This is a genomic window from Paraburkholderia sp. BL9I2N2 (genome assembly GCF_004339745.1).
In the GTDB taxonomy this organism is placed as follows: domain Bacteria; phylum Pseudomonadota; class Gammaproteobacteria; order Burkholderiales; family Burkholderiaceae; genus Paraburkholderia.
In genome coordinates, this window is record NZ_SMGP01000002.1 from 1,726,710 (window position 1) to 1,839,034 (window position 112,325).

116 protein-coding genes and 2 pseudogenes (1 of these 118 only partly in view) are annotated in these 112,325 nt (G+C 61.0%); 60 read left to right on the top strand and 58 right to left on the bottom strand.

Annotated elements, in window-relative coordinates; all coding sequences use genetic code 11:
* Positions 1-378 precede the first annotated feature (378 nt).
* Complete coding sequence (locus B0G74_RS29680) at positions 379-747, top strand: hypothetical protein (protein WP_132378912.1); 369 nt, start codon at positions 379-381, stop codon at positions 745-747.
* Positions 748-824: 77 nt separating this feature from the next.
* Here B0G74_RS29680 and B0G74_RS29685 read toward each other — a convergent pair whose 3' ends face one another.
* Entirely contained in the window at positions 825-1,187 is a 363-nt protein-coding gene (locus B0G74_RS29685) for a LysE family translocator (protein WP_279388628.1), read from the bottom strand.
* A gap of 365 nt (positions 1,188-1,552) precedes the next feature.
* Here B0G74_RS29685 and B0G74_RS29690 point away from each other — a divergent pair, with 365 nt between their 5' ends.
* The gene (locus B0G74_RS29690; RefSeq protein ID WP_132378914.1) at positions 1,553-2,026 is read left to right on the top strand and encodes an Lrp/AsnC family transcriptional regulator; all 474 of its coding nucleotides are present in this window, start codon (positions 1,553-1,555) and stop codon (positions 2,024-2,026) included.
* A 40-nt stretch (positions 2,027-2,066) separates the two neighbouring features.
* Here the strand turns inward: B0G74_RS29690 and B0G74_RS29695 are convergent, their stop codons facing one another.
* Positions 2,067-3,296 (bottom strand): YbfB/YjiJ family MFS transporter, encoded by a 1,230-nt coding sequence (locus tag B0G74_RS29695; protein ID WP_132378916.1) that lies wholly within the window; start codon positions 3,294-3,296, stop codon positions 2,067-2,069.
* Between the two features lie 274 nt (positions 3,297-3,570).
* Between B0G74_RS29695 and B0G74_RS29700 the strand changes: the two genes are divergently transcribed.
* The 3 genes from B0G74_RS29700 to B0G74_RS29710 all read left to right on the top strand — a co-directional run bounded on the left by B0G74_RS29700 (position 3,571) and on the right by B0G74_RS29710 (position 5,733).
* Positions 3,571-4,236 (top strand): nitroreductase, encoded by a 666-nt coding sequence (locus tag B0G74_RS29700; RefSeq protein WP_132378918.1) that lies wholly within the window; start codon positions 3,571-3,573, stop codon positions 4,234-4,236.
* Positions 4,237-4,389: 153 nt separating this feature from the next.
* Positions 4,390-4,869, top strand: a complete 480-nt coding sequence (locus B0G74_RS29705; protein ID WP_132378920.1) for a hypothetical protein — start codon at positions 4,390-4,392, stop codon at positions 4,867-4,869.
* Between the two features lie 12 nt (positions 4,870-4,881).
* Entirely contained in the window at positions 4,882-5,733 is an 852-nt protein-coding gene (locus tag B0G74_RS29710) for a hypothetical protein (protein WP_132378922.1), read from the top strand.
* A gap of 20 nt (positions 5,734-5,753) precedes the next feature.
* On the opposite strand, the gene B0G74_RS29715 is transcribed toward B0G74_RS29710, so the two are convergent.
* The 5 genes from B0G74_RS29715 to B0G74_RS29735 all read right to left on the bottom strand — a co-directional run bounded on the left by B0G74_RS29715 (position 5,754) and on the right by B0G74_RS29735 (position 10,390).
* The gene (locus B0G74_RS29715; protein ID WP_132378924.1) at positions 5,754-6,449 is read right to left on the bottom strand and encodes a 4'-phosphopantetheinyl transferase superfamily protein; all 696 of its coding nucleotides are present in this window, start codon (positions 6,447-6,449) and stop codon (positions 5,754-5,756) included.
* 91 nt (positions 6,450-6,540) lie between these two features.
* Positions 6,541-6,843 carry a hypothetical protein gene (locus tag B0G74_RS29720; protein WP_132378926.1) on the bottom strand — a complete coding sequence of 101 codons (303 nt, stop codon included), beginning with the start codon at positions 6,841-6,843 and terminating at the stop codon, positions 6,541-6,543.
* A gap of 494 nt (positions 6,844-7,337) precedes the next feature.
* Positions 7,338-7,574, bottom strand: a complete 237-nt coding sequence (locus B0G74_RS29725; protein WP_132378928.1) for a DUF2783 domain-containing protein — start codon at positions 7,572-7,574, stop codon at positions 7,338-7,340.
* A 92-nt stretch (positions 7,575-7,666) separates the two neighbouring features.
* Positions 7,667-9,376 (bottom strand): FAD-dependent oxidoreductase, encoded by a 1,710-nt coding sequence (locus tag B0G74_RS29730; RefSeq protein ID WP_132378930.1) that lies wholly within the window; start codon positions 9,374-9,376, stop codon positions 7,667-7,669.
* 54 nt (positions 9,377-9,430) lie between these two features.
* Entirely contained in the window at positions 9,431-10,390 is a 960-nt protein-coding gene (locus tag B0G74_RS29735) for an MBL fold metallo-hydrolase (RefSeq protein WP_007178302.1), read from the bottom strand.
* Between the two features lie 238 nt (positions 10,391-10,628).
* On the opposite strand from B0G74_RS29735, the gene B0G74_RS29740 reads away from it, so the two are divergent.
* Together B0G74_RS29740 and B0G74_RS29745 are read left to right on the top strand one after the other, a co-directional pair.
* Positions 10,629-11,516 carry an IclR family transcriptional regulator gene (locus B0G74_RS29740; RefSeq protein WP_132378932.1) on the top strand — a complete coding sequence of 296 codons (888 nt, stop codon included), beginning with the start codon at positions 10,629-10,631 and terminating at the stop codon, positions 11,514-11,516.
* Complete coding sequence (locus B0G74_RS29745) at positions 11,513-12,391, top strand: helix-turn-helix domain-containing protein (protein WP_132378934.1); 879 nt, start codon at positions 11,513-11,515, stop codon at positions 12,389-12,391. Before B0G74_RS29740 ends, B0G74_RS29745 begins: the two co-directional genes overlap by 4 nt.
* Positions 12,392-12,431: 40 nt before the next feature.
* On the opposite strand, the gene B0G74_RS29750 is transcribed toward B0G74_RS29745, so the two are convergent.
* The 3 genes from B0G74_RS29750 to B0G74_RS29760 all read right to left on the bottom strand — a co-directional run bounded on the left by B0G74_RS29750 (position 12,432) and on the right by B0G74_RS29760 (position 15,387).
* Positions 12,432-13,295 (bottom strand): SIS domain-containing protein, encoded by an 864-nt coding sequence (locus B0G74_RS29750; RefSeq protein ID WP_132378936.1) that lies wholly within the window; start codon positions 13,293-13,295, stop codon positions 12,432-12,434.
* A gap of 170 nt (positions 13,296-13,465) precedes the next feature.
* Positions 13,466-14,548 (bottom strand): sn-glycerol-3-phosphate ABC transporter ATP-binding protein UgpC, encoded by a 1,083-nt coding sequence (gene ugpC / locus B0G74_RS29755; RefSeq protein WP_132378938.1) that lies wholly within the window; start codon positions 14,546-14,548, stop codon positions 13,466-13,468.
* A 65-nt stretch (positions 14,549-14,613) separates the two neighbouring features.
* Positions 14,614-15,387, bottom strand: coding sequence for an SDR family oxidoreductase (locus B0G74_RS29760; protein WP_132378940.1), 774 nt, complete (start codon positions 15,385-15,387; stop codon positions 14,614-14,616).
* Between the two features lie 279 nt (positions 15,388-15,666).
* Here B0G74_RS29760 and B0G74_RS29765 point away from each other — a divergent pair, with 279 nt between their 5' ends.
* The 3 genes from B0G74_RS29765 to B0G74_RS29775 all read left to right on the top strand — a co-directional run bounded on the left by B0G74_RS29765 (position 15,667) and on the right by B0G74_RS29775 (position 18,795).
* On the top strand, positions 15,667-16,899 hold the full coding sequence (locus B0G74_RS29765; RefSeq protein WP_132378942.1) for a sugar ABC transporter substrate-binding protein: 1,233 nt from the start codon (positions 15,667-15,669) through the stop codon (positions 16,897-16,899).
* Positions 16,900-17,056: 157 nt separating this feature from the next.
* Entirely contained in the window at positions 17,057-17,947 is an 891-nt protein-coding gene (locus B0G74_RS29770) for a sugar ABC transporter permease (RefSeq protein ID WP_132378944.1), read from the top strand.
* Positions 17,944-18,795, top strand: coding sequence for a carbohydrate ABC transporter permease (locus B0G74_RS29775; RefSeq protein ID WP_132378946.1), 852 nt, complete (start codon positions 17,944-17,946; stop codon positions 18,793-18,795). The genes B0G74_RS29770 and B0G74_RS29775 overlap by 4 nt, the downstream gene beginning before the upstream one ends.
* A 112-nt stretch (positions 18,796-18,907) precedes the next feature.
* On the opposite strand, the gene B0G74_RS29780 is transcribed toward B0G74_RS29775, so the two are convergent.
* Positions 18,908-19,201: a DUF1330 domain-containing protein gene (locus B0G74_RS29780; protein WP_132378948.1), complete on the bottom strand. Its 294-nt coding sequence runs from the start codon at positions 19,199-19,201 to the stop codon at positions 18,908-18,910.
* Between the two features lie 256 nt (positions 19,202-19,457).
* Here B0G74_RS29780 and B0G74_RS29785 point away from each other — a divergent pair, with 256 nt between their 5' ends.
* Positions 19,458-20,129 carry a DsbA family oxidoreductase gene (locus B0G74_RS29785; protein WP_132378950.1) on the top strand — a complete coding sequence of 224 codons (672 nt, stop codon included), beginning with the start codon at positions 19,458-19,460 and terminating at the stop codon, positions 20,127-20,129.
* A 149-nt stretch (positions 20,130-20,278) separates the two neighbouring features.
* On the opposite strand, the gene B0G74_RS29790 is transcribed toward B0G74_RS29785, so the two are convergent.
* On the bottom strand, positions 20,279-20,599 hold the full coding sequence (locus B0G74_RS29790) for a hypothetical protein (RefSeq protein WP_132378952.1): 321 nt from the start codon (positions 20,597-20,599) through the stop codon (positions 20,279-20,281).
* A gap of 283 nt (positions 20,600-20,882) precedes the next feature.
* On the opposite strand from B0G74_RS29790, the gene B0G74_RS29795 reads away from it, so the two are divergent.
* Entirely contained in the window at positions 20,883-21,290 is a 408-nt protein-coding gene (locus tag B0G74_RS29795) for an MOSC domain-containing protein (protein ID WP_243658344.1), read from the top strand.
* Between the two features lie 86 nt (positions 21,291-21,376).
* Here the strand turns inward: B0G74_RS29795 and B0G74_RS29800 are convergent, their stop codons facing one another.
* Entirely contained in the window at positions 21,377-22,537 is a 1,161-nt protein-coding gene (locus B0G74_RS29800) for a porin (protein WP_132378954.1), read from the bottom strand.
* A gap of 623 nt (positions 22,538-23,160) precedes the next feature.
* Between B0G74_RS29800 and B0G74_RS29805 the strand changes: the two genes are divergently transcribed.
* On the top strand, positions 23,161-23,604 hold the full coding sequence (locus B0G74_RS29805) for a Fur family transcriptional regulator (RefSeq protein WP_132378956.1): 444 nt from the start codon (positions 23,161-23,163) through the stop codon (positions 23,602-23,604).
* Between the two features lie 24 nt (positions 23,605-23,628).
* Here the strand turns inward: B0G74_RS29805 and B0G74_RS29810 are convergent, their stop codons facing one another.
* The gene (locus B0G74_RS29810; RefSeq protein WP_132378958.1) at positions 23,629-24,108 is read right to left on the bottom strand and encodes a hypothetical protein; all 480 of its coding nucleotides are present in this window, start codon (positions 24,106-24,108) and stop codon (positions 23,629-23,631) included.
* Positions 24,109-24,459: 351 nt separating this feature from the next.
* Between B0G74_RS29810 and B0G74_RS29815 the strand changes: the two genes are divergently transcribed.
* The 3 genes from B0G74_RS29815 (at position 24,460) to B0G74_RS29825 (ending at position 26,187) form a co-directional block, all read left to right on the top strand.
* Positions 24,460-25,146: a tetratricopeptide repeat protein gene (locus B0G74_RS29815; protein WP_132378960.1), complete on the top strand. Its 687-nt coding sequence runs from the start codon at positions 24,460-24,462 to the stop codon at positions 25,144-25,146.
* A complete protein-coding gene (locus tag B0G74_RS29820; protein WP_132378962.1) occupies positions 25,032-25,646 on the top strand; it encodes a tetratricopeptide repeat protein in 615 nt (204 codons plus the stop codon). The genes B0G74_RS29815 and B0G74_RS29820 overlap by 115 nt, the downstream gene beginning before the upstream one ends.
* Before the next feature lie 73 nt (positions 25,647-25,719).
* Positions 25,720-26,187 carry a hypothetical protein gene (locus B0G74_RS29825; RefSeq protein WP_165923942.1) on the top strand — a complete coding sequence of 156 codons (468 nt, stop codon included), beginning with the start codon at positions 25,720-25,722 and terminating at the stop codon, positions 26,185-26,187.
* Positions 26,188-26,213: 26 nt separating this feature from the next.
* On the opposite strand, the gene B0G74_RS29830 is transcribed toward B0G74_RS29825, so the two are convergent.
* The 3 genes from B0G74_RS29830 to B0G74_RS29840 all read right to left on the bottom strand — a co-directional run bounded on the left by B0G74_RS29830 (position 26,214) and on the right by B0G74_RS29840 (position 29,396).
* Positions 26,214-26,798, bottom strand: a complete 585-nt coding sequence (locus B0G74_RS29830) for a nucleoside 2-deoxyribosyltransferase (protein WP_132378966.1) — start codon at positions 26,796-26,798, stop codon at positions 26,214-26,216.
* A gap of 197 nt (positions 26,799-26,995) precedes the next feature.
* The gene (locus B0G74_RS29835) at positions 26,996-27,436 is read right to left on the bottom strand and encodes a hypothetical protein (protein WP_132378968.1); all 441 of its coding nucleotides are present in this window, start codon (positions 27,434-27,436) and stop codon (positions 26,996-26,998) included.
* Between the two features lie 268 nt (positions 27,437-27,704).
* Positions 27,705-29,396, bottom strand: coding sequence for a metallophosphoesterase family protein (locus B0G74_RS29840; protein ID WP_132378970.1), 1,692 nt, complete (start codon positions 29,394-29,396; stop codon positions 27,705-27,707).
* 523 nt (positions 29,397-29,919) lie between these two features.
* Here B0G74_RS29840 and B0G74_RS29845 point away from each other — a divergent pair.
* On the top strand, positions 29,920-30,447 hold the full coding sequence (locus B0G74_RS29845; RefSeq protein ID WP_132378972.1) for a hypothetical protein: 528 nt from the start codon (positions 29,920-29,922) through the stop codon (positions 30,445-30,447).
* Positions 30,448-30,534: 87 nt separating this feature from the next.
* Here the strand turns inward: B0G74_RS29845 and B0G74_RS29850 are convergent, their stop codons facing one another.
* The 4 genes and pseudogenes from B0G74_RS29850 to B0G74_RS29865 form a co-directional block, all read right to left on the bottom strand.
* Complete coding sequence (locus tag B0G74_RS29850; RefSeq protein WP_132378974.1) at positions 30,535-30,759, bottom strand: hypothetical protein; 225 nt, start codon at positions 30,757-30,759, stop codon at positions 30,535-30,537.
* A gap of 136 nt (positions 30,760-30,895) precedes the next feature.
* Entirely contained in the window at positions 30,896-31,315 is a 420-nt protein-coding gene (locus B0G74_RS29855; protein WP_132379494.1) for a hypothetical protein, read from the bottom strand.
* A 30-nt stretch (positions 31,316-31,345) separates the two neighbouring features.
* On the bottom strand, positions 31,346-33,280 hold the full coding sequence (locus B0G74_RS29860; protein WP_132378976.1) for an EAL domain-containing protein: 1,935 nt from the start codon (positions 33,278-33,280) through the stop codon (positions 31,346-31,348).
* 232 nt (positions 33,281-33,512) lie between these two features.
* Positions 33,513-34,451, bottom strand: a pseudogene (locus B0G74_RS29865) (LysR family transcriptional regulator).
* Between the two features lie 99 nt (positions 34,452-34,550).
* Here B0G74_RS29865 and B0G74_RS29870 point away from each other — a divergent pair.
* From B0G74_RS29870 to B0G74_RS29885, 4 genes are all read left to right on the top strand, one after another.
* Positions 34,551-35,972, top strand: a complete 1,422-nt coding sequence (locus B0G74_RS29870) for an aldehyde dehydrogenase family protein (protein WP_132378978.1) — start codon at positions 34,551-34,553, stop codon at positions 35,970-35,972.
* A 122-nt stretch (positions 35,973-36,094) separates the two neighbouring features.
* Positions 36,095-36,433 carry a hypothetical protein gene (locus tag B0G74_RS29875; RefSeq protein ID WP_132378980.1) on the top strand — a complete coding sequence of 113 codons (339 nt, stop codon included), beginning with the start codon at positions 36,095-36,097 and terminating at the stop codon, positions 36,431-36,433.
* Positions 36,434-36,730: 297 nt separating this feature from the next.
* Positions 36,731-37,759, top strand: a complete 1,029-nt coding sequence (gene trpS, locus B0G74_RS29880; protein WP_132378982.1) for a tryptophan--tRNA ligase — start codon at positions 36,731-36,733, stop codon at positions 37,757-37,759.
* A gap of 178 nt (positions 37,760-37,937) precedes the next feature.
* Positions 37,938-38,318, top strand: a complete 381-nt coding sequence (locus tag B0G74_RS29885; protein WP_132378984.1) for a nuclear transport factor 2 family protein — start codon at positions 37,938-37,940, stop codon at positions 38,316-38,318.
* A gap of 101 nt (positions 38,319-38,419) precedes the next feature.
* Here B0G74_RS29885 and B0G74_RS29890 read toward each other — a convergent pair whose 3' ends face one another.
* The 3 genes from B0G74_RS29890 to B0G74_RS29900 form a co-directional block, all read right to left on the bottom strand.
* A complete protein-coding gene (locus B0G74_RS29890) occupies positions 38,420-38,731 on the bottom strand; it encodes a hypothetical protein (protein WP_132378986.1) in 312 nt (103 codons plus the stop codon).
* A 211-nt stretch (positions 38,732-38,942) separates the two neighbouring features.
* Positions 38,943-39,365, bottom strand: coding sequence for a DUF1801 domain-containing protein (locus B0G74_RS29895; protein ID WP_132379496.1), 423 nt, complete (start codon positions 39,363-39,365; stop codon positions 38,943-38,945).
* A 221-nt stretch (positions 39,366-39,586) separates the two neighbouring features.
* Positions 39,587-40,048, bottom strand: a complete 462-nt coding sequence (locus tag B0G74_RS29900; protein ID WP_132378988.1) for a cupin domain-containing protein — start codon at positions 40,046-40,048, stop codon at positions 39,587-39,589.
* Between the two features lie 177 nt (positions 40,049-40,225).
* Here B0G74_RS29900 and B0G74_RS29905 point away from each other — a divergent pair, with 177 nt between their 5' ends.
* Positions 40,226-40,477: a hypothetical protein gene (locus tag B0G74_RS29905; RefSeq protein ID WP_132378990.1), complete on the top strand. Its 252-nt coding sequence runs from the start codon at positions 40,226-40,228 to the stop codon at positions 40,475-40,477.
* A 12-nt stretch (positions 40,478-40,489) separates the two neighbouring features.
* On the opposite strand, the gene B0G74_RS29910 is transcribed toward B0G74_RS29905, so the two are convergent.
* From B0G74_RS29910 to B0G74_RS29930, 5 genes are all read right to left on the bottom strand, one after another.
* On the bottom strand, positions 40,490-41,179 hold the full coding sequence (locus B0G74_RS29910; RefSeq protein ID WP_132378992.1) for a substrate-binding domain-containing protein: 690 nt from the start codon (positions 41,177-41,179) through the stop codon (positions 40,490-40,492).
* A gap of 14 nt (positions 41,180-41,193) precedes the next feature.
* On the bottom strand, positions 41,194-41,877 hold the full coding sequence (ligK, locus tag B0G74_RS29915) for a 4-carboxy-4-hydroxy-2-oxoadipate aldolase/oxaloacetate decarboxylase (RefSeq protein WP_132378994.1): 684 nt from the start codon (positions 41,875-41,877) through the stop codon (positions 41,194-41,196).
* A gap of 2 nt (positions 41,878-41,879) precedes the next feature.
* On the bottom strand, positions 41,880-42,905 hold the full coding sequence (locus B0G74_RS29920; RefSeq protein ID WP_132378996.1) for an amidohydrolase family protein: 1,026 nt from the start codon (positions 42,903-42,905) through the stop codon (positions 41,880-41,882).
* 64 nt (positions 42,906-42,969) lie between these two features.
* A complete protein-coding gene (locus tag B0G74_RS29925) occupies positions 42,970-44,319 on the bottom strand; it encodes an aromatic acid/H+ symport family MFS transporter (RefSeq protein ID WP_132378998.1) in 1,350 nt (449 codons plus the stop codon).
* Positions 44,320-44,447: 128 nt separating this feature from the next.
* Positions 44,448-45,749: a gallate dioxygenase gene (locus B0G74_RS29930; RefSeq protein WP_132379000.1), complete on the bottom strand. Its 1,302-nt coding sequence runs from the start codon at positions 45,747-45,749 to the stop codon at positions 44,448-44,450.
* Between the two features lie 615 nt (positions 45,750-46,364).
* Here B0G74_RS29930 and B0G74_RS29935 point away from each other — a divergent pair.
* Positions 46,365-46,811, top strand: a complete 447-nt coding sequence (locus tag B0G74_RS29935) for an SRPBCC family protein (RefSeq protein WP_132379002.1) — start codon at positions 46,365-46,367, stop codon at positions 46,809-46,811.
* A gap of 16 nt (positions 46,812-46,827) precedes the next feature.
* Here B0G74_RS29935 and B0G74_RS29940 read toward each other — a convergent pair whose 3' ends face one another.
* The 4 genes from B0G74_RS29940 to B0G74_RS29955 form a co-directional block, all read right to left on the bottom strand.
* Complete coding sequence (locus tag B0G74_RS29940) at positions 46,828-47,196, bottom strand: nitrile hydratase accessory protein (protein ID WP_132379004.1); 369 nt, start codon at positions 47,194-47,196, stop codon at positions 46,828-46,830.
* Positions 47,193-47,858, bottom strand: coding sequence for a nitrile hydratase subunit beta (nthB, locus tag B0G74_RS29945; protein ID WP_132379006.1), 666 nt, complete (start codon positions 47,856-47,858; stop codon positions 47,193-47,195). Before nthB ends, B0G74_RS29940 begins: the two co-directional genes overlap by 4 nt.
* Positions 47,855-48,529, bottom strand: coding sequence for a nitrile hydratase subunit alpha (gene nthA, locus B0G74_RS29950; RefSeq protein WP_207915717.1), 675 nt, complete (start codon positions 48,527-48,529; stop codon positions 47,855-47,857). The genes nthB and nthA overlap by 4 nt, the downstream gene beginning before the upstream one ends.
* Before the next feature lie 158 nt (positions 48,530-48,687).
* Positions 48,688-49,326, bottom strand: coding sequence for an ABATE domain-containing protein (locus tag B0G74_RS29955; RefSeq protein WP_132379008.1), 639 nt, complete (start codon positions 49,324-49,326; stop codon positions 48,688-48,690).
* Between the two features lie 76 nt (positions 49,327-49,402).
* Between B0G74_RS29955 and B0G74_RS29960 the strand changes: the two genes are divergently transcribed.
* Entirely contained in the window at positions 49,403-50,323 is a 921-nt protein-coding gene (locus B0G74_RS29960; protein WP_132379010.1) for an EamA family transporter, read from the top strand.
* Here B0G74_RS29960 and B0G74_RS29965 read toward each other — a convergent pair.
* The 3 genes from B0G74_RS29965 to B0G74_RS29975 all read right to left on the bottom strand — a co-directional run bounded on the left by B0G74_RS29965 (position 50,317) and on the right by B0G74_RS29975 (position 52,371).
* The gene (locus B0G74_RS29965; protein WP_132379012.1) at positions 50,317-50,772 is read right to left on the bottom strand and encodes a hypothetical protein; all 456 of its coding nucleotides are present in this window, start codon (positions 50,770-50,772) and stop codon (positions 50,317-50,319) included. The genes B0G74_RS29960 and B0G74_RS29965 overlap by 7 nt on opposite strands.
* Before the next feature lie 213 nt (positions 50,773-50,985).
* The gene (locus B0G74_RS29970) at positions 50,986-51,684 is read right to left on the bottom strand and encodes a haloacid dehalogenase type II (RefSeq protein WP_132379014.1); all 699 of its coding nucleotides are present in this window, start codon (positions 51,682-51,684) and stop codon (positions 50,986-50,988) included.
* A gap of 54 nt (positions 51,685-51,738) precedes the next feature.
* Positions 51,739-52,371: an ABATE domain-containing protein gene (locus B0G74_RS29975; RefSeq protein WP_132379500.1), complete on the bottom strand. Its 633-nt coding sequence runs from the start codon at positions 52,369-52,371 to the stop codon at positions 51,739-51,741.
* Positions 52,372-52,543: 172 nt separating this feature from the next.
* On the opposite strand from B0G74_RS29975, the gene B0G74_RS29980 reads away from it, so the two are divergent.
* From B0G74_RS29980 to B0G74_RS29990, 3 genes are all read left to right on the top strand, one after another.
* Positions 52,544-53,239 (top strand): alpha/beta hydrolase, encoded by a 696-nt coding sequence (locus tag B0G74_RS29980; protein WP_132379016.1) that lies wholly within the window; start codon positions 52,544-52,546, stop codon positions 53,237-53,239.
* Positions 53,240-53,332: 93 nt separating this feature from the next.
* Positions 53,333-54,187: an alpha/beta hydrolase gene (locus B0G74_RS29985; protein ID WP_132379018.1), complete on the top strand. Its 855-nt coding sequence runs from the start codon at positions 53,333-53,335 to the stop codon at positions 54,185-54,187.
* A gap of 51 nt (positions 54,188-54,238) precedes the next feature.
* Complete coding sequence (locus B0G74_RS29990; protein ID WP_132379020.1) at positions 54,239-55,009, top strand: SDR family oxidoreductase; 771 nt, start codon at positions 54,239-54,241, stop codon at positions 55,007-55,009.
* Between the two features lie 110 nt (positions 55,010-55,119).
* Here B0G74_RS29990 and B0G74_RS29995 read toward each other — a convergent pair whose 3' ends face one another.
* From B0G74_RS29995 to B0G74_RS30005, 3 genes are all read right to left on the bottom strand, one after another.
* Positions 55,120-56,556: an MFS transporter gene (locus B0G74_RS29995; protein ID WP_132379022.1), complete on the bottom strand. Its 1,437-nt coding sequence runs from the start codon at positions 56,554-56,556 to the stop codon at positions 55,120-55,122.
* A 51-nt stretch (positions 56,557-56,607) separates the two neighbouring features.
* The gene (locus tag B0G74_RS30000) at positions 56,608-56,997 is read right to left on the bottom strand and encodes a nucleotide pyrophosphohydrolase (RefSeq protein ID WP_132379024.1); all 390 of its coding nucleotides are present in this window, start codon (positions 56,995-56,997) and stop codon (positions 56,608-56,610) included.
* A 133-nt stretch (positions 56,998-57,130) separates the two neighbouring features.
* Positions 57,131-57,862, bottom strand: a complete 732-nt coding sequence (locus B0G74_RS30005; protein WP_132379026.1) for a glycosyltransferase — start codon at positions 57,860-57,862, stop codon at positions 57,131-57,133.
* Between the two features lie 404 nt (positions 57,863-58,266).
* On the opposite strand from B0G74_RS30005, the gene B0G74_RS30010 reads away from it, so the two are divergent.
* On the top strand, positions 58,267-58,986 hold the full coding sequence (locus tag B0G74_RS30010) for a hypothetical protein (RefSeq protein ID WP_132379028.1): 720 nt from the start codon (positions 58,267-58,269) through the stop codon (positions 58,984-58,986).
* Between the two features lie 221 nt (positions 58,987-59,207).
* Positions 59,208-59,699, top strand: coding sequence for a phasin family protein (locus tag B0G74_RS30015; RefSeq protein WP_243658346.1), 492 nt, complete (start codon positions 59,208-59,210; stop codon positions 59,697-59,699).
* Between the two features lie 293 nt (positions 59,700-59,992).
* On the opposite strand, the gene B0G74_RS30020 is transcribed toward B0G74_RS30015, so the two are convergent.
* From B0G74_RS30020 to B0G74_RS30025, 3 genes are all read right to left on the bottom strand, one after another.
* Positions 59,993-61,240 carry a M6 family metalloprotease domain-containing protein gene (locus B0G74_RS30020; RefSeq protein ID WP_207915718.1) on the bottom strand — a complete coding sequence of 416 codons (1,248 nt, stop codon included), beginning with the start codon at positions 61,238-61,240 and terminating at the stop codon, positions 59,993-59,995.
* Positions 61,241-61,282: 42 nt separating this feature from the next.
* Positions 61,283-61,435 (bottom strand): hypothetical protein, encoded by a 153-nt coding sequence (locus tag B0G74_RS46250; protein ID WP_207915719.1) that lies wholly within the window; start codon positions 61,433-61,435, stop codon positions 61,283-61,285.
* Between the two features lie 184 nt (positions 61,436-61,619).
* Positions 61,620-61,853 (bottom strand): hypothetical protein, encoded by a 234-nt coding sequence (locus B0G74_RS30025; protein WP_132379032.1) that lies wholly within the window; start codon positions 61,851-61,853, stop codon positions 61,620-61,622.
* A gap of 4 nt (positions 61,854-61,857) precedes the next feature.
* On the opposite strand from B0G74_RS30025, the gene B0G74_RS30030 reads away from it, so the two are divergent.
* From B0G74_RS30030 to B0G74_RS30045, 4 genes are all read left to right on the top strand, one after another.
* A complete protein-coding gene (locus B0G74_RS30030) occupies positions 61,858-63,405 on the top strand; it encodes a hypothetical protein (protein WP_132379034.1) in 1,548 nt (515 codons plus the stop codon).
* Between the two features lie 24 nt (positions 63,406-63,429).
* Positions 63,430-64,227 carry a hypothetical protein gene (locus B0G74_RS30035; RefSeq protein ID WP_132379036.1) on the top strand — a complete coding sequence of 266 codons (798 nt, stop codon included), beginning with the start codon at positions 63,430-63,432 and terminating at the stop codon, positions 64,225-64,227.
* A 271-nt stretch (positions 64,228-64,498) separates the two neighbouring features.
* The gene (locus B0G74_RS30040) at positions 64,499-65,056 is read left to right on the top strand and encodes a glycine zipper family protein (RefSeq protein WP_132379038.1); all 558 of its coding nucleotides are present in this window, start codon (positions 64,499-64,501) and stop codon (positions 65,054-65,056) included.
* Positions 65,057-65,168: 112 nt separating this feature from the next.
* On the top strand, positions 65,169-65,705 hold the full coding sequence (locus B0G74_RS30045) for a universal stress protein (RefSeq protein ID WP_165923943.1): 537 nt from the start codon (positions 65,169-65,171) through the stop codon (positions 65,703-65,705).
* A gap of 197 nt (positions 65,706-65,902) precedes the next feature.
* On the opposite strand, the gene B0G74_RS30050 is transcribed toward B0G74_RS30045, so the two are convergent.
* Positions 65,903-66,607 (bottom strand): GntR family transcriptional regulator, encoded by a 705-nt coding sequence (locus tag B0G74_RS30050; protein ID WP_132379042.1) that lies wholly within the window; start codon positions 66,605-66,607, stop codon positions 65,903-65,905.
* Between the two features lie 208 nt (positions 66,608-66,815).
* Here B0G74_RS30050 and B0G74_RS30055 point away from each other — a divergent pair, with 208 nt between their 5' ends.
* From B0G74_RS30055 to B0G74_RS30065, 3 genes and pseudogenes are all read left to right on the top strand, one after another.
* Positions 66,816-68,090: a glucarate dehydratase family protein gene (locus B0G74_RS30055; protein ID WP_132379044.1), complete on the top strand. Its 1,275-nt coding sequence runs from the start codon at positions 66,816-66,818 to the stop codon at positions 68,088-68,090.
* Positions 68,091-68,197: 107 nt separating this feature from the next.
* Complete coding sequence (locus B0G74_RS30060) at positions 68,198-69,526, top strand: MFS transporter (protein ID WP_132379046.1); 1,329 nt, start codon at positions 68,198-68,200, stop codon at positions 69,524-69,526.
* A 47-nt stretch (positions 69,527-69,573) separates the two neighbouring features.
* A pseudogene (locus B0G74_RS30065) lies at positions 69,574-70,863 on the top strand (MFS transporter).
* A gap of 156 nt (positions 70,864-71,019) precedes the next feature.
* Here B0G74_RS30065 and B0G74_RS30070 read toward each other — a convergent pair.
* From B0G74_RS30070 to B0G74_RS30080, 3 genes are all read right to left on the bottom strand, one after another.
* Positions 71,020-71,829, bottom strand: a complete 810-nt coding sequence (locus B0G74_RS30070; RefSeq protein ID WP_132379048.1) for an alpha/beta hydrolase — start codon at positions 71,827-71,829, stop codon at positions 71,020-71,022.
* 153 nt (positions 71,830-71,982) lie between these two features.
* Positions 71,983-72,129, bottom strand: a complete 147-nt coding sequence (locus B0G74_RS46835) for a DUF3563 family protein (protein ID WP_243658347.1) — start codon at positions 72,127-72,129, stop codon at positions 71,983-71,985.
* A gap of 391 nt (positions 72,130-72,520) precedes the next feature.
* Positions 72,521-73,675, bottom strand: coding sequence for a porin (locus B0G74_RS30080; protein ID WP_347814524.1), 1,155 nt, complete (start codon positions 73,673-73,675; stop codon positions 72,521-72,523).
* Between the two features lie 270 nt (positions 73,676-73,945).
* Between B0G74_RS30080 and B0G74_RS30085 the strand changes: the two genes are divergently transcribed.
* The 7 genes from B0G74_RS30085 (at position 73,946) to B0G74_RS30115 (ending at position 80,745) form a co-directional block, all read left to right on the top strand.
* Entirely contained in the window at positions 73,946-74,464 is a 519-nt protein-coding gene (locus tag B0G74_RS30085; protein ID WP_132379054.1) for a hemerythrin domain-containing protein, read from the top strand.
* 53 nt (positions 74,465-74,517) lie between these two features.
* Complete coding sequence (locus B0G74_RS30090) at positions 74,518-75,489, top strand: PDR/VanB family oxidoreductase (protein ID WP_207915720.1); 972 nt, start codon at positions 74,518-74,520, stop codon at positions 75,487-75,489.
* 45 nt (positions 75,490-75,534) lie between these two features.
* Entirely contained in the window at positions 75,535-76,833 is a 1,299-nt protein-coding gene (locus B0G74_RS30095; protein ID WP_132379058.1) for a Rieske 2Fe-2S domain-containing protein, read from the top strand.
* 27 nt (positions 76,834-76,860) lie between these two features.
* Positions 76,861-78,129: a Rieske 2Fe-2S domain-containing protein gene (locus B0G74_RS30100; protein ID WP_132379060.1), complete on the top strand. Its 1,269-nt coding sequence runs from the start codon at positions 76,861-76,863 to the stop codon at positions 78,127-78,129.
* 13 nt (positions 78,130-78,142) lie between these two features.
* Positions 78,143-78,967 (top strand): SDR family oxidoreductase, encoded by an 825-nt coding sequence (locus tag B0G74_RS30105; protein WP_132379062.1) that lies wholly within the window; start codon positions 78,143-78,145, stop codon positions 78,965-78,967.
* Positions 78,968-78,975: 8 nt separating this feature from the next.
* Positions 78,976-79,920 (top strand): alpha/beta hydrolase, encoded by a 945-nt coding sequence (locus B0G74_RS30110; protein WP_243658348.1) that lies wholly within the window; start codon positions 78,976-78,978, stop codon positions 79,918-79,920.
* A gap of 150 nt (positions 79,921-80,070) precedes the next feature.
* The gene (locus B0G74_RS30115) at positions 80,071-80,745 is read left to right on the top strand and encodes a MarR family transcriptional regulator (protein ID WP_132379064.1); all 675 of its coding nucleotides are present in this window, start codon (positions 80,071-80,073) and stop codon (positions 80,743-80,745) included.
* A 14-nt stretch (positions 80,746-80,759) separates the two neighbouring features.
* Here the strand turns inward: B0G74_RS30115 and B0G74_RS30120 are convergent, their stop codons facing one another.
* Complete coding sequence (locus tag B0G74_RS30120) at positions 80,760-81,404, bottom strand: NAD(P)H-dependent oxidoreductase (RefSeq protein WP_243658349.1); 645 nt, start codon at positions 81,402-81,404, stop codon at positions 80,760-80,762.
* A 305-nt stretch (positions 81,405-81,709) separates the two neighbouring features.
* On the opposite strand from B0G74_RS30120, the gene B0G74_RS46840 reads away from it, so the two are divergent.
* From B0G74_RS46840 to B0G74_RS30145, 5 genes are all read left to right on the top strand, one after another.
* Positions 81,710-81,883: a LysR family transcriptional regulator gene (locus B0G74_RS46840; RefSeq protein ID WP_243658377.1), complete on the top strand. Its 174-nt coding sequence runs from the start codon at positions 81,710-81,712 to the stop codon at positions 81,881-81,883.
* Between the two features lie 314 nt (positions 81,884-82,197).
* Entirely contained in the window at positions 82,198-82,524 is a 327-nt protein-coding gene (locus B0G74_RS30130) for a DUF4148 domain-containing protein (RefSeq protein WP_132379066.1), read from the top strand.
* A gap of 138 nt (positions 82,525-82,662) precedes the next feature.
* On the top strand, positions 82,663-84,141 hold the full coding sequence (locus B0G74_RS30135; RefSeq protein ID WP_132379068.1) for an aldehyde dehydrogenase: 1,479 nt from the start codon (positions 82,663-82,665) through the stop codon (positions 84,139-84,141).
* 121 nt (positions 84,142-84,262) lie between these two features.
* The gene (locus tag B0G74_RS30140) at positions 84,263-86,338 is read left to right on the top strand and encodes an FUSC family protein (protein WP_132379070.1); all 2,076 of its coding nucleotides are present in this window, start codon (positions 84,263-84,265) and stop codon (positions 86,336-86,338) included.
* On the top strand, positions 86,329-86,784 hold the full coding sequence (locus tag B0G74_RS30145; RefSeq protein ID WP_132379072.1) for an MEKHLA domain-containing protein: 456 nt from the start codon (positions 86,329-86,331) through the stop codon (positions 86,782-86,784). Before B0G74_RS30140 ends, B0G74_RS30145 begins: the two co-directional genes overlap by 10 nt.
* An 85-nt stretch (positions 86,785-86,869) precedes the next feature.
* Here the strand turns inward: B0G74_RS30145 and B0G74_RS30150 are convergent, their stop codons facing one another.
* A complete protein-coding gene (locus B0G74_RS30150) occupies positions 86,870-87,673 on the bottom strand; it encodes an enoyl-CoA hydratase/isomerase family protein (protein WP_132379074.1) in 804 nt (267 codons plus the stop codon).
* Between the two features lie 11 nt (positions 87,674-87,684).
* Complete coding sequence (locus tag B0G74_RS30155; protein ID WP_132379506.1) at positions 87,685-88,452, bottom strand: SDR family NAD(P)-dependent oxidoreductase; 768 nt, start codon at positions 88,450-88,452, stop codon at positions 87,685-87,687.
* Positions 88,453-88,799: 347 nt separating this feature from the next.
* Between B0G74_RS30155 and B0G74_RS30160 the strand changes: the two genes are divergently transcribed.
* The 3 genes from B0G74_RS30160 (at position 88,800) to gcvA (ending at position 92,558) form a co-directional block, all read left to right on the top strand.
* Complete coding sequence (locus tag B0G74_RS30160; protein ID WP_132379076.1) at positions 88,800-90,875, top strand: CoA transferase; 2,076 nt, start codon at positions 88,800-88,802, stop codon at positions 90,873-90,875.
* 1 nt (position 90,876) lies between these two features.
* Positions 90,877-91,302 (top strand): ester cyclase, encoded by a 426-nt coding sequence (locus B0G74_RS30165; protein WP_132379078.1) that lies wholly within the window; start codon positions 90,877-90,879, stop codon positions 91,300-91,302.
* A gap of 356 nt (positions 91,303-91,658) precedes the next feature.
* The gene (gcvA, locus tag B0G74_RS30170; RefSeq protein ID WP_132379080.1) at positions 91,659-92,558 is read left to right on the top strand and encodes a transcriptional regulator GcvA; all 900 of its coding nucleotides are present in this window, start codon (positions 91,659-91,661) and stop codon (positions 92,556-92,558) included.
* A 73-nt stretch (positions 92,559-92,631) separates the two neighbouring features.
* Here gcvA and B0G74_RS30175 read toward each other — a convergent pair whose 3' ends face one another.
* The 4 genes from B0G74_RS30175 to B0G74_RS30185 form a co-directional block, all read right to left on the bottom strand.
* Positions 92,632-93,804, bottom strand: coding sequence for a thiolase family protein (locus B0G74_RS30175; RefSeq protein ID WP_132379508.1), 1,173 nt, complete (start codon positions 93,802-93,804; stop codon positions 92,632-92,634).
* A gap of 67 nt (positions 93,805-93,871) precedes the next feature.
* Positions 93,872-94,285 carry an MFS transporter gene (locus B0G74_RS47685; RefSeq protein WP_347814522.1) on the bottom strand — a complete coding sequence of 138 codons (414 nt, stop codon included), beginning with the start codon at positions 94,283-94,285 and terminating at the stop codon, positions 93,872-93,874.
* Positions 94,167-95,177, bottom strand: coding sequence for an MFS transporter (locus B0G74_RS30180; protein ID WP_243658351.1), 1,011 nt, complete (start codon positions 95,175-95,177; stop codon positions 94,167-94,169). The genes B0G74_RS47685 and B0G74_RS30180 overlap by 119 nt, the downstream gene beginning before the upstream one ends.
* Before the next feature lie 309 nt (positions 95,178-95,486).
* Positions 95,487-96,434 carry a LysR family transcriptional regulator gene (locus tag B0G74_RS30185; protein ID WP_132379082.1) on the bottom strand — a complete coding sequence of 316 codons (948 nt, stop codon included), beginning with the start codon at positions 96,432-96,434 and terminating at the stop codon, positions 95,487-95,489.
* A 119-nt stretch (positions 96,435-96,553) separates the two neighbouring features.
* Between B0G74_RS30185 and B0G74_RS30190 the strand changes: the two genes are divergently transcribed.
* Entirely contained in the window at positions 96,554-97,279 is a 726-nt protein-coding gene (locus B0G74_RS30190) for an SDR family oxidoreductase (protein WP_132379084.1), read from the top strand.
* Between the two features lie 55 nt (positions 97,280-97,334).
* On the opposite strand, the gene B0G74_RS30195 is transcribed toward B0G74_RS30190, so the two are convergent.
* The 5 genes from B0G74_RS30195 to B0G74_RS30215 form a co-directional block, all read right to left on the bottom strand.
* Positions 97,335-98,762 carry a cytosine permease gene (locus tag B0G74_RS30195; RefSeq protein WP_132379086.1) on the bottom strand — a complete coding sequence of 476 codons (1,428 nt, stop codon included), beginning with the start codon at positions 98,760-98,762 and terminating at the stop codon, positions 97,335-97,337.
* Positions 98,763-98,933: 171 nt separating this feature from the next.
* A complete protein-coding gene (gene argE, locus B0G74_RS30200; RefSeq protein WP_132379088.1) occupies positions 98,934-100,097 on the bottom strand; it encodes an acetylornithine deacetylase in 1,164 nt (387 codons plus the stop codon).
* Positions 100,090-100,767: a DUF1028 domain-containing protein gene (locus tag B0G74_RS30205; protein WP_132379090.1), complete on the bottom strand. Its 678-nt coding sequence runs from the start codon at positions 100,765-100,767 to the stop codon at positions 100,090-100,092. Before B0G74_RS30205 ends, argE begins: the two co-directional genes overlap by 8 nt.
* A 10-nt stretch (positions 100,768-100,777) precedes the next feature.
* Positions 100,778-101,215: a RidA family protein gene (locus B0G74_RS30210; protein WP_132379092.1), complete on the bottom strand. Its 438-nt coding sequence runs from the start codon at positions 101,213-101,215 to the stop codon at positions 100,778-100,780.
* 54 nt (positions 101,216-101,269) lie between these two features.
* On the bottom strand, positions 101,270-102,628 hold the full coding sequence (locus B0G74_RS30215; protein WP_132379094.1) for an NAD(P)/FAD-dependent oxidoreductase: 1,359 nt from the start codon (positions 102,626-102,628) through the stop codon (positions 101,270-101,272).
* A gap of 262 nt (positions 102,629-102,890) precedes the next feature.
* Here B0G74_RS30215 and B0G74_RS30220 point away from each other — a divergent pair, with 262 nt between their 5' ends.
* The 8 genes from B0G74_RS30220 to B0G74_RS30255 all read left to right on the top strand — a co-directional run.
* A complete protein-coding gene (locus B0G74_RS30220; protein WP_132379096.1) occupies positions 102,891-103,817 on the top strand; it encodes a LysR family transcriptional regulator in 927 nt (308 codons plus the stop codon).
* Positions 103,818-103,998: 181 nt separating this feature from the next.
* Positions 103,999-105,162, top strand: a complete 1,164-nt coding sequence (locus B0G74_RS30225; RefSeq protein WP_132379098.1) for an SRPBCC family protein — start codon at positions 103,999-104,001, stop codon at positions 105,160-105,162.
* A gap of 32 nt (positions 105,163-105,194) precedes the next feature.
* Positions 105,195-106,376 (top strand): ABC transporter ATP-binding protein, encoded by a 1,182-nt coding sequence (locus B0G74_RS30230; RefSeq protein ID WP_132379100.1) that lies wholly within the window; start codon positions 105,195-105,197, stop codon positions 106,374-106,376.
* Position 106,377: 1 nt separating this feature from the next.
* On the top strand, positions 106,378-107,424 hold the full coding sequence (locus tag B0G74_RS30235) for an ABC transporter substrate-binding protein (protein ID WP_132379102.1): 1,047 nt from the start codon (positions 106,378-106,380) through the stop codon (positions 107,422-107,424).
* A gap of 37 nt (positions 107,425-107,461) precedes the next feature.
* Complete coding sequence (locus tag B0G74_RS30240; protein WP_132379510.1) at positions 107,462-108,715, top strand: ABC transporter permease; 1,254 nt, start codon at positions 107,462-107,464, stop codon at positions 108,713-108,715.
* A 38-nt stretch (positions 108,716-108,753) separates the two neighbouring features.
* A complete protein-coding gene (locus tag B0G74_RS30245; protein WP_132379104.1) occupies positions 108,754-109,581 on the top strand; it encodes an ABC transporter permease in 828 nt (275 codons plus the stop codon).
* A 287-nt stretch (positions 109,582-109,868) separates the two neighbouring features.
* Complete coding sequence (locus tag B0G74_RS30250) at positions 109,869-112,241, top strand: bifunctional salicylyl-CoA 5-hydroxylase/oxidoreductase (RefSeq protein WP_132379106.1); 2,373 nt, start codon at positions 109,869-109,871, stop codon at positions 112,239-112,241.
* On the top strand, positions 112,238-112,325 hold the 5' end (the start) of the coding sequence (locus B0G74_RS30255; protein ID WP_132379108.1) for an SDR family NAD(P)-dependent oxidoreductase. Its footprint extends 686 nt past the window's final position; the window shows 88 of its 774 coding nt (coding positions 1-88); it begins with the start codon at positions 112,238-112,240; the stop codon falls past the right edge of the window. Before B0G74_RS30250 ends, B0G74_RS30255 begins: the two co-directional genes overlap by 4 nt.

Below are 112,325 nucleotides of genomic sequence, written 5' to 3' on the forward strand. Positions count from 1 at the left end.
TCGTATTCAAACCTCGATACGAAAGGAGATCACATCATGCCTTACCTTCTCGGCTGGTTGCTTGGCGTCCCGTTGATCGTACTGGTCATCCTGTACCTCATCTTCCACTAATCCATAGAACCTGCTCGTTTGCGCAGTTGATCCGAGGTTCGTTCCACTGCGCCGCAGCCCCACCCGGCTGCGGCGCGAAAGGCGGCGCCAGCGTCCGGGCGTCGCCTTTCGCGCGTCCGCGCGATGCATGCGCGCCGAGGCATCGAGGCACCTATCTTTCCGCTTGCGCTGCGCGGAATGGCGCGTAAAACTAACCTTCCCTAGTCCGCGCAAAATGCCATATCTGCACACGTGCGCTCAGAATGCGTGCGAGGCAAGGAGGGACCGATGGCCAGCAACGAGTACACGCTGTCACACCAGGACGTGGTGAAAGCCGTCATTATTCATCAGGATATTCACGAGGGTTTCTGGACGCTGAACATCAATTTCGACGTCGCCGCCAGCCACGGCCCACAACTGCCCGACCCGTGCCTTGCCGTGACGATCAAAGGCATCGGCATCATGCGCGCGTCGCCTGCCGATCCGTTCGCGATCGACGCCGCACTCGTCAATCCGCCGGCTCAGCATGTCGAGGGAACGGTACGCATCGCGGCGGCTGTCAACGGCGCGCATCAAAGCGGCATGCAATTCTGCCGCGACGTCTATCGCAATGTCGCGGTACAGAGCGCGGTCAAAGCGCCTACCAAACCAAGTTGATCGAGCAGCCACGCGTCGCTTTTAGTTCAAGGCGACGCGAGTGGTGCAGTGTCCGCCGCACGATCCAGTCGACGCGCTCAGCGCACCGCCGCCATCAGCGCGCCCATGCCGACCAGCACACTACCCATCAAACGATTCACGGCGCGCAGCCGCGTCGGCCGTTGTAAAACGGTGCGCAAGCGGTGCGAGAAAATTGCCGCCGACGCCACGCTCAACGCAAACACGCATGCAACTGTCGCGGCCAGCAAAAGATATTGCTGATTCGCGGACCAGTGCGCCTCATTCGAAGGAGCGCTAATGAACTGCGGAAAGAACGACGGAAAAAACAGCAGCGTCTTCGGGTTGAATCCCGAGGTGGCGACGCCGCGCCAGAACAGGCTTCGTTGCTGAGCGTCGGCAGCCAGCTCGACATCGGAAGGCGTGTGGTTGCGGCATGCCAGTACGTCCCGCCGCTATCCGCGCGGGTCGAGAAACCCGGTCGTGCGGACGATCATGCTGGCAGGCATTCGGTTAGGAACATGCGTCCATGCCCGGCGAGCGCGTCTTACGGCGCTGGTAACGCCGCAATTCGCCCGCGTGCTGCCTCCTGTGAAAGACAGCGAGACACCGGATGGCAGCTTGTGGCCGCGCAAGGCCGCAGGCGCGAGGCCCGCAGCCCGGACGGTTGTCCCGGGCATGAATGCACCATGAAAATATACCGGGACGCTGGCTGGATAGGCTTCTTAAAGCAATGATCTTCCCGCGCGATGTCGGGACAATCTTCCTTTAGAATGCGATTTTCCAGAACAAGCTTCCAGTACCGCCTATGACCACCCGAAATCGCTCGCTCGACAACCAGGATCGCAAGATCATGCGCGAGTTGCAAAAGAACGCGCGCCTCAGCAATGCCGAGCTGGCGGAACTGGTCGGCATGTCGACCACGGCGTGCTGGAATCGCACGCGTCAGTTGGAAACGGAGGGGTATATCCGCGGCTACGTCGCGCTGCTCGATCAGCAGAAGCTCGGCTTCGCGGACATCGTCCTGCTCGAAGTGACGCTGGACCGTCACGACGACGACGCCCTCGCCCGCTTCGGCGCCGAATTGGCGACGCTGACCGAAGTGCTGGAGGCGTATCTCGTGTCGGGCGACTACGACTATCTGGTGAAGGTGGCGGTCGATGGCACGGCGGGCTACGAGCGGTTTCTGCGCGAGAAGCTCTACAAGATCGCCGGCATCCGGCATAGCCGCTCGATGTTCGCCTTGCGTTGCATGAAGAGCATCCCGTCCGTGCAGGTGTGAAAAACGTGAAGCGCACTTGCCTGAATGCGCGGACTCACGTTCAGCGCAACGCTTTCTGACACGCCGCCAGCACCGCGCCCGCCGCGAGCAGCAGTGCGGAATACACGAGCCCGCGCGCGAGACCCGCGCCGTCCGAGACCCAGCCGATCACCATCGGTCCGACGATCTGCCCGAACGCGAACACGATCGTGAACGCGCTGATGCCTTTGGCCCAATGACTCGCGGGCAGATTGTGGCGCACGAAAGCCGTGGTCGACGCCACAGCGGAGAGAAACGTCGCGCCAAACAGCACGCCGGACACGAACGCCACCCACGGTTGCGTGAACAGCGCGGGCAGCAGCGTCGCGACCGCGAGCAAAGCGTTGAGCACCGCGAGCGCCTGGCCACCGCGCATGCGATCGAGCAACCCCGACCACACGCGCGCCGAGACCACCGTCGCCACGCCTAGCAGCAGATAAAAACCCGTAACGACAGCCGCGCTCATGCCCGCATTGCGCAGGAGTGCGACGATAAACGTCATGTAGCCGATATAGCCGACGCCGAACAAGCCGTAGCCCGCCAGCGCGAGACTGAATCGCAGCCAACGGGGTGCATCGGCGGCGGCGTGTGATTGCGTGGCCGACGACGCCGTCGCGTGCACGCTCTCGATTTTTCGCGCGGCGGCGATGGCCACTGCGGCGAGTACCGCACACGCGAGCGCGAGTGCGAACCACGCAAACTGCCAGCCGTGCGCGACGTTGAAGATAGTCAGCGGCACCAGCACCGACGACGCCACGATGCCCCATCCCGTGCCGCCGTAATACAAGCCGAGGACGAGCCCGGCGTCGTGCGGCCTCGCCGATGCGAGCCGCGCAGCCAACACGCCGCCGCTGATAAAAACCGCCGCGCTGCTCACGCCGGTGATCACGCGCAACACGAGCAGCGAGTCCGTGTCGGCAAGCAGACCGCTGATTGCCATCAGTAGCGCAGTCGCGACGCAACCGCCGCCGAACAATGCGCCGGCCGACCATCTGCGCGCAAGGCGCGGAAAAGCCAGCGCACCGAGCAGATAACCCAGCGCGTTGGCCGTATTCATCGCGCCGGCTTGCGCGAAGCTCCAGCCGAGGTCGAGTTTCATTGACGGCAACAGCAGTGCGTACGCGAAGCGTGCGAGGCCGAGCGCGATCGCGCTACCCAGCGACAACGCCGCGGCGAGCATCAGCGTGGGGACGCGTTGCGCCGCTTCGGTGGCCTCGGAAGTCGATGCGGTCTCGAATGTTTTTGTCGGCATGGGCAAGCGAAAGTGGGCAAGGAGGCTGCAGGCCGCTTTTGCCAAAAAGGCTGAATTCGGCACTTCGCCATCATATCCGGGGGCGCCGGGCGCGGTTGACCGTTAGTTGCGTTAGCAATTTACCGCTCGGCGGCTCGGGCTGCCCTGCGTTTCGCGCCGTGCGCCGAACGGGCTCGAAACCAATTCACCAACATTTCTTCTAAATGCGAATGATTTGCATTTACTAGCAAATTAGCTCATTATTCAGCCCATACCATTCGCCGAACCCGAGATCATGACGACGCTAGACATCAGCCGCCCCGAAACCGACAACCAGCGCCCGGCGGCAGCAAAGCCTGCCGCCGGCGCCGGACCGAAAGCTTCGGCGGCGCTCGAAGTCCTGCTGTCGCGTCAATCGCAATGGCCGCTGACCGAGCCCGGTCCGGCGGACGCCGAACTCGACCTGATCTTCGACGCCGCCTTGCGCGCACCGGATCACGGCAATCTGCGTCCCTGGCGCTTTGTGACGATTCGCGGCGACGCACGCGGACCGCTCGGCGACGTGCTGGTCGACCTCGCCTGCGCCCGCTCGCCGGACGAACCGCGTTCGGCGCATGCGCATCGCCGGCAGAAGGCATTTGCCGCGCCGCTGCTGATCGCGCTCGGCGCGGCAATCTCGACGCATCCCAAGGTGCCCGAGATCGAGCAATTGCTGGCCGCCGGCGCGGCGGCGATGAACATGCTCAACGCGATCCATGCGCTCGGCTTTGGCGGCTTCTGGTCCACCGGTCCGGACAGTTATGAACCGCGCTTGCATGACGCATTGGGCTTCGCGCCGAACGAGCGACTGCTCGGCTTCCTGTTTGTCGGCACGCCGAAAACGCCGGGGCAAGCACCGGCACGTCCGGCGCGCAGCGCACACGTGCGCGAGTGGCAGCCGACGCAGCCCGCTCAAACCTGAAGCAAGCGCCGGTAACGGCATCAAACGTGAGCATCTGACGCAGGCTCTGCGTCATCGCCCTTCCGTCGCACGCGACAAGCGCTGGCCTGCGACGCCGCACCCGTCCCATCCGGCCGGCGCGATTCATTGGACCGTGTCCATTCAGGAGCATCGATGAACTTTCGCTCTCAACATAGCAGCCGCCCGGAACTGATCGACGATCATCCGACCGATACCGCCGACGCGCCCGACCGCACCGTCCTGAGCGCCGTTCGCACATGGCTGCGGCCCGCCTGCGAAACGGCGCGCGGCGGCGTGCACTGGCGCGACATTCTCAGCGGCATAGGTCTGCGACCGGACGGCATCGAACACTTCGATCTACTGATGCGTTCGCTGATGCACGTGTCGTATCGGCCACTCGATATGCGCTGCCGCTGTGCCAGCGATCTCGGCAAGGACGAAGCGGTGATCCTGCAGACCATCGCGCTGCTGCAAAAAACGCATAGCGGTGCAGCGTTGCGCATGTTGAACGAATGGCTGCCCGCGCCCGCGGTGAGTGGCGTCCTGAAGCTGATTCGCTGGTTCGCCATCGATCTGCTCGACGCCGGTGTGGAACTCGACGTGCAAGCCCGGCGCGTCACGTACATGCATTGAGGAAGCAGGCCTATGCCATTGGAACTGGATCTGGCTTGCCCGGCGGCTTCGCGCCCGCGCGATAGCGGCGAGTCACGCGAAGTCGCCGCTGAACGCAGTGCTGGCGAACAAGCCGTGCAGCCCGCCCGCCTCGCACCCACTATTGCCGCCGCGGCCACACCCGTATTCCTGTCCCATCCGCTGACTCGCAGCTATCCGTACAACGTCGCCGCGCCGCGCGCAGGCGAGTTGCATCTTTGGCGGTTCCGCTGCGAATGGCTGCCGGTGCCTGTGCAAGAAGGCGATAGCTGGCTGTCGAAGAGCGAACGCGAGCGTGCGCGGTTGCATCCGAACGCCGCGTTGCGCAAACGCTTTATCAGCGCGCGAGTGGTGGTGCGCTGGATCGTCGGAAATCTGTTCGACTGCGAACCGCAAGCCGTCGATTTACAGGATGACGGCAACGAGAAACTGCGTGCGCGTCATCCTCGCGACGGCCGTGGCATCACAATCGATATCGCGTACGGCGGCATCTGGATCGTGATCGGCGTTGCGTCGGCGACGCTAGGATTGAGCGTCGTCGTGCCCTCGCCAGGCGCGGCGCCCGAGGAAACGCCGGAAGCCTCGCAACGCCGCGCTCGCTACGGCAGTCTTTGCAATGCGCTGCGCTATGCGCCCGTCGATATCGATGTCGAACTGCTGTTCAGCCACTCCGCAAACGGTGCGTTCGATCTCGCGGAACACGGCCGCTGGCATGTGCTGGATGTGCCGATGGCCGGCAAGATTCGCGCTGCGGTCGCGCTTGCGCAGCCGGCCATGCAGCGACTCACACAGGTCCACGCGTTCGGCTGGCCGAAGGCTTTGGCGTTCGGACAGGTCAACGCTTAGCGCGCCGTGTTTGTTTGCGATTACCGAAGCGCGGTCACTGACCACGCGACGCACGCAGCGTAGCTGTCCGGTGCCACAAGCCAGTGCGCGGCGACATCGCACATATCGTCTGGAATCTGCTTGCGCAGCGTCACGCGCTTGCTCTCACGCGGTAGCACGGTCAGATGTTGCAATCCGCGCGTGATGCCCACGCCCGTTGTTTTGACGAGCGCTTCCTTGGCGACCCACGCATCGTAAAACGCAGCGCTCTGCTGACCTACGTCGAGGCGTTCGATCCACGCGACTTCTTCCGGATCGAGCGTCAAGGCCGCAATCGAATGCCAATCGAATTTGTCGCTGTGCTGCTCGATATCGACGCCCACGCGCCGAACCGGCGACATCGCGATCAGTCCATGCGCACCCGCATGCGATACATTGAAATCGAAGCGATTCGAATCCGCGAGATGGGGTCGGTGATTGACGTCGGGCGCAAAACGCACGGCGTGTGCCGCCATGTCGAGCCGCCGCGCGAGCTCTTCACGCAGCGCGGCGCGCACGGTCGCGAAGCGCAGCGCGTCATCATGGCGGCGAAAGGTGCGGGCTCGCGTGCGTTCGTCCTCGCTGAGGGATGCAAAGGCCGGCGCGTCGAGCGACGCAGTGAAGTCGATGTCGATCCGCCACAACGCAATGTCGGACGGGCCATCGTGCGGCAGCGGAACGGGGTCGATCGAATACATGCAAAGGTTCGGACGTAATGGGCGCAATCGCGGACGCATAACCGCGACTCTACCCGATATGACGTACGAAGCCATCGATCTCGAGCGACGCTCAAACCTTCGGCGTGTCACCGATGTGGCACATCAACTGACAGAGGGCGGGGTGGCATCCGAGAGACGGCGGCACGTTCTTCGCACAGGCAGCGAACTGCCGCGACCAGATCGCATCGTCAGGTGCTCCTGCCTGAGCGCCACGGGAAATTTTTTCACGGCACGCTGTCAGCGTCGCAGCCAACGCTTTCGCGCTCAAAGGATGCGCGTAATTCACCGTTGGATAGTCGCTAAACAACTGCCCCAACGGCAAATCTTCGACCGACGCCAATTCTCCGACGGCGAGTTGCGTGGCGATTTGCAACACTTCGCACTCGACTTCGAAAAAAAAACGATTCAGACGCTGCACGGCCAGGCGCGTAATGGTTAATCCAGAGCGACGCCGATTCGGCAAACTGCGCAGGAGAAAGCCACTTTCCGTCGACTTTCATCGACGCCAACTCTTGAACGACAAGGTCGCTTATCAAAAACAATTTCATCTCGTGTCTCTTTCTGGCCGAACGTGGGGAAATTCCCACCGGCAACGCACGAGGACATGGTGCGCCGGCACGAAGCAATCTGGCCTACCGGAACGACACATCCTATGCGATCTGATCATCCTTCCCTCAACAAGCCGACTAGTATGAGGCAGCGCTTGTGCCGCTTTGCTAAGAAGAATCTGATAGTCAGAAAGAAAAAATTGAGATGAATCGCGGATTGTCTTCCGCGAATTTGAGAGGAAGCGCGCAACAAATCACTACTATTGACGTCTTCCGAAATCTGCGTTGCACAAAGTCAATCTTTGCTCGCGCTATGCGGTTATGCAGCCAGCGGACGCGCTTTACCATTTCGCGCCGACACGTCGGCCACGCCGTCGCGAGCATGCCGCATCGCTTCGAGCAGCGTGGCGTGATCGCCGATATGGTTGGCGAGCAGCAGGATCAGTTGCGCATTGGCCGACTGGCTCTGCGCATCGTCCAGATCGCGATGCATGTCGATCAACGCCTCGTAGAAATCGTCGGGTCGGGCGAGATTCGGTTGCGTGTTCAGTGTCATGTCTGTCTCCTGTCGACCAGAGTTGGCGCTTTAACGCTTACTCCGATCCCATGCAAATTGCTTGCGGCTATTGTTTTCCTGATGCCGCACGTTCAAGCCGTGCCTTCGACGCACAGTGCGCGTTTCAATGCATGCGCGACATCACCCGCATCGAGTTGCCGCCAGCGCGCGCAAACATGCTGGTCCGGACGAATCAGATAGAACGTGCCGGGTTTTGCGTCGTAGCGTGCGTGGGCCAGCCCTTCGATATCGTGCGCGACTTGCGCGTTCGCAGACACAAAGGCCTGCGGATCGCCACGCGTCACAACGACGAGCTTCAACGGAATCGGCCCAGCGCGCAACGTGTCCAACGCGGCCCGAGTCGCCTGATCGACACCTTGATCGCCGCACAACAGCACGCCGGTGAATTGCTGGCCGAGTTGCTGCAGCAGCCATGCCGGTTGTCCCGCCACCTGCACCGGTGCATCGACACACGATGCGCCCGGCACCATCGCCCCTTCAAACGGGTCACGGTCCGCTGTATTCAGCGGAGAATCACGCAACACCGCCGGCACTGACAGCCGGCCGCTATTGGCCAATTGCCGTGCAAACGGATGATGACGCGAGAGCTTCAGCACGGCATCGCGGAACACGCGGCTCACGGGACTCTTCGGCGTGATGAAATCGGTGGAGCGCGTGGAGTTGCGGATGTTTTCGTCGGCGGCGAATTCGCGTTCGCTTGCATAGGTATCGAGCAAAGCATCGGAGGCCTTGCCTTCGAGCACCATCGCCAGTTTCCACGCGAGGTTTTCCGCGTCCTGCACACCGCTATTCGCACCGCGCGCGCCGAACGGCGACACGCCATGCGCGGAGTCGCCGGCGAACAACACGTTGCCGTGCCGGAAACGGTCCATGCGCAAACACGAGAACGTATAGACGCTGACCCATTCCAACTCGAACTTCGCGTCCGGCCCGAGCAGCGCACGCACGCGCGGAATGACGCGCTCCGGCGTCTTTTCCAGCACCGGGTCGGCGTCCCACCCTAGCTGGAAATCGATCCGCCACACATTGTCCGGCTGACGATGCAGCAGCACCGATTGATTCGGATGAAACGGCGGGTCGAACCAGAACCAGCGCTCAGTGGGAAACTCCGCTTCCATCTTGACGTCGGCGATCAGGAAACGATCCTTGAATGTCACGCCTTTACTGTCGAGTCCCATCAGATTGCGGATCGGACTGCGCGAGCCGTCGGCGGCGACCACATAGCGAGCGCGCAACGCGTACTGACCATTCGGCGTGTCGACGGTCAGCGTTACGCTGGCGTCGTGAGTGCCGGGCGTACCGCTTTGCTGCACGCCGACCACTTTGCTTTTCCAGCGGATCTCGAGATTCGGCAACTCCTGCGCGCGTTCGAGTAGAAAGCCTTCGACGTAGTACTGCTGGAGGTTGATGAACGCGGGCCGGTTGTGGCCCGCTTCAGGTTGCAGATTGAACGTGTACACCAACTCGTCTTTCAGAAACACCTTGCCGACATTCCAGCTAATGCCCTTGTCCACCATTCGCTGGCCGCATCCCAAACGGTCGAAAATATCGAGCGAGCGTTTCGAAAAGCAGATCGCGCGCGATCCCGTGGACAATGAACAATCATCGTCGACCAGCACGACCGGCACGCCCTGCTGCGCGAGATCAATCGCGGTGGCGAGGCCCACCGGGCCCGCGCCGACCACGATCACGGGATAGGCCGCCTGGTCCGCACCGCTCTGCGCGCTCTGTTCACGACACGCCTGATATTCGAACGACAGCGTCTGGTAGTTGATGCTCATCTTGTGTCTCCGTCCTTCTCCGCTCTGCGGCGTCTTGCTGTGCGTCTGTTCTTATCAGGCTTGCAGCGCGTCCCACATTTCCTTGTCGCGCTGCGCGGTCCAGATACGCGGATGCGTGATGCCGCTGGCTTCGTCGAAAGCGCGCGAGACGTCGAACGGCAGACAGTGCTCGTAGATGAAGACGTGGCCGAACTTCGGGTCCATGGCCTTGCGCGTGTGCGCCATCGCGGCCTTCAGGTCGAGTTTCTGTTCGACGGCTTCACGGCCCTGTTGCAGCAACGTGGTGACGAAGTCTTTCGTGTAATCCAGACCCTTGTTGACGTCTTCGGGCGTGGTCAGCGCGGGGCCGCGACCCGGCACGAGCTTGTCGGCCTTCAGCGCGCGCAATGCCTCGAGCGTGGCCGGCCATTGTTCGAGCTGCGCGTCGCCGCAATAACAGGCCGCGTCGTACTCGACCAAGTCGCCGGAGAACAGCACCTTCTGCGATGGCAGCCACACCACCGTATCGCCCTTAGTGTGACCCGCGCCGAGATGCGCGATGCGCACTTCGAGCTTGCCGAGGAACAGCGTCATTTCCTTTTCGAATACGAGCGTTGGCCACGTCAGGCCCGGCACCGTTTCGACGCCGGCGAACAGGCGCGGGAAGCGTTCAATTTCCGACTTCATGTCCGCTTCGCCGCGCTCGACGATCATCTCGTACGTGCCGCGGCTCGCGATCACTTCCTGCGCGCCTTCTTCGAAATACGCCGATGCACCGAGCACGCGCACCGCGTGATAGTGCGACAGCACGACGTATTTGATCGGCTTGTCCGTGACGCTGCGAATCTTCGCGATGAGGTCTTGCGCCATGGCCGGCGTGGCGGTGGTGTCGACGATCAGCACGCCGTCGTCGCCGATGATCACGCCCGAGTTCGGATCGCCCTCGGCGGTGTACGCGTAGGCGTTCTCGGATAGCTTGGTCCACGTGACTTTCTTGACTTCCAGATCGGCCTGGGATGCGAATGCCTTTGCCATGCTTGTCTCCCTCAAAAGTTGGACGTGAGGCGAGACGGCAGGCTGCGCGAATGCCGCGCGGGCTGACAGTATTGGAGGATTGTCTCGCCCCGTTTTTGACTCTGTGACTGCGCCGGTGTGTCGGGGTGAATGCATCTTAGGACGGCGCCGGTTTATTTGTCAATAGCGAAATGTATCGCTATACACAAATCGCGAGAGGCCTAAGATGAGAACAGAAAGGCACAGGCCATCGGTTAACATGGACCCTTTTTTACGGACGAGCGCGGGTGTGAGCAAAGCAGCGAAATCGCCCACGGGCAAAGGCACAGGCGGCAGCGAGACGACGGACGGCGGCAAGACGCAGCGCGGCATTCAGAGCGTCGAAGTGGGCGGTCGCGTGTTGCTGGCGCTCGCGCAGGCGCGCACGCCGCTCGCCTTGTCCGACCTCGCCAGCGCCGCGCAGATCGCGCCCGGGCAGGCGCACGCCTATCTGGTGAGCTTGAGCCGGCTGGGTCTGATCAAGCGCGACGAGCTTTCTGGCCGCTACGAACCCGGCCCGCTGTCGTTGCGGCTCGGTTTGCTGCATCTGGAAAACCAGCCGGCGTTTCGCGCCGCCGTGCCGCGCGTGGCCGCGCTGGCCGAAGCGATCGGTTTCAGCGTCGCGATCTGTATTGCCGGGCCGCAAGGGCCGACCATCGTTCGCTATGAGCACGCGGGCTTTCCGTTGCACGTCAATTTGCACGTGGGCACGGTGATGTCGCTGCCGGCCACATCGACGGGACGCGTGTTTTGCGCGTTTCTGCCGCGCGCGGCGCTGGATGCCATGTGGGCGAATCAGTCCGGCGCGGCGAGTCGCGCCATGACACCGCCTGACCAAAGCACCGCCTTCGAAGCCACGCTGGACGCGATCCGCGCGCGCGGCCTGGAGTGCAGCGTGGATGCGCCGAGTCCGGGCATCAGCAGTCTGAGCGCGCCCGTGCTGGATGCCGACGGCCGCTTGTCGCTCGCGCTGACGGTGATCGGCTCGACCGGCGCGATCGACGCCGCCGCCGACGGTCCGATCGCGCGCGCACTGCTTGCCGCGGCGCGCGACATCGGCGCCGAACTGGCAACCGCACCTTCCCTGCTGGCTTCTTCCGCATCGTGACCGATTCTCTCGACACATCTCCCCGCACTTCCGGCGATGCCAAACCTCAACGCGGCATCCAGTCGCTCGATAGCACGGGCGAGTTGTTGGCGGCGCTGGTCGCGGCGGCGCGGCCGCTGAATCTGCGCGATCTCGCGGCGGCCGCCGGCATGCCGCCGGCGAAAGCGTTTCCGCACCTGGTGAGCCTGCTCAAAATCGGCTTGCTCAATCGCGATGCGGCGGGCTGTTTCGAAGCCGGGCCGCTCGCGCTGGAACTGGGTTTGATCGGTTTGCAGCGCTTGTCGCCGACGCGTGAAGCGGAGCCCGAGGTGGTCGAACTGGCGGCGTCGACGGGCATGAGCGTCGCGATGGCGGTGCTCGGGCCGCTTGGGCCGACCGTCGTGCGCCTGGAGGAATCGGCGCGACCGCTGCACGTGAGCCTGCGGGTCGGCACGGTGATGTCGCTGGCGAATACGGCGATCGGCCGCGTGTTCGCCGCCTATGTGGCGGACGATGTGCGCGCGGGTTTGCTGGCGCAGGATCATCTGCGGTTGGCGGGTGCGGATGCGGCCGATGTTTTTGCGGGGAAGGCGAAGTCGGCAGCCGCCACGGACGCAGCGTCTGCTTTGCCGCCGCTGACGAAAGCCTATGCGCAGCGTCTTGCGCAAATCCGCGCGGACGGCATCGATACGGCACTCAGCCGGCCTGTGCCGGGCATCAATACGTTAGCCGCGCCGGTGCTGGATCATACGGGCAGTATCTGCCTGGTCCTGGCGTTGATGGGGCCGAGCGGCAGCTTCGACAGTGAATTGACGGGCGGCCCGGCGCAGACTTTGCGCGCCGCGACGTCACGCTTGTCGCGACGTTTTGGGTGGATGGCGGCGGCTGCCGAGTAATCAAAACTGCGCGGAAATCGACAAGCGACTTCCGCGCCGCTCAATCCCCCGCCGCCTCCGGCTCATGCGACGCCAACCTCGCCTTCGCATGCCGCATCTTCTCGAGCGTCTTCGGTCCGGCTTTGAGCGCGACGCCAATCGCCAGCGCGTCCATGATGCACAGATGCACGAGCCGCGACACGCCCGGCGTATTCGGATCGATCGGGCTCGGCACGCGCAGCAGCAGCGCAATATCCACCAGCCACGCCAGCCGCGAGCCGACATTCGTCAGCGCAATCGTGGTCGCGCCACACTCCTTGGCAATCTGAATGCTCTCGTTGACTTCGACACTGCGGCCCGAATGTGAAATCGCAAAGGCGACATCGCCCGGTTCCATGAGGCCCGCGTAAAGACGCTGAAGATGCCCATCCGTAAACGCAGTGGATGCAATATCGAGCCGCAGAAACCGCAGCGCCGCATCTTGCGCGACCAATCCCGAACCCGAACCGACGCCAAAGAAAAACACCCGCCGCGCGCTCGACAACGCAGCAATCGCACTCTCGACTACCGCCGGATCCAGCGCGCCACGCGCATGCGTGATGCCGTCGACCGCTGCCTCGCCCACCTTGTCCATGAGCGTCTGCACGTCGTCGTCGCGCGCCACCGCCGTGGATGCATACGGCAGCCCGCCCGCCACGCTCTGCGCCAATTGCATCTTGAAGTCGCGCAGACCATGCGCACCGATCGCGCGGCAAAAGCGCGTGACGGAAGGCTCGGACACGTCCGCGCGCTGCGCGAGTTCGGTGATGCTCGCGCGCATCGCGAAGTCGACGTCGCTCAACACCATGTCGGCGACCTTACGCTCTGCGGGCCGCAAACTGGCGAGTGCACTGCGGATGTGGGGAATCAAGTTCGGTGCGGACACCCGGTGTTCCTTAAAAGCGCCCCCAGACCTGTCGCTTCGCGCGAGGCCCCCCGAGGGGATGAGAAAACTTGGGGCGGCCCGGCGTCTTCTCACGGGTTAAATGAATCCGCGTCGCAGCTTCAGCGAGCCCGAGGCAAGCTCGTATCGACCTCAAAACAGCAACACGCGGTTCAGACCAGCCTGCGTCCACTCTCCGTATCGAACAGATGAATATGTTCGGCCGGCAACCGCAGCGTCACGCGCTGGCCGGGCTCGATTTTCGAGCGCTGACGAGTCGTCACGCACCACGTGCTGCCGCCTATTTTCCCGTACAAGTGAGTCTCCGCACCAGTCGGCTCGACCACTTCGACTTCCATCGTCGCGTCGGGTGTCGGCGTCATGGTTTCGATGTGTTCCGGCCGCACGCCGAGCGTGACCTTCGCGCCGACCACGGCCGACGCGGGCGCGCCTTCCAGCACGATCTCGCCACCGTCCGTCAGATTCAGCGAGAGGCCCTGACCTTGCGCGCGGCTCGCGATCACACCTTCGGCGAAGTTCATCGACGGCGAGCCGAGAAAGCTCGCCACGAACAAATTCGCCGGATGATCGTACAGTTCCAGCGGACGGCCGATCTGCTCGATCCGTCCCGCGTTCATGACGACGATGCGGTCCGCCATTGTCATGGCTTCGATCTGATCATGCGTGACGTAGATCACCGTATTCTTCAGCCGCTGATGCAGCGCCTTGATTTCGGTGCGCATCTGCACGCGCAGTTTGGCGTCGAGATTGGACAGCGGCTCATCGAACAGGAACAGCGACGGCTCGCGCACCACCGCGCGGCCCATTGCCACGCGTTGCCGCTGGCCGCCCGACAGCGCGCGCGGCAAACGGTCCAGATAGCCGCCGAGGTTCAGCATCTTCGCGGCGGCTTCGATCCGCGGCTTGAAACTCGCCGACGACTCCTTGCGAATCCGCGGCCCGAACGCGATGTTTTCGTAGACGGACAGATGCGGATACAGCGCGTAGCTCTGGAACACCATCGAGATATTGCGCTGCTGCGGCGCGAGACTGTTCGCGCGCGTGCCGCCGATCATCAGATCCCCGCCGCTGATTTCCTCGAGCCCCGCCACCATGCGCATCAACGTGCTCTTGCCGCAGCCCGACGGCCCGACCAGCACGACGAACTCGCCGTCGTCGATGTCGAGATCGATGCCGTGCACCACTTGCGTGTCGCCATAGCGTTTGAAGATGCCGCTCAGTTGCACTGCTGCCATGCTGTCCTCATCGTCTTGCTTCGTTGACTCGATCTCGTGCTACTTGCAATGTTGCCGCGCGCGGTTCAGAGCGATTCGAGCGTCAGTTCTTCCGCCATCAGACGGTTGCCGGCCATCAGGCCGCCGTCGACCGGTAATGCAACGCCGGTAATTACGCGCGCCATCGGTGAGGCGAGAAACAGCACGGCGTCGGCGATGTCGTCAGGTGTCGCGAAGTCGCGCAACGGGTACCACTTTTTCAGATCCTCGAAGACCCGCGGATTCTTGTCGACGCGCGCCTGCCACGCCTGCGTCTTCACCGTGCCGGGACACACGATGTTCGCGCGAATCCCGTAGCGTCCGAGTTCGAGCGCGAGCGCCTTCGTATAACTGATGAGCCCGGCCTTCGCCGCGCTGTACGCCGGATGACCGAGCGCTGCCATGCCGTTCACCGAACCGATCAGCACCAGCGCGCCCCGTTGCCGCTCGATCATCGACGCGCGCACGGCCTCGACCGTGTGAAACGTGCCGTTCAGATTCAGATGAATGTCGCGCTGCCAGCTCGCGACATCCGTCGTGGCAAGCGTCAGACCTTGTGCCGCGCCCGCGTTGGCGACCAGCACATCCACCGGAGCGCGCACCTTGACCGCGGCGGCCACGGCTTGCTGCACTGCGGCGGCGTCGCCGATATCGACCGCGATCGGTGTGACGTGCGCCTCGCCGAGTTGCGCGGTCAAAGCCTTCAGCGCGGCGGCGTCGATGTCGAGCGCCAGCACCGTATCGCCCTGTTCCACGAAGCGCCTGCACAACACGCTGCCGATGCCGCCGCAAGCGCCCGTTACCAACACCACACGATTCATGTCCGCCTCGCTCTTCAACCGCGCCGCCAGCACCGGATTAGCGTGTAAATTTCTTACAAACCAAGGCTGGCGCAGTTGTCTAGTCATCCCGAAGATTGGGTATCCGTGACATCACGCTATGCAGAATACCCCTGCTTTACAGCATCTTATGCACAAAACTGGCCGGGAAGAAATATGGCAGACCCTACGTGACAAGCTATTTTGCGTCATGTAGGATTTTTTCAAACAATTCAACCCGAAGCGGCCGGCGACGGCAGCAAACCACCCCAGGAGAGAGAAATGTCGTTGCATGCCCGTGCTTCCCTCGCGCTAGGCAAAATTGCCGTGGCGCTCGCGTTTGCAGGTATCGCCGTCGCGGCTCACGCCGACACGGTCCGCGTGACCGTCGCCCACTACAGCGACGCGACCGCACCGTACTTCGAAAAGATGGCCCGTAACTTCGAGAAGGCCAATCCCGGCACGACCATCAAGATCGAAGATGTGAACTGGGACACGCTGCAACAGAAACTGCAAACAGACATTTCAGGCAACGCCAACGCCGACCTCGCGATTGTCGGCACACGGTGGCTGCTCGACTTCGTGAAGGACGACGTCGCCGAGCCGCTCGACGGCTATATGGACGCCAGCTTCAAGAGCCGCTTCATCGGCCCGTTCCTCGCGCCGGGTGAAATCAACGGCAAGGTGTACGGCCTGCCGATCGCCGCTTCCGCACGCGCGCTGTACTACAACAAAGACCTGCTCGCGAAAGTCGGCTATCCCGACGGCCCGAAGACCTGGAACGACGTGATCGAAGCGTCGAAGAAACTGAAGGCGCAGGGCATTGCCGGCTTCGGTCTGCAAGGCAAGGAAATCGAAACGGACGTCTACTATTACTACGCCCTGTGGACCAATGGTGGCGACGTGGTCGGCAAGGACGGCAAAGCGGCGTTCAATTCGCCGGCCGGCATCAAGGCCGCCACGCTCTACAAGACGATGATCGACCAGGGCCTGACGCAACCGGGCGTGACTGGCTATAGCCGCGAAGACGTGCAGAATCTGTTCAAGCAAGGCCGCGTCGCGATGATGATCTCCGCGCCGTTCCTCGCCAAGCAGATCAAGAAAGAAGCGCCGAACCTGAAGTACGGCATCGATCCGATTCCGATGGGCACGGCACACGCCACCTACGCTGTCACGGACTCGATCGTGATGTTCAAGAACTCGAAGGTGAAGAAGTCGGCGTGGAAGTTCCTCGACTATCTGTTCACGAAGGAACCGCGCGTGGAGTTCACCACGACCGAAGGCTTCCTGCCGACCACCAAGGCTGAGGCAACCGACCCGGCATTCAATGATCCGGACACCAAGGCCTTCGTCGCGCTGCTGCCGACCGCCCACTTCGCACCGACCGTGACCGGCTGGGAAGACACCGCCAAGGCCGTGACCGATGCAATGCAGTCGATCTACCTGGGCAAGGCGAAGCCGGCTGACGCATTGAACGCGGCGGCCACGCAAGCGAACAAGTCGCTCGGTAAGTGATCACGCAGCACAGTCGTACTGATCTCGTAGTGATCTGCTGAACCCGGAACGCGCGCCGCCACTACGAAGGCGGTGCGCGTTTCGCTCGTAATGCACTATCCGGCCCATCCCGACGCGCCTGCTCATCAATGCGGACGCGCCTTACGATCGAGCACGCATGAGCCGTTCCGCTTCTTCGCGCCTGCAAGCGCCCTGGTTGCTAATCGCGCCGAGTCTGGTACTGGCGCTCTTCATCATCAGCTATCCGATTTTCAACATCGTGTGGCAATCGCTGCACGAGGTCTCGCGCTTCGGCGCGATTCGCGATTTCACCGGTCTGCGGAATTTCTACACGATCTTCAGCGACCCCGCGTTTCTTGCCGCCGCCAAGCGGACCATTGTCTGGACCGTGTGTGTGGTGGGCGGCACGGTGCTGATCTCGGTGCCCGTCGCGCTGGTGCTGAATCAGGATTTCTATGGACGCGGCGTGGCGCGCACGATCGTGATGCTGCCGTGGTCCGTCTCGCTGACCATGACCGCCGTGGTCTGGCGCTGGGCCTTCAACGACGACTACGGCATGGTCAACGTCACGTTGCAGCGCCTCGGCTTGATCAGCGGTCCGATTCATTGGCTGGCCACGCCGGAGCTCGCGTTTCCGGTCGAAATCGCAGTCGGCATTCTGGTGTCGATTCCGTTTACGGTGACGATTCTGCTGGGCGGTTTGTCCTCGGTGCCCGGCGACATTTACGAAGCCGCTCGCATGGACGGCGCGAGCGCCTGGCAGCAGTTTCGCAAACTCACCATGCCGCTGTTGCGGCCGTTCATCAACATGACGATTCTGTTGAACGTGATCTACGTGTTCAACTCGTTTCCGATCATCTGGGTGATGACGCAGGGCGGCCCCGACAACAGCACGCACATTCTCGTCACGTATCTCTACGAGCTCGGCTTCCGGCTCGGGCGCCCCGGCGAAGCTGCAGCGGTGTCACTGATCATGCTCGTCATGCTGTTCGTTTTCTCGATCGCCTATCTGCGCCTGCAGCCCGCGAAAGAAGGAGATCCGTCATGAGTCTCAGCGTCAAGATGAAGCGCTCGCTGTGGTGCTGGCTCGCGCTGTCGCCGCTAATCGTGGTGGTGCTGTTTCCGTTCGCCGTCATGCTATTTACGGCGTTGAAGCCGGCTTCCGAGATTTTTGTCTATCCGGCGCGCTGGTTGCCGGTGCATTGGCAGTGGAGCAATTTCTCCGACATGTGGGTCGCCGCCAATTTCGGCGTGGCGCTGCGCAATAGCACGGTAATCAGTTTGCTGTCGACCGCGCTCGCGCTGGCAGTCAGCTTGCCGGCGGCGTATGCGTTGGCCAGATTCCCCTTTCGAGGACGCGGGCTCTACCGTCAGTTTCTGCTCGTCACGCAGATGTTGTCGCCTATCCTGCTCGTAGTCGGCTTGTTCCGGCTGGCAGCGATGATTCCTTATGGCGACGGCAACCTGGTTGACTCCAAGATCGGCGTGATCGTCTCTTATGCGGCCTTCAACATCGCGTTTGCCGTGTGGATGCTGTCTTCGTACTTTCAGACGGTGCCGCGCGATCTGGAAGAGTCGGCGTGGCTCGAAGGATGCGGACGGACCAAGGCGGTCTTCAAAGTGTTCCTGCCGCTCGCGGTGCCGGCGATCGTCGTCACCGCGATCTTCACGTTCATCAACGCGTGGAACGAGTTTGCCGTCGTGTACACCTTGATCCGCTCACCGGAGAATAAAACGCTGACCGTGCAGGTCACCGACATGGTCGCCGGGAAATACGTGGTCGAGTGGCATCTGGTGATGGCCGCTACGCTTTGCGCGACGTTGCCGGTTTCGGTGGTGTTCGCGTGGTTGCAGCGGTATCTGGTGAAGGGGCTCGCGCTGGGCGCGGTGAAATAGATTCGGTGGCAAGCGCGGCAGGCGGTGGCCTGCCGTTGCATTGCATCACGCTGGATTGCCGCCGTTGGGCGCGAACCTGCCTAAGCAGGTCGCGCTCGCCGCATCTTTCGCGTTAGTCCGTGCCGCGCACAATCCGCAGATCGCGCTCGACGCCATCGCCCAATGCCGCCAGCGCCTTCTTGTAGAGTTCGCTTTCGTAAGCCGCGACGGCTGCTTCGTAGGTCGGAAACTCGATCACGACCGTCCGCTCCTTCAAGCCCTGCTCACGAGCCTCGTCCGCCACGCCACGTACGATGAACTTGCCGCCGGCAGCCGCCACGGCGGGCACGGCAAGCTGCGCATATGCGCCAAGCTTGGCCGCGTCTTTCGTCGCGCGATATGACGTCACCCAATATCCCTTGCTCATTTGAAGCTCCTATCAACGTTGGAAAAGCAGTCGTTGTCGTGCACGACGGCGAAGAGGGATTATGACGCCTGCCGGCATCCCTGTTGCTCGCATGGTCAACGGCTCCAACTGCGGTTGGTGAATTGTAAGGCGCCGGCTCGCGTTCCGTCACGAGGGCGCCCCTGCAAATACTCGCAATTCAGGTTACGCTGTTTGCGGCCCTCGCTCTGGCACCAAGCCGGCCACGCAACAGATTCTTCCCATTAGGACCACCGCAATGACACAACCGCTCACAATCGATTTTGTCTCCGATATCGCCTGCCCATGGTGCGCGATCGGCCTCTCCTCGCTGCAACGCGCGCTCTCGCGCCTTGGCGACACGGTCGACGCGCAAATCGTCCTGCATCCGTTCGAGTTGAATCCGGACATGGGCCCGGACGGCGAGACCATTGTCGACTATCTCGGCAAGAAATATGGGCGCACGGCGGAGCAAATCGCTGAAACGCAGGCGGCGATTCGCGAGCGTGGTGCGAGCGTTGGTTTTGCCTTCGGCCCGCGCACGCACGTGTACAACACGTTCGACGCGCATCGCCTGCTGCATTGGGCCGGCATCAAGGGTGCGCAGTTGCCGCTCAACCTGGCACTGTTGCGGGCCTATCACGGCGAAGGCAAGGACACCAGCAACCACGAAGTGTTGATCGAAGCGGCGCAATCCGTTGGGCTCGACGCCGCGGAGGCACGTGACGTACTGCAAAACGGAACCTATGCCGCGGAGGTTCGTGCGGAGGAGCGGAATAACGAGGCAATGGGGATTCAATCGGTGCCGGCCACTATCCTCAACCGTCGCTATCTGGTGAGCGGCGGACAGCCTGTCGAAACTTTCGAGCAAGTCATCCAGCAGATTCTGGCTGAAGCGAAGGACGAAGGTTCACAAGCCGCGTCGCGCTGAACGTTCTCCATGCACCGGCAACATCATGCGTGCCGGAAATCGGCGGCATGCGGCGAGGGCGTCACTTTGGCGTGGAGTACAGTACGTGCCCAGACGCTCAACCCGCACGTGCTACCGTGACCATCGCGTTTCGGAGACCTGAGTCCCGCTTACGGCGACACCATCCCGTTGAGTCGCGTCTGATCCTGCTCGTTGTTATAGAGCTGGTTGTTGTACCGGCGGTTTTCATACTGCCGGTTTTCATACTGCCGGTTCTCGTATTGCCGATTGAAATACTGACGATTGTTGTACTGACGGTTCTCGTACGCACGATTATTCGCCGCGCGATCTGAATACGAGTCGACTCGCAACATGAATAGCGCCTGCGCCGCAGGAGTTTGAGCGTGCACCTGTTCGTTCATATGGACACACGCAACAAGCGCCACGAGCACGGATAGCGAACGACACGCAGTCGCTTTCGGCAAGTTCATCAATCCTCCTGGTGATCGATTCCCGGACTCCGCCCATGCTAGCCGGATCCTGCGATGTCCCAACTGGCGCATCGCGAAGGCCCGTCACGTCTTCCGAAGATCGGACGACAAAAGGCCGGTCCGGCGTCGACGGGTGGCCTTGCATCAAACACGTCATAATCGAAGCGCGCGCCCACCACAGAACCTTTCCAAAAAGGTGCCGCTCAACCCCGAATCTCCGCTCGCGCGCCTCATGCTCGCGCCCGTTCGCCCAGGTAGCGTCGTCTGGCTCGGCGTACGATCAATGCGCCGCGAACCGATGCGAGTCGTCGAAACCGTGGAGGCGCGCGTTGGCCACGGACTTGCCGATGATCACTACGGCCGCGCCGGTGGCAACAGGCAGGTCACTCTGATCGAGACAGAAAGCCTGGCTGCTATTGCGAGTCATTTGGGGCAAAGCGCGGTGTCGCCCCTGAATCTGCGACGCAACGTCGTAACGTCAGGTATCAATCTCTATGCGCTGAAGGCACGCCGCTTCCGGATCGGCGACGCGATTCTCGAAGCCACGGGCGAATGCCACCCTTGTTCCCGCATGGAAGAAGTGCTTGGAACAGGCGGATATAACGCGGTCAGAGGATTCGGCGGGATCACCGCGCGCGTGGTGGAAGATGGGACGATCGCGCTTTTGAGCCAGATCGTTCCGATCGACTGAAGACCGCGAGCATAGTGCTCGCGCAATGGCGCATGCCCGGCAGCGGCCAGGCATGCATCTTCACAGACTACTCGACACGAACCTGCTTAGAACGCGTGACGCATCCCCACGGTGACTGCCACTTGCGTGTTGGTCGAAGACGGCGACAACGTGTTGATCATGGCATGCGAGAGTACGGAGTCCGCCGGCGCACCATGCACGTTCTGATAGACGCCTTCGAGATAGAAGTCCGTACGCTTGCTGATCGAGTAATCGGTCTGCAGCATGGCCGTGTTCCATCCCGGCGACGAACCGTTATAGGCGCCATGCGTGTACGTGTACGCGCCGGATACGCTCAACGCCGGCGTAAGCGCGTACTTTGCGTTCACCTCGTAGTTGTCGAGACGCAGTGAACCGGCCAGCGATCCGGCAGACGGGTCGCCCGAACCGAGGTAGCTGCCCGTGCCGAACGAGAACACGCCCGACGCGTTGTCGATCTGCGTGTGGCTCCAGACCAGCCCGACAGTGGCCGGCCCGAACGTGTAGTTACCGCCCAGCGACCAGATACGCTGGCGTTGTGCGAGGAAGTTCGCGCTTGTATCGCTCGAAGTCACCGCGCCGCTGCCGTTGCCCGCGTTGTTCAATTGCAGATAGCCGGCGGCAAGATTCACCGGACCTTGCGCATACGAAACGCCGAAACCGTATGACCGGTTATTCCCGAAGTCGCCGGCCTTGTTGCTGAACGAATACATCGTTTCGAACGTAACGCCGCGGTAGGTCGGGCTCGCGTACTTGACCGAGTTGTTGATCACGACCGAATTCGCAGCAAGGTTGTCGTTCTCGAACGGATGCGCGGCCATGCTGCCGCCCCACGTGTTGAACTCCGCGGTGAGCGGTCCGACAAGGTCGTTCATCACGTCGAACTGGCGGCCGAACGTCAAGGTGCCGTACGGATCGCTTTGCAAGCCGACCCACGCCTGAGAGCCGAAACCATCACCGGAGAATGCCTGGGCGCCGTTGTTCAGCAGGAAACCTTGCTCGAGTTTGAAGACCGCGTGCAAGCCGCCACCCAAATCCTCCGAGCCCTTGAGACCGAAGACCGTGTTCTGGGTCGAACTGCTCACTTCCTGCCAATTGCTGTGCCCAAACTGATTGTTCGTGTAAACCAATCCGGTATCGATGAGGCCATAGAGCGTCACGCTACTTTGCGCATGCGCCGACATCGTAAATGCGCCGAAGAGCGCGGCCGCGAGTAAAGATTTTTTCATACTTTGTTGGCTCCGAGATCAAGCGGTAATTGAGGGTATCAATTGCTCTTTCCACCAGCGCCATGCACACGCATGCAATACATTTGCAACCGTTGTTGCGCAAACCGCGAGAAGCATAAGTAGTTATTGGATGTTTAGTGCGCGACACATCATTTCAATGACTTGGCCATGGTGCGCGCTTATCTATTGCATGGTTTTCATATCGGCTCAGTGGACGCGTACTAGCCAGCGCGGCGGTAAGCGAGCCCCCCAATCATAGGGCGATGAAAATAAATGAGGTGTCAAAAAAATAAGCCGCGTGGCGTCAAAAGAACAATGAGGGGGCGAAGCTTAACGCGTTGCGGGATCCGCCAGGAGTCAGTGTGGCGCGATTTTGACGGCAACGCCGAGCGAAAGGAATACGTAATTTAGCCAAAAACAGGCCGTTTGAGTTCATCGGTTTGCGACTGTCCAATGCTTCCCGAAACTGGCGCTTAAGGTTCTCTTAAGGAGCCGGCTTACATAGTTCGGCCACTCGCGGTTCGTCTTGCCGAAATAGCGCGACGTCATTCCCACCGACTTCTTCATCGCGGCGACCTTGAATCCAACAGGTCGGCCGCCGCTTCTCGAATGCCACGACGTCCATGAAAATTCATAGAATTCTGGAGCAAGCCCGCCTGCGGCCCACGTTCCCACGAGTCCTGGTGCTGGAGTTTTTTCATGAGCACGCTCGTGACCACTTCAGCGCTGAACAGGTCTATAAGCTTCTCAATGAAGACATGCGCAACATGAGCCTCGCCACGGTTTATCGTGTGCTCGGTCAACTCGTGGATGCGGATTTATTGTCCGGCGTGGCCTTTGGCGAAAGCCGCATGGTCTACGAACTGAATGACGGAACCCGGCACGATCACCTCGTCTGCACGGTCTGCGGTCGAATCTATGAGTTCTTCGATGCGGAAATCGAGGCGCGACAGCAGTCCGTCGCGAACAGTCTCGACTTCACGGTGACGGGACGTCAGTTGGTTCTGTTCGGCATTTGCGCCGGGTGTAGAAAGAGCGGCGCGCAGACGCGAGCGATGACGAGATAGAGACGCGCGACGCCGCTCATCGATTCATGCTTGCGCCGCAGCGGCTGCCGCCGCAAGTGCGCGGAAGTTTGCGGGCGTGGCAAAGGCGAGATACTGCTTCTGCATCTCTTCCGTCAACACTTCGATCAGCAGAACGTTTTCGATCCACAATTCGATCACATCGAAAAAGTTGCGCCCGCGCGTGCAGCGCACGGCGCGCCAGCCTTCTCGCTCGCCGATTGCGAATACTTCCTCGGGGGACAGTTTGCTCGCAATGGCAATGTGAAATGCGCTGTATCGCGGAGCAGTGCTCGAGCCTGGCACAGACGAAACCTGTTCGCCGTCGGGGCTGAGCACGCGATCGTTGGGATAGGTCTCGATGATCGAGCCACGGTCGTCGCCAGCTATCGCCATCCACGAATCGGGAAAGGAAAGGAACGGTGCGTGAAATCCGCCCCACAGTTCGGCGATGACACGTGCGACGTTTTCCGGATTGCGAGCCGGGATGGAAGCATGAAACAGCATGAGTGACCTCCGTCGAAAATCTACATGAAGGTTCGGTCCTTGTATTGCGTTCTAAAGGCGGCCTTTGCGCCATTCTCTTTTGTTGTCGTATGCGTCGGCGCGTGTCGTGCATAGCACGCGCACTCGTGGCGTTCAGGAGCTGCGTTGCCACGCACGGAGCATTTCGCGAATCAGCAATACATGCGCATCGGGCGGCGATACTCCCACTTGGCGGATGCACCGTCAAGTGGGGGTATCACCGCCACTTTCGTGTGATGAATTGCACTGCGATTCGCGACCTTTTTTCTTTCTGGCGGTCGCGGATCGTCTTAACTAAAGCGGAGGAATCGGCATCGACACAAGGAGGCCGCCATGGGCGTGCGCGTTCGGCCAAAAGGATTGCATGATCAGGAAGCCAACGTCGCCAGACAGGCGGAGCAAAACGCGAGTTCGGCCGCGGCCGACAAGCATAAGGCCGCGGAACTGGCCCGGCAGCAAGGCGCATTGGCGTTCTTTACCGACACCGAGGGCGCGCTCAAGGCTTATCAGCGCGCCGCCGGATACGAACCGGACGATCCGGACACGCTGATTTTCATCGGCGACCTGCAAGACCGGCTCGGCCAGACGCAGCAGGCGCTGACGACATTCGATCAGGCGCGTGCGCTGCTCGAGCGAAAGCGGGCAGCGTCGCCCGACAACGCTGCTCTGCTAAGCGACCTTGCGGTAGCGCATGACCGGATGGGCGTCGAGATCCAGAAGCAAGGCAACCTCGAGAGCGCGCTTGCGCACTTCAGACAGGCGCTTGCCATATTGCAGAAGCTGGTTCAACAGGATCCGGGCAACCAGGAGTGGCAACGCGATCTTGCCGTCACGCATGACTCGATCGGCGCCGTTCTTCAATCGGCGGGAAAGATCGCGGACTCTCTGGCGGAGTTCCGCAAAGCATGGCGATCATCGAATCGCTTGCTCGTAACAAGCCCGACGATGTCGATCTCCAGCTCGATCTCGCACTGGCGCGCTCGCGCATCGGCGACAGCCTTCTCGAACAAGGTGACTTGACCGGTGCATTGGCTTCGTATCGCCAGGCAGTGACGGTGGCCGACGCGCTCGATCGACGCGGTCTGGCTGATCCGGCTAAACCGCACAATTCTTCGCCAAGAATCATGACCGTAGCCGAGGCGCGATTTTCCGCTCATCAAAGGCTGGGCATTGCGTTGGAATCGAAGGGAGACTATGAGGGCGCGCTGGCGGCGTATCAGACCGCGCTGAACATCGCCGAAGCGCAGTCGCAGAAGGACCCGAACAATGTCGATGGGCAGAAAGAGATTCTGTCCGCGCATTTGCATCATGCGGACGCACTCATTGCGCGCGGTGACAACGACGCGGCGTTAGCCGAGCTGCGCCAGGCGCTGACGCTCGGCGAGTCGCTCTCCCGCCGTGAACCTGACCACCGCTATTTGCAGGAAAGCGTGGCCCTCGCGCACGTGAGCATTGCCATGCAATTACTCGCGCAAAAAGACGCAGCACAGGCGGCAAAACGAGGCGCGGCGCGGTATTGAATTGCTCACCCCGCTCGCGCAAAGCGCGCCTGGCAACAAGTCGTGACAGTCCGATCTCGCCACGGGTCACTCGTTGCTGAGCGCGGCGCTCCTAGTCCAGAATGATCTGCCTGGCGCTTTGGCCGAGTCGCAGAAGAGCATCGACATTGTCGACGTGCTCGCTCACGACGATCCGTCGAACGCGAGTTTGCGGCAAACCCTCGCGGAGTTCCACATCATCCGTGCAAGCACGCTCATGGCGCAAAAAAACGCCGCCGACGGCGCTTCTGAAGCGCGCAAGGCCACGGATGCCATCGAGCCTATCGCGAAGCGTGATCCAGACAATGCGATGACCCAGTCGACATTGGCGGAGGCGTATTTTCTGCTGAGTAAGTTGAGCGCCACACCAGACGAGCAGCGCGATTTCCGCAATCGGACGATCGAAATTCTCACGAAGCTGAAAGACCAGGGGAAGCTCATGGGCGCTTTTACCCCCATGCTGCAAACGGTACGAGCCGATGCAAGCGCGGACTCCGCCGCACTTTCGCAATCTTCCAAATAGAGCGCCTGCCCCGCAGGCATCATGCCTTATGGCTTCTTGAAAGTGCTGTACAGCGTCTTCGCAAGCGCAGTCAACTCGCCACCACGCTCGCGAAGCGACGCGATCTCCGCACCGCTCTCCAACGTCTGCTCCACGCCGCGACTCTGATCGCGCGCGACGGCTTTCACAATGGCCTGCGGCAGAGCCGACAGTTGATCGACCACGTCGAAATCGCCTAAGCCCGTGAGCATCGGATTGTCGGAGCCACTGAGCATGGAGCGTGCATCAGCCTTGAAGAGAACAAGCGGCTTGCCCGCATGCCACGCAAGCGACGCCTCGACAACCGTGCCTTCATCGGCAACGCGGCCGTTGAGATTGGCGACCACCGCATCGCAACGCCTGAGCAGTTGATAGGTATCCAGGCTGAAGATCGCGCGGTCGAGCATGTGCGCGGCTTCTTCAACCGACGCGCCGAGCTTCTCGAGTTCCGGCTTGAGCTTCGCGAACTCGAGACCGTCGCGATGCGGAAGAAATGTCGTCAAACCCGCAGCCTCCAGCGTGGCTGCAATTGACTCCATTTCGGCCCGTTCGGCTGCGTTGAAGAGCGGTCCTGCGCAATACACTCGTGGCATCTTTCGTCGTCTCCTGAGGATGGAGGAAATCGTAAAGTACCCTCGCAGCGCGTGTCGGCATGCGACTGCGGGGACCGTTTACGATAACCATCGACGAGGCAAAGTCAATGCAGAGTGTCGGTCACGTATTGCCCGGCGCAATTGGCGCGTGGGCAAGTCCCTGTGCTATGAACCAGGTCGCCCTCTCGCTCTTCCGCTCAGTCGTAATGCCGATGCTTGTGATGACGCTTGCCCGACCGGTTGCCGCGGGAATAGTCGTCGGCGTACGAGTTGGAGCGCGAGATGTTGCCGCCGAGCGCCGAACCCGCGCCGCCGCCCAATGCAGCGCCGACCAGACCGCCGCCGCGACCGCCCATCGCATTGCCAGCCGCCGTGCCCGCGCCGCCACCAAGCACGCCGCCGATAATCGCGCCCGTGCGTTCCCTGCGATTCGACGTGACCGCGCCGCCGGCGCCGCCGCCCACTGCCCCGCCGAGTACGGCGCCCGTGCTGCCGCCGACCGCGCCGCCCAGCGCAGCGCCGGCGACACCTCCGAGCGCGCCGCCAAGCGCGTTGTTCATATCGCCGGCCATTGCCGACAAGGACGCCGAAGCCGTGAGCGCTGCAACGGCAACAATCTTGAGGATTCTCTTCGACATAACAAGCTCTTTCATTGTTGTTGACGGCGCCGAGTATAACCGCGCTTTTGAAAGGCCTTTGTAACCACGTCACTTCGCATCGGTAAGACGTGTAACAAAATGATCGAAGGGTTGAGAGCAGAGTTTTTTACAGCCTCAAGCCAAACAGGATGAGAATCCGGCCGGTTGCTTTTGCATATCCTAGGGATAGCTAATCATATTGACGATCGTGCCGACGATACTGGCGAACCGCCGTAGACCGGCAGCCCGCCAACCGCTGATTCGAATCTTATCCGCGACGCTTCTTTTTTAACTCGATGGTCTCGAACAATTCGTAGTTCTGCGTCGGCGTTTGATCCGCGCCTGGCGCGTGATAGTAGTTCATCGTGACCGTGGTCTCGCCGCCCGGATGCCCCGGATCATGATCGAACACCGCGATGCCATAACCGGTGCCGGTATCGCGTTGCGCCGACCAGATCGCATCTTCCACCGCGTCCGCATTCGCGCGCACGAAAGTCCCGGCTGTCGTGCCGGCCACCGGGCGATTAGGGCGCGTGAAAATACGCGCCTGCGGCAGTCCCGTGCCGGCATCCAAGCCATAGACATCCAGCGGCGCGCTCGTGCCGCCGCCGCCGAGAATCAGGTGAATCGTGCCGTGGCTCGTATCGAACGTGGATGCGCCCGACGACACCGCCGACATCACCGGTTTCGGCTGCAATGTATCGACCGGCCGGCCCGTCGCGATGTCGGTGCCCTTGTTGTGGTTGCAGCCGCGCACGGGATAACTGCGCTCGTAGTCGTGATCGTGGCCGCACAGCACCAGGTCCACGCCGTAGCGATCGAACAGCGGCAACCAGGCCTCGCGGATGCCTTTATCGGAACCGTTGCCCGTCTTCGACGAACTCAGCGCGTCCTGATGCATCTGAACGATGATCCAGTCGACCTCGTCGTCTTCGGAGGCACGGTGCAACGTCTTCTCCAGCCAACGCGTCTGCTCGCCGGCGCTATAGCCGCGCACATAGAGCGACGTACCGGGTTGTATAGGCGGGTTGCCGGTGCTGGCCACCGGCACCAGCGGATCCGGGCCGGCAACGAACGCGGCCGCGTCCTGATACACGACGTCGTCCGCATCGAGCGAAATGAACAGCACGGAACTCACGCGAAAGCTGTACCAGCGGCCCTGAAAGCGCGTGTGATTATCCGGCAGCGTATAGCGCGCGAGATACGAGGCGAGGCCTTGTTCGCCGTTATGGAACTCGAGCTCGTGATTGCCAGGACACGGCATCCACGGCCGGTTCGACGCGGACGTCTGGCAGTTGTTGCCGAAGTCGCGCCACACATCAGGCTGGTGCGTCGGATTTAGATTGGCATAGCACAGGTCGCCATTGAGCAGGTGGAACAGCGGCTGAAAGCGCTCGACCGCCTGCACCGCGAAGCGGCTTTGCGGCGACGACAGAACCCAGCCGGTATTCGGCGTCGCGAGATCGCCATAACTTGTCCAGCGAAACGGCGCGCGTCCACGCGGCGCAGTACGGAAGTTCGCGGTGAAGGGCTGAGCCGCGTTGCTGTCGTTCTCGGCGGTCACCTCGTATTCGTAACTCGTATCGGGTTTCAGATCTCGCAGACGCGCGTGATACGTGAACACGACCTCGCCGTTGAGGCCGTCCGTATAGGTGCTTTGGACGCCATGCACCGTATGTTTCCCCTCGCGCGCGCCGCTGACGCGCACCTGCGGGTTCACTGCCGGCGCAAGCGACGCCCACGACACCGTGACCTCGTGGGTCGGATCATTGCCCCAAGTCAGGTGGACTTGCTCCGGTGTACCGTCGGGTGCACTGTTCGCCGCGCGCGCCGCCGATGAAAGCGTGCCCGCCGCCGTAGCGAGACTGGACGCACCGGCAAACTTCAGGAACCCACGACGCGAGACGATGGTAGCGCCTTGATCGGTCGGCGATGCCTTAGCGATTTTTCTGTTCGACATGTCTGGTGTTGTTGTACGGGGTGGAAGGACGCCGACGCATGGGACGGCGCACCGCGTTCTGCGTGAACCGCCAGTGCGCTGATGACCGGCGCGCAACGGGGACGACCAGCCATCGTAGTCGCCAGGCTATGACACTCGGATGAAACCGCCCGATGCGGACAGTTTCATACTCCCACATCTGCATTGCAAATCAGATGATTGACAGCTTGGTAGACCGATATATATCATTTGAAAAAAGCCAAACGGAATTCATAAAATCATTCATTCGGAAGTCATTTTTTAGCGTGCATTTCGATATGCAGCGCAGCTAGAAATAATTAGCGAACGGCGTCTACGGCGAACATCGCGCGCGTTCAAATAATTGATTTTTATAACTTTTATCGACCAAAAACCAGACTACGGGCAGATTCCAGGCTTTCCGCCTTTAAACACATTTCAATTTCACAACCAGACCGCCGGCATTAACAGCAGGCGGCGGGGATTCGCGCGCCCCTAGCTGCGCTTCGGACTGAGTCATATTGCCATGAATACGAAAAAGAAATACACGGCGGCAACGTTATTGATCGCGGCACTGCTAGGCGGTTGCACGTCAATGGACGGCGCGATGTCCTCGACCTCGGATTTCCTCGACACCACTGGCGACGTCCTGAGCGGAGATTTCCGCGGATTGACGGCCGCACAGCGGACCACGATGACCGAGATGGCCGTCGACTGGAAGCAGAATGAAAATAACGCAAAGAAGAAATGGGACGAGCGCCGGTTGGTCGTGACCGGTATCGTCACGCGCGTCACGCATTCCGACGGGTTTGTCGGAAAGCCGGGCAAGTATGTGATCGTGTTCAAGGAACCGTCCAATCCGAAGTGCATCGGCGTGGCGACGACCCGCGATGATCTGATGGTGAACGACAAGCGGACCTCGGTGTACAAAACCGGGGACCGCATCGACGTAACCGGCGTGCTGCAGACACGCGCGGACGTCGATTCCGATGGCGCCGCTTGCCATTTCGCATTTGAACATGCGAGTTTCGCGTTGAATACCGCCCCGCGCTAAGGCAACCACGAGCGGCGGTAAGCGCGCTGAAGTGTTGCCGGCGCATGTATTCCATCATGGATCATGCGGCCAGCGGCGAACCACCACTCACGTCTGCGGATTCGTGTCGTCCGTGGGCTGGGTGTTGTCGGCGACGTCCTGCTTGTCGTCGTCTTTCTTTTCCATCATTGATTCCAGCTTGCCGGCGCCTTCAAAACCGGCGATAGCGGCGATGCCTTTCGTCAGCAAACCCGCTTCCGGATCCACTTTTTCTGCCGCTTCAACGGCGGCGATCGCCCCCGCGATCTTTCCTGCTTCGTCCAAGAGTCCCATGTCGCTCTCCTCGAGAAAAAGTGAGTTTGCATCGTCTCACGATCTCGACGCCTTGTCGTCAAATGTAAAACCGAAATGACGATTAGCTGACGCCGCGCAGAGACGCGACGAACTTTACGTTTAGTAAGCGTGACGGCTATGGTTTGGGCGGTTGTGGATTATTCGCCGGATTGGTATCGAATCTGGAGACACGTTGTACTCCGTCTTCACGGACCAACTGCAATAGTTCGTTCTCCATGTTATCGGCGACATCTTTGCCGTAGACCTCGTCGCCATTCACATAAACGGTAAACGATTGCAGGTACTTCGCCTTCTTCTCCGGGTTCTCGATCGTCTCGCGGGTCCATTGATAAAGCGGATAGTTTTCCGTACCTCGCTGCTCTGCTTCGCTCACGTAGTCGGCGAAGGCATCGAACTGGCATTTCAACGTTGCGTCGTGCCTGCGCAGAACATCACGAAGCACGCTATGCGAAGCACACGTTGGGTCGGCACGTAACGCGTCGGCAAATTCGGGCGAGACGGTGATCCGTAGCTGGAATTGCAACGGAGGTTCCATATTCGCCTCGGTGTCGGCATTCATGAACGCTCAGTCCTTATCCGCGGAATGCGCGGCAACCTTTTCTTCGATGCGCGCAATCTCGTGCCCCTGCACTGGCTTGCCGAGCAGAAAGCCTTGAGCATGCGTGCATCCGCATACGCGCACGAAATCCAGTTGCTCTTGCGTCTCGATGCCTTCCGCCGTAGTCGGCATGCCGATTTCCCGCGCCAACGCCACGATGCCACGCACCACTGCCGCCGATTCCCGACGATGCACGGACTCCTTGACGAACGAGCTATCGATCTTGAGCTTGTCGAACGAAAAGCGCACGAGCGTCGACATGGTCGAGAAGCCGGTGCCGAAATCGTCGAGCGCGAGACCGATGCCCAACGCGCGCAGCCTTCCGACGTTGCGCCGGGTCACGACATCGTCGTTCAGCAGCACCGTTTCCGTGACCTCGATATTCAGGCGCTGCGGCGGAAGCTTCGTCTTGCGAAGAATCCCCGCAACCACCGACGCAAACGACTCCTCCCGCAATTGCACCGGCGATACATTCACGGCGACGGTCACCCTGTCTCGCCAGGTCACCGCCTCCTGGCACGATTGCAGCAAAGCCCATTCGCCCAATAAGAGAATGAGGCCCGTACGTTCGGCGGTAGGAATGAAGGCGGAAGGGGAAAGCTCGCCGCGCGTGGGATGGGTCCAGCGCATCAGCGCCTCGCGGCCGGACACGGCACCGCTGCTGAGATCGATGATGGGCTGGTACTCCATGCGCAAACCGCTGAACGAGTGCAGTGCGCCTTCGAGGTCGCTGCGCAGAAGGCTCAGGCTTTCATCCGACGCGTGTTTCGCGGCATCGAAAATAGCGTATGCGCTTTTGCCGCTGCGTTTCACGGCATACAAGGCGCGATCGGCACAAATCAGCAGTTGCGGGCCGGTCCTCGCGTGTTCGGGATAGAGCGAGACGCCCACGCTCGCGCCGATATGCACCAACGCCTCGCGCAGCGCGAATGGGCGCGCCAGCGTCTTTACGATGCGGTCCGCCAGATTGCGGACCTCGCGCGCCTGCCCCGTACCATCGGAAAGCGCCACGAATTCATCGCCGGCCAGACGTCCGACGAGATCGCCGCTCGGCAACACCTCACGCAAGCGAATTGCCGCTTCCTGAAGAATCTGATCTCCGGCGGCATGGCCCAGGCTGTCATTGATGGCCTTGAAACCGTCCAGGTCGATCAGTAGAACAGCGAACGATTGATCGTTGCGTAGCGCGCCCATCTCCGTGCGCTCGAGCAGCAGTTCACTGATGCGCGCGCGATTGGGCAAACCGGTGAGGCTGTCGTGATGCGCGAGCCGGTGGCTGTTTTCCCGCGCCAGAAGCAACGCGACTGTGTCGCGATTGCTGCGCAGCGCAACCGTAAAGAAGCCGGCAGCGCAGAACGGCGCCTGAAAAAGCAACACAAGTTTGCCGGAGCCGGGAGACAGCGCCGCACCGAGAGCCAATAGCCCAAGAATGAAGGTGATTTGCAGCAGTACGAGCCGCGGCGTGCCCGCATTACGTCCGGCCAGTCCGCCGATAACGCCCACTGCGCAGACGTTGCCGAGCAGGAAAAGTGTTTGGTCTCCGCTAATGTTGCACAGCAAAGTGCCATAGCCGAACAGTGCGCTCCAGAGCAGGCTTGCGAACAGAAACGCCGAGGTCGGTGTCGGCTGACCGTTGGCGCTGCGCGAGCAGCACAACCAGATTAACGCCAGCCGCGCGATCAGCAATGCAATAACGGCGCAGCCCCAACTCGCGTAAAGGGCCTTGGGATAAAGGTAATAAGCGGTGGCGCAGACGCTGATTTCGCAAATCGACGCGAATACGATCGACGCGGTTCGCGTGAACAGATTGGCAAGCAATATCTGCCGATTGTCCGCGCTCAGATCCTGAGAGGAAGAGACGACCCACTTAAAAAATGGAGACCTTGGTTCGCTGAAAGCCATGACCTACGCATTTTTGATGGTTGATGAATCGAAACCCGCGCGTATGGCGATTATTACGTAAACATTGAGGATCGGGTTAATTCGACTGAGGAAACACGCCGTCTCCGTCAATGAGGAAAAAATTACGTATGGCATGGTCATCTGTGCGCGCGTTTAACAGCGCATGTGCCAAGGTCAGGCACTTTTCGACCTATTCGCGCAGAACGGCGATGGCGGCCGAACTCGATGAGATTTACCGTGCGCCACGCGGCCTGCGCTTGGTCCGCGCCTCTTCGCGCTGAACATCGGCGTGCTCGCGGATCATATCGATCAGCGCCCGTAACCCGGCAGGCACGTGACGACGGCCGGGATAGTACAAACACAGGCCGTCCAGCGGCGGAGTCCAGTCTTCCAGCACGCGCACCAGCGTGCCCGCCTGCAGATCCGCGGCGACATTCCATTCGGTCAGATAGGTCACGCCGAGGCCGGCGCGCGCCGCTTCCAGCATCAGACCCGGTTCGTCGAGCGTCAGCGCGCCTTTTCCGTCAATACGCACCGTCTCGCCGCGGCGCTCGAATTCCCAATGGTAGATCGCGCCGCTCGGCATGCGCGTGCGGATGCAGCGGTGCGCGAGCAGATCGGCGGGCACGCGCGGCGCTTTGTGCTGCGCGAAATAAACGGGACTGCCAACGACGGCGAAGCGTTGCTTAGCGCCGAACGGCACCGCGATCATGTCCTGCGGCACCGTTTCGGCCAGACGGATACCCGCATCGAAACCTTCGACGACGATGTCGATCAGCCGGCCCTCGGTCACGAGATCGAGTTTCATGTCGGGATAGCGCGCCAGAAACGCGATGAACAGCGGCATGGCTTGCCTCGCCGCGCCCACCGACGCATTGATGCGCAGCGTGCCCGACAACGTGTCGCGAAAGCTGCCGGCCTGTTCGATCGCAACGCGGATCGTCGAGAGCGCGGGCGCCACGCTGTCGACGAATTACGCGCCCGCTTCCGACAGCGACACGCTGCGCGTCGTGCGATTGAAGAGCCGTACGCCGATGCGCGCTTCGAGCGCCGCAACCGAGTGACTGAGCGCGGAGGTCGACACGCCGAGCTCGGTCGCCGCCGCCCGAAAGCTGCGATGGCGCGCGACGGCCAGAATGGCCTCCAGCTCACCCAAACCCGAAGTTTTCATTGTCCCAAATCGCTCAACGTGACGTGCTTGATTGTACGGCTAGTCAACGCAATGCCGGCGGTCTATCGTGATTCGTTCGAAGCCTTCTTTGGAGCAAGCATGCAAATCATCGACAAGATTTATGTCGACGGCGCGTTCGTCACGCCGCACGGCAGCGAAATGTTCGATCTCTTCAGTCCGGCGACGGAGCAGGTGATCGGCCAGGTGCGCCTCGCCGACGCGCAAGATGCACGCGACGCCATCGCCGCCGCGAAACGCGCGTTTCCCGCCTTCTCGCGCACCAGCCCGCGTGAACGCATCGACATGCTAAAGCGCATGCATGAAGCCGTCGTGGCAAAAGAAGACGAGCTTTACGAAGCGATCACCGAAGAATATGGCGCGCCGGTGTCGCGTGGCCGCTGGATGGCGCAGCATGCGAGCAGCGTCCTGCTCGAAGCGGCGAAGGTCTTGCAGGACTACGCATTCACGCGCCGCGCGGGCAGCGCGGAGGTCGTGATGCAACCGTTGGGCGTCGCGGGTCTGATCACGCCGTGGAATAGCGATGCGGGCTTCATCTGCGGCAAGCTCGCCGCCGCTCTCGCTGCGGGCTGCACGGCCGTTATCAAGCCGAGCGAGATGAGCGCGATCCAGACGCGCATCGTGACCGAGGCGCTGCACGAAGCGGGCCTGCCCGCGGGCGTGTTCAACATCGTGACGGGGCGCGGCGACATCGTAGGCGCGGAGATCAGTTCGCATCCCGATGTCGCGAAGCTGTCGTTCACCGGTTCCACTGCGGTCGGCAAAACGATTCTGCGCACGGCGTCCGACACGTTCAAGCGCGTGACGCTCGAACTCGGCGGCAAGTCGCCCGTGATCGTGCTCGACGACGCGGACTTCGACGAAGCGGTGCCGCTCGCCATTCAGGCCGGCTTCATGAATAGCGGTCAGGCGTGCATCGCGGGCACTCGCATTCTGGTGCCGCGACAACGGCTCGCGGAGTTCGAAACGCGCGTGCAGGAAGAGGTCGCGCGCAGCCAGTCAGGCGATCCGCGCGATCCGCAAACGACGGTCGGCCCGATGGTCAGCCAGAAACAGTGGGAACGCGTGCAGCGTTATATCGGCATCGGCATAGAGGAAGGCGCGCGCCTGATCGCGGGCGGTCAGGGACGGCCGGATGGCGTGAACGCGGGTTGGTTCGTGCGCCCGACCGTTTTCAGCGATGTCACGAACGACATGACGATTGCGCGCGAGGAGATTTTCGGCCCGGTGCTGTCGATCATCGGCTATCGCGACACCGAAGAGGCAATCGCGATCGCTAACGATACCAGCTACGGCTTGCAGGCCTATGTGTTGTCGCGGGACAGGCAACGCGCGCATGAGGTCGCGTCGCGGATCGATGCGGGACGCGTCCTTGTCAACACACTGGCCCATGAGCCGGCTGCGCCGTTCGGCGGCTTCAAGCAATCCGGGATTGGACGTGAATACGGTACGTTCGGTCTGGAAGCGTTTCTGGAGCCGAAGTCGGTGCTGGGTGTTCTCTGATTGGCCACCGCCGCCCCCCCGGGAGCCTCGCGAGTCGAGTATCGATGTACGATGCCGTATAGTGGAGGCACCGCTGATCTCCAGCGGCCTACCCGCAGATCGGCGCGATGGGGGACTCCAGAATGACAGTCGCAAATACATCGATGAACGGCTCTCACGGGCCCGTGCCAGAGTCGCTGCAGACATTGGTCGAGTATCTCGAACTCTCGCTCGACAAGGCGTCGAGCGTGGTCATGACGCGCCACACGACCGACGTTTGCACCGTCTACCTGGGCGACCCGGCCGGTCTGATCGAGGAAATGAAGAAGCTCGGCACGATTGCCATCCCGCTCGCCAATGAGATGCTGGAACTGACCCGCTCGGGCGTCAACGAGATGGAGATCGGCGGCCAGGCCTATCGCTTTATACGCACTTTCACGCAGGTCGAGGACGCCGCAGCGGTCGTTTTTTCGGCGGCGTAGGCGGCGGTGTGTCATGGTTGCATGGCGGTGTGCACAGCGCGTCGGCGTGACTGGTCCGCAACAACGGAAGCGGCCGTCGCGGCGCCCTGTCAGGGGCGCCGTTGACGACCTGGCGATCCGCCGCGTTATACTCTGCTAATGGATACGAAGCCGATCACGCTGAATTGTTGGTGGCGCGCCTGACTTAGGCGGCCCGTTTCCACTCGACCATCGAAACGTGATGCCGCCAGTCCTGGCGGCATTTTTGTTTGTGCGCGCTGACGGCTGGTGGTATCGACAAACGCACAATCCCAGACCATGACAGACGCAAAACCGCTCTCGAACCAGCCTATTATCCTCACCGGCGACCGCACGACCGGCCCGCTGCACCTCGGCCACTACATCGGCTCGTTGCGCTCGCGCGTGCAGCTTCAGCACGAAGCACAGCAGTTCCTCCTGCTTGCCGACGCGCAGGCCATGACCGACAACGTCGGCCGGCACCAGAAAGTCACGGAAAACGTCATCGAGGTGGCGCTCGACTATCTCGCGGTCGGCATCGACCCGGCGAAGTCGACCATCGTCATCCAGTCGCAGGTGCCCGAGCTGGCGGAACTGTCCCAGTACCTGCTTAATCTCGTGACGGTCGCGCGCCTCGAGCGCAATCCGACCATCAAGGCGGAAATCGTGCTGCGCGGTTTCGAGCGGGATATCCCCGCCGGCTTTCTGACGTACCCGGTCAGCCAGGCCGCCGACATCACCGCGTTCAAGGCGACGCGCGTACCTGTCGGTGACGACCAGTTGCCGATGATCGAACAAACCAACGAGCTGGTGCGCCGTTTCAACAACACGGTCGATCAACAGGTGCTGGTCGAATGCGAAGCCGTGCTCTCGCACGTCGCACGGCTGCCGGGCATCGACGGCAAAGCCAAGATGAGCAAGTCGCTGGGGAACGCCATCACACTGGGCGCGACGCCGGACGAAATCACCAAGGCCGTGAACAACATGTACACCGACCCTAACCATCTGCGCGTCAATGATCCGGGCCAGGTGGAAGGCAATGTTGTGTTCGCGTTCCTCGACGCGTTCGAGCCGGACGTCCCGATGGTCGACGAACTCAAAGCGCACTACCGCCGCGGCGGCCTTGGCGACAGCGTGGTCAAGCGTGTGCTCAACGAACGATTGCAGTCAATGATCGCCCCCATCCGGGAGCGCCGCCGCGAGTTCGAAGCCGACCGCGCGGAGGTGCTGAACGTCCTGCGCCGCGGGACGATGCGCGCGCGGGAAGTGGCGGGTGCGACGGTATCCGAGGTGAAAGCTGCGCTGGGCCTGAATTACTTTCAGAGCTGAGCGACTGGCGGCGGGGCGGCGTTTAGTCCCCGCGCGCCGGCCGAACCGCGCTGCAGCGTGTATTTCGACCGAACGGGTTCTATGATAGGACGCAGTTACTGTCGATAGCGGAGCGACGCGTCCGTCCGTGTCTGCGTGCTTCTCTACGTTCACGCTGGCTGTCGCCCGGGAGATTGACATGAGCAACGCGATGCAGGTCGTCAAAGGCGCATACGCCGCCTTTGGCCGGGGCGATATTGACGCGCTGCTGGCGCTGATTCCCGCTGACATTGACTGGCGAGTGGTGGGGCCCGCCAGTCTCCCGTATGCCACCCAATGTCGCACGCGCGCGGACGTGCAGCAATATTTCGATGACCTCTTTTCGGCTGAGGAAATTACCCGCCTCGAGCCTCGTGAATTCATCGATGCGGGCGAGCACATTATCGTGCTCGGCTTTGTCGCGTCGACCATCAAGGCGACAGGCAAATCGTTCGAATCAGAATGGGTGCATATCTTCACAGTCAAAGACGGTCTGGTGACCCGTTGGCTGGAGTTCTTCGATACAGCCGCGCGCCGTTAGCCTTGAACGTCCCGGCTCGGGTCGATCAGCCTTCACGCTAGCGAACCACGTTTGTTTGATGACGTGGTTCGCCCTGTGGTTAGGAGCCTTCCCTGCCCGGCCTATGATTTGCCCTTGAGCGTGAATGGCGCCAGCAAGGACTGCACATCGATCTGCTGCCCCTGAAGCAGAAGCAGCCTGGCGTGAAGCACCGTGTTTTCGAGAACCAGCTTGGCGGTGCTCAGGAGGTACAGCGCATGGATGTCCGACACCGACATGTTGCCGGCCTCGACCTGGTGGTGGCGCTCGACCAGAGAGGTCATCACCAGACGCCTGAGTTCCTGCTCTCCGAAAGGAAGGTCGGCGTAGTCGATCGGGTCGTCGGCTTCGACCTCTCGCAGCATGTCAACAAGCGCTTCTGTGCTCACTTCCATGTTTCGGCTCCCACGTTATCGGTTAGGAACAGCATCGCCAGACTGCGTCGTGCAATGTTCTTAGACTAACGGGTCTATTTGGGGGAGTCCAGTGTGAAGGGGCCACTTTATGCGATCTATGCAACGCTGAATGCTGAAGGTGGCCACCGCAGTCACGCCCGCACAGACCTGCGCTATGTCTTTCCACTCCAGGTAACCGACGGCCTTACCGTCACGTCGCTTTACTCCTGGTTACTTTCGCCCGCGTACTCGCGGGTGCTTTGTTCTTCTTCAAATGAGTCTGGTTATACTCAATAGCGGCGCGGACGAGATTTTTTAGCGCGCGCGCATTGACCTTATCGCCTTCCAAAAAATCGATCGCTCGTCGCGCGTTGCCTTCGAGACCCGCATTGAAGAGCTTGTCAGGATCCGCGATGCCCGCCCCGTGCGCAAAGGTAACCTTCACCTTCCCTTTGTGCGCATTGGCGACCGCGATCATGCCGTCGCGAGACCACACCGGGCTTCCCATCCACTTCCATTCCTCGATTATCTCCGGGTCGGACTCAAGGATGACCTTGCGGACACTCGCGAACGTTTTGCCACGCCAGTCCGTTAGTCCGGCGATCAGCTCGTCAATACGTTCCGATGCGTCTATTGGATCTTTATTCACCAGTTCTGGTCTCCTTTTATACGGCCACAATGGGAGGTAGCGACTGCACCGCTTAATGAGCGCTCAGAAAAGCACGCCGTGACCGTACGGCATTGGCATTCGATCACCTACGGCAATCGTCTGGAATATAAGCACTGAGGTCGTGTGTGAGTCAAGCGGGACCAACGATCCGCCGTAACGAACGCGGACAACACGTGGTTCGCCCTCTATGACTCGAGATACGCCGTGCCGTCCTTATGCACGAACCGGCCGTCGGCGTTGGCGCTCATCATGTCGATATCGGAGCAGGTGGTGAGGTCATCCGGATTATGCGAGCCCACCTCCAGATAAACCGCCATCGCGGAGGAATGGTTGATCAGATGATGGCCGTTGCCGGTCCCTCGCGCAAACGTCGCACAATCACCCGCGCGCAGTAGCGTCTCGCCGTCGTCTTCGATAAGCGTCACTTCGCCCTCGAGCACATAAACGAACTCGTCCTCGTGGCTGTGCCAGTGACGCTGGCTGGACCAGCCGCCGGGCGGCAAGGTCATGAGATTGACGCCGAAGTCGCGAAGCCCACCCGCCTCGCCCAGACGCTTGCGCGTACGTGCAGCACAAGGCGCGTCGAATGGCGGCGGATAACCCGAGCCATTCAGTGCGGGCACAGTGGCGAGATCGACCTTGGGCATGCCGGCTCCTTGTGTCGTTTGAAGACGCGTGGAAGGAAAGTCGCAAGTGCGCCAATCCGCAGCGGGATATGCCAACCGATTCTCTACGATTTCCCGCGACATGTCGAATGAGGGAAATCAGCGCGTGTGTCTCGCCGACAATTGGTATCCTGTCAGACTGAACCAACGGACCATGCGATGAAAAAACCAACGAAAGTGGCGCTTCTTGCGCTGGCATTCACGATGTTCGGTCTGTACAAATTATTTGTCGTTTACCAGTACGCTCAATCCGGCTGTATCCAGTTTCGAACTCATCGAACATGCAGCTATGAAAACGCGGAGAATTTCCAAAGCCTGTTCGATCTCGAACTGATGTTCGCATGCGGCTGGGCCGCGGGTGCAGTGGTCTGCTGGATGGTCGCAGCACAGGCGCAAAAGAAGGAGCGGTGAGTTCTTCAGATTTTAAGCAGGCTCCATTCCCTGACTCAGCTTGGCTCGATCGCATTGTGACGAAGCCAGAAAAGAAAGGAACGCCTTCGCGACATCTTTCTTCGCGGATGCCGTACATATGCCGGCTGAAAAGACCGTCACGATCTGAGCTTCCGCAGGCATAGGGCCGATGACATCGATTCCCGGCAAGTGCATTAATTCGCTCAACTGCTGAAAACCCAACTCGACTTCCCCGCGTGCAACCAGTGCACCGACCGGAACACCGGGCGGGGCCTGCACGACGCGTGGGGCGATGGTTTCCGCAATGCCCCAGCGCTCGAACAAATGACTCAGGTGCGAACCGCTCGGGCCCGTCGAATAGCCGATACTGCGCGCCGCCAGAATCGTTTCTCGCAGCGCGGCCTCAGTGCCGACATCGGGCCGCGGTGCGCCGGCTGCCACTGCGATTGCCACCCCCGAGCGGGCCACGTCGACCCGGCTGCCCGAAACGACATGGCCGGCGGCCTCCAGCCGATCAATCACATCGGCAGCGAGTACGACAAAGTCGAACCCCTCGCCGTTCTCGACGCGATGTGCGGCATCGACACCGCCAACAGACCTGACGACCACAGGCTGCCCCGTTAGTCGCTCATAGTCCTGGACCGCCTCGGCGAGCACCTGGCGCGTGGCCATCGACGAGATGCCAGTGATCTGCTCACTCATGGTTTCTCTGCCTCTCAATCGATGTAGCGCAGCCCAGCCTGTTTTAGCGGTTCGCGCATGCTGTACATATCGAGGCCGAGCACACCCGAAGCCAGCTTCGCACGCTTCTCGCCTTCGTTGGCTTCGCGCGCCGCCGCCTTGTCGAGCACCTTCCGCGCCGACGCAGCGGGGACCACCACCACGCCGTCTTCATCCGCGACGACGACATCGCCCGGATTCACCAGCGCCCCGGCGCACACCACCGGAATGTTCACCGAACCGAGCGTCGCCTTGACCGTCCCTTTGGCCGAGATCGCCTTGCTCCACACCGGGAATTTCATCTCCGTCAGCACGCTCACGTCGCGTACACCGGCGTCGATGATGAGACCCTGCGCGCCGCGCGCCTTGAAGCTCGTCGCCAGCAGGTCGCCGAAATAACCGTCCGTGCAGTCCGCCGTGACACCGGCAATGACGATATCGCCCGGCCGGATCTGTTCCGCCGCGACGTGCAGCATCCAGTTGTCGCCCGGTTGCAGCAGCACCGTGACGGCCGTGCCGTGGGCGCGCGCGCCGGCATAGATCGGGCGCATATACGGCTTCAGCAGACCGACCCGGCCCATTGCCTCGTGCACGGTGGCGGTTCCGAGCGCCCCGAGCTTCGCGGCGATGTCGCCATCTGCCCGCTGGATGTTGCGATACACCACACCTAGTTCATACATGATCAATGTCCCTTCGTCTTCAATGCCGCATCGAGGCGCGGATAGACGCGGCGTGCGTTACCTTCGTAAATCCTGTAGCGCTCGTCCGCATCGATATGCGCGGCCTCGATATAGCGTTTCGTGTCGTCGAAATAGTTACCCGTCTCCGGATCGATGCCGCGCACGGCGCCGATCATCTCGCTCGCAAACAGGATGTTGTCCACCGGTATCACGCGCGTGAGCAGATCGATGCCCGGCTGGTGATACACACACGTGTCGAAGAACACGTTGTTGAGCAGATGGTCTTTCAGCAACGGCTTCTTCAGTTCCTGCGCGAGTCCGCGAAAGCGTCCCCAGTGATAGGGCACCGCGCCGCCGCCGTGCGGAATCACGAACCGCAGCGTGGGGAAATCGCGGAACAGGTCCGACGTGAGGCACTGCATGAACGCGGTGGTATCGGCGTTCAGGTAATGCGCGCCGGTCGTGTGGAAGCACGCATTGCAGCTCGTGCTCACGTGGACCATCGCGGGAATGTCGTATTCGACCATCTTCTCGTAGATCGGATACCAGTAGCGATCGGACAGCGGCGGGCTGGTCCAGTGACCGCCCGATGGATCCGGGTTGAGATTGATCGCCACGTTGCCGTACTGCTCGACGCATTTGACGAGTTCGGGAATGCAGGTGGCGACATCGACGCCGGGGCTTTGCGGAAGCATCGCGGCCGGGATGAAATGGTCGGGGAACAGCTGGCTCACACGGAAGCACAACTCGTTGCAGATCGCCGCCCACGTACTGGAAACCTGAAAATCGCCGATGTGATGCGCCATGAAACTGGCGCGCGGACTGAAGATGGTGAGGTCGAGCCCGCGCTCGCGCATCAACCGCAACTGGTTGCTCTCGATCGATTCGCGCAACTCATCGTCGCTGATCTGCAACTCGGAGACCCTGGGCATGTCCGAAGGATTGTTGATGCCCGCGATCTGGCGGTTGCGCCACTGCTCCAGCGCCTTGGGCGCCGTCGTGTAGTGGCCGTGAATATCGATGATCATCCTTACTCCAACAGTTGATTCGTTTATCGGGCGATGCCACGCAAAGCACCGCCAGATGGTTTTCTCAGTGCGCCACGGTCGGCTGCACAGCCGGGTCGCCGGCCCTCGCCCGTTGAGCGACCATGATGGCGAGCGCAGCCAATGTCGCGGGTACGGCCAGCATCGCGAGAATCGCGCCGAACTGCCAACCGAGTCCGAGCAGCGCGCCGCCGATGGCGGAGCCGAAGATGCTGCCGAAGCGCCCCATGCCAAGCATCCAGCTCACGCCAGTGGCACGCGCAACTGTCGGGTAACGGCCCGGCGCGAACGCATTCAACCCCGTCTGCGCGCCGCTCATGCAAAAGCCCGCCGCGAATACCAGCAAGGCCAGCGACGACGACAATGCGCCGATCCATGCGAGTGCGAGAACGCACAGCGCGCCGCCGAGGTAAGCGGCGCTGATCACCCGTGCAGGCCGCACCTTGTCCATCACCCATCCCACAAGAATGGCGCCGATCGTTCCGCCGATCTGGAACATCGCCGTGACGTTAGCGGCCGAAGTGACGGTCAAGCCTGCGTCTTTCATGAGCGTCGGCAGCCAGCCCGTCAGCAGATAGATGACGAGCAGACCCATGAAATAGGTCACCCAAAGCGCCGCCGTCATGAAGCCATAGCCTTGCGAGAAGAGCACGCCGATCGGCTTGCGCGTGGGCAACGGCGGTTCGTTGGAAACGAACACCTCGCCGCCGGTAAAGCGCGCACCGCATACCCGGCCGAGAACAGCGCCGATACGCGCCGGCGATGCGCCGCGCACCGCGAGCAGGCGGGCGGATTCCGGCAGCAGCCAGACTTGCAACGGAATCAGCGCCAACGGCAGAGCACCACCGAAAATCAGAACCGAACGCCAGCCGTGGACGGGAATCAGCCAGCCCGCCGCAAAGCCGATCAATGCCGAGCCGAGATTAAAGCCAGTGAACATGATCGTGATCATCAGCGAACGCTTGCGCTGAGGCGCGTATTCGGACAGAAGCGTCGTCGTGTTCGGCATCGCGGCGCCGAGGCCGATACCGGTCAGCAATCGCAGCGCCGCCATTTCCATGGGCGAGTGAGTGAAAGCCGTCGCGATGGTGAAAATGCCGAAGAGGAAAACCGAGGTAATCAGAACCCACTTACGTCCGATACGATCCGAAGCCGGGCCCGCCGCCAACGCACCGATGACAAGTCCCAGCGGCGCCGCGCTCATCACGAGACCAAATGCGGGGCGTGAAATCCCCCAATCGTGGATGATCGAGGGCGCCACAAAGCCCATGATCGCCACGTCCATGCCGTCGGCCGTCACGATAAGAAAGCACAGCGCCACCAGTAACCACTGGTAGGGCGAGATGGCTCGCTGGTCGATAAACGCCTTAATGTCAATCGCTTTTCCGTTTGTCATCGATTTACTCCTGTCTCCTTGCTTTGGCTAATGACGTAATTGCTCGTGTTGTTTGCCGTCATGCCATGCTTCTTTTGAGTCCGACACTTCGCTTGGTGGCGAAAGCATCGGCGCGGTACTTTCACTCTTCAGCTCTTGCCTTTTTCTGCGTTGTCCCAATCGAGTTTTCCAGCGGTTTTTCCCGCCACCGAATACAGTGCGCCGGGCGCATTGCGGGTGCGTTGGAAAGCCTCCAGCGTTTCGCCGCGCATGGCGGCGTAGATGTGCAGATTCGACATGCCCGTTACAGCACCGAGCTTTTCGAGCATGAAGAAGATCACGCCGTAGTGCAGCAACGCGCGCCAGTCACGGCGGCGAATCAGGTCGCGCTCTTCTTCACTCAACCCGGCCGCTTCGAAACTCGCTTCCGGATCGTTCAGAAACGCTTCGCGATGAGCGGGTTCGACCATCCGGTGAAGGTAATCGTTGATCCGATAGGCGCGCACGGCGACTTCGATCGAGAACGGATAGGTGCCCTCGAGTTTCTCGACATCGGCGAGTTGAACCGCCATCCGCTGGCGGTGACGTTCGACGACGGAAGGCTTCGTCTCACCCTCTTCGCCTTCGTAGATCGCAGTCGCGATGCCTGCCATCGACGGCAGGTAGTAGCTGCGATGCTTGCAAACGACGCTGGATGACAGGGCGCCTCGCATCGTCAGCCACATGATCACTTCCGCACCTTCGAAGCCGCCCAGTTCCGCGTATTCGGCAATCGTCATCTCGGCCAGTTGCTCGGGATCGTTTTCGAAGAGATCGAGAAAGCGCTGGTCCCATTCGGGATTGTTGAAACCCGCACGCTCTCCATGCACTTGATGCGACAGGCCACCCGTTGCGACGATCGCGACTTTGAGATCTTCGGGGTAGCTCTCGATTGCACGTCGCAACGCTTGTCCAAGCTTGTAAAAGCGTCGAGCGCTCGGCACCGGCAGTTGCAGCACGCCCATCTGCAGCGGCACGAGCTTCACCGGCCATTCGGGCTTGTGCGGGCAAAGCATCGATAGCGGCGAAAAGCAGCCGTGATCGAGCGCCTTGTTCTGAAAGAACGACATGTCGAACTCGTCGGTCATCAGCGAAGTGCCGATGTGCGCGGCCAACTCAGGATGACCTTTGATCGGCGGCAGATCGCGTGCGCCGCCCCCTTCGTCGGCGACGTTCCACTCGGGTCCCACGCCTAGCGTGAACGCGGAATAGTGGTCGAAGAAGAACGAAGTGACATGGTCGTTGTAGATGACCAGCAGCACGTCAGGGCACTTGTCGGCGAGCCAGTCGGCCAACGGCGCGAAGTTTTCGAAGATGGGTGCCCACACGGGATCGTCACGCTTGTTCTTATCGAAAGCAAAGCCGATGGTTGGTGTGTGCGAGGCAGCGATGCCTCCAATGATCCGTGCCATACCTGTACTCCTTCAAAAACTCATTTGGACCGCCGACGCAACAAACTCAGGCAGCGGGTGCAGAAGCGCAGCGCAAGCGCTGAGCCTAAGGCGCTTCTTGCTGGCCGATAGAAAGTGCGGGCGTCTCGGGATACAAAGGTATGAAGTGCAGGGACTTACAGAAAGCAAGGGTAAACCATGAGTTAACGGCTTGAAAGTGCCGTCGCACTTCCTATCCCCTGATCTGACGATATCGGCAAGCCGCGCCCCGTAAAGCGTTTTCGGGATCCCATGGCCGCACTGCTCCGCGAACAGGTTTGCAGAGCATTTCAGATCGCGATAAATAAAACAGATGGGGCTAAATTGAAATCGCAAACTGCCGAACGCATGGCGCCAGCGCGAAGGGATCGCAGAGGCTGTAGTAAATGGGGAACAGGCGCGTGGATGACTTGATAAAAAGATACGTCCAGCGCGATGGGATGGGTGAACCACACCGATGGAGTAAGCTTGCCGTCGATTTGCGATATTGGACCGCGCGGCGCACCCGGGTTTTTCCTGGTCTTACTGTGTCGATACCGGCGTCGTCGGATCGTCGTTGCAGTATGTCCAACTTCTCTAATGAAAGGAGAACACACCATGGCTACCGGAACCATCCATCTGCACCGCGTCTTGCGCGCTACACCTGAACGCATCTATCGTGCCTTCCTCGAACCGGATGCGATAGTGAGGTGGCTTCCTCCGTACGGGTTCACCTGCCAGGTCCACCACATGGATGCCAAAATCGGCGGCACCCACAAGATGTCCTTCCGTAACTTCGGCACCGGCAACAGCCACTCGTTCGGCGGCGAGTATCTCGAACTGGTGCCGTTCGAGAAGATCCGCTACTCGGACCGATTCGACGACCCGAACCTGCCGGGCGAGATGCAGGCCACCATTTCATTGCGGCAGGTATCGTGCGGAACCGAACTCACCATTTTGCAGGAGGGCGTGCCCGAGGTCATTCCTGTGGAGATGTGCTACCTCGGTTGGCAGGAGTCGCTTGTTCAGTTGGCGAAGCTGGTCGAGCCCGAGATTCCCGACTGACGATGCGTGCAGACCGTCACTCGAGTTCGATCGGCTGTCCATGCGGCGTGCGGCGCGCTGCCGCATCCCACGCGTTACGGCGACGCAGAAGCGAGTCGTCGGTCACGAGTCCTTTGATCGTGCTGATGCGCTCCAGCGCTGTCAGCCAATGCGAGTAGTAAGTGTCGCCGTGGTCTGCGTCGCCGGCGGCCTGTGCGTCGCGGATTGCCTCGTTCAAGCACGTTGCCCACTCGGCCCAGGTGAACATGCCGCGCTCGTGCAACGCCAGGGTCATGGCAAACGCCTGGGCTTCCCACGGCGCGTTGAAAACCGGCCCTGCGTCGTCGCAAGGCAGGGCTGGCAACGCGGCTCGCAGTTCAGGTAGTTTCGTTAGAGCATCAGTCATGGTGCCGGCGGCAGTTCGAGATACGGTTCCCAGCAATCGACGCATACCGACGCCGCAGTCGTATCCCGCCCCCAAAGCTCCGCACTGTCGAAGCGCACGGTATAGAGCCATTGCGGTTGCTCGCCCAGGCCGATCGCGTTGGTATCGGGAAAGACATGCGTGCCGTGCACAGTAACAATGCGCCCGCGTTTGCCACGACAATAACGCGGCAAGCGAGTATGCGACGAAGGATTGATTTGACGAGCCTGCACCCAATCGCCAACGGCAAACTTTGCTTCAACGGCCGCGGGTCGCTCGACGGGACTGCCTCGTAGCAGCGTCGCGGATACGTCTTTGGCCATCAACACGCGCGGAACCGGCACCGCTTGACTCATCGACTTGCCTGACTCGATTTCGTCGGCCGTAGCCAGACCGGTGCTCAGGATGAGTTTCTTCAAACCCTCGAACCAGATCTGGTAGTAGCTGCTGGAAAGGTATTGCGCCGGCGGCAAACTCTCCCGCGCGGCACGCGACATGTCGATGTTCCACTTACCGATTGCGCCCATGGCGATCGTGGTCGCGTGCACCCTGCGCTCCCAGTCGGCGTGAAAGGGCGAGACTTCGTTATCGGGACATATCGGACCGAAAGTCTGCATACCACCGAGATCCTGCGCGCCGTTCATGGTGTCCCCCGTGTCGACTCGGGAGTCGTCGGCAATCCCGTGCCGATCATCGAATCACGCGTTACCAGTTCAGCTAGCGCCTCTTCGGGGAAATCGGCGGTGCCGGGAGGCTGCATGGGCAACACGAGGTATCGAACCTCCGCAGTCGAATCCCACACGCGAAACTCGACTTCCGCCGGTAATTCGAAGCCGAACTCCTTCAATACGCCACGGGGATCGATGACGGCACGCGACCGGTAAGGCGCCGATTTGTACCATACGGGTGGAAGTCCGAGCACAGGCCACGGGTAGCACGAGCACAATGTGCAGACCACCATGTTGTGAACGGCGGGCGTGTTTTCCAGCACGATCATGTGCTCGCCCTGTCGGCCTGTGTAGCCGAGCGACGCGATCGCTGCAGTGGCGTCGTCGAGTAGCCATTGTTTGTACGCCGGATCACACCAAGCCTTTGCGATCACGCGGGCGCCATTGCGCGGCCCGACTTTGTGCTCATAGGTTTCGATGAGGATGTCCAACGCGTGCGGATCGACATACCCTTTCTCGACCAGCAGGGATTCCAGAGCACGGACACGCAGATCCATCTCCGACAAAGCACTACCGTGGTGGTCGTGAGTGTCGGTGTGCGGGTGCGCGTGGTGATCGCCATCGGGATCGTTACCGTTCATCGCCATTCACCGCGAACAAGGCTGGAGAGAACAAGTATGGTTCGTGCTGGGCGCAAATGCAATCTTGGGCGAGTGTGATGCTCTGGGCGTAGGTCGCCCTCAGATTGATGCTTCCTGCGGCAGCGATTGAGGTTTCAGTAATGCGTAAGCACAATAAGCCCTGTCTAAACGTCAGCGTCGCGCTGACGCACATAGTGACGGCGGGCTTTTGCACGGTTCCCGCAGTCGCCCATCGAACACCACCGTCTGTTCTGCGCACGACTTTCATCCACGAAAAGCCATCCGCAGCCCCGGTCGTCCTGACACTGCTTCACCTTATGCGAATGGGGACCGGTTAGCAGCGCCAAAGCGGATATGACCACAGGCATGAGCAGAACACACACGCCATTCGCGTGCGCATCGGCGTTCCACAGATAGCGCCCTCGCTGGACGGATAGCTGCATGCCAGGAGGGCCCGCATTGAGCAACTGGGACAGAAGCGAAAGGTCGGTTTTCGCTGGGGCCTTGTCCGACGCCGCGCTCTGAAGCGCCCGGTAAATCGTCTCACGCAACGATAAAGCTGTCTGGTATCCGTTTTCGGCGAGGACAGGATCGCCCTTCCATTCAAGCGACAACGCGCGCAAAAAACCCGCATCGAACAGTCGGGCCTCGGCAAACCACCGAAGCAGCGCCTCAGCGGATGGCAAACGCTCTTCCTGCTCGTCAGCCCGGCGCCACGCGACCGTGTTCACGAACCGAATGGCCAACTCCTCGTCGACATGCGACGCCCTGCGCGGCCGAGCTTTTTCATTCTGGACGGTCATGCTAAATGCCTCTTGTAAATCCGCTTCGAAAGTATAACCTGTTAACCGGTTATACAGATCAACGAACGGACTTGTTATGTCGACTCGACCGCTACTCGCGTTCTCTGCCATTTATTTCGTTTGGGGGTCGACCTATCTTGCCGTTGCGATCGGCTTGCGCTCGTTCCCACCGATGATTCTGATGGGAACACGCTGCGTGATTGGCGGTTTGATCCTGCTGGGGTGGAGCCTGCTGCACAATCAGCGCCTCCCGTCCGCTCAGTTATTGATTCATGGCGTCGCATGCGGCCTGCTTTTCTTCGTCGGCTGCCACGGCGTTCTGGCGATTGCGCAGCAGCATGTGCCGTCAGGAATTGCCGCCGTCATTCTGGCGACCATTCCGTTCTGGATTGCCATGCTGCGCTTTTTGCTTCCGGGAGAACGTCGTCCTGTGCCGGCCACCATCTGCGCACTGGGTGTGGGTTTTGCCGGCGTCGCCGTCATCGCGTGGGCAGCACCCTCGTCGGGCTCGCACGGAATGGAGTTGCCCTGGCTTGCCGCGTTGCTCGGCGCAAGCCTTTCGTGGGCACTAGGAACGGTCCTGACTCAGCGACATAAGGGCAAGACTCCCGCGCTTACGCTTGCGGGGGTCGAACTGTTAGCGGGTGGCGCAACGCTCGCTGTGTTGTGCGCGATAACGGGAGAACTACGCGGCTTCCGGGTCCAGGCAGTCTCAGCAGACTCGCTTTTTGCGCTTGGCTACCTGATTCTCGCAGGTACCGTTCTGTCATTCGCCGCGTATGTCTGGTTGCTCGACCGCGTCGATCCGACACTGGTCGCAACATACACGTTCGTCAATCCAGTGATTGCCGTGATGCTGGGGTGGGCTTTTCTCGAGGAACGCCCCACAGCTGGGATGCTAGTGGGCGCACCGTTGATTGTGGGAGCCGTCGCTACCGCCTGGTTAATCGATCGGAAACAGCAAATCGTAGGCGGAGGCAGCCCAAGGCGTTACTGACCCGACGCATGTGCTCTGAGGAACGCCACATAGCCGTTCTGTGTCTTGAGGATCTTCTCGGCGCAGTCGTCATAGTCGGAACCTTTGGCGTTGTCCGGCCCATACATGCCGCGGCACTGCGCAAAGAGAGTCAAGGTTGCGCCCGAGCCTTTTGCGGCGCGGGTCGCCGAAAAGGCAACCTTGCCCGACCCACTCGGCACGTCGGTGTCGATTGCGACCGCGTCCGCGCGCGTCACGCTGGTATCGGAATGCTGCTCGATATAGCGTTTCGTCATCGCCCAAGCCGCGTCGCAGTTCGCCGGGTCGCAGTTGACCGCCGCATTGCGTTGGGCGGCGGCAAGATTCGTTTCGTTGTGGAGGAACTTCTGCTCTTGCTGCTCCTGCTTTTCGGCAGACGAGCAACCAGTCAGTACAAGCGCAACGAGCGCAAAGGCAGCGATCTTTTTCACGAGTAACTTCCCCTAGCCATGTTCGAGCGCGATTATAGCTGCGCGCCGGAAGTGCTCGCAGATTCGCCCGAACGACTTGCGTGAATATCGCCGCTTCTCACTTCTCAAAGGCCACCGCGGCGTGACGTAATTTGTTTGGCCGTTGCGGCGATTCGCGTTCTGTCGTTTTCATCATTCAGCGAATGGCCGCTTCCGGGCAGCATGCTCCAGAAATCAGCGCTGCATCGACGCCGCGGCGCCGCCATCGAATAGCGCTGGCAATCCGTCAAGACCTTGCAGTTGCCAGTCGGGTGTCTGGCCCATTTCTTCGAAGACATTGCCGCTACGATTGATCCAGCATGTCGGAAAGCCGAAATAGCGAGCCCCCGTTGCATCCCACGCATTCGACGACACGAACAGAATCGATGTTCGAGCGAGCCCGAATGCCTGCTCCGCCAGCAGGTAAGCGCGGTCGTCCGGTTTGTACACGCGGACCGGGTCGACGCTCAGCAGATGGTCGAACTCCGCGCGAAGTCCCGAGTTCCCCACCACGGCGCCGATCGAATGAGGCGAACCGTTCGACAGTACGGCGAGCTTCAGTCCCCGCCGACGCAATTCGCTCAACGTACCGGGCACTTCGGGGAACGGCTGCAGGCGCAGGTATGCATCGCAGAGCGTCCTGCAGGCTTCATCGCCCAGATCGAGCCGAAGGTGCCGGCAGGTAAAGCGCAATGCGTCTTCCGTCGCCTCCTCGAAGGTGACGTAGCGGTTCATCAGACTCCGCAGCCACGTGTATTCGAGTTGCTTCTGTCGCCAGAGCGTGCTGATTTCACGTCCGCGCCCCGGATATTGTTGATCGCACCGCGCCACCACCGAGTGGACATCGAAAAGGGTGCCGTACAAATCGAATGCAATCGCCTTGATGTGATCCATATCACGCCTCCAAAACAGACCTCAGTACAACGCCGAACCGCTCACCACGTTACGTCACTCGCCTTGTTGCTCCTTGAGCCGCTTTCGGTGAGCGGCAACCTTCGCGCGGTTCCCGCAAATTGCCATGCTGCACCAGCGGCGCGCGTGGCCCCGCGTGTGATCCGCAAACATCAACGTGCAGCGCGGACCTTCACATGCCTTCACGTGCGTGAAGTCCTCGTCACACACCAGGTTCGCCAGCGCTTCGGCAATGGGCATCAGCAACGACTCCGGCGACTTCCAACGCCGATTCGTCCGGAGTTCAAAGGGCGACGCCTCGCCCGTCGCATCGGCGACGATTTCTGCATATCGGTCATCCCGCTCGAGCAGTTGATTCAGCGGCGCGAGCTCGCGTAAATCTCTCGCTGTCAACGGCCGCCCCTTCCTTTTCTGCGCAAATACCCTGAACCATTCGCGCAGCGCCCGAGCCTGCGCCGCAACGGCGTCGAGTTCGGCCGGCGTGGCCTGCGACCGCAGTGCAGTGAGCGCGGCGCGCGGGGCCATTCCGGCCTGCTCCAGCCAAGCCAGCAATCCGGCTCCATCGCTGATCCAGTCGACCTCTTCATCCACGGGGGTCGCGACCGAGTTCAGGAAATCGAGGCCCGGCGCGTCGGCAACGAATATCGCGGGAATCTGACGGTAGTCCATTTTCTTGTAATCAATCTGCAATGACGATGTCAGTATCGTAACCACTAAAAACGTACTTGACAAGTTACATATCAAGTTAGTAACCTTTAAAACAACATCAAACAGGTTACACAAACGCGGCGAACCTGGCTGCATTTCGCAAGCAGCATTCACTATCTTCAAAGGAGCGGACATGTCTTCTGGCAATGTGAGCGCAGTGCTGGTGCACGGCGCATGGGCGGACGGATCGAGCTGGAGCAAGGTGATCGAGGGTTTGAAGGAACACGGGATCGATGCGGTCGCGGCTCCGCTGCCGCTCACTTCGCTGAGTGAGGATGTGGCCGCGCTCGACCGGACGCTGGAGCGGATCGAAGGTCCGGTGGTGCTGGCCGGTCATGCGTATGCCGGCGCCGTGATCGGGTCGAGCCGGTCCGAAAAAATCGGGGCATTGGTCTACGTCGCCGCGCTGGCCCCGGATGAAGGAGAAACGGTCGGCGACGTGTTCTATCGCGGCGAAGCGCATTCGCTGGCGCCGAAACTCGCGCCGGATCGACACGGATTGATATGGCTGCCGCAAGAGGCGTTCGCTCAGGCGTTCGCGCAGCATGCGACGCATCAGGAGTTGGCGGTGCTCGCTGCCGTGCAGCGTCCGATTTCCGTGTCGTGCATCGGCGAAGCGGTCGGGCGTCCGCTGTGGAAAGACCGTCCAAGCTGGTTCCTGGTCGCCGAACAGGACCGGATGATCAACCCGGACACCCAGCATTTCATGGCAGCTCGCATGAATGCTCACGTGCGGTCCTATCAGGCCGACCACACGCCGATCGTGACGGCTCCCGACGCGGTGACGCATGTCATCGCCGAAGCGGTCCAGTCGATTTCCGCTCGCTAACGTTATCCGCGAGTTCTGTGCGACCTGCGATACCGAACATCGCACGGCGCCTTTCGTCACCCGTTTAACTCTGTTTCCCTCAGGAGAGAGACCATGACTTCGATTGCCTATCGTCACGCCGACGTCGACGGCTTCAAGGTGTTCTACCGTGAAGCCGGCCGCCCCGGCGCCCCAAAGCTGCTGCTCCTGCACGGCTTTCCGAGTTCGAGCCATATGTTTCGGGACCTGATTCCGGAGCTCGCCGACCGTTTCCATATCGTCGCGCCGGATCTGCCCGGCTTCGGTCAGTCCGACATGCCCAGTCGCGACGATTTTGCTTACACGTTCGACAACATCGCCAACGTCATCGAGCATTTCACCGAGGTGATCGGCTTCGACCGTTTTGCGGTCTACGTATTCGACTACGGCGCGCCGACCGGTTTCCGCCTTGCGATCCGGCATCCCGAGCGGATCACCGCGATCATTTCGCAGAACGGCAACGCCTACGAAGAAGGATTGAGCGAAGGCTGGAATCCTATCCGCGCGTATTGGCAAGACGCTTCGCCGTCGAATCGGGACGCACTTCGCGCACTGCTCACGCACGAAACGACCGTCTGGCAGTACACGCACGGGGTGCCCGACACGGCGTCCGTGTCGCCTGATGGTTACTCGCTCGACGACTTCTATCTGAGCCGGCAAGGTGCGCACGAAGTACAACTCGACCTGTTCCGCGACTATCAAAGCAACGTCGCGCTGTACCCCGCGTTCCAGCAATACTTCCGCACGCATCAGCCGCCCTTGCTCGCCGTGTGGGGCAAAAACGATCCCTTCTTTCTGCCCGCCGGCGCCGACGCATTCCGGCGCGACATCCCGGGCGCCGTAGTGCGCTTCTTCGATACCGGCCATTTCGCGCTGGAGACGCACGCCACGGAAATCGCCGCGGCCATTTCGGACTTCCTTAACCACTGAGATATCCGAAGCACTGAACCGCGCTTCATTCAACCAATCAGGAGAAGCAACATGTCCAGCAAAGTCGCAATCGTGACGGGCGCAAGCCAGGGTATCGGCCGTTCCACCGCCATCAGACTGGCGCGGGATTTCGATTCGATCGTGCTCGTGGCGCGCAACCGCGCGAACCTCGACGAGACCGCCGTCGAGGTGAAGAAGGCCGGTGCCGAAACGCTCGTTATCGACGCCGACCTCTCTGAGCCCGACGTCGCCCGCCAAGTCGTCGACCAGACACTCGCGACGTTCGGGCGGATCGACGCCCTGCTCAACATTGCAGGCGCAGTCCCGCAGATCGACGTGCTCGAGATGACCGACGAGCAATGGGAGCATGGTCTCGCGCTCAAGCTGCACGGCGCGCGACGGTTGACGATCGCGGCGTGGCCGGCGCTGAAGGAAAGCTCAGGATCGGTCGTGCTGATGTCCGGGAATTCGGCACTGTTTCCCAAGGCGCCCTATGCGGCCGTGGGCACGATCAACGCGGCGATCGTGGCGCTCGCGAAAGCGTTCTCGGATCGCGGCATCGCCGACGGCGTGCAGGTCAACAGCGTGCTGCCAGGGCCCGTGATGACCGGCCGGCGACGCTCATACCTGGAGCATTGGGCGCCGCTGCACAACATGTCTGTCGAAGAAGCGACGGCAAAGTTTCCCGTTGAAGCCGGTATTGCGCGTTACGGCACGCCGGAGGAAATTGCCGCGTTGATGGCGTTCGTCGTGTCGCCTGAGGCACGCTGGATGACGGGATCGACCTTACGGATGGACGGTGGAGAAGTGAAGTCGATTTGAGTCGCGGGCCGCGATGCTCGCGTGTCGCAGTTTATCTTTCAAGCTGGGCGTAGAACATTGCGTGTGCCGATTCAGTGTCGAATGTGTCGAGAGCGCTTTCGACTGTTTCGTCATGACTTCTCGCCCGCCCTTCGATGTCCGCTGACATGCGCGCCGGCATCGGGTGACAGCGAAAAGACATCGGCTATCGCGATCACGCTCAATACCGCCATCATCAGAAACGCGATGGTGAAATCGGCCGGCGCCAATGTTTGCGCATCGTGTCCGTGCCACCACGCCGCGATCCGTAACGCAATCGCGCCGGCTGCAACGCCCATGCCCATCGTCATCTGGCCCAGGGTGCTCGACAAGGTGGACGCGCCGCTCATCTGCTGCTTGGGCACATCCGCGAAGCCGAGCGTGTTGATCGCGGTGAATTGCAACGACCGCGCGACGCCGCTGACGAATAGCGCAAAGAGGATCCATCCATACGGTGTGGAGGCCGTTAGCAGACTCATGCTCGCCAGCGTCACCGCGGCGAACGCGCCGTTGTACAGAAGCACCGTGCGAAAGCCGAAGCGCCGCAAGATCTGCGTCGTGACGAGTTTCGTCGACAGATTGCCGGCGAATACCCCGAGCGTGAGCAAGCCCGACTGAAACGGATTCATGCCGAAGCCGACCTGAAACATCAACGGCAGCAGAAACGGCACCGAGCCGATCGCGATCCGGAACAGCGACCCGCCACCGATCGCCACCATGAACGTCTTGATCCGGAACGCCGACAGATCGACCATCGGATGCGCGCTGCGTCGCAGATGAAACCACGCCGCCGCGCAAGCCGCGAGACCGATTGCCAGAAACAGCAGCGCCGTGCGCCATGACGTGTCGGCGCGGCCGATCGCCTCCATCGCGTACATCACCGACGTGCCCGCCACGCCGGTCAACACGAAACCCAACATGTCGAACGGACGACGATCCGTGTCGCGTTCCGCGCTGATGAAGCGCCACGCCAGCGCCACGCCCACGAGTCCGAGCGGCACGTTCAGATAGAAGATCCAGCGCCACGACGAATACGTGGTGATGAACCCGCCCAGCGGCGGTCCGAGGACTGGCGCGACCAGCCCCGGCCAGGTGATGATCGAGATCGCGCGCATCAGGCCTTCCTTCGGCGTGGCGCGCAGCACGGCGAGTCGTCCGACCGGCACCATCATCGCGCCGCCAATGCCTTGCACAATCCGCGCGCCGGTGAATTCGACGAGGTTGTCGGTCAGTCCGCACAGCACTGATGCGGCGGTGAAGATCGCAAGCGCAGCCGTGAACACCGTGCGCACACCGACCCTGTCGGCAATCCAGCCGCTGATCGGGATGAAGACCGCGAGCGTCAACAGATACGACGTGATGCCGATGCTCAGTTCGACCGGCGTGATGTGAAACGAATGCGCCATCTGCGGTAGCGCGGTTGCGATGATCGAGCCGTCGAGGTTTTCCATGAACAACGCGGCCGCGACCAGCGACGTGATCAGAGAGGAAGCGCCGGGGCGTGTGGTGGCGGATGACGAAACCGACATCGACTGACACTCCTGAATTGCGGGTGAGGCTGGGGGGAAGGCTCGTTGACTCTAGTCTTCGTACTCGGAGTACTTGCGTGAGTCGCCGCGTACTTTGTCGGCGGGATATTTTTCCCGATTGAGCGCCATCTTTTCCACCACAGCCTGAAAGAGGTCGACATCCATCTTGTCTGCAAGGCGAACGAGGTACACCAGAACGTCGGCCATCTCATGCCGGATAGCTGTCTGCTTCGCTTCGTCGAGTTCGCTTTTGTCACCCGAAACAAGCCACTGAAAAGGCTCCAGTAGCTCGCTTGCCTCGACACTCAACGCTGTCGCCAGATTCTTCGGCGTGTGGAATTGGTCCCAGTCACGCTCGTCGACAAACTCGCGGATGAGTTCGCGCAGTTCCAATAGGTCGTTTCGCAACTCCGTCTTTTTCACGTTGCTCCCGTGCTGCATGCGTGGATCGATCGTCGAGTCCGATAGCATACTTGCAGGAGCCCGTCTCTGCCAGGTTGACGGGGTTGCTTGCGACAGGGGGTGAGCGCAGGGAATCTCACTCACTTATCCCACGTTGAGTCAGGCGAAGCAGTTAAGGCGCAGCGTCGAAACGCTCCGAATCCTCGCACGCCTGCGATACTGTGTCGTTCGCCATCCCGTCCGCCGCAGCCAATTGCAGACTGACCGCCCGCAGCGCTGCGCCGAAGCCGTTAGGCGCGCGCGAATCAAGACGGGCGCTGGTCACCACTCGCGTTGCGGCGCTCCATGCGACGGATGCCTTTGCGGCAATCAGCGCTTCGACGAATGCCACGTCCTCATTGGATGCGAATGGTCTGAATCCGCCAGCCGCCACGTACGCCGCCGCGGACACGCCCAGATTCGCGCCGTGAATATGGCGGTGCCCGTCACGGTCCCGATAAGTCGTCGTGAAGTCCCTGCGGACCGCGGCACCGTGTCCGGCCCAATTCTCGATACTGATGACTCCGCACACCGCGTCGGTTCGACAGTTAAGCTGCTGCACGAGCCAGTCTTCCGCAACCGTTGTGTCAGCGTCGCTGAAAGCCAACCACCGGGCGCCCTGCGCCAGCGCTGCCTGTGCACCCATCGCGCGCGCCGCGCCGACGTTGCGCATCTCCACCGATAAGATCCGCGCGCCCAGCGACGCGGCGATCAGCCCCGTGCCGTCAGTGCAACTGTCCATCACCACAAAAATACGGACTTCCTCGCCCTCGAGATTGGAATGACGGGACGCGCGAATAATCGACCGGATGCACTGACCGATTAGATGAGCCTCGTTATGGGCTGGGATGACGACGGCAAGCATGGTTTCTCCATTTTCGCTTCTTGGACCGTCTTTTCCAGGGGACCGTCACGGGTTACACATCGGATGGGCATCACTTCGTAAAGACCGCTCAGCACGCGCTGTGCCAGTTCGCCGGTACGTGCGTTTCGCCGCGCCAGTCCCGTCGAACGGTTCCTGCAGGAGCTTCGTAACTATCGACACTGACCCATAGCGTCGACAAAACAGCGCGAAGTGGATTCCTCTTTCCAGCGCCATGTGCCCGGCGAAATTCATCCCGCTGACACCGACAAAGAGTTCCCTTGCATCGCAAATCGGCAACTGATCGAGTTCAAGGAATGCCGGGAACAGCCGTTGCGCGGTTCAGATGCATGAACACAAGCCATCTTGCGTTCATTCCTTTTAATCCTTCATGTCACAGGCTAACTATGAAACTCCTCACTACCCAGAGCGGACTACCTCGCGTTTCGTGGGGTTCTGTGATCGCAGGCGTCATCCTCTCGCTGATCGCCTACCTCATCCTCAGTGTGCTCGGCACGGCAATCGGCACGTCCGCGCTCTCGCCCCTTTCCCGTCCCAATCCTCTGCAAGGATTCGGCTTTGGTTCAGGCGTCTATCTGATCGTGATGACCGTCATCGCCGTCTTCATCGGTTCCTATTTCGCGGGACGCTGTGCCCCCGTACTCGGTTGGCTTCACGGCCTGCTCGCGTGGGCAGTGATGATTCTCATGGTTGTCTACGGAGCAACGTCGCTGCTCGGAAGCGCGGTGAGCGCCGCCGGAAGCGTCGCGGCGACCGGCGCAACGGTCGGTGCGGCAGCCGGTCCGTCAGGAACCACTGGCACGATGGCGGGCGCCTTGACACAACGCGTTCAAGGCGCGGTTGCCTCCGCGACCGCTGAAGCCTCGAGTCCGCAAGCCGAAGCCGATGCACGTCAGGCAGCAGACACCGCAGCACGCGGCGTAGCACGCGCCTCGTGGTTTTCGTTTGCGGCACTCGTTGTCGGCGCAATCATCTCCATCGTCTCGGGGCACGCCGGATTTCGTCATCAGCCGCCGTTCGAAGAAGCCGGCGGTGCGTCGACCGATGACGACGCTCTCCTGCGCCGCAACCCGACCCGTGCAATGCCAGGCCGCCCGGTCGCCTGATTGATCCGGCCGAGCCTCCTGACCACGACGCGCAACGAAGCGACAACTTGCCGGATGCGCGCCGCGTTCTCCTCGGAAATGCCCGTTGATCCGCTTGGCCCGACGCATGCAGGCCAGACCACCGGCGCTGGAATGACGGTTGCTGACTGGCTCAATGCCGGCATGTGCCTGCCCCTTCACTTTCACCCTCACCGAGCCTTCGTCTTATGCACGCTACTACTTTGAACTACGCTCCCCTCTTTCGCCGCGACACCGATCTTCCAGGCGCATTCGACTGGATGGCCTGCGCCGTGGCCGGCCTGGAGAAACTTGTCGAATTGAATGTGCAAACCGTAAAGACATCTCTCCGCGAACAGGAGGTGTTAGCCGGAGCGGCACTTTCTTCACGATCATTGAATGAAGTGATCGAACTTCAGTCGCAGCAACTGCCTGCCGCGCTGAAAAAGACGTTTGCGTACTGGCGCCACGTTCAGGAGATCGCCGTAGAAACTGGAGGAGGACTCGCTTCTGTTATGCAAGCGAGTTTTCAAAGTCTTGTGACCACGCTGCAAGCGCCAGTCGACATCGCGACATCGGCCGCTAGTGAGCAGGGCCGTACATCGCGGCTGCTTTCGACGTATCCGGCGAGAACCACGGCCGGCACGCCAGTTGCGATCGTAGACAGTTCCGGAAGAAAGATTTCTGACAACGAGTCAGGCGGCAGCTTCCACTAGGACGTGCTTTGCAGGCATCGGTCGATGCATGGCCGATGCGCAGGCACCGAGAGTTCAAGCATGCGTCCCGCCAGAGATACTTGCTGCGCGAACAGCAAGCCACCGTATGCGTGCACACGCCCGTGAGCGCTGGCACTCACTTACTCTCGGGTTCGCAATTGAGCCAGTAATCGCTCTATTAGATTGGCAGCACCATTCGGGGTAGAAGAGTCCGTACCTCGCGCGCGGAAGGCTCGCCCGAACGCGTTCATCTCGTCCCGTCCGGCCTTCGCCGATGGTGCGCCGCGCCCGTCTCACTCCATCGTCACGCTAATTTTCATCTTGTCAGCCCCTGGCGTGCCCGATACGGCGATCGTCACACCGCTCCATTTGCCATCGGGCAAATGGAGCGCGGGCTTGGTTGCCTTGCCGATCGAGCGTTTGGTGCCGTTCGGATACAGGTCCGTCGAGTCACCGCGATTGCCCTGTCCGAAAATCTTCGCGAGATCGCGCCGGTTGTCGGCCTGCATCAGTTCGATCGCGAGATGCTCTTCGTCGTTGACGTTGTCGATCCGCTCGTCCACCACGTAAATCGCCACGCCCTCATCCGGCGAAAACGCGTCCTGTCCGCGCCGCCGCCGGTACTCGACGATGATGTACTGCTCCTCGACCATCCGCGCAGCGTTGTTGATATAGACGATACTGCCGCCCTCAGCCGCGGGTTCGAGGTCAATGTTCTTCGTCGTCTTCGTGACGAGCCTCGGTTCGATCCAGCTATGAAACATGCGCAGCATGCCGTTCGGAAGCACGGGCGTCAGCCCGTTGTTGCCCCACGAGCCCGCCGCCATCAGACAGTAGTTGCCGAGCCCGTTCGACTGCATCTGCTGAACGCGGCCCGTATCGTAGTAGTCGGCCCAGCGCGCGGCGAGGTGTCCCCATTCGTGCGCGCATACGCCCATGTTGCAGTCTTCCGGCACCGTCAGATAGGTTTGCACAGTAAGGTTGGGGCCAACCTTCACGCCGTCTGGAATAACCCATTTGTGGCTCCATACGTCGTCGCGCGACAAGGTCTGCTCCGCTCCACCGCCCGCATGGATGATGAAGAGCGCCGTGACCAGATGCTCGCCGAGCATGTCGTACGGAGAGAAATCGACACCGGCCTGCTGCGCCGCCAGCACGGCATCGCGCGCGATGCCCTGGGCGTTGCGCGGAAACGTGCCGTCCATGCCCGAACTGCCGTCCGTGTAAAAGCTCAACGGCTGAGGCAGGCGAAACCAGCCGAACACCTTGCCCTGCACGTCGATGCCCTTTCCCGCCGCGCCGTCGAAGTTGCTGACCGTGCGGTAGTAATCACGCATGCTGCCGGTGGGAAAGACATGGTCGGCGCTGAACAGCATCTGCTCGAAGAACGCAGGGCTGCGGTTGACGTCATGGGGGCGATCGGGAAAATCGACCAGCAATACCAGCGTCTGAATGACACCCTTGAGCAGTCGCGGGGGACGGTCGATCAGTTGCTTGCTGGTGCTCGATGAATGCTGGAGCGCGCCGTCGTCGAGGCCCACGAAATTCTCGCCGCGCCTGCTGCTGCGCCAGACCGAATAGTACTAATCGAACGTCATGCTCTTGGGCAGCCTGCGCTTTTCCTTGAGCTCCATGAAACGCGCATAGAGCTGGGCGATTGCATCCGGCGACAGCGGCACGCGACAAAACGCGTGGGTGCAAACATGATTGCGGATAGGCTTTACAGAGCGGCGCATGGCAATCACCTCCGTTCATCAGGGTCGAAGACAGGCTCTCAGGGATTCACGTCCCCGAAGCGTTTTTGCATTTCGGTGTCGATCTTCTTGACCGAATGCAGCTTCCCCGGATTGATCTCCAGCCGGTCTGGATCGCTCGTCGGCGCACCAGTTTTCTTTTTGCTTTCACATTGCTTTCATACGCCTAGCGCGCCTGATTGAATGTTGACTGCCGCACGTTGCAGCGAAATTGATCTCCTGTCTGGCGGGCCGGAAAACCCTCATTACAAATTGTCAGGTCAATTTCTATGCTGTGTTGAGAGAATTCCATCTCGATCGAGTGGGCCATCGAGTCCCGTGTCCGTCCGCGCAACTTCGATTGCGCCGCACAGGTATTGCCCGTTCGAAACACAAAGAACGAATCATTCTTCTGGATCATCGAAATGATCGTGTCTCTTGTGAATCACGTCGCCGATAACGCCACGACGTTGCGCGTATGGGCGGGTGTTCTCGCGGCTACCAATGGCACGGCGTCGGCGCTGGCCTGGACACTCGGCGGCAAACCGGTTGTGCCTTCGACAGTACGCCCGCTGCAGTGCTGGAAGGTTCAGGGAAAGCTCCCCTTCTGCTCCACGGTTGTCGAATTCAGTGGCCTTGCGCCGGCTTCCGAGCATGAAGTCGGATTGAGCGTCGACGCCGTCGCACCCGTCGTGCGCTCATTTCGCACCCTGCCTCAAGCGATCCCGCAGGAATTCGGCGAGCGATTCAATCTGCTGCTCCTGTCATGTTTTCACGGCGCCCAGGACCGGCATGGCGAAGCGGGCAGATGGATCTCTTCCTATAAGCCGCGTCCAGACCTCGTGCTGTTCGCGGGCGATCAGGTTTATCTGGACCTGCCCACGGAACTCAACTTTTCGAATGACCAGGCCTGGCTTGAAGCGAAGTTTCAGGAAGACTACGTGAGCAACTGGTATGCGCCTGGTGCGTCGCCAGCGAACGGAAGCGGCATTCCAGAAGGGTTTCCACAATTGCTATCGCTGGCGCCCGTCGCGTCGATTCCCGACGATCACGAGTACTGGAACAACGCGCCCTTCAAGAGTCCGCTGATTCAGAACAGTTGGACGGAAGCGGGCAGGGACCGCTGGCGCACCGCAGCCGAAATCGGCTTCAGCATGTTTCAGCAAGGCTATCCGGGCCCGATGGGACAGCCGCGCGTGATCGACATAGAGCCTCTCACGATCCTGCTGCTGGATACGCGCAGTCAGCGCGAAAGAGGCGTCGGCAATGCGCCGGATCACGAGACGATGCTCGACCCGCCAGGGGCGCTGCTTGGCAACGCGGGCCGCAACGCGCTCGCTGCATGGGTGAACACGCTCGTTGCGTCCGCGAACACGCCGAAGCCCCGTTACGGTTTTCTATTGACGGGACAATCGCTCTTTGCCGATCCGGCGAGCGCGTTCGATGGTCACGTTGCGGACTACGAACTGGCGAACTACGAAGCCGATTATCGCTTCATGGTGGAACAGATAGAACGCGTCTCGACGGCCGGCTTGCCGCTGACCTGCCTGACCGGCGATGTTCACTGGGGCAGGATACTGCGCGCCGATACGTTGAACCGTGGCCCCGTCTATGAAGTGATTTCATCGCCCACGTCGCTGGTCAAGTCGATCGGGATCGACGAATTCAAGACAATCAAATCGGCGATTACCGGCTGGTTCGGGCCACGCGACCCTTGGCCCACGCACCCTAACCCCGGCGACCCACCATCGAGATTCGGCAGCCTGGGCGACTATCAGTCGCTCCTGCTGCCGACGACGCTCAACCCTCGCCCCTCTTCATCGATGAGAGGCAATCTTGCGCTGATGCTTTGCATTCAGCGTGTGGGCGGCTCTCTCGATGTTCAGGTCGACTACGTGCCTCTTCATCGAGATCAGGAAGTGAATGCGAAAACGCGTTGGAGCGCGCATTTCAAACTGACGGCTGCTCACTGAAACGCTCAAAGGGAGTCCACCATCATGTCAGTCATCGCACGCCGGTCAAGAGCGGCAGCACGCAATAAGAATCTACTCGCGCTGACACGGCAGAAGAAGGAGGGCAACGTCGTGTGGATCAATCGGGCGCTCAAGAGCGTCCCGTTGAAAGGCATCAAGGAGCACAGTTTCGTTCTGTTGATCGGCGGCGCCGATCCGTTGTCGTTTCGCTTGAGACTCGCGCAGGCGCACGTGCGCAGTGACATGTCGCCGAGTTCGTGGTCGCAGGCGATGTTCGTTGGCGTGAAAAGCAAAGCCGCGACGAAGGATACGGAAGTGACCAGCGTGTCGCTTTCGCCCGACGCATGGTATCCGCCGGACGGATTTGCGCCCATCTGCAATGCGATCCAGACAAGCACACTCGCACATATCGATTCGCCCGAACAGTATCCGAACCTGGCGCTCATCGTGTGGCCCGTCGCGGGCGAAGCGATTCAAGCGAGTCTCACGCAACTGCGCCGTGAGCGCATGTCGATTGATCTGTCGAGCCTGCTGCTGCGTTGGATAGGCTATGCGTGGGGTTGCGGTGTGCCGTCGAATCCACTGGGCGAAGGCTTCGGCATGCCTTCGGCTGCGATGCTGGAGACGGCGTATGCGGCCAACGGATTCGATCTCACGCCGGGACTCGAGAGCCGGTCCAGTTGCCCCGAGGCGATCTGGCAGTCGGCAAGCTGGTGGCACGAGTACTACAACAAGGATGTCGAGAACCCGCAATACATCTACGGCGCATTCACCCGCGAGCACTATCTCGTCGACGCATCGTATTTTCCGAGCGGCGGGTGATGCCTTCTTGCGCTTACGCCGCTATCACTCGCCGTGTCTACCAAACACGATTGACCTGCTAGCCGCTCGCTTACGCGACAAGAAAGCAGGTCCACGGGCTCTCGAACCGAACGAACGACCTGCGTTCTCCCCCAAATCGGTCCGCGTGCCCGCCCTCCCCGCTTTTCACCAGTCTGTTACACACCCCCGCCGGCCCTGCGCAGCGTCAAGCTAATTCAACGCTAACTGTGCGCGCTCAGGATGGCGTCATCGAATCAGGGGACGTGACATCATGAAACTCTTAAGAACCACTCGTATCGCCTTGCCCGCATGCTTGATCGCCGTCGCGCTTACCGGCTGCGCCGTCATGCCGCCGACTGGCCCGTCAGTCGTCGCATTGCCGCCAAGTGGCAAGCCGATTAGCGTGTTCCAGCAGGAAGACTATGCATGCCGGGACTACGCATTCCGCTCTAACAATGCCGCCGGGCAAACACAAGGCGCAATACCAGCCGGCGTCGGCAGCAGTGCGATCGGAACCGTGGGCGGAGCGGCCGCCGGCGCGCTGCTCGGCGCCGCGGCAGGCGACGCCGGCGTCGGCGCAGCGATCGGTGCGGGCGCGGGCCTGCTGCTCGGCAGTGCTGTAGGTGCAAACGGCGCGCAAGCCACTTCGGCCAATCTGCAGGCGCGATACAACGCCGCCTACGCGCAATGCATGGCCTCGAAAGGCAACACTATTTCCCAGCCGGCCGTTTATACCACGAGCCCCGTCTACGCTCCGCCTCCGGTTGCGTACGCCCCGCCTCCTGTCGTTTACGGCTATCCGCAACGCTTCGGCTACTGGTCTTATTGATTGCTTCAGCTAATTTTCCGCTCACTCTACCGAGTGATGATGCGGTCATGGATCACGAACAGCTCAAGTCTGCTGTCGTGTCTGACTTAACCGCTACATGAGGGCGCTCAACATGTTTTCGAAAATCCTCGTCGCAATCAGTGCAAGTTCGGCCGATACCGTCCTGGCGTCGGCCATTGAAACCGCACGCAAGTACGACGCACAAATTGTCGTGCTGCATGTGGTCGACCCGACGCCCTCTTATCTGGGAGCCGCTGACGACAATTTCGGCTTGATCGTCGAGGCAATGAGCGCGCACGGACGCAAAGTCATCGCGCATGTCAGGAATGTACTGGACGATCAAGCGCCTGAAGCGGAAGTCCGCATGGTTATGCTGCCGATGTGCGGCATGACGGTCGGCCGCGCGATCGCCGCTGTTGCCGAGGAGACGGGTGCTGACCTGATTCTTCTCGGCGAACGAAGCACGTCCCGGTGGCGCTGGTTGAGTGAAGACGTTGCATCGGAGGTAGTGCGCCGCTCCGGCAGGCCAGTCCAGATCGCGGCCGATGCAATCGCATTGAGTTCGGCGCGTCATGCCGGCGCACGTTGGGCTGATGTATTTACCGCCCGACGCCGACCGGCTAAGACGCGCGTACGGGCTAGCGTTTGATCGCCGTTTTTGGAGGTTTCGCCGCGACGGCGCGCGTTAGTGGCCTACGCGAGTCGAGCGAATAGTGGCGAGCGAGCTGTCGCTTCGACGAATGCGGCTGGTCGTTCGAGCGTCATCAAATGGCGACCGACGACGGCCATCGCCGAAATCGGCCGATCGAGTTTCGACGGCGCTTGCACACGCTCCTCCGAGCGCATTCAGACGTCAGTCAAAAAATTCGGGTGCCTCGTGCGGATCTCGTCGACCTGGTTCAGCGTACCCGAGAGATGCTTGCGCAGCGCCGCCTGCGCGGCCTCGGCATCGCCCCTTTCGATGGCATCGACGATCTCGGTGTGATCGCGCACCACCGCCATCGTCTTGCCCTCGACCGGCAGGTGCAGGCGACGCAGCCGGTCGATGTGGCCGCTCAGTCTGCGCACCAGATCCCAGAGCTGTGGCACGCCCGCCGCCTCGTACATCTGGCGATGAAAGGCCTGGTCGAGCAGCGAGAACTGCTCGATGTTCTTCAGGTCGCGCACTTCCATCTGCCCGGCAATCGTGGCGCGCAACTGAGCGATCAGTGCGGCGTCGCGCTGCTCCGCAAGCGTGCGCACGATTTCCAGTTCGATCGAGCGCCGCAGGAAGTGCGCCTGCAACGCGGAAGTCACATTGATCTGGCTGACCACGGTGGCGTGCTGCGGAAAAATGTCGACGAGGCCTTCCTCGCCGAGCTTCATCAGCGCATCGCGCACGGGCGTCTGACTCAGACCGTATTGAGTCGCCAGATCGGCGCGCGAGAGCACCGTGCCGGGCGCCAGTTCGAGGGACAGGATCATTTCGCGCAGGCGCTCGAAGACTTGCGGCGCGGCATGGCGAGACCGGTCGAGCCGGGTCGCCCTCGTCGGGGAAACGTTGATTTTCATGGCAGGACCAGAAGCGTGGGCACAGGCGGACACTGCTGTTTCCACGTGCTGAAATATTAATACTATAGCCGACGCGCGCGCGCTTCCGGCAGGCGTGCAGCCGTTTTCAGCGCGCCAGGCGCATGGGTTTTCCCCACTGACGCACTAATACATTAGTGCTTTACCATGCGTCATCCACTTCCAATCCCTCTATTTCCGGACTGCCGCCATGACTCGCGACATCACCGTCACTCAGGTGCGAATTACGCCGATCGCCTTCCGCGACGGCCCTCTGCTCAACGCTGCCGGTATCCACGAACCGTGGGCATTGCGCGCCATCGTCGAGTTGGAGACGAGCGATGGCCGCGTCGGCATCTCGGAGACATATGGTGACGAGCCGATGCTGCGTGTGCTCGAGCAGGCCAAGGCGCTGGTGATCGGCCTGTCGCCGTTCGACCTGAACCGGATGGAAGAACGCGTGCGTGCGGCGATCAAGCCGAGCTCGGGCGCGGTCGAATTCGAACTTGCCCCCGGCTCGCACTCGGCCAAGAACGCGCCGAAAGTCATCAGCACGCTCGAAGTCGCGATGCTCGACTTGCAGGGGCAAATCATCGGCGCGCCGATCGTCGATCTGCTCGGCGGCAAGGTTCGCGACGCAGTGCCCTACAGCGCCTACCTCTTCTTCAAGTACGCGGAGCACGTCGACAAGCCCTATGCGCCCGATGCCTGGGGCGAAGGCCTTAGCGCGGAGCAGATCGTCGCGCAGGCGCGTCGCATGATCGACCTGTACGGCTTCCAGAGCATCAAGCTCAAGGGTGGCGTGTTCGAGCCGGCGCATGAGATCGCGTGCATGCGTGCGCTGCATCAGGCTTTCCCCGGCGTGCCGCTGCGCCTCGATCCGAACGCCAACTGGACGCTCGAAACGAGCATCGCGGCCGCGCCCGAACTCGACGAACTGCTCGAGTACTACGAAGACCCGTGTCCGGGGCTCGCAGGCATGGCCGAACTGGCGAAGCACACGCGCCTGCCGCTCGCGACCAATATGGTGATCACGACCATGGAAGATTTCCGCCGTGGCGCCGAGATGGGTTCGGTGAAGGTGTTGCTGTCGGATCATCACTACTGGGGTGGTCTGCGTGCGACCCAGACGCTCGCGCGCATGTGCAAGCTGTGGGATCTGGGCATGTCGATGCACTCCAACTCGCACCTCGGCATCAGCCTGATGGCGATGACGCACGTCGCGGCGAGCATCCCCAATCTGACCTACGCGTGCGACACCCATTACCCGTGGCAGGAAGAAGAAGTCATCAAGGGTGGCCGCGTGAGCTTCGACAATGGCGCGCTACGCGTGCCCACCACACCAGGCCTCGGCGTCGAACTCGACCGCGACCGCCTAGCGGAACTGCATGCCCAGTATCTGTCGTGCGGCGTGCGCAATCGCGACGACCTGAAGCAAATGCAGAAGTACGACCCGAGTTTCAGCGGTAAAAATCCGCGCTTCTGACCCGACCAGATGTGCCGCGCGCGATGTGCATTGCCACTCGCAACTATGTTGCATGAGATCTGAGTAAGTGCTGAGCGCCGACTCTGGTCCACAACGGAGACAAGCCGATGAGCAGATCCACCCCGGCCGCAACCGGTCCCGACCGAGCGGACGCGCTGGCAAGCGCCGTACGCAAGATCAAGTGGCATGTGCTGCCGCTCTTCGTCGTCATGTTCGTCGTCAACTACATCGACCGGGTGAACATCGGCTTCGTCCGCCAGCATCTGAGCGCCGATCTGGGCATCGGTGCCGCGGCCTATGGACTCGGCGCAGGGCTCTTCTTCGTCAGCTACGCCGTCTTCGAAGTGCCGTCGAACATGCTGCTGCAGCGCTTCGGCGCGAAGGCGTGGCTCACGCGCATCATGTTCACGTGGGGTCTTGCCGCGGTCGGCATGGCGTTCGTTCGGGGCGAGACGTCGTTCTATGCGATGCGGTTGCTGCTCGGCGCGGCCGAGGCGGGCTTCTTTCCGGGCGTCATCTTCTATTTCACTCAATGGCTGCCGCGCGACGAGCGAGGCAAGGCGATGGCGATCTTTCTCAGCGGCTCGGCGCTCGCCTCGATACTCTCCGGGCCAATCTCCGGCGCGCTGATGCTGATCAGCGGCTGGGGCCTGCACGGCTGGCAGTGGATGTTCGTGATCGAAGGCATGGCCTCGTTAGTACTGGCCGGCTTCATCTGGTTCTGGCTCGACTCGAAGCCGCGCGACGCCAGATGGCTGAGCCGCGCCGAACAGGACGCGGTCGTCGCCGAGATAGAGGAAGAGCAGGGCGAGCGCGATGCGGCGCATGCGGTCAAGCCGTCCGTCTGGACTCTGCTACGCGACCCGCAGATCGTGATCTTCTGCGTGATCTATTTCTCGGTTTCGCTGACGATCTACGGTGCAACGTTCTGGCTGCCCAGCATCATTCGCAAGATGGGCCATTTCAACGATTTCCAGGTCGGGCTCTTCAATTCGATCCCGTGGCTGATCTCGATCGTGGCGATGTACTTCTTCGCGATGCTCGCGGCGCGTTTCAAGTTTCAGCAGGCATGGGTTGCGTGTGTGCTGTTGATCGCCGCGCTCGGCATGTATGCCGCCGGCCAGGGCAGTCCGATGTTCTCGTTCGTCGCGATCTGCTTTGCGGCGATTGGTTTTAAAGCCGCGTCGGCGTTGTTCTGGCCGATTCCGCAGGGCTACCTGGATGCGCGGATTTCCGCGGCGGTGCTCGCGTTGATCAATTCGATCGGCAATCTCGGCGGTTTCGTTGCGCCGGCGGCGTTCGGCTTGCTCGAGCAGAAAACCGGATCAATCGAAGGAGGGCTCACGGGGCTGGCCTTGATGTCGGTGGTGGCTGCCGGGGTCGTCTTCTTTTCCCGGATGAAGCCTCGCGAGGGGCGGTCCGCCCTCGCACTGTAGGCGGTGTGCGAACCAGTTTGCCTGATTACAAACGTCCTGGAGACACGATGAAAATTTTAGAAGTCCGTTCCGTCGCCGATCAAACGGCCGTCGGACGATACAGATGGACCATCTGCGCGCTCATCTTTTTTGCAACGACGATCAACTACATGGATCGCCAGATGCTTGGGCTGCTCGCGCCGCTGCTGCAAAAAGACATAGGCTGGAATCAGGTCCAGTACGCGCAGACTGTGATGGTGTTCACGGTCGCCTATGCAGTGGGTCTCGCGACGTTTGGCCGGATCGCGGATCGGATCAGCACCAAGGTCGTCTACGGCAGTGCCATGACGATGTGGAGCCTGGCCGCGATGCTGCACGCGATGGCGGCGACCGTCCCCGGCTTCGCGGCCGTGCGCGGATTGCTCGGGTTCGGCGAGGCGGCCAATTTCCCTGTCGCCATCCGCACCACAGCCGTATGGTTTCCGAAGAAAGAGCGGGCGTTGGCCACGGGCCTGTGGAACATGGGCGCAACCGTCGGCGGGATCGTTGCGCCTGCATTCGTACCGATCGCCGCTGTCATGTGGGGTTGGCGTGCGACGTTCATTGTGGGAGGGGCGGCCGGTTTCGTGTGGTTGGCAGTGTGGCTGCTCGTGTACCGTCCTCCGGCGGAGCATTCGTCGGTATCAAAGCGCGAGCTGGATTACATCAATTCGGATCGGGACGAAAACGTTGAGCAACCCGTGGGCTGGCTTTCAGTGCTGAAGTACCGCGAAACGTGGGCGTTCATTTTCGGCAAACTGCTGACCGATCCGGTGTGGTGGTTTTACCTGTTCTGGCTGCCCAAATGGCTCAATGAGTCGAGGCACATCGACATCGGCAATCTTGGACTGCCGTTGATTGTCATCTACACGATGGCATCCGTCGGCAGTGTGGCTGGAGGATGGCTGTCGTCCCGGCTGATGCAGCGTTCCCACAAACCTAACGTCGCACGCAAGATCGCGATGGGTGTCTGCGCGCTGTGCGTCCTCCCGATTGCGACGCTTTCGCTCTTTCAAAGCCTCTGGTACGCAGTCTTCGCCGTCGGACTTGCCGCAGCGGCTCACTAGGGGTGGTCGGCAAATCTTGTCACGACCGTCGGCGACGTGTTTCCGCGCCGGATGGTTGGCACGGTGGTCGGTATCGGCGGCGTGGCAGGGATGATCGGCTCGTTCTTCTACTCGGGAATCATCGGCGAGACGTTGCAGCGCACCGGTCAGTATTGGGTGCTCTTCGCTGTCGGTGCATCGGCTTATCTGGTCGCGCTCGGCATCATTCATCTGCTGATGCCACGCATGACGCCTGTGAATCTGGAGCAATAGACTGCTCTCTGCTGAGGGTCTTCGGCAACCCCGAGACTGGCAGGCCATTGATGCAACGCGCGTCAACTGCTCGACCGCTGCGAGATATCGCGTAACGCTCAAAACAACCCTGGTTTGTCTGCTGTACGTGCTTATTGGTTTCCTCAGGAGACCGCTTCAAGCCGTCGCATCCGCCTCGGCAATATGCCGCACGATCATCGCATTGACGCTGTCGGCGTGTGTAAGCGGCCCCATGTGTCCCGCACCCTCGACGATTGCAAGACGCGCCGCGGGCAGCAGCATCGGCAGCCGCTCGGCGATCGCGCGCGTCGGCACGGGCGCGTGCTGGCCGCGCATGATCAGCGCCGGGACACGCAGGCCGGTGTATGCGCTTGCGGGCGTGCGTTCGTCGAGCAGCGCGCGAAAGTCGAGCGGCGCCTTTGGCGCCCAGCGTGTGAGTGCCGCCTGCACCGAGGGCCGCAACGCTTCCCATGCGCCCCGGCCGCCCCAGTAATCGACGAATGAAGCCGCCGCGCCCCGATAGTCGCCACAGGTCACGCCATCGGCGGTGCGCTTCGAGATGGCGATGATTTCCGCGAGCGCGTACGCTCCGTGCGCGCCCATCACCTTCAGCAGATGAAACGCCGAGGGCTCGTAGAGCGTGATGCTCGCGATGCGCTCCGGCCGTTCGACGGCCGCGCGCAACGCCACGCCGCCGCCATACGAGTGGCCGACGAGATGCACCTTGCCGCGCGAGGCGTCGATGATGCCGATCGTCCTCGCGGCCTCGTCGGCGAGCGTGAACGCGCGCTCGCCGCTCCACGGGCCCGTGCTATCGCAGCCGTAGTGCTCGGGCGCGACGAACGCGTGGCGCGAACCCAGCGCTTCGCCGAGCTTGCGCCATTGCGCCGCTCCCGAGCCGGAGCAGTGCAGTGCGATCACCGACGTTGCGGATGAGAAGGCTTGCGAAACGATAGTGCTATTCATGTCGTTCATGGAACTCAGGAGTTGGGCGCACGGGTGCCGGATCGCGGAAGTCTCTACTATCGGCGCGGCGCGGGCGGCTGGCTATGATCGAGACGCCGGCGCGCATGTCCAGGCGTCCAAACTGATTGAGAGAGGGCGCGTTGGTTTGTCGCGTCAGCGGTCAATCTCCGTTAAATGCATGCGGCGTTCGAGTTCGCCCATGTCGGCGGCGGACGCGAGATATTCGTCACGACGACTGTGTTCAGCACGGTCAAGTGCCTTTTTCAGCAACGGGTAAAGATAGATGAGCAAGATAAGCAAGACGTCCTCCAGTTGGCGACCTGGTTGATTGCGTATCGCGCACGAACGGGCACGACACGTGGGTTCCAGGCGTGCATCCGGTGGGGACATCCGAGTTCGATGGATGGGCGGGTCGTGCTACGGCTGGACGCAGCGTAATGCAGAGTCCATGCCAAATTGCAGCGAGCCTTGTCTGGCGGACGTTTAGCGATATTTGAGGGGCGCGGATGGGGCGAAGTGTCGTCGCGCGGCCGACGAATATTCGAGTGGAAGTCGGGCCGCGACAGACACGTGCTCAGTAGTTGGCACGCTATACCGAGCGTCACGCTTCGGAAAGGGGCAAGAACTCAGTCACGAGTTCCAGTGTGAACGGCCGACTGCTGCGCGATGACATCGAGCATTCACTATCCATTTAGAACTGGTGGCGAACACCCACCATCGCACCCGTTTGATCCACCCCGGGCAATGGCGTAGAAGCGGGTGGAATCACGCCGCCATCAATCGTGAACGCAGCGTTGCGCTGGTTGAACATACGCCCTGCTGTGACGTACACGGAAGTGCGCTTGGACAATAAGTACGACACACGCGCTGCGATCACGGAAGCTCCCGCGGAACTCCCACCGTTGACCGATATATGACCGAACTGGGCGTCAAGCGCGATTTGTGGAACGGGAAAATAGGTCCCGCCAAGCCACCAATAGTTGCTGACCGCGTCGACAACAGTCGGCGTCTGCACCCCGTGATTAATTCGATGAAGGTATCCCGCACCGATCGTCGAGGTACCCAGTTTCACGTAGCCGTCGATGACGGCACGTGTATCAGTTTGCGAGGTATTGGGCTGGGGCGAGCCAGGGCCGCCACCGCCGTAATTGCGGTCGATCGCCGTCGCCACGCCCCATGTCGCCGCTTCATATTTCACCATGGCAGACATTGACTTGCAGGCCCGCCAGTCCGTCGGCGACTGCCCGGCGCACCCGCCGGCCGGCGCGGAATCCACCGCGTCGCGCCCGAACGAATATGTCACGCCCACGGTCAGCCCCGATGACGTGAACGTGTAGGCGACCGCGTTGTCGAGCCGCGCTTGAGACAAGTACGGGTCCAGATCACCGGCGGCATAGACATTCGGCCCCATCGTGTCACCCGGCAAGGCCCAATAGATCTGAGAATATTGCCGGCCTAAAGATAATGTCCCCCACCGCCCTGAAAGTCCGACATATGCCTGCCTGCCAAACAGGCGACCACCCTGATTCAGCGTCCCCTGTGACGGGGCGAAGCCCGACTCCAATACGAAAACCGCGCTGAGACCGCCACCCAGATCCTCCTTGCCACGCAAGCCCCACCTCGAGGGTATCGATGCCGTGAGCGACGGCATACGCACGACGCTGGACTGGTGAGCACCAACATTTGTCACGTACTCGATACCGGTATCGATAATCCCGTACAGAGTGACAGAGCTCTGTGCCTGCGATGCTCCCGGTGCACATGCCGCAAGAGACGCGAGTCCCCACCAAATTGTCTGACGCCACGAGAAGGCACGTCCCGTCCGACCCAGCCTCGAACTCATCATCTGTCTCCCTTTGGTTAAATGCTTCCACGGAAGATAATTTTTTGTCGTCTTCCCTGTCAAACGATTTGCCGTCGGGAGATACCCGCATCTGAAACGCCTGAGGCTTGTCATCGTCAGAAATGACGAGCCTTACCCACGAAATTCGCTGTGTTTGTGGGAATTTTCACATATTGGCGTTTGCCCTATCTCGACACTCATCGCCCAGAATAGTATCTTCCGTGGAAGATGTAATAGATTGACGTGATCAATTGAGCAGGAGTTCGTTGAAAAATGAAGCAATTGAAAGATCACCAGACAAACCACGGTCGCGGTGCCGCACCGTCACCGAACCCAGCGTGGGAGAAGGATCGCGTGCTCTCCGGCTTCGCGTGGCATGACGACTACGCCCTTGGCCATCAGGCGATGGACGAGACCCATCACGAGTTTGTCGCGTGTGTACACACGCTGCTGACAACGGACGACGAAAATCTCGAGAACGCGCTCGAAGCGTTTGCCGAGCATGCGCGCCGGCACTTTGACGACGAGGACGCCTCGATGCGCGAGACAGCCTACGGTTCAGCGGGCTGCCATATCGACGAGCACGCCGCCGTGCTCCGATCCCTCGACGAGGTACGCACCATGTTGGCTGATGGACGGACCGAGGTCGTCCGCTCTCTTGCCAGAGCGCTGGTGGATTGGTTTCCGGAGCATGTGCGCGTGATGGACCAAGGTCTGGCGCGCTGGCTGGTTCAGCGAAAGTTGGGCGCCTCGCCAGTAGTCATCCGGCGTCGACTTCACATCGCCGCCTGACACGCTCCCCTCTCTTTACGGCTATATCCGTCATGGAACACAAATCGACCCCTATGAACACTTTGCTGCGAGTCAAAGTCTCTGCCAAAACCTGGCTGGCGGACGACATTGCCGGCTATGACCTCTCGCCATTGGCGGATAGTGCACTGCCTGCCTTCGAAGCGGGCGCGCACATCGACCTACACGTGCCTGGTGGCCCCGTACGTCAGTACTCCTTGTATGAACTGCCGGGCGAATATCCCCGCTACCGGATTGGCGTGTTGCGCGATCCCCAATCCCGCGGCGGCTCGGTGCAGCTTCTCGATAACGTGCATGCGGGAGATACGCTCACGATCAGCGCCCCGCGCAATCACTTCAGCCTGCACAACGGTCAAAACAACCGTTCGATCCTGTTCGCGGGTGGCATCGGTATCACGCCGATCCTCTGCATGGCGCAGCAGTTGGCGCGCGAGCACCGCCCATTCGCGATGCACTACTGTGGGCGCACGCTGTCGCGCATGGCTTTCGTCGATCGCCTGCAACAAGCGCAGTTTGGCGACGATTCGCAGATGCGCGTGCACGTCGATGACGACGCCCCCGACCAGCAACTCGATGCCCGCTCCGCGATAGGCTCGCCCTCTTCCGACAAGCATCTTTACGTGTGTGGACCCAACGGCTTCATGGACCACATCCTGCAGACCGCGCGCGAACTCGGTTGGGACGAGGGACACCTGCACCGCGAATATTTCGCGGCAACGCCAATCGATTCTTCAGAGGACGGGCGGTTCGAAATCGAGATCGGCAGCAGTGGCCAGGTCATCGAGGTTCACGCGGATCAAAGTGCCGCGCACGCCTTGCTCGACGCCGGTTTCAACTTGCCATTGTCTTGCGAGCAAGGAGTTTGCGGCACCTGCATGACGAAGGTGCTGGCCGGCGCACCCGACCATCGAGATCTGTATCTGACGGACGAGGAGCGGGCACGCAACGACAGCTTCATGCCGTGCTGCTCGCGCGCCAAAACTTCCCGGCTGGTGCTCGATCTTTGAGGCCACCTGTTACTCACTGCCTGACACTGTAGCGAGGGGATCAACATGTTGACCAAGCAAGATAACGAATTGATGTGCCGTATCGGAGTAGGTACGGCCATGGGCGAGGCAATGCGCCGCTTCTGGCTGCCCGTCATCCAGTCGTCGGACATGCCGCAGGCGAATGGAGAGCCGCAGACGATAGAGCTGCTGGGTGAGCGGTTTGTCGTGTGGCGCGACCAGGATGGTCGCCCCGGCCTCTATGCAGAGGGTTGTCTGCACCGGGGTGCTTCAATGCAGTTGGCCCGTTCGGAGGGCGATGGCCTGCGCTGCATCTATCACGGCTGGAAGTTTGCGGTGGATGGGACTGTCCTCGAGACCCCGAACATCGAGGACCCGAAATTCAAGGAGCGCATCAAGGGACGAACCTATCCAGTGCGGGAAGCGGGCGGCATCGTCTGGGGTTATCTGGGTCCCAAGGGTGAAGAGCCGCCCTTCCCGCACACGGCCTTCATGGACCAGCCGGACTCGCACCGCATCAACGCCTGCGCGGTCATCAACGCCAATTTCGTTCAGGTGATGGAAGGTCTCGTCGACTCATCGCATTTGACCGTCCTCCATAGTTCCGCCCTCGCGAGGACCAACGACTCCGATCTCGACTATGCGAAGAAGACTTTGCACATGCAGTTCGACGCAACCCCGAAGATCGAAGCAGACGAGACGGACTTCGGTTTCCACTATGTCGCAATCCGCCAAAACGGGGACAAACGTATCGCTCGAGTAACCGCATTCATCGCGCCTTGCTTCATCGCCAACGCGAACGGGGATGTCTGGCTTGCGATCGTCCCGGTTAGCGACGAGCGCTGCAACCTGTATCACGTGTGGTGGGACGCCGAAAAGCGCATTGGCGTAGAACCGTTGCGCAGTGAGCAACTCACGTTCGTGGGCCTGGATCAGCCGACGCTGCGCAAGTACGGGATGACGACCGACACCTGTGACTCGTCGGCCGCGATGTCCGTCGCCAATGGCTATCGCCAGGACCGCGTGCAGCAGCGCAATGGCCACTTCACCGGTTTCGACGGCATCACGCAGGAAGACGCCGCATGCAGCGTGTCGAGCGGCGCGATTCGCGACCGCTCGCAGGAGATGCTATCCACGGCCGATATCGCGATCAGCCGTCTTCAGCGCTGCTTGTTGGCGTACGCCCGGGCGGCCCGTGACCAGCAGGAGATAGCCGCGCTGCGAGCGGACGCTGGCAGCGCAATAGGCGTGTCCGGTGAGATCGGTATCGACGAGAACTGGCGCACCCTGGTTCCGCACCATCGGATCGTTTCGTCCCATGGTGCACGTGCAGAGCGCAGTTAATAACGGAAGTCAGGAAAGGAGCATTAAATGTTGAGCCACGCAGACAACGAGATTCTTTGCCGTATCGGTCCGGGTACCCCAGGAGGAAACCTGATGCGACGCTTCTGGCACCCGGTGTGCACCTCGGCCCAATTGCCGCATCCGGACTGCGCGCCACTGCGCGTCCGACTGCTCGGCGAGAACTATGTCGCGTTCCGGGACACCGAGGGCAAGGTCGGCTTTCTGGAAGAGCTGTGCATGCACCGGGGCGCATCGCTCGCACTGGGAAGGGTCGAGGAAGGCGGCATCCGCTGCCTCTATCACGGCTGGAAGTTCAGCGCGTCCGGCACCGTCATGGAAACGCCGAACCACGCCGATCCGAAATACGCTACACGGATGAAGGCGCCGGCCTTTCCAGTGCGCGAGGAAGGCGGCATCGTCTGGGCGTATGTGGGCCCAATCGAGTTGCTCCCGGCGTTTTCCCGCTATGCCTTCATGGACGCGGAACCGAACCACCGCGTCGTGCTGCGCGTCAACGTCGCCTGCAACTATCTGCAACTGGTGGAGGGTGGAGAGGACAGCTCTCATGTCGGCGTGCTGCACACCAACATGGCACGCCCAGGCTGGAAAGACAACGAGTTCACACGCAACCCTGACGTAATCAATCCTGCTGCGCTTGCATCCAATGACCTTGAACCGGCTCTGAAAATCGAAGAGACGGCCTTCGGTTTCCACTATGTCGCGCTGCGCAAGACCAATGAGCCGGGAGTCCGTAATGCACGCGTAGTCCCATTTATCGTCCCGTACGGCCGCATCATTCCTGCCCCGGCGTTTCAGTTCACCGTCCTCGAAGTCCCCGAACACGACACGCACACCAGCACCTACATCGTCGTTCATGGCGACGCTCCGGTGAGCGAAGAGAAGATCATCGAGTTGCTCGGGCTGAACGACCCTACGTACTATGACCGCAAGAATTGCACGTTCACGGCTAGCTGGACCGACACCTTCGGCCAGAATCGCGAGCTGATGAAGGAAAGCTGGACCGGATTGCGCGGCGTCGAGGTGGAGGACGCCACGATCGGATTGTCTCAAGGGCCGCTCTACGACCGTTCGCGCGAGCATCTGGTGCCTGCCGACCAGGCTGTCGTGCGTGTGCGCCGCGTGCTGCTGGATTCGATCAAGCGTGTGACGCAGAACCAGCAGCCGCCCGCGCTCGGCCTCGACCTTCGGGGCGTGAGCGCCTGTGACCGACAACTCGAAGACGGTGTAGCCTGGCAAGAGCTGCTGCCTTCACATCGCCAGGTAGTGGCAGCCTGAGGAGGAGACTCGCATGAGCAACAACATCCATAACGACGTTCCGGACTACTTGTCCTTGTTACGACTCGACGGTCGCGGTTTTGTAGTGCTTGGCGCCGGCCAGGGTATCGGCGCGCAGACCGTTCATGCACTGGCTCAGGCCGGTGCTCGCGTGCTCTGCGTCGACCGCGACGAGACGCTCGCCCGGAACATTGCAGACGCCGTGGCCGGGATACCGTGCGTGGCGGACGCAACATCGCGCGTCGACATGCAGCGCGTGTTCGACACCGCGCGGCTGCATTTCGGCCGCGTCCATGGCGTCGTCGATATCATCGGTGTCGCGGGAATCAAGCCGCTATCCGCCGTCGACGATGCGTCGTGGGACCAGCAATTCGATATCGTCGTACGCCACGCGTACCTCGCGATTCAAATTGCCGGTGAAATGATGAAGGCGGATGGTGGCGGCACCTTTGCGTTTGTCGGCTCGCTCGCCGGCGATCGCGCGGTGCCGAACGAGGTTGCCTACGCGGCCTCGAAGGCGGCATTGCATCACCTCGTGCGCTGCGCGGGTGTTGAGTATGCCCCCCACAACGTGCGCATCAATGCAGTGTCTCCGGGTTTCGTCCGCACGCCGCGACTTAATCAGCGTCTGGACGAATCAACGTGGACGACAGTCGGTCGTGCGATTCCGATTGGCCGGGCTGCCACGCCGGCGGAAATCGCGGGCCACCTGCTATTCCTTGCCTCCGACCTGAGCGCCCATATGGCCGGTGAGATCATCACTGTGGATGGCGGCCTCAGCGTCGTTGCCGCCATTCCCGCCATTACGTTCGCTCCCTCCACGACCCCGACCCCCTGAAATCAACGATGTCTTCTTCCTCTCAAAACCACATCCACCCGTCGCTTCGCGCTCTCGCTGCAAATGCCGCAGCGAAACCGAGCATGGCGGAGGTGAGCCCCGAGGAGGCGCGTGCAGGCATCGCCGCACGCACTGCCGCACGGGAGCCCGGCCCCCGTATCGACAAGGTTTTCGATCTCATGATTCCGGGCCTCGACGCCGAAATCCCCGTACGCATCTACCATCCAAAGGGCGCCACAGGGGTCACGATGGCCTTTCACGGCGGCGGATGGCTGATGGGCAATCGGGACAGCTTCGACGCGGTATGCCGGCATCTGGCCAACGACTCCGGACTAGCGGTGGCCAGTGTCGACTATCGGCTCGCGCCTGAGCATCCCTTCCCTGCAGCGTTGGACGACGTGTGGGCCGCGACCTGCTGGGTCGCCGAGCACGGGCACACGCTGGGCCTTCCGTCCGAACGTTTGACCGTGTTCGGCGAGTCGGCCGGCGGCAATCTCGCGGCAGTGGTCTGCCTGCTTGCCCGGGACCACGCCAAGCCGCGCATCCTCGCCCAGGCACTCGTCTATCCTGCAACAGATGCTCGTCAGCAGATGGCCTCGCTATCCACCTATGCTGAAGGCTTCATGCAGCGCAAGGCCGACGTCGAGTACGCATTCCGCACGTACGCACTCGATCATGGTGTGACGCCAACAACCTGGAAGCTCTCGCCGCTCCTTGCCGACAACCACGCGGGACTACCGCCGGCCATCGTTACCACCGCTGAGTGTGATGCCGTGCGCGACGATGGCGAAGCCTACGCGCGGAGATTGGCCGAGGCGGGCGTCCCGGTGACGTGCGTGCGATACCTCGGCATGCTGCATACCTTTTACAGCATGCGCGGCCAAGTCGACGCGGCGGCGCTGGCCCAGCGCCAGATAGCCGACATGTTGCGCAATGCGGTGCAAGCGGTATAAGGACGACTATCCTCCAAGCGGAACTACTCGGCCGCGCGCCTGATCTTTGACGCGTCGTCGGAAAATTTACGTACAATTGTGCGCGGCCATATTGAGCCAGTCCCGCTAAAATTTGCCGGGAGTGAACATCCTTCCAGGGAAGTCATCGAGATGAGCATCGCAGCACCAAAGCGACCCGCGTCTACCCGAACCCGCAAAAATGCGGCATCGGAACAGTCGAAGGCCCCCAGGAAAGCGAATCTTCCTGGTAGCAGCCTGATCGAAATCATCACGCTGCAGTGGCAACGCGAACACAGCGAGCTCGATCTCTCCAACTTCCTGCTCGCGATCTATTTCATGCGGCTCGGCACGCTCGTAGAACAGTCGTTTGACAAAATGTGCCAGAGCCTGTGTGGCATTAGCGGGTCGGACATGCGTGTGCTGCTGGCGCTGCGCCGCAGCGGGCATCCATACGCGAAGCGCCCCACGGATTTGTATCGGGCACTACTCGTTACCTCGGGCGCAATTACCAAAAAGATCGACCGTCTCGCGAGCCTTGGTTTGGTGGAGCGTCAGCAAGACCCAAGTCACGGCGGCGGATTCATCGTCCATTTGACCAGGAAAGGCCTTGATGTCGTTGAGAAGGCGATAGTGAAGCTGGCAGAAGAGTCGTCGATCGCGCCCGCGATGGCACACTTTTCGGAGGCGGAACGCGCTGCGGGCAACAAGTTCTGCCTGCGGACACTGGCGTTAATGGAAGAATTGGTCCTTCCGGGTCTTGAAGAACCCGACAACGCATTGTCGAAGCCTCGGGCCAAGGGCACGCGCTCGCCACGCAGTCGTTGAAGATCCACTCATCTTCACATACTGAGACTCTCCATTCGCCGGTGCTGGTGGCCCACGGGGGCTTCGCCCTGGTCGTGCGGCGCCCGAATGTGCTCGATATAGTCGTTCGCGCTACGGCTCAATTGATCCGCCGGAATAACGTGATTCGCGCCTTGTAACGCGAAAAGAGGCAAATAACGCGCGCCGACAAAACGCGCCGTTTGTTCGAGCGGACGAAGCAGTTCGACCAGCGTGTGTCCCACACGGCCATCTGTCTGATACGCGCCTTCAGGACTGCCGGTCGATACGACCAGCCCTATTTCTTTGTGCGCCAGCCGGTTGCCACCCGGACCGTACGCCCAGCCATAAGCGAGGACGTCGTCGAGCCATTTTTTCAGCAGCGGCGGAGTGCTGTACCAGTACAACGGAAACTGCAGAAAGATTCTCTCGTGGCTTTCGAGGAGCGCCTGCTCCGCCGCGACGTCGATATTCCAGTCCGGATATAGCTCATAAATATTCCGAATGGTGACCGAACCCGGAGCTTCCTCGAGCCTGGATCGCCACGCCGCATTGATCTGCGACTCGGCAAAGTTCGGATGAGCGAGTATGACCAGCGTTTTCTTGCTCATGATTTCCTCGCTCCATGACGGAAATCGATGCGCGTTCATAATGCGTTTCATGTCAGGCTCCTTGACGGATAAGAGGGACCCAACGACCCGGTGTCTGCGCAAGATCTGCCTTCGCGCTCCGGTGCGTCGATCCGTTGCAGCCATTCTTGCCCGCCTGAGCGGCCCCGCCAATTCCCCAAACATGCGGGCAACGGGTGCAGCAATGCACAAGTCCGCGCACATCCGCAGCCTTGCAATTAAAGTCAATCGTCGGCGCAAAAATAGTTGATTGAGATCGGTCCAGTCCGCTTCTAATATCTCTGTCCAGCTACGTCACCTCGAGACTCGGGCGATCAAGAGAGAAACGGAGACCATCCATCTTCGACTGGGAGGATTTACGCTATTTCGTTGCATTAAGTCAGGAAGAATCCCTCGCAAAAGCGGCGCCGCAATTGATGGTCGACCACGCGACCGTCGCGCGAAGACTTGCTTCACTCGAACAGGCCCTTGAACTCAAGCTAGTCGGCCGCCCCCGCGCGCCTATATTCTGACCACGGACGGCGAGCGCATCGCCGAACACGGCAAGGAAGTATGGCTCTCCATCCACGACGATCTGCGGCACGCGCCGGCCATCCTTAGCGTCATGCAGTTCATTGCCGCCTGCTTCCCCGGCGACGGTTGACGCCAGCTGCACGTCACCAAAGATTGTGCATTTCTTCACGGACCATCCGCACATTTCGGGAATTGGCAGATAGAAGACCGGTAGCAATAATGAATTCACCGATCGACGAACAACACGAGATGGATCGTAGATTTTCCGCCTCGTCGTTGAACGTCTTCTCTTCGATCTCTCAAGGAGCATGAAATGAAACGCGTACTGATCCCGACTGTTGTTCTTGCAAGTGTCATCGCATCATCCACTGTGTTCGCCGCACCTGCCGACTACGGCAAGACTCGCGCACAAGTGCGGGCGGAACTGATCCAGGCTCGTGAAGCGGGTTTACTCGACGCGCCCGATACCACGTACCCCACCGCTCAGTTGCGCGCAGCAGCCGCACTGCAGGCCGCCAACACGGCCGCCACGAACGCCAGCGCATCGGCCGTGGGTGGCAGCGTCGCGGGCCACTCTCAAAGCGGACGCCGCACTGTAACCGCGCCCGAAGCACGGGACAGCATCTATTTCGGTCAATGAACGTCGCGTAAAGAATGCATGCGCATCGCCAGAACCCGATGCGCATTTCTTCACATGCGGCGTGCAGTAGTGAGGAGTTCCGTGACGCCGGTCAGGCAACTACGATGAACTCACCGTAACCAGTCAAGGAGTAACGTGATGGAACAGTTCAAGATGCGCATCGGCAGCGAGTGGCGCGGTGCGAGCGATGGTCGGACGTTCGAAAGCCTCAACCCCTACAACGGCGAGATCTGGGCCGAGGTGCCGCGCGGCACAGCCGAAGATGTCGACGCCGCGGTGCGCGCCGCTCATGCAGCGTTCAAGCGCGGCCCCTGGGCGACGATGACAGCGAGCCAGCGCGGCATGGTCCTGCACAAGATCGGCGATGCGATCGCCGCGCACGCGGAGGAGCTGGCCGACATGGAAGTGAAGGATAATGGCAAGCTGAAAGCCGAAATGCTCAAGCAGATGGAATATCTGCCGCAATGGTTCTACTACTATGGCGGCCTCGCCGACAAGGTTCAGGGCGACGTCACACCGTTCGACAAACCCGGCATTTTCCACTACAGCACGTTCGAGCCGCTCGGCGTAGTGGCAACGATCGCGCCGTGGAATTCTCCGCTGCTGCTCGCGGTTTGGAAAATAGCGCCGGCGCTTGCAGCAGGTAACACGGTCGTCATCAAGCCATCCGAGTTCTCGTCGGCATCCTCCATTCTGTTTGCGAAACTGTGTGAAGAGGCCGGCGTGCCGGATGGCGTCGTCAATATCGTGACCGGCTTCGGCAAAGAAGTGGGTGAACCGCTCGTCGCTCATCCATTGGTCGCACGCGTCGCCTTCACCGGCAGCGAGGGCGGTGGTCGCCATGTGTACGAGAACGCGGCACGCTCCTTCAAGCGCGTTTCACTGGAACTGGGCGGCAAGTCGGCCAATATCGTCTTCGAGGATGCGAACCTCGACGACGCGGTGAAGGGCGCCGTAACCGCCATCTTCTCGGCAACGGGCCAGAGCTGCATGGCCGGATCACGCCTGCTCGTGCATTCGAGCATCCATGACGAGTTCGTCGAGCGGCTGGTGAAGTTCATGCAGGACGTGCGACTGGGCGATCCGATGTCGCCGGAGACGAACATGGGCCCTGTCTCGACCCAGCCACAACTCGAAAAGACCCTGTACTACATCGACGTGGCGAAACAGGAAGGCGCACGCCTCGTTCTGGGTGGCGGACGTTCGACGCGGCCTGGCACCGAGAACGGCTTCTTTGTCGAGCCGACTATTTTCGTCGATGTTCGCAACGACATGCGCATCGCGCAGGAAGAGGTATTCGGACCGGTCGTGGCGGTCATCAAGTTCGACACGGAAGAGGAAGCGATCGCGATTGCCAACGACAGCAACTATGGTCTGGCGGCCGGCGTCTGGACACGCGATCTTCGCCGCGCCATGACGGTGCCGAAACAACTCGAAGCAGGCAGCGTGTGGGTCAATGCGTATCGCCTCGTCAGCTATCTCGCGCCGTTTGGCGGTGTGAAAGCGTCGGGAATCGGCCGCGAGAATGGCATTCGTGCGATTTACGAATACCTCGAAGCCAAGAGCGTCTTCATCAACCCCACGCCGGGTGTCGAAAACCCGTTCGTGCTGGGCTGAGCGACTGTGTCTCCAGGACGATCGCCGACGTAGTCACACGCCGGCGATCGTCCTTATGCAAGGACACCGACTGCACATTCTTCAACCAACGTCGACAGCAAGCAAAAGGGTTGGCAAGCCAATGCGTTCGAAGTGGATACCCTCTTATAGCCTCGTGATGTTCGCGGGCCGTGCGGCTCTCGCCGCGACGCTTGCGCTAGTCTGTTCGCTGCTCCTTGGCCTGCACGAGCCGCATTGGGCCGCATGGACCGCGGTTTCCGTCGGGCTTCCAGCACGCGGGGACGGTCTGCTGAAATCGCTCAACCGGGCGATCGGAACGGCAATTGGCGCGCCAACCGGCGTTCTGCTTGCTTTCGCGGCGCACGGCAGCGAGCCGCTGCTCGTCGGCTTGCTGGCGGTATGGCTCGCCGTGTCTGTGTATGCAGGTCTCTCGCTGCGTCATTATCGCGCCTACGCGGCGGTACTGGCCGGCTACAGCGCGGTCATCATTGCCATGTCTCTCACGGACCAAACGGGTCAACTGTTCGAGGTGGGGCGAGATCGTTGCGTCGGTATTTTCATCGGCATCGCCAGCACTTTGCTCGTGCTTCTTTTGTCGCGCGACGTACAACGCGGACATGCAAGCCGACGTATTCGTCGCGCGATTGCGACGGCATGCACCTGGAGCGCGGACCGGCTTGTCGGCTTGCCGCGCGCCTGGGCCACCGACGGCACCGGCCCGCAACGGCTGCGCAATCAGTTGAGCGACATCCTGGCGCTTGACGGCGCCGTTCATAGTGCAGTCGCCGAGTCGCCGGCGCTGTGGGCTCGCGCGGGCCGTTTGCACAAGGTCGTACCGGCACTGCTCGATCTGCTCGTCGTGTCGAGAAGCGTCGAGCGGAACTTCGAAGAGGCTGCCGCCACAAATAATCCAATAAGCGAAGAAGTCGAAATCGTCGTCGTCAAAGCATCCGTATTGCTCACGTCCATCGCTGGCGCACTACACGACGATCCGGCACACGACATCGAAAAGCTGCCAGGCTTTCGGCGCCAGGCGCACGCATTGCGTGGCATGCTCGTATCCATTCAGGCGCGAAATGCGATTGAACGTCGGCGCATCGATCTCGTATCGGCACTCCTCGGCGCAACGGAAACCGCACTGAGAACTTATGCCGCGTTGACAGGGGAACAAGGAGGTGTCGATACAGAAAGCTATCCGCCCCCGGTCTACGCACTTGATCACAGCTACGCGATCGCTGCGGCGTTGCGCGCCGGATTCGCGTTACTGTTAGCCGGTGCTATCTGGATTGCCACCGGTTGGCAAGGCGGACCGCTGTTCGTCGCGTTTACGGCGATTGCAATTGCCCTCTTCGCCATCCGGCCCGACCCGCGAGATACGGGTCGTCATTTTCTCGCGTCGGGCGCGGTTGGGGCCGGTGCAGCGTTCCTGTTCTATGCGACGGTCTCGCCGCATCTTCCTCACGCGATAGGCGTTTCGCTCGCCGAGGGCAGCATTGTTTTTCTTGGGATCGTTGTCGCGTCCGCGCTTTCGAACGCGTTCTGGGCGTCGGGTTTTTGCCTCGTGTTCCTCGTCGTGTCGGATCCCGAGTCCATTGCTCATACGACCACGGCCGCGATAAGCGCGCATGCGTTGGGTGTGCTGGCCGGCTCCGCACTGGCCGCGCTAGCCTTCCATCTTGTTCCGTCGCGCAGGCTTGAACAACAGTGGCGCAAACAGCGCCTCAAACGGATAGCCGACGCGATCAGGGCCTTGATCGCTTCACCCGTTGCGCAGCAAGCGGTCGAAATGCGCCATGCGTGGCAATGCCGTAGCATCGATACGCTGGTGCGACTCGCGTTGCCCGCCGCCTCCGTCAAGGAGGTGGACGAGTGCATGGCGTGGATAGAGATTGGAGGTGAACTTCTCAAGCTGAAGGAAGCTTCGCGCGTCGAGCCGCTTCCGTTGAACGCCAGAAAGTCGATCGACGACTTGCTGACGGACCTGCAGAGTCTCGAACTGCAATCGTGGTACGTGCGGTTGATCGTAGCCGATGCCGAACTGCGCGACGAGAACCTCGCCGGCAACCAGCATGTACTGGGGACTCGCGCGGTGGTTCTTGAACTTGCCTCGCTTATACAGCGCATTGCGGCGGCGGAGAGTTGCGACAGCGGCGCAGAGTATCAACTGAAATCCAGGAGCAATACTGTATGGCAATGAATACCGATACCCGCTTCTTCCAGCTTATGGCCGGGTCTTATGAGCGACTCCTTGGGAAACCGCTCGTTCCCAAGGGATTAAGCGTCGTTCAGGGTGTTGAATGGCTTTATGCCGAAGCCCCGTTTGGCATTCTTGCGCACGACACCGCGGCTGATCCCGTGTTCGTCTACGGCAACAAGCGCGCACAGTTCCTGTTCGGATACGACTGGGATGAGCTCACCTCGCTGCATTCGCGGCTGTCGGCTGAAGCACCGGAGCGCAGCGAGCGCCAGGCGTTCCTCGATCAGGTAGGACGCGACGGATTCGTTACCGGATATCGCGGCATTCGGGTCGCGAAGTCGGGCAGGCGCTTCTGGATTGAACGGGCCACCGTGTGGCAACTCTTCGACGAAGATGGGACGTATCGAGGTCAGGCCGCGATGATCCCTGAGACGACCGATATCTGACGCATCGTTCAAATGCTTCCGCAGGCCAGTTGTGACGCGCATGCATCGGCACTGGCCTCGGACACTGCTTACCACCGCCCTGGTTTCATCGACCCTTGAACTGCGGCTTGCGCTTTTCCGCGAAAGCCCGGCGCCCTTCGATACGATCTTCCGATTCTCGCATTGCGCCCCACGCCAACTCCGTGAATTCAAGCGCCTGGCTCAATGGCACATTGCTGCTGGTTTCGGCAACCTTCTTGATCATCTGGACGGCTAGCGGTCCGTTACCCGCGATGATCCTTGCCAGCTCCAACGCTTTATTCATCAGGGATTCGGGCTCAACCACGTCCGACACCAGCCCAACACGTTCTGCGTATCCTGCGTCGACCTTGCCACCTGTCAGCAGCATTTTCATTGCAACGGCGGACGGGACCGCTTTCTGAAGCGCCTGAATGCCGCAGACGGCCGGAATGCTGCCCACGGCAGCTTCAGGCAGGCCGAGCACAGCGTTGGTGGCGGCAATGCGCAGGTCGCACTGAAGGGCCAGCTCAAGACCTCCGCCCAGGCAATAGCCATTAATCGCGGCAATCATCGGCTTGAAGATTCGAAGCGAACTGAGTTCGATCAGACGAACGTAGACACCTTCAGCAGCGGCACGATCGATGGATTTGACGAACGACGAACCGAAGTTGGTCGAAGGCGGCAGCGTGTTCTTCAGGTCCGCCCCGACACAGAACGACTTACGCCCGGCGCCGGTCAAGACGATGACGCGAACTTCCTCGTCGTCTCGAGCCTCCGCCAAAACGGCGCGGAGTTCCTGCAGGCTCTCCAGATCGAGTGCGTTCAGTGCTTCCGGACGATCCAGGGTAACCGTTGCGATTCGATCCGAAACTGAGTAATGGATGGTCATGGCCTTGCTCCTCAAACACTCGGCGAGGACAGTGATCGCCCACCACAGACATATAGCGTCTGCCCCGTGATATAGGACGACTCCCTTTGCGCGAAGAACAGAACCGCCTGGGCGATATCGTCGGGCGTTCCAATGCGCTGGACCGGAACCGATTTCTTCAGACGTTCCTGCAGTTCGACGTCGAATTTGCGAAAGAGCGGCGTGTCCACGATTCCCGGAGCAACGGCGTTCACCGTAATGCCAGCACTCGCCCATTCAAGCGCGAGACTCCGCGTGAGGCTTACCACGCCACCCTTGGCGGCCGAGTAGTTCGATTGCCCCACGCCACCCAGCCATGCCCGCGAAGAAATATTGACGATGCGGCCATAATTGACCGGAACCATATGTTTCAACGCCGCCCGGCAGCACAGAAACTGCGATTTCAAATTGACGTTGATGACCGAATCCCACTCATCGTCGCTCATCTTGGTGATGCGTTTGTCTTTCACGATGCCGGCGTTGTTCACCAGAACGTCCAGCCGGCCCAGTCGCTCGGCGACCGCATCCACTGCCTGGTTCACGGATTCACTGCTCGTCACGTCCACTGGCATGCCTAGAACATCGGCCCCCGCGCGCGAAAGGGTTGTCGTGGCTTCATCGAGGCTGTCTAGGTCCATGTCAAACAGGACGATCCGTCGACCTTTCTGCGCCAAAGCCGATGCAATACCGAAGCCAATGCCTTTGGCACCGCCCGTGATGATTGCGACTTCGGCGTCGCGACCAGTTTCAGATGAGTTCATGATGTTTACGCACGCGAAGAGATGGATGAACACGGCCGCCATGAATGCCGGCGAGCGCTCGGGCCACTCAGTTGAAGAGTGGACCGATTGCGATAGATGCTATTGCGCCGCTGTTTGGCGGGCAAATCACTTTTTCGCCGAGTTCGATTGACTTTCACTGTAGCTAGTCCACGCGTTGTCACCACTCGTCGTTCAGTTCATCAAATGTCAACCCAAACAGCAGGAAATGTCGGTTGTACCACCCAGTTCGTTGCCATATCGTTGAATCAAGATGCGGCGTGTGTTGCTACCACGCGATCAATCTGTCATCGGTCAATGGATAGACACCGGACGTTTGGGAGACTGGAATGTTGGACGGAATGCGAATTCTCGCGTGGGGCTCACGCAGTGCAGTTGAATTGAGTGCGAGTCTGCTTGGACACGCGGGCGCGCAAGTGCATGTTGCAGACCCTGACTCAACTCAGTCGTTCTCAGGGTACGACGTGGTGATCGTCTCGTCTGATACGGCCAGTTTTGCAGCGTGGGCGGAGATATCGAGCTTGAAGGTGTCTGGCAAGCTCATCGTCTGCGACATATGCGCTACGGGCCCCCAGAGTGCGAGGTTTGCAGGCCGTTGGACAGATGGGCAAATCCAGGCGATCACGGGCCTGATGGACACGACGGGCTTTGAAAGCGGAGAACCGGTGAGTATCGGTATCCCGTTCACCGAAATCTCCGCAGCGTTATACGCTGCGGCGGCCATAGCGGCGGCATCGCGAGTCCTTCGTGTGCAAGGATTCGCACAGAACATCGACGTTTCCCTATTCGCCTGCGCGAGCAGCGCACTGACCACCTTTCTGCCGAAAGCGTTCACCCGCAGCAGCGTTGAACGTGTCGGGAACCGGCACCCGGCGTGCGCCCCGTGGAACGCGTATCGGACACTCGACGGTTGGATCCTGATTTGTACCAGCACCGAAGACCAGTGGCGAAAACTGAAGATCGCAATCAATCAACCGGCACTCGACGACATTCGCTTCGCGACCTTGAATGAAAGGGTCCGCAACGTAGATTCACTTGATCCGTTTATCGAGGCCTGGTCTTCCGAGTTGACTACCGATCAGTGCTGCGCCCTGTGCGAGAAAATCGGCGTGGCAGCGGGGCCTATCGTACCCATTTCGTTGCTCCATGAAGAGCCGAATTTCAAGCTGCGGCATCCAGTGGCCGCCGCACAGATTTTGGCGGGTGAAATCGGGAAGCACACGTATGCTGCGGTTACGCCGTTCCGGACATTCCCTCTGATGAACGATAGCGAGTTTCACGGCAATGCGCCTGAAACTCCGCGACGATTGACTGCGAAATCTGCCGGTTACGTTGCAGGATTAGAGGCGCGACAAGGCCCAAATCCAACCGGCGCGTTGACGGGCGTCCGGGTGATCGAGATCGGGCAATACACAACCGCGCCTCTCGTCGGAAAACATCTTGCGGCGCTCGGTGCCGAGGTGATCAAGGTTGAGCCGCTGGAGGGAGAAGTTGCGAGAAACTGGTCTCCGGGACAAGACGGGTTGAGCTATTTCTTTGCCCTCAACAACACCGACAAGAAGAGCATCTCGCTGGATCTGAAGCAGGCATCTCACCTGCGCTACCTCGAAGCGTTGCTCGCCACAAGTGATGTCCTCGTCGAAAACCTTCGTCCGGGCGCGCTAGCCAAACTTGGCCTGGACCGATCCTCTTTGAAAGAGATCAATCCGGCGCTGATCTACTGTTCGATCTCGGGATTTGGAATTGAGTCCGCTTATCCGACGCGACCTGCGTTTGATACGGTCATCCAGGCGATGAGCGGCCTCATGGACCTCACACGCGATGGTGACGGCTCTCCCGTGAAAGCGGGCGCATCGGCAGCCGACATTCTCGGCGGCCAGGCGGCCTTGTTTGCGATAGTCGCCGAACTCGTTGGACCGTCGGAAGGAAGCGGGAGGTTCGTAGAGATATCCATGCAGGACGTGGCGGCGTGGAGCTGTCTAATCGCTGCCGGCAATCCTGTTTCGAAAAGCATGACCATTGCCTGTTCGGACGGATACGTCTCGGCCGAGGCAACGAATTCCGTGGAAATCGAAGTGGTTCGTAGCCAGGCACCAGGCGCTCACTGTGAGGCGATGACTCGCGACCTCCTGATAGCAAAGCTTGAGTCACTGGGCATTGCAGCCGTGCCTGTAGTCCGCATGGACGAGCTAATGGACGACGCGGATTTTCTGGCGGATATATTGAGTGTCGGCCGGGACAATGAGGGGGCATTCTGGCCGCTCATAAAAATGCCCTATAGGCTGTCCCGCACGCCAGCAAAAGTTCGTACCGTTCCTAGCCGCCTTGAACCCGTGATGGTGCAGTTCACTGAAAAGCATGAGTCAACAAACGAAATACCTATCACCAATACGCACGAGAGTTGAAATGGCAAAGCGAGATTCAGTTCAGATCGCCGAGAAATTCTGGCGTGAAGTATGGCAGCTGCGTAATCCGAACGCTGCGGACCATCTGGTTTCGGAAGACTTCACCGTGACGTCCGGCGGTGTGGATATCAGATCGCGCGAAGCGTTCAAAAAGTGGGTGGCAGCATTCCTGTCAAGCATTGACGACTTTGAATTCAATGTCATCGAAACATTCCAGAACGAGACGGGCGACCGAGTGGTGACTCGCTGGCGTGTCACGGGCAAAAACAAGGGTTTCATGGGTTCTGAATCGTGCGGGTCGCCGATCGACATGACGGGAACTGCCGTCTTGAATGTTGGTGAAGACGGTCTGCTAAGACACAACTGGGTGGAGCGCAGCGCGTTGGAAGTACTTCGGAGTCTGTCCGCGAAAAAATCGATCGTTTGAGGCCGGATCGGCGTCGACCTGTCGCCGTTCCAATGTCCTCTGATTCAGCGACCGAATCGAGCTGAAGCAGCTACTTCGCCCACTCCTCGCGCCGCGCCAGCGAATGAAGTCAACAACGGTTGGCCGGCCCGCGAATCCACGCGACACAGCCGGAATTCGCGGTGCCAATCACGGCTTTCTTCTAAGCTCGGGCGGAGAAGTCTGTCGCACCGTTCGCAACTCCTTCCATACTTCCATCTCCTGCGTCATGTAGGCGCTTTTTTGCTGCCACAGCGACCAGCGTGTCGATGCCGCGCAGCCGTCGCAACGGAGAGTTCGGCGAATCGACCACCGTAGGTACGTGGTAACATTTCGTCATGCGAACGCTTCCGTCTCTCAACGCTCTGCGAGCTTTCGAAGCCGCGGGTCGGCTCCTCAGCGTCCAACTGGCCGCGGAGGAATTGCATGTCACGCCCGCCGCCGTTAGCCGCCACATCAAGCTGCTCGAAGATCAGCTCGGCGTGACGCTGTTTGACCGGGGACATCGGTCGATAACGCTAACGCCGATGGGCGAGCGCTATCTCGTGGACATCGCGCGCGCCTTCGAGGCGATGCGCACTGCGACCGTCAATCTGACCGAGAGTCGCCGCAGGCGGCACCTCAAGATCCGCGCATACACGACATTTTCGAGGAATTGGCTCATTCCTCGCCTTTCGTCGTTTCATCTTCAGCACCCGGATATTGAAGTGATTCTCACAACGTCGCTTCACGCGGTCGATTTCAACACCGACGATGTGGACGCTGCGATACGGTTGTCCCACGCGCCGTCATCCGACATCGGTTTTGATCGGCTTGTGCCGAACGAGCTCGTCCCTGTCTGCAGCCCGGAATTCCTGCATGCTCATCCGGACCTGACGGACGCGACGCCGGAGGCGCTACGCACAGTACCTTTGCTTCACTCGCTCGCGCGCCGGGAAGATTGGGCAAAGTGGCTCGATGCCGCGGGCGTGCAAGGCGTCAATCCGCTCGGCGGTCTGAGTTATGAGAGTTCGATCCTTGCGTATTTCGCGGCCACGCAAGGGCATGGCGTCGCAATAGCGCAGCGTGTTCTGATAACAGAAGATCTGGATTCCGGCCGTCTCGTGATGCCGTTCTCCTTCGTTCTCGATGAAGGCGCGTTCACGTACTATCTTGTCTATCCCAAGAGCCGCATCTCGTCGCCCGAATTTACGGCTTTCCGCGAGTGGCTTCTCTCGGTGGGTGGCGGGCAGACCTGATCTGTCCGCCACTCTGACTGCCCGCACCGCCATCCTATCGGAGCGACGACGTGCGGTGCAGCACGTCTTGAGATCAAGTCGAGAGGATGGTTACGAGAGCGACGGCCGAATCACCCGCCAGTTGACCACCATTGTTCTCGGCGAGTGCCACTTTGGCACCCGGACGCTGACGAGCGCCCGCCATTCCCCGCAGTTGCTGGGTCAATTCGACAATTTGCGCGACACCTGTCGCCCCAACCGGATGACCACGGGAAAGAAGGCCGCCGCTCGGGTTGACGGAGATGCGACCACCGATGTCGGTGTCACCCGAACGGATTAGTTTGGCTGCATCGCCCGGAGGACAGAGGCCGAGATTTTCGTAGTGGATCAGTTCGGCCGGCGCGGAGGCGTCGTGAAGTTCGACCACGTGAACATCGGACGGCCCGATTCCCGCTTCTTCGTATGCCGCTCTCGCCGCTCGTACCGCAACGAGATCACCCGACCCATCGGCTTTCGCGGATACGATCGAACTTGCGCAAATGTAGACAGGACGAATATCGTGCTTCTTCGCGTAATCTTCCGAACAAATGAAGAGCGCGGCTGCGCCATCGCCAATCGAGGAGCACATGAACAGAGTGAGCGGATTGCTGACCATCCGGCTCTCCAGGACTTCTTCGATTGTCGTTTCCTTGCGGAATTGCGCGACCGGGTTAAGGGAACCGGCGCGACGGCTCTTCACCACGACCCGCGCGAAGTCGCTCGCCTCTGCACCAGTCTTTTCCATCCATTTGCGAGCCTTGGCGGCATAAAGATCCATGAAGAGCGAGCCGGTTCCGGCTGTCACGCCTTCAGGCAGCGGTTCCTCTAGATCGACGGCCTTCGCGAATGCACCGAACGAGACGGCCTTATCTTCGTGAGTGAGTTTCTCCGTACCGACCACCAGCGCCGTTTCGGATTGTCCGGAAGCGACCGAGAGCCACGCCAGATTAAGGGCTGAACTGCCGGAGGCACAGGCATTCTCGACGTTATACATCGGCTTGCCATCGAGCCCGGTATTGCGAAGCGACGATTGCGCGCGAATCATCTCCTGACCGGTAACAACGCCTGCTGCCGCGTTGCCGAAATAAATCCGGTCTACGTCGTTGACCGTAACGCGAGCGTCCTTGAGCGCGAGGCCGACTGCTTCCTCCGACAGTGACTTCAGATTCCGCTCGATAAATTTACCAAAGTGCGTCATACCGATACCGCCAATAACGACCTTACGCATTTCTTTCTCCATCAATTCCAAGAATGTTCCGGGAGGCACTCACTCCGAGGCACCCGCATTACCTACATCAATCCAGCACCTTTCCTTTCGTCTCGGGCATCACGGCGTATACGCAGAATCCGACTGCGCAAACCACCGCGATGTAGACCCATATGTAATCCGAGAAGCCCGCGTTCGACATGGCTGTCACGATGTACGGAAGCGTTCCGCCAAACAGCGTCGCTGAGATCGCGTAAGGCAAGGCGACGCCGGTCGCGCGGATCTCCGCCGGAAACTGCTCGGCCATCACCGCTGCGCAGGTAGCGGTAAAGCCTGACGAGAGCAACATGCCAATCGTCACAATGACCGTGTCCGTCCAGAAATCATTCGCGAGAAAATGGAGACTCGGCCACGCGAAGACTGCGGAACCGCCGGCAAAACGCGAGCAGAACAGGCCTGCGGCCAATTCGGTCAGAGAGCTTTCCAAAAAATGGAATCGCAACGAGTGAAACCACGATTGAGATGACGCTGGCGCTGAAGCCGTCACGCAGCGGCAGACCCGTCCGCATGTGGGCGAAAGTTGGGAACAGGACGAGCCAGAGATAAACAGACAAGTTCCCTGCCATGGCGATACCAATCACGCGCAACGCGGCGCGGCGATGTTCGCCCACCAGGACCAGAAATGGATGTCGGCGATGTTGATGGCTACCGGCTGTTTTCTTGAAAGCTTCGGTTTCTGAAACGGATAGACGCACCCACAGAGCCACGAAACCCATCAGACCGGCAATCGCGAATGCAAGCCGCCAGCCCCAACTTGCCATGCTTTGTTCGCTGATACAGGATGTCAGCACGTAGCCGATCATCGCCGCGACAAGGACGCCAGCGTTCACCGCAAAGTGTTGCCACGAGCCGGTAAATCCGCGTCGCGAGGGCGCGGAGGACTCTATGAGAAAAGTGGACGCGGAGCCGAATTCCCCACCGGCTGCGAATCCCTGCACCAGCCGTGCGACAACAAGAATAATCGGCGCCATCATTCCGATTGCCGCGTATCCCGGACACACTGCAATCACGAGGGAACTCCCGGCCATCAATGCGACTGAGAGAGCAAGACCATTCTTTCGTCCGTGACGATCTGCATAAGCGCCTAGAACAGCACCACCGATTGGCCGCATGACGAATCCGACTGCAAATACGGCGAAGGCAGAGAGCAGCGATATCTTTTCATTGTGGGCCGGGAAGAAATGGCGGGAAAACAGCGAGGCGAATGTTGCATAGATGATCCAGTCGGCAAACTCGACGATAGTGCCCAGAGTCGCGGCAGCAATCGCTTTTTTCTGTTCACGCGTGAACGGGATCGAAGCTTCCACGGTAGCGTTGGACAAGGCGGTATTCATATCTGTCTCCATCAATCCTTATGGGTAAAGCGCATGGCTAGTCGCGGTGTCATGGACGTGGCTGCCCCATTCGCCACGCCTGGGTTCGTGGAGAGGATATTCAGCAGATCAAGCCATCATTGCCGGAGTTCTTGCCAGTGCCGCCCTGGCGACTTAGCACATGTAGGCATCGTAGGTTTGCGTGTGATTTCGACGCAAACTACTTTTTTTGCTGGTTGGATTGACTTTTTTCTGGTGCAGCGAGGACAGCAGGAATCGAGCGGTGCCATGTCTGACATGGCGCTCGGTGATGAGCATTCTGGCCTGTCTTCAAGGACGGGGCGATCTTCTTTCGCTTACAACGAACGCGTCTATGAACTCCGCTGCCAGCCACGCGAGTCCCGGATCCTGATCCCTGGACGCAGCCCACATCAGCGCGACTTCATAGCCGGGCACGTCGAATGGCAATGGACTCATCGCCAGATCCAATGTGTCGCGCCAGACGCGACCGATGAAATCCGGCACCGTGGCGATCGCCGGCGTGTGCCGCACGATAAACGGGCTAGTCGCGAAATTCGAGCTGGAGAACACCACGTCACGATTGAGACCCTGCATGGCCAGCTGCTCGTCTATAAAGCCTTGCAGGCCGGCGCTGAACGAGGTGAGCACATGCCGGTGCCGCAGGAACTCATCCATTGACAGACGCTTGCGGCGCGTCTTGACGAGGCGCGGATTGTAGACGCTCACGAAGCGCCACTGAAACAGCGGGCGGCGCCGCTGCCACTGCACGCACTCCGGGAACACGCCGACCGCCAGTTCGATCGCGCCCTCGTCGAGCATCGCCGCCGCGCGCGTCGAGTCTGTAGAGCAGGCGATCAGTTTCACGCCCGGCGCCTTGCTGGCCAGGCGCCCCATGATCTCCGGCATCAGCAGGACCTCGAGCGAATCGCTCAAGCCAATGCGAAACACGCGCTGAGCCTGTGCCGGATCGAACGCCGGCGGTTGCGTGAGCGCCTGGTGCAGCGATTGGAGGAAGGGCTCGACCTGCCGCGCCAGTTCGAGCGCGCGGGGCGTCGGCGTAATGCCGTGCGGAGTACGCACGAACAGTTCGTCGCCGAACGCCTCCCGAAGACGCTTCAGCGCGCCACTCATCGCCGGCTGGCCAAGGAAGAGTCGCTGAGCGGCACGCGTGACGCTGCGTTCCTCCAACAGCGCGCGAAAGGCCAGCAGCAAGTTCAGGTCGAAACGCCTGAAATCATTCTCAATGATGTCGGTCATCGTCACAAACGATTTGAATGATATGAGCCTGACACGCATTCTAGCGCCAAGGAGGTGCGCTGCAAGGCGATGTGAGGGCACATCGGCCCGTGCCTCCTATCATCGACAGGAACAGCGACATGGATTGGCAGAATCAGAAAGTCGTCGTGTTGGGTGGTTCGTCCGGCATTGGACTAGCGACGGTGTCTCGGCTGAAGGAAGCCGGTGCGCATGTCGTGGCAGTTGGCCGCGGCCAGGCCAAACTGGATGAGGCGCTCGCTGGCCTCGAAGGACGTGGGACTGTCACCGGCAATGCACTCGACTGCACCGACCGCGCCGCGCTCGACGGTTTCTTCGGCCGCCTGGGTGGCATCGATCATCTGGTGCTGACGCTCTCCGGCGGCGAGGGCGCTGGCCCGTTCAAGGAACTCGATTTGACATCCTTGCGCCGCGGCTTCGAGGCAAAGTTCTGGCCGCAGCTGGAAGCGGTCCAAGCTGGTCTCGCGGCCCTGCGCCGCGACGGCAGTTTGACGTTCGTGACTGCGATTTCCGCGCGCATCGCCAATCCGGGCACTGCCGGATTGGGCGCGATCAACGGCGCGCTCGAAAGCATGATCGGGACGCTCGCGCGCGAACTGGCGCCGTTGCGCGTCAATGCCGTGTCGCCCGGCGTGGTCGATACCGCCTGGTGGGACAGATTTCCCGGCAGCGTCAAAGAGGACCTTTTTCGTCAGCAGGCCGAAACCCTGCCGGTGCGACGTGTCGGCGATGCGCAAGACGTCGCGCACGCGCTGCAGTTTCTGATGGAGAACACCTTCATGACGGGCGCGGTCATCGAATGCGACGGCGGCTTGCGGCTGCTATGACGGTGCCTCCATCGATCACCCGCATCGCCGCGCCGATGCGGAGGCACCTCAACGGTTATGACTGTCCCGCCGGGTGACGCGCGACACTGGCACCCGCTTGTCTGCGCCGATAGTGGGTGTCCCGCGACGCGAGCCAGTAATACAGCGGCGACGTCAGAAGCAGTCCGATAACCCACGAGAGATCCGCGCCATCGAGATACTTCGGCACGGGACCCGCGTACATCGGCGTGTTCATGAACGGAATCTGCACGACGATGCCGATTCCATAGGCAATCAGCGCCTGTGGATTGAAGCGGCCGTAGATGCCGCCGTCCACCTGGAAGATCGACTGGATGTCGTATTTGCCTTTGTGGATCACATAGAAGTCGATCAGATTGATCGCGGTCCACGGCACCAGCACGACCAGCAGCGCGAGCACGAGATCGACCAGATTGCCGACGAAATTCGTCGACGCGCCGATCGCGCCATAGCAGCATGCGAGGAGAATCGCGATCGACAGCACGGCCCGCGCTTTCGCCGTGGGAATCCAGCGATAGGCGAAGGTCTGCAAGGACGTGATGGCTGCGAGGACCGCGCCGTAAAGGTTTAGCGCGTTATGGCTGATCACGCTCAGCAGGAAGAGGACGAGCATCGGCAGTCCGAGCGGTCCGGTGGCCAGCTTGACGGCGTCCATCGCGTCGGCGCCGGGCGGCACCGCGAGTACGGCTACGGCGCCGAAGGCAAACGCGAGTGTCGAGCCGATCGTACAGCCGAGGTAGGTCGCCCAGAACGTCGATGCGACGCGCACGTTCTCCGGCAGATAGCGCGAATAGTCTGAGACGTACGGGGCAAAAGCGATCTGCCAGAGCGCCGATAGCGAAACGGTGGCGAGCCAGCCGGCGATGTTGAATCCGCCGCGCGTCAGAAAATCGTCCGTGGCGATATGCGTGAGGATATAGCCGAATCCGATGAAAATGCCGATTCCGAGCACCCAGGTTCCGATCCGGTTCAGGATATGGATGATCCGGTAACCGATGATTCCAATCAGCCCTGATCCCAACGCGCCGATCACGATGCCAACAGGAACCGGGATGCCGTTTTCAATGCCATGAAGAGACTTCCCGGCGAGCACGATATTGGACGCGAAGAAGCCCACGTACATCACGCCTGCGATCACGGTGACCAGCAGCGCGCCCCATGAACCGAACTGCGCGCGGCTCTGAATCATCTGCGGGATGCCCATTTGCGGGCCCTGCGCCGAATGCAACGCCATCAGCACGCCGCCGACGGCCTGACCGACGACGATCGCCACGATGCCCCACAGCAAATTCAAGTGGAAGATCTGCACGCCGAGCGCGCCCGTGACGATGGGCAATGGCGCGATGTTGCCGCCGAACCAAAGCGTGAACAGATCGCGCACCTTGCCATGGCGATCCTCGGGCGGCACATAACCGATGGTGTGTTTTTCGATCAACGCCGAGGCATTGCTTTCCGAAGTATTCAAGTTCGTCTCCTGTGTCGACGGGAGTTAGCGCTTGAGCGCTTATTCCCGTCCCTTACGTGATCAGGCGTGTTCGGTCTACCGAATCGCCATGCCTGGCATTCGAAAGTACTTGAGAGTCGCCTCTCTATTTGAGCGACGTGCCGCCGCGGCAGCGTCCGCGATGTCTACGTCTCAGGCCGCAGCCGAAGCGTAGTCCGCCAGCCGACCCAGCATCGCATCGCAATCGCGCAATTGCTCGACGGTGACGAATTCGTCCGGCTTATGCCCTTGGTCCATGCTGCCGGGTCCGCAGACCACTGTTGGAATGCCCGCCTGATCGAAGAGCCCGCCCTCGGTGCCGAATGCGACCGTGCCGAACTCCATGGAGCCGCTGAGCAGCGCCAAAAGACGTGCCGCTTCGCTATCCGGAGATGTGGCCAACCCCGGATATGCGGAGAGCGGCTGAAGCCGGATGTCGGTGTCGGACTTCACGGCGCGCATCTTCGGCAATAGCTCTGCCTCGGCGTAAGTCTGCAACTCGTCGGCTACCTGGTTTGCGTCGAAGCCAGGCAGCGCACGCACTTCGAAGTCGAATTCGCATTCGGCCGGCACGATGTTGAGCGCACGGCCGCCTTTGATCACGCCCGTCTGCACGGTCGAGAACGGTGGATCGAATCGCTCGTCGTGATGCTCGGGCTGCGCCAGTTGCTCGCCGATCTCTTCCAGACGGCCGATCATCCGCGCCGCGTATTGAATGGCGTTGACTCCATACGGCGCATAAGCTGAATGGCAAGGCGCGCCTTTCACCTGACAGCGCATCGCCAGCTTGCCCTTATGGCCCAGCACCGGCTTAAGCTCGGTCGGCTCGCCGATCAGGCACAGGGCCGGCTTGTGGTCACGCTGCTCCAAGTCCGCCAACAGCGGCCGCACGCCGAGGCATCCGACTTCCTCGTCGTACGAAAAAGCGAGGTGCACCGGCAACTTCAACTCGCGCTCGATAAACCCGGGCACCGCCGCCAGCACCGAAGCGATAAAGCCCTTCATATCGGCCGTGCCACGGCCATACAGCCGCCCGTCGCGCTCGGTGAGACGGAATGGATCGACGGTCCAAGCCTGGCCATCGACGGGCACCACGTCGGTATGGCCGGACAGCACGATGCCGCCGCCCTCACGCGGACCGATGGTGGCGAACAGATTCGCCTTGGTTCGCTCGGCGTTGTAGAACAGCTCGCTCTCGACGCCGAGTTCCTCCAGGTACAGCCGAATGAATTCGATCATGTCCAGATTGGAATCCCGGCTGACCGTGGCGAAGCCGATCAGCCGTTCGAGCAGCGCGCGGCTGGATCTGTCATTCATTGCCGGGCACTCCGTAGCTGGGCGCGGCGGTTGGATTCAACGCCCGCGTCAAGTAGTCCTGCATCTGCGGGCGATAGGCCTGCCACAGACCGTCGAGCTGGCCGATGGGGTCGTCGTCCGCCCAATCGACCCGCAAATCGACGATCGGCCAGCTCACGTCGCCCACGATCTTGAGCGCCGCCGAATGCACGGGCCCCGCTTCGCCGCCGGCAGCTATCGCAGCATGCATGGCCGCGAGCAGGCGATCGGCAAGCGTGCCGGATGCCTGCTCGAACGCCGGCAGCATGGCCTCGATCACTTCGATGGCGGCGAGCATGTTGCCTGCGGCTACGCACTGCTTGCCGGCGACAGCGTGATACGTGCCCAGCGCTTCCTTGCCGCTGAAGAACGCCGTGCGACCCTCGCCATCGATCACCGTCACCTGGCGGTACTCGCTCCACTCGCTCGCGCCGAGCACGCGGTCCAATGCCGCGGCGGGATCGAGTTGCCCGTTTTCCAGAAGGTCGAGAATCTGCGGCCCTAGCGCGGGCAGCGTGACGTTCTGCGTCGCCACCGCGCCCACGCCTGCGCGCAGCCACGGGCAGCGAGCGCCCACCGCGATGCTGGACGAACTGATCGCGATTCCAAGCTGCCCCGATTCCGGGCAACGTCCGACGATAGAGAATGTCATGTCCCGCTCCTTAGGCCTTCGGTGACGTCCATCCATCTGGAATGACCGCGATAACGTCGATCTCCATCAACCACTGCGGCTGACCCAACGCGACCACCACCAGACCGGTCGAAATGGGAAACACGCCCTTCAGCCACTTGCCGACTTCCTGATAGACCGGCTCGCGGTAACGGATGTCGGTCAGGAATGTCGTCGTCTTGACGATGTGCGACAGGTCGCTGCCCGCTTCTTCCAGCAATTGCTTGACGTTCTTCATCGCTTGCTCGGCCTGGGCACGCGGATCGCCGATGCCGACCAGGCGGCCTTCGAAATCCGTGCCCACCTGACCGCGCACGTAGACCGTGTTGCCGGCGCGCACGGCCTGGCACAAATCGTTGTCGAGCGTCTGGTTCGGATACGTATCTTTCGTATTGAACATACGGATACGGGTATGCGTAGGTTGGCTCATCAATGCACCTTAATGTTAGGAAGAAATGGATTGCGGATCAGAGAGGCGTATGCATCAATTCACACCCATCTCGCTGACTTTGTGGACGCGTGAATCGGCGGATGTGTTTTCAACGCTTGCAACGCTGTTCTCGCGGCGGCCGTGCGCCTCGCGTTGCTCATCATCGTAATAAGCCAGGTATTTACGCTGTGTGACGATGTGATCGGCGATGTGTTTCGCGTCGTGCCACACGCCCCAGATGAATGCGGAGCCGCGGCGCGATAGCCAGGGCAGACCGAGGAAATAGATGCCAGGCTCCTTCGATACGCCGCGCTGATGTTTCGGCTTACCCGTTTCATCGAAAGCGTTGACGTTCAACCAGCTGAAATCGACTGCATACCCGGTCGCCCAGACAATCGACGTCACACCGGCTTTCGCCAGATCGAGATCGTGCAACGGGTGGGTCACGCATTCCGGATCCGCGGGAATGACGCGGGCTTCGGGTTCTTCGGGAAGCTCGAGACCGTTGCGCTCGGCATACGCGTCGGCCGCGTCCAGCAGCGACAGATAGTTCTCGTCGCCGCGCGCGATGTTCGCCGCGAGATCCGCTTCGAAGGTCACTACGCCGCCATCGAATGATTTCGTCAGACCCACGAGCGTGATGCCCTGATTCGCGAGACGCCGGAAGTCCACCGTATGGCCACCACGCGAACCGCTCACTGCAATCGTGACGTGCTCCCTGCCCGGCTTCATGACCTCCGCATCCCATTCGCCGAGCACGCCGAGCCACCAGCAGAAGTCGCGACCGCGATAGGCGCGCGGCGGACGATCGTGCGCGCCGACCGACAGATAGACGCGCTTGCCCGCCCGCTGCAACTCGTCCGCGATCTGCACGCCCGACGATCCCGCACCCACCACCAACACGCCCCCTTCGGGCAATTGATTCGGATTGCGATAGTCGGCGGAATGAATCTGCGTAAGTTTCGGATCTTGCGGCGCGATCGGCGGAATGACGGGCCGCTGGAAAGGCCCGGTTGCGACCACCACGCGATTGGCCTCGATCGTGCCTTCCGACGTTTCGATGGTGAAGCCCTGCCGCCCCGCATTGCGCACGACCTTCTTCACGTCCACGCCGGTGCGGATCGGTGCTTCAAACTTTTTCGCGTAAGCGACGAAATAGTCCGCGACCTGCTCCTTCGAAGCGAACGCGTCGGGGTCGAAGTCCGCGAACTCGAGATTGGGGAAACGATCGTGCCACGCGGGGCCATTGGCAACCAGCGAATCCCAGCGTCCCGTGCGCCAGCGCTCCGCGATACGAGCGCGTTCCAGCACGAGATGCGGCACGCCAAGCTTGCTCAAATGTTCGCTCATGGCGACGCCGGCCTGACCGGCGCCGACTACGAGCGTGTCGATTGACGTTGTTTCCACTGTCATGGCTGTGTCCTTCTGAAAAGGCGGAATGTTTCGATTCGATCGCGGCGTCGCGGCCTTTCAGCGCTTGCGATCGTTGCGGACCCGGTAGTGTTTTCGACGGCGCGTTGCCGCCTGGTCCGTTCGTCTGCGTGAAAATCTACGCGCCCCTTCAGAATTTGAAAAATATATTTAAAAAATGCATGGCATCGGATTTACCTATGCAGGCCTTTTTGACCGCTTCACAATGCCGCCCATTGGAGACCTTGAACACGGAGCCTCGTCGATGGAGAGTCAACCGTTGCGCTACTCGTTGCGCCAGTTGCGTTATTTCGTGGTCACGGCAGAAGCCTTGTCCTTCACCGCCGCCGCCAAGCGTCTGCACATCTCACAGCCGTCCATCTCGACGGCGCTCGCGGATCTCGAAGTGTCGTTCGGCGTGCAACTCTTCATACGGCATCACGCGAGCGGCCTCTCGCTCACGCAAGCCGGCCGCGATCTGCTGGGGCAAGCGCGCAATCTTCTGAAGTTCGCGGAGGAATTGCAGACCACCGCGAAGGAAATGGACGGCGGCATGACAGGCGCCATCACGCTCGGCTGCCTCGTCTCGCTTGCGCCGCCGCTCATGCCGGGCCTGATCAGCCGATTCACGGGCGAGAACGCCGGCATCTCGTTTCGCACGGTCGAGGCGCATCAGGATGGCCTCTTGCGCGGCCTGCACGACGGCTCGCTCGACATCGCCCTCACCTACAGCCTCGACTTGACCGAGGAAATCGCCTTCACGCCGCTGCTCTCGTTGCCGCCTTATGCGATCCTGCCGAGGACGCATCGTCTGGCACGCGCGCGCAAGATATCGCTCGCAGACCTCCTGCCCGAGCCGTACGTGATGCTCGACCTGCCGCACAGCCGCGAGTACTTCGCCGCACTCTTCGACGCGGTGGGTAGCCGTCCTGTGCCCGCGTTCCGTTCATCACAGCCGGAGGTCGTGCGCGGCATGGTGGCCAACGGTCTCGGCTATAGCCTCCTGAACTTTCCGCTCAAATCGACTCGCACTGTCGATGGGGAAGAGTTCGTCATTAAGCGCTTCAAAGACAACGTCAACGCAACGACACTCGGCATCGCGCAATCGCGCACAATGAAGCCGCGCCAGGTAGTGCATCGCTTCGCGTCGTTCTGCGAAACCTATATTCGGCGGTTGCATATCGATGCATGATAGGAAAGCGTGTTCGTTTGCTTTAAACGTGCACGCACTGCATAGGCAAAAGCTTTGCTTTGTATCTGAAAACAATATTTTGGCTTGCAATTTGGCTTGATAGATTGGTGTCCATGTTGAGCGCCACGCCGCAAAGCCTTACGTCGCCGCGCTTTTACCGTGACGAATCGAGGGGGAGACCATGAGCAACCCGGCAAGGACGATCGCAGTGCAAGCGCTTGTCGACGAACTGCAGACGGGTTGCGAACGGCCGTTCAGCGATGCGCACGCGATGCCGCCCGGTGTCTATACGTCGCCCGAATTCCTCACGCTGGAAGAGCGCGCTATCTTCGAGCGTGAATGGCAATGCGTCGGCCGCGCGAGTGCGCTCAAAGTGCCCGGCGATTACATGACGGCGCGGATCGGAGCGCAACCGATCGTCGTATTGCGCGACGAACAGATGCAGCTCAAGGCGATGTCGAACGTGTGCCTGCACCGCATGTCGGTACTGCTCGAAGGACGCGGCAACGTGCGTCGCATCGTCTGCCCATATCACGCCTGGAACTATTCTCTGGACGGCGCACTGCAAGGCGCACCGCTCATGGATCGGCAAGAGGGCTTCTGCAAGGAAAGCTACAAACTGCCCGCCGTGCGCTGCGAAGAATGGCAAGGCTGGATCTACGTGACCCTCGACGAAAACGCGCCGCCCGTTCATGCGCAGCTCGCCGAACTGAGCGAGCTCGTCGGTGCGTACGGCATGGCGGACTACATCGAAACTTTCTATGAAGAGCACGTGTGGGACACGAACTGGAAGATCCTCGCGGAAAACTTCATGGAAAGCTACCACCTGCCGATGCTGCATCGCGCGACGGTAGGACCGCATTCTCGTCTCGAGGAGATGGAATGCCCGCCCGGCTATCCGGCCTTCAACTATCACTGGATCACGAAGGAAGCGTCCTTGCCCATCGGCAACGCGCATCCGGACAACGCGCGCCTCACGGGACATTGGCGCAAAACCACGGCGCTGCTCGCGATCTATCCGACGCATCTCGTCACGCTTACGCCGGGTTACTTCTGGTATCTCGTGCTGCAGCCTCAAGGCGTGGAGCGCGTGCATATCCGCTTCGGCGGCGGACTTGCGCCGGAGTTCATCGCCGATCCCGAAGCCAACGCGCACATGACGACGCTAAAGAAGCTGCTCGACGAAGTGAACGCGGAAGACAAACGCGGCGTGGAAGCCGTCTTTCGCGGCGTGCACGCGCCACTCGCGAAGCCCGGTCACTTGAGCCCTCTCGAACGCCCCAACTATGACTTCGCGCGCTATGTCGCCAGCAAAATCGCCGCGACGCAGCCCGGCACGCATTGATTACGACGCACCATCGACAGGACGCGATCACGATGTCAAACCCTTCCTTCATTTCGTTCTCGGGCGTGAGCAAATCGTACGACGGCGCTCAATACGTCGTCGATGACTTGAACCTCGACGTGCGCAAGGGAGAATTCCTGTCGCTGCTGGGTCCGTCCGGTTCGGGCAAGACGACGACGCTCATGATGCTGGCGGGATTCGAATCGCCCACGCGCGGCGAGATACGTCTTGACGGACGGCGGCTCGACGACAAGCCGCCGCATCAGCGTGACATCGGCATGGTGTTTCAGAACTACGCGCTCTTTCCACATCTGACGATTGCGGAGAACGTCGCATTTCCACTCTCCGTGCGTCGCGTGAGCCGCGCCGAGCAGAAAACGCGCGTGAAGCGCGCGCTCGAGATGATCGAGCTGCCGCATCTGGCGAACCGGCGCCCCGCGCAGCTCTCCGGCGGACAGCAGCAGCGCGTGGCGCTCGCGCGCGCGCTCGTATTCGAGCCAAGCGTCGTGCTGATGGACGAGCCGCTCGGCGCGCTCGACAAGCGCCTGCGCGAAACCATGCAATACGAAATCATGCGCCTGCATCGCGAGCTGTCGCTCACGATCGTCTACGTGACGCACGATCAGGCCGAAGCGCTGACGATGTCGGACCGCGTCGCCGTGTTCTCCGATGGCCGTATTCAGCAAGCCGCCACGCCCAGCGAACTCTACGAGAACGCGCAGAACGCCTTCGTCGCGAACTTCGTCGGCGAGAACAACGGGCTGACCGGGCGCGTCGTCACTGCCGGCGAAGAATGGGCGACGCTCGCGCTCTCAGACGGCAGCGTCATTCGTGGCCGTTGCGAACCCGGCCTGCATGCGGGCGACGAAGCGATGCTCGCGCTGCGCCCCGAACGCGCGCATATCCCGAGCGCCGCCGGCACGCAGGTCGACGAACACAGCAACGTGGTGCACGCACGCGTCGAGGAACTGGTGTATTGCGGCGATCATCATCGCGTGCACCTTGCGCTCGGGTCGCGCGACTCCTTCGTCGTGAAAGTGCCCAATACGCAGCGCCATGCGCTGCCTTCGCCGGGCAGCGCGATCGAGATCGCATGGCGCCACGACGACTGCAAGATTCTCGCAATGAGCGCGCCGCGCAGCGCGCCCGTGATCCAGGCATCCACCCCGCTCTCACCTTCCATCATCACGACCGCACCTGCAGGAGCCAACTAAAATGCGCACTCTCATCAAAACACAAAGCGTCGCACTCGCAGCACTCGCCTTCGCCGCCATGACCAGCCAGGCAGCGGAGACGCTCTCCGTCGTGACCTTCGGCGGTGCATACGAAGCGGCGGCCAAGAAAGCCTATTTCGAACCGTTCACGCAAGCCACCGGCATCGGTTTCTCGACCGAATCGTATGACGGAGGTCTCGCGAAGCTCTCCGCGATGGAGCAGGCGAAGAACACCACGTGGGACCTGATCGACCTCGAAACGAACGATGCAATCACGGCCTGCGACGAAGGCCTGCTGCAGAAGTTCGACAAGAAGACGCTCGGCAAGACGAGTGACTTCATCCCCGGCACGATCAGCGATTGCGCGGTTGCGAGCATGGTCTGGTCCACGGTCTACGCATACGACACGAGCAAGCTGAAGACCGCTCCGACCACCGTCAACGACTTCTTCGATCTGCAGAAATTCCCCGGCAAGCGCGGCCTGCGCAAGTCGCCGAAGGTCACGATGGAATGGGCGTTGATTGCGGACGGCGTCGATCCGAAAGATGTCTACAAAGTGCTCGCTACGCCCGCCGGTGTGGATCGCGCGTTCAAGAAGCTCGACACGATCAAGCCGAACATCGTGTGGTGGGAGTCGGGCGCGCAGGCGCCGCAGCTGCTCGCGGACGGCGCGGTCGTGATGACGCAGGCCTACAACGGCCGTATTTCCGACGCCGCGAAGAAGGACAACAAGCCGTTCAAGACCGTCTGGGACGCGCAGGTTTACGACTTCGACTGGTGGGCCGTTCCGACGGGCGCGAAGCACGCCGACGCCGCCGCGAAATTCATCGTCTCCGCTTCGCAACCGAAGGCGTATGCGGATTTGTCGAAGTACATCGCGTACGCACCGCCGCGCAAGGACGCGATCGCGCTGGTCGACAAGCAACGCCTCGCCGATCTGCCGACCGCACCCGAGAACTTCAAGCGCGCCTTGCAGATCAACGCGAACTTCTGGGCCGACAACGCGGACCAGATCAATAAGCGCTTCCAGGTGTGGCTCACGCAGTAACACCACCGTCCGACGAGAGCCCAACTTGACTACCCACATGCCCGCTTCGGCCCGAGCCACGGCCCCGGGCTCTCCGACGAGAGCCGACGGCCGCGCGTCGTTTCAAAAGGCGCGCCGCCGTGCATCGGTGCAGGCGCTTTTGCTCGCGCTGCCGCTGATCGTGTTTCTGCTTTCGACGTTCATCGCGCCGATCGCGCTCCTGCTCGCGCGCAGCGTGCAGAATCACGAAGTGCCCGACAGCATGCCCGCGCTCACGCGCGCGCTCGTTGCATGGGACGGGCGCGGCGTGCCCGACGAGCGCATGTTCGCCCTGCTCGCTGCGGGGCTCAAGGAGGCGCAGCAAAACGGGCAGCTCGGCACGGTCGCGCGGCGGCTGAACTTCGATCAGGCCGAGTTCCGTAGCCTGTTGATGCGCACCGCGCGCCAGTTGCCCGCCGATGCGCCGCCCGTGTGGAAACCGGCGCTCATTGAACTCGACGCACGCTGGAATTCGCCGGAGATCTGGCGCTTGCTGAAGCGCGCCGCCACGTCGCCGACGCCGGACTATCTGCTCGCGGCCGTCGATGCGCAAGTGACACCGCAAGGCTCAGTGGCGTTCGTGCCGGACAACGCCTCCGTCTATCGGCAGGCGTTCGTGCGCACGATCTCGATTAGCGCCACGGTCACGCTGCTGTGCCTTGTGTTCGGCTATCCGGTCGCATGGCTGCTCGCGAACCTGCCCGCGAAAAGCAGCAACCGCCTGATGCTCTTTGTGATCGTGCCGTTCTGGACCTCGGTGCTCGTGCGCACGACCGCGTGGTACGTTTTGCTGCAACCGGGCGGCGTCATCAACAGCCTGCTGATGGGGCTCGGGCTCACCACGCATCCGCTGCCGCTCATCTTCAACCGCGCGGGCGTGCTCATCGGCATGACGCATGTGCTCTTGCCCTACATGATTCTCGCGATCTATTCGGTGATGAAGAGCGTATCGCCCGTGTATGTGCGGGCCGCGCAATCGCTTGGTGCGCACCCGTTCACCGCGTTCGTGCGGATCTACATGCCGCAGACGCTGCCGGGCGTGGGAGCAGGCTGCTTCCTCGTGTTCGTGCTCGCGCTCGGCTACTACATCACGCCCGCGCTGCTCGGCGGCGCAGGCGACGAGATGATCAGCCAGCTCATCGCGATACAGACCAACACGCAACTCAACTGGGGCCTTGCCGGTGCGCTCTCGGCCTATCTCGTGATCTTCACGGCGATCTTCTATTTCCTGTTCAACCGCATCGTCGGTATCGACCGCTTGCGCTTCGGTTGAGACTCGGTTGAAACATGCGGACACGACGAGGGAACGACATGCAAGATCAACGCAACAAGGTGCTGACGGAACGCATCGCCGCGCGCTGGGTGCGGCTGCATACAGCGCTTGTGCTGTTCTTCCTGATTGCGCCCATTCTCGCGATCATCCCGCTCTCGTTCAATTCGGGCTCGTATTTCTCCTACCCGTTGCAGGGCTTTTCGCTGCGCTGGTATGAGCAGGCGCTCACGAGCGCGGGCTGGCAACGATCGCTCCTGAACAGCATCGGCATCGGCGCGGCATCGACGCTGATCGCCACATGTCTCGGCACGCTCGCCGCGCTGGGCATTTCGCGCACGCAGTTTCCGCTGCGCTCGCTGATCATGCCGATCATCATCTCGCCGATGATCGTACCGATCGTCGTCGTCGCCGCAGGCTTCTATCTGATCTTCGCACCGCTCGGCCTGGTGAACTCGTATCCCGGCGTGGTGCTGGCGCATGCGGCGCTCGGCACGCCATTCGTCGTGATCACCGTGACCGCGTCACTGCTTTCGTTCGATCAGAGTCTGTTGCGCGCCGCCTCCGGGCTCGGCGCGACGCCGTGGGTCACATTCAGGCGCGTGACCTTGCCGCTCATCACGCCGGCGGTCGCGACCGGCAGCGTCTTCGCTTTCGCGACCTCGTTCGACGAGGTCATCGTCATTCTGTTCATCGGCGGCCCGGATCAAACCACCGTGCCGCGGCAGATGTGGAGCGGTATTCGCGACTCGATCGACCCGTCGATCCTCGCCGTGGCGACGATGCTGATCGTGTTCGCCGTGCTGCTCTTCGCGAGCATTAACTGGCTGCGCGGCCGCACGGCCGCCGCCAGCAAAGCGCTCGTCTGATGCATCGAGGCCGCCTGGGGCCAAGCTGATGCAAGCTTCAATTCGCGAGCGGGGCGCGTTCGCGGGCAGGATTTGTGTGCCCCCGCCTCAGTGTCGAGAATGCAGGTTCGCGACATACTTTATTTTCACAGCTGCTGTAATCCACCCGACCGTCTAGTCCGGCTGGCCGTCAGGCCAGCGCCGCGCCGCGTTGTGGCTCGGTGTTTTCGCCCGCACATTTACTTGACATCTAAACTATCTACGCCTAAATTATCTCCATCAGCAGCGTTCACATATGGGGAACAAGCATGCGCATCGTTTGCATTGGTGGCGGCCCGGCCGGTCTGTACTTCGGCCTCTTGATGAAGAGCCGGAACCCGGCCTACGATGTCACGGTGGTCGAGCGCAACCGCCCGTACGACACCTTCGGCTGGGGCGTCGTCTTCTCCGACCAGACACTCGGCAATCTGCGCGCCGCCGACGCCCCCAGCGCCGACGCGATCCTCGACGCCTTCAATCACTGGGACGACATCGAGATCAATTTCCGCGGCCGGCAAATCCGTTCATCGGGTCACGGCTTCTGCGGCATCGGCCGTAAGCGTCTGCTGAATATCCTGCAAGCGCGCTGCGAGGAACTCGGCGTCAAGCTGGTTTTCGAAACCCAGGTCACGGACGACAGCGTCTACGAGGCCGACCTGATCATCGCTTGCGACGGCGCCAACAGCGCGGTCCGTCAAAAGTACGCGGCCACCTATCGGCCCTCCGTCGACATGCGCGATTGCCGCTTCGTCTGGCTTGGCACCAAAAAACTCTTCGACGCCTTCACCTTCGCCTTCGAAGAAACCGAATTCGGCTGGTTCCAGGCGCACGCCTATCGTTTCGACGATCAGACCTCCACGTTCATTGTCGAAACGCCGGAGCGCGTGTGGCGCGCCGCCGGCCTCGACGAAATGAGCAAGGAAGACAGCATTGCCTTCTGCGAAAAGCTGTTCGCGAAGTATCTGGACGGCAACCCCTTGTTGTCGAACGCGGCGCATTTGCGCGGCTCGTCGCAATGGATTCGCTTCCCGCGCGTCGTCAACGAGGAATGGGTGCATTGGCGCAGCAACGCGGACGGCGCGCAAACGCCGGTCGTCCTCATGGGCGATGCCGCGCATACCGCTCACTTCTCGATCGGCTCGGGCACCAAGCTCGCGCTCGAAGATTCGATCGAACTCGCCAACAGCATGAGCGCGCATCCGGGTGACCTCGCCGCCGCGCTGAAGCATTACACCGACGTGCGCAGCATCGACGTATTGCGCATTCAAAACGCGGCGCGCAATTCGACGGAATGGTTCGAGCATGTCGACCGCTACACGTCGTTCGAGCCGGAACAGTTCGCTTATTCGCTGCTCACGCGCTCGCAGCGTATTTCTCACGAAAATTTGCGTGAACGTGATGCGCAGTACCTGTCCGGCTTCGAAGACTGGCTCGCCCAGCGCTCCGGCGTGAATCGCGCGCCGGAGAAGCACTCCGTCCCGCCGATGTTCACGCCCTTCACGCTGCGCGGCGTCACGCTGAAAAACCGCGTGGTGGTGTCGCCCATGGCGCAATACTCGGCCGTCGACGGCATTGCGGGCGACTATCACCTGATGCATCTCGGCGCCCGCGCGATGGGCGGCGCAGGGCTCGTCATGACGGAAATGACCTGCGTCTCGCCCGAAGCGCGCATTACGCCCGCATGTCCGGGCATGTACGCGCCCGAGCATCTCACCGCGTGGAAGCGCATCGTCGATCTCGTGCATCGTCAGTCGGATGCGAAGATCGGCATTCAGCTCGGCCATTCTGGCGCGAAAGGCTCGACACGTGTCTCGTGGGAAGGCATCGATCAGCCACTCACGGAAGGCAACTGGCCGCTCATCTCGGCATCGCCGCAGCAATATCTGCGTGGCGTCAGCCAGCATTCGCGCGAAGCCACGCAAGACGAGTTGCGTGAAATCGAAGCGCAGTTCGTCCGCGCCACGCAAATGTCGGTGGAAGCGGGTTTCGACTGGCTCGAATTGCATTGCGCGCACGGCTATTTCCTGTCGAGCTTTCTGTCGCCACTGACCAATCACCGCACCGACGAATACGGCGGCTCGCTGGAAAATCGTCTGCGCTACCCGTTGCAGGTTTTCAAGGCGATCCGCGCGGTCTGGCCGCAAGACAAGCCAATTTCCGTGCGCATTTCCGCGAACGATTGGGTCGAAGGCGGCACAACGCCCGACGACGCAGTCAAGATCGCTCAAGCCTTCAAGGCCGCCGGCGCCGACATGATCGATGTATCGTCGGGCCAGGTCAGCAAGGAAGAAAAACCGGTATTCGGCCGCATGTTCCAGACGCCATTCGCCGACCGCGTGCGCAACGAAGCCGGCATCGCGACCATCGCGGTCGGCGCGATCTCCGAAGCGGATCACGTGAACAGCATCATCGCGGCAGGCCGTGCGGATCTGTGCGCGATTGCTCGCCCGCATCTGGCGAATCCTTCGTGGACGTTGAACGAAGCGGCCAAGATCGGCTATTTCGATGTGATGTGGCCAAAGCCCTACACGGCGGCGAAGTCCCAACTGGAACGCAACCTCGAACGCGAGCGTGCTCAAGCCGCCGCGAACGCCGGTCTGTCGCCGCAAGAACGCGCGCAACGCGCTGAAGGAACCGTGTGAACACGCTCAATTCCACCCTCGCGGGACAGCACGCGGTCGTCACCGGTGGCGGCAGCGGCATCGGCGCGGCAGTCGCGGAAAGCT

Bases quoted from the DNA above. Each gene is read 5' to 3' on its own strand.
- B0G74_RS29975 (WP_132379500.1), bottom strand. From the start codon at position 52,371: ATGGACTACCGTCAGATTCCCGCGATATTCGTTGCCGACGCGCCGGGC.
- B0G74_RS30145 (WP_132379072.1), top strand. From the start codon at position 86,329: ATGGCAATGAATACCGATACCCGCTTCTTCCAGCTTATGGCCGGGTCT.
- B0G74_RS30130 (WP_132379066.1), top strand. From the start codon at position 82,198: ATGAAACGCGTACTGATCCCGACTGTTGTTCTTGCAAGTGTCATCGCA.
- B0G74_RS30060 (WP_132379046.1), top strand. From the start codon at position 68,198: ATGAGCAGATCCACCCCGGCCGCAACCGGTCCCGACCGAGCGGACGCG.
- B0G74_RS29955 (WP_132379008.1), bottom strand. From the start codon at position 49,326: ATGACCGTCCAGAATGAAAAAGCTCGGCCGCGCAGGGCGTCGCATGTC.
- B0G74_RS29870 (WP_132378978.1), top strand. From the start codon at position 34,551: ATGCAAATCATCGACAAGATTTATGTCGACGGCGCGTTCGTCACGCCG.
- B0G74_RS29835 (WP_132378968.1), bottom strand. From the start codon at position 27,436: ATGTCGAAGAGAATCCTCAAGATTGTTGCCGTTGCAGCGCTCACGGCT.
- trpS (WP_132378982.1), top strand. From the start codon at position 36,731: ATGACAGACGCAAAACCGCTCTCGAACCAGCCTATTATCCTCACCGGC.
- B0G74_RS30190 (WP_132379084.1), top strand. From the start codon at position 96,554: ATGGATTGGCAGAATCAGAAAGTCGTCGTGTTGGGTGGTTCGTCCGGC.
- B0G74_RS29820 (WP_132378962.1), top strand. From the start codon at position 25,032: ATGGCGATCATCGAATCGCTTGCTCGTAACAAGCCCGACGATGTCGAT.
- B0G74_RS30055 (WP_132379044.1), top strand. From the start codon at position 66,816: ATGACTCGCGACATCACCGTCACTCAGGTGCGAATTACGCCGATCGCC.
- B0G74_RS29815 (WP_132378960.1), top strand. From the start codon at position 24,460: ATGGGCGTGCGCGTTCGGCCAAAAGGATTGCATGATCAGGAAGCCAAC.
- B0G74_RS30175 (WP_132379508.1), bottom strand. From the start codon at position 93,804: ATGCGTAAGGTCGTTATTGGCGGTATCGGTATGACGCACTTTGGTAAA.
- B0G74_RS29775 (WP_132378946.1), top strand. From the start codon at position 17,944: ATGAGTCTCAGCGTCAAGATGAAGCGCTCGCTGTGGTGCTGGCTCGCG.
- B0G74_RS29970 (WP_132379014.1), bottom strand. From the start codon at position 51,684: ATGGATCACATCAAGGCGATTGCATTCGATTTGTACGGCACCCTTTTC.
- B0G74_RS30210 (WP_132379092.1), bottom strand. From the start codon at position 101,215: ATGAGCCAACCTACGCATACCCGTATCCGTATGTTCAATACGAAAGAT.
- B0G74_RS30035 (WP_132379036.1), top strand. From the start codon at position 63,430: ATGTCAGTCATCGCACGCCGGTCAAGAGCGGCAGCACGCAATAAGAAT.
- B0G74_RS30050 (WP_132379042.1), bottom strand. From the start codon at position 66,607: ATGAAAATCAACGTTTCCCCGACGAGGGCGACCCGGCTCGACCGGTCT.
- B0G74_RS29730 (WP_132378930.1), bottom strand. From the start codon at position 9,376: ATGAGCATCAACTACCAGACGCTGTCGTTCGAATATCAGGCGTGTCGT.
- B0G74_RS29885 (WP_132378984.1), top strand. From the start codon at position 37,938: ATGAGCAACGCGATGCAGGTCGTCAAAGGCGCATACGCCGCCTTTGGC.
- B0G74_RS30105 (WP_132379062.1), top strand. From the start codon at position 78,143: ATGAGCAACAACATCCATAACGACGTTCCGGACTACTTGTCCTTGTTA.
- B0G74_RS30120 (WP_243658349.1), bottom strand. From the start codon at position 81,404: ATGAAACGCATTATGAACGCGCATCGATTTCCGTCATGGAGCGAGGAA.
- B0G74_RS29845 (WP_132378972.1), top strand. From the start codon at position 29,920: ATGAATACGAAAAAGAAATACACGGCGGCAACGTTATTGATCGCGGCA.
- B0G74_RS29690 (WP_132378914.1), top strand. From the start codon at position 1,553: ATGACCACCCGAAATCGCTCGCTCGACAACCAGGATCGCAAGATCATG.
- B0G74_RS29810 (WP_132378958.1), bottom strand. From the start codon at position 24,108: ATGCTGTTTCATGCTTCCATCCCGGCTCGCAATCCGGAAAACGTCGCA.
- B0G74_RS29890 (WP_132378986.1), bottom strand. From the start codon at position 38,731: ATGGAAGTGAGCACAGAAGCGCTTGTTGACATGCTGCGAGAGGTCGAA.
- B0G74_RS30005 (WP_132379026.1), bottom strand. From the start codon at position 57,862: ATGCTTGCCGTCGTCATCCCAGCCCATAACGAGGCTCATCTAATCGGT.
- B0G74_RS29800 (WP_132378954.1), bottom strand. From the start codon at position 22,537: ATGAAAAAATCTTTACTCGCGGCCGCGCTCTTCGGCGCATTTACGATG.
- B0G74_RS30230 (WP_132379100.1), top strand. From the start codon at position 105,195: ATGTCAAACCCTTCCTTCATTTCGTTCTCGGGCGTGAGCAAATCGTAC.
- B0G74_RS29990 (WP_132379020.1), top strand. From the start codon at position 54,239: ATGTCCAGCAAAGTCGCAATCGTGACGGGCGCAAGCCAGGGTATCGGC.
- B0G74_RS29680 (WP_132378912.1), top strand. From the start codon at position 379: ATGGCCAGCAACGAGTACACGCTGTCACACCAGGACGTGGTGAAAGCC.
- B0G74_RS29715 (WP_132378924.1), bottom strand. From the start codon at position 6,449: ATGTATTCGATCGACCCCGTTCCGCTGCCGCACGATGGCCCGTCCGAC.
- B0G74_RS29735 (WP_007178302.1), bottom strand. From the start codon at position 10,390: ATGGCAAAGGCATTCGCATCCCAGGCCGATCTGGAAGTCAAGAAAGTC.
- B0G74_RS30165 (WP_132379078.1), top strand. From the start codon at position 90,877: ATGGCAAAGCGAGATTCAGTTCAGATCGCCGAGAAATTCTGGCGTGAA.
- B0G74_RS29760 (WP_132378940.1), bottom strand. From the start codon at position 15,387: ATGAATCGTGTGGTGTTGGTAACGGGCGCTTGCGGCGGCATCGGCAGC.
- B0G74_RS30095 (WP_132379058.1), top strand. From the start codon at position 75,535: ATGTTGACCAAGCAAGATAACGAATTGATGTGCCGTATCGGAGTAGGT.
- B0G74_RS30245 (WP_132379104.1), top strand. From the start codon at position 108,754: ATGCAAGATCAACGCAACAAGGTGCTGACGGAACGCATCGCCGCGCGC.
- B0G74_RS29765 (WP_132378942.1), top strand. From the start codon at position 15,667: ATGTCGTTGCATGCCCGTGCTTCCCTCGCGCTAGGCAAAATTGCCGTG.
- B0G74_RS29700 (WP_132378918.1), top strand. From the start codon at position 3,571: ATGACGACGCTAGACATCAGCCGCCCCGAAACCGACAACCAGCGCCCG.
- B0G74_RS30155 (WP_132379506.1), bottom strand. From the start codon at position 88,452: ATGAACTCATCTGAAACTGGTCGCGACGCCGAAGTCGCAATCATCACG.
- B0G74_RS29705 (WP_132378920.1), top strand. From the start codon at position 4,390: ATGAACTTTCGCTCTCAACATAGCAGCCGCCCGGAACTGATCGACGAT.
- B0G74_RS30025 (WP_132379032.1), bottom strand. From the start codon at position 61,853: ATGATCCAGAAGAATGATTCGTTCTTTGTGTTTCGAACGGGCAATACC.
- B0G74_RS29905 (WP_132378990.1), top strand. From the start codon at position 40,226: ATGAAAAAACCAACGAAAGTGGCGCTTCTTGCGCTGGCATTCACGATG.
- B0G74_RS30070 (WP_132379048.1), bottom strand. From the start codon at position 71,829: ATGAATAGCACTATCGTTTCGCAAGCCTTCTCATCCGCAACGTCGGTG.
- B0G74_RS30150 (WP_132379074.1), bottom strand. From the start codon at position 87,673: ATGACCATCCATTACTCAGTTTCGGATCGAATCGCAACGGTTACCCTG.
- B0G74_RS30185 (WP_132379082.1), bottom strand. From the start codon at position 96,434: ATGACCGACATCATTGAGAATGATTTCAGGCGTTTCGACCTGAACTTG.
- gcvA (WP_132379080.1), top strand. From the start codon at position 91,659: ATGCGAACGCTTCCGTCTCTCAACGCTCTGCGAGCTTTCGAAGCCGCG.
- B0G74_RS29740 (WP_132378932.1), top strand. From the start codon at position 10,629: ATGGACCCTTTTTTACGGACGAGCGCGGGTGTGAGCAAAGCAGCGAAA.
- B0G74_RS29710 (WP_132378922.1), top strand. From the start codon at position 4,882: ATGCCATTGGAACTGGATCTGGCTTGCCCGGCGGCTTCGCGCCCGCGC.
- B0G74_RS30235 (WP_132379102.1), top strand. From the start codon at position 106,378: ATGCGCACTCTCATCAAAACACAAAGCGTCGCACTCGCAGCACTCGCC.
- nthA (WP_207915717.1), bottom strand. From the start codon at position 48,529: ATGGCGATGAACGGTAACGATCCCGATGGCGATCACCACGCGCACCCG.
- B0G74_RS29850 (WP_132378974.1), bottom strand. From the start codon at position 30,759: ATGGGACTCTTGGACGAAGCAGGAAAGATCGCGGGGGCGATCGCCGCC.
- B0G74_RS29920 (WP_132378996.1), bottom strand. From the start codon at position 42,905: ATGATCATCGATATTCACGGCCACTACACGACGGCGCCCAAGGCGCTG.
- B0G74_RS29695 (WP_132378916.1), bottom strand. From the start codon at position 3,296: ATGCCGACAAAAACATTCGAGACCGCATCGACTTCCGAGGCCACCGAA.
- B0G74_RS30115 (WP_132379064.1), top strand. From the start codon at position 80,071: ATGAGCATCGCAGCACCAAAGCGACCCGCGTCTACCCGAACCCGCAAA.
- B0G74_RS30110 (WP_243658348.1), top strand. From the start codon at position 78,976: ATGTCTTCTTCCTCTCAAAACCACATCCACCCGTCGCTTCGCGCTCTC.
- B0G74_RS29925 (WP_132378998.1), bottom strand. From the start codon at position 44,319: ATGACAAACGGAAAAGCGATTGACATTAAGGCGTTTATCGACCAGCGA.
- B0G74_RS30225 (WP_132379098.1), top strand. From the start codon at position 103,999: ATGAGCAACCCGGCAAGGACGATCGCAGTGCAAGCGCTTGTCGACGAA.
- argE (WP_132379088.1), bottom strand. From the start codon at position 100,097: ATGAATGACAGATCCAGCCGCGCGCTGCTCGAACGGCTGATCGGCTTC.
- B0G74_RS30160 (WP_132379076.1), top strand. From the start codon at position 88,800: ATGTTGGACGGAATGCGAATTCTCGCGTGGGGCTCACGCAGTGCAGTT.
- B0G74_RS30000 (WP_132379024.1), bottom strand. From the start codon at position 56,997: ATGCAGCACGGGAGCAACGTGAAAAAGACGGAGTTGCGAAACGACCTA.
- B0G74_RS30240 (WP_132379510.1), top strand. From the start codon at position 107,462: ATGCCCGCTTCGGCCCGAGCCACGGCCCCGGGCTCTCCGACGAGAGCC.
- B0G74_RS29910 (WP_132378992.1), bottom strand. From the start codon at position 41,179: ATGAGTGAGCAGATCACTGGCATCTCGTCGATGGCCACGCGCCAGGTG.
- B0G74_RS29995 (WP_132379022.1), bottom strand. From the start codon at position 56,556: ATGTCGGTTTCGTCATCCGCCACCACACGCCCCGGCGCTTCCTCTCTG.
- B0G74_RS29785 (WP_132378950.1), top strand. From the start codon at position 19,458: ATGACACAACCGCTCACAATCGATTTTGTCTCCGATATCGCCTGCCCA.
- B0G74_RS30100 (WP_132379060.1), top strand. From the start codon at position 76,861: ATGTTGAGCCACGCAGACAACGAGATTCTTTGCCGTATCGGTCCGGGT.
- B0G74_RS30090 (WP_207915720.1), top strand. From the start codon at position 74,518: ATGAACACTTTGCTGCGAGTCAAAGTCTCTGCCAAAACCTGGCTGGCG.
- B0G74_RS29930 (WP_132379000.1), bottom strand. From the start codon at position 45,749: ATGGCACGGATCATTGGAGGCATCGCTGCCTCGCACACACCAACCATC.
- B0G74_RS29900 (WP_132378988.1), bottom strand. From the start codon at position 40,048: ATGCCCAAGGTCGATCTCGCCACTGTGCCCGCACTGAATGGCTCGGGT.
- B0G74_RS29770 (WP_132378944.1), top strand. From the start codon at position 17,057: ATGAGCCGTTCCGCTTCTTCGCGCCTGCAAGCGCCCTGGTTGCTAATC.
- B0G74_RS29840 (WP_132378970.1), bottom strand. From the start codon at position 29,396: ATGTCGAACAGAAAAATCGCTAAGGCATCGCCGACCGATCAAGGCGCT.
- B0G74_RS29980 (WP_132379016.1), top strand. From the start codon at position 52,544: ATGTCTTCTGGCAATGTGAGCGCAGTGCTGGTGCACGGCGCATGGGCG.
- B0G74_RS30250 (WP_132379106.1), top strand. From the start codon at position 109,869: ATGCGCATCGTTTGCATTGGTGGCGGCCCGGCCGGTCTGTACTTCGGC.
- nthB (WP_132379006.1), bottom strand. From the start codon at position 47,858: ATGAACGGCGCGCAGGATCTCGGTGGTATGCAGACTTTCGGTCCGATA.
- B0G74_RS29830 (WP_132378966.1), bottom strand. From the start codon at position 26,798: ATGCCACGAGTGTATTGCGCAGGACCGCTCTTCAACGCAGCCGAACGG.
- B0G74_RS29875 (WP_132378980.1), top strand. From the start codon at position 36,095: ATGACAGTCGCAAATACATCGATGAACGGCTCTCACGGGCCCGTGCCA.
- B0G74_RS29780 (WP_132378948.1), bottom strand. From the start codon at position 19,201: ATGAGCAAGGGATATTGGGTGACGTCATATCGCGCGACGAAAGACGCG.
- B0G74_RS30180 (WP_243658351.1), bottom strand. From the start codon at position 95,177: ATGAATACCGCCTTGTCCAACGCTACCGTGGAAGCTTCGATCCCGTTC.
- B0G74_RS46250 (WP_207915719.1), bottom strand. From the start codon at position 61,435: ATGCGCCGCTCTGTAAAGCCTATCCGCAATCATGTTTGCACCCACGCG.
- B0G74_RS29855 (WP_132379494.1), bottom strand. From the start codon at position 31,315: ATGGAACCTCCGTTGCAATTCCAGCTACGGATCACCGTCTCGCCCGAA.
- B0G74_RS30220 (WP_132379096.1), top strand. From the start codon at position 102,891: ATGGAGAGTCAACCGTTGCGCTACTCGTTGCGCCAGTTGCGTTATTTC.
- ugpC (WP_132378938.1), bottom strand. From the start codon at position 14,548: ATGGCAGCAGTGCAACTGAGCGGCATCTTCAAACGCTATGGCGACACG.
- B0G74_RS30045 (WP_165923943.1), top strand. From the start codon at position 65,169: ATGTTTTCGAAAATCCTCGTCGCAATCAGTGCAAGTTCGGCCGATACC.
- B0G74_RS29860 (WP_132378976.1), bottom strand. From the start codon at position 33,280: ATGGCTTTCAGCGAACCAAGGTCTCCATTTTTTAAGTGGGTCGTCTCT.
- B0G74_RS29960 (WP_132379010.1), top strand. From the start codon at position 49,403: ATGTCGACTCGACCGCTACTCGCGTTCTCTGCCATTTATTTCGTTTGG.
- B0G74_RS29790 (WP_132378952.1), bottom strand. From the start codon at position 20,599: ATGAACTTGCCGAAAGCGACTGCGTGTCGTTCGCTATCCGTGCTCGTG.
- B0G74_RS30080 (WP_347814524.1), bottom strand. From the start codon at position 73,675: ATGATGAGTTCGAGGCTGGGTCGGACGGGACGTGCCTTCTCGTGGCGT.
- B0G74_RS30205 (WP_132379090.1), bottom strand. From the start codon at position 100,767: ATGACATTCTCTATCGTCGGACGTTGCCCGGAATCGGGGCAGCTTGGA.
- ligK (WP_132378994.1), bottom strand. From the start codon at position 41,877: ATGTATGAACTAGGTGTGGTGTATCGCAACATCCAGCGGGCAGATGGC.
- B0G74_RS30140 (WP_132379070.1), top strand. From the start codon at position 84,263: ATGCGTTCGAAGTGGATACCCTCTTATAGCCTCGTGATGTTCGCGGGC.
- B0G74_RS30010 (WP_132379028.1), top strand. From the start codon at position 58,267: ATGAAACTCCTCACTACCCAGAGCGGACTACCTCGCGTTTCGTGGGGT.
- B0G74_RS30030 (WP_132379034.1), top strand. From the start codon at position 61,858: ATGATCGTGTCTCTTGTGAATCACGTCGCCGATAACGCCACGACGTTG.
- B0G74_RS30215 (WP_132379094.1), bottom strand. From the start codon at position 102,628: ATGACAGTGGAAACAACGTCAATCGACACGCTCGTAGTCGGCGCCGGT.
- B0G74_RS29940 (WP_132379004.1), bottom strand. From the start codon at position 47,196: ATGACTGATGCTCTAACGAAACTACCTGAACTGCGAGCCGCGTTGCCA.
- B0G74_RS29795 (WP_243658344.1), top strand. From the start codon at position 20,883: ATGCGCCGCGAACCGATGCGAGTCGTCGAAACCGTGGAGGCGCGCGTT.
- B0G74_RS29985 (WP_132379018.1), top strand. From the start codon at position 53,333: ATGACTTCGATTGCCTATCGTCACGCCGACGTCGACGGCTTCAAGGTG.
- B0G74_RS29725 (WP_132378928.1), bottom strand. From the start codon at position 7,574: ATGACACTGAACACGCAACCGAATCTCGCCCGACCCGACGATTTCTAC.
- B0G74_RS29805 (WP_132378956.1), top strand. From the start codon at position 23,161: ATGAAAATTCATAGAATTCTGGAGCAAGCCCGCCTGCGGCCCACGTTC.
- B0G74_RS30135 (WP_132379068.1), top strand. From the start codon at position 82,663: ATGGAACAGTTCAAGATGCGCATCGGCAGCGAGTGGCGCGGTGCGAGC.
- B0G74_RS30040 (WP_132379038.1), top strand. From the start codon at position 64,499: ATGAAACTCTTAAGAACCACTCGTATCGCCTTGCCCGCATGCTTGATC.
- B0G74_RS29935 (WP_132379002.1), top strand. From the start codon at position 46,365: ATGGCTACCGGAACCATCCATCTGCACCGCGTCTTGCGCGCTACACCT.
- B0G74_RS30085 (WP_132379054.1), top strand. From the start codon at position 73,946: ATGAAGCAATTGAAAGATCACCAGACAAACCACGGTCGCGGTGCCGCA.